Origin of the sequence: Loktanella sp. Alg231-35 (assembly GCF_900143545.1) — a bacterium.
Taxonomy (GTDB): Bacteria; Pseudomonadota; Alphaproteobacteria; order Rhodobacterales; family Rhodobacteraceae; genus Yoonia.
Genome location: NZ_FREV01000002.1, coordinates 514,728 through 630,070 on the forward strand (window position 1 = coordinate 514,728; position 115,343 = coordinate 630,070).

Here is a 115,343-nt window from a genome sequence, read left to right on the forward strand (position 1 = left end):
CTGGCTGGCGAAGCGGCATTGGTTGATGTGCTGTCTGGCGGGCGGTTGGAACTGGGTCTGGGATCGGGGGCCTATCAGCGCGAATTTGACCGCATGCACCCCGGTTTGGCACAGAAAGACAGCCACCATTTCATGCAGGAAATGCTGCCGCTGGTGCGCGAGTTGTGGAAAGGCGATGTCGAACATAACGGCGAGAAATGGCAATTTCCGAAATCCACATCCTGCCCCAAGCCTTTGCAAGACAAAGTGCCGATGTGGGTCGCCGCGCGTTCACCCATTACCTTTGACTATGCCGTTGCCAATGATTGCAACGTGATGTGCTGGCCACTTACCATGCCCATGTCCGAGGCCGAGAAATACAAAGGCCAACTGGACGATAGTATCGCCAAGGCCGGAGGCTGGGACGGCACCTTTGCCCTGATGCGGCATACGGCTGTTTACGACAATGAAGACGACCGCACCCGCGTGCTGAGTGCTGTGCGCAGCGCCTTGGGGCGCTTTGGCAATCTGATGATGAAAAAAGGCGATGTGATTAACGGCTTCCCCGAAGTCGTGCCGTTGGAAGAATTGGAAGGCAACGTGCGGGTCGATCCTGCGATGCTGGAAGAGAACCTTGCTCTTGGGTCGCCCGAACAGGTCATTGCCAAGCTGAAAGCCTATGAGGCCTTGGGCGTTGACGCCTTTATCTATTACGCCTCCATGGGGTTGGACATGGAGACGCAGAAACGTTCCATGACCCTGTTTATCAATGAAGTCATGCCGGAGTTTGCCTGATGCCTGCCGAAATTCGCCGTACCATCCTGAACATTCAGGACACCTATATTGAAGGATGGAAGAAGGTCGAAACCCCAACACGTCTTGTCACCGCCATCGTCATCATCAAGAACCCATGGTTCGGACGCGGCCATGTCGAAGACCTGCGCCCCGAAATCCGCGATATCGGGCCCGAGATTGGTGAATTGCTCACCAAAATGATCCTTGATGTGACGGGCGACAAACTCGAAGGGTATGGCAAAGCTTCCGTTGTCGGCATGGGCGGTGAGATCGAACACGCGCAGGCCCTGACCCACACTTTGTGGTTCGGCAACAAATACCGCGAGGCCGTGAACGCCCAATCCTATCTGGTCTTTGCCAACACCCGTGGCGGTGCTGGGACATCGCTGATGATCCCCTTGATGCATAAGGATGATGGCGGTCTGCGCTCGCATTATCAGACGATCCACACATCCGTACAGGATGCCCCGGCCGAAGATGAAATCATCGTGGCCCTTGGTGCGTCCATCGGTGGCCATCCCAATCACCGCATTGGCAACCGCTATCAAGACCTCAAGGAAATGGGCCGTGACGTGGACAACCCCGCCGGTGTCTAAAATCGCGCCAGACGGCACAGCCTACGATCTGTCCGGCCCTGAAAAGGCACCCTGCGTGGTGCTGATCCATGGGCTGGGCCTGTCACGGCAATTGTGGGACATGCATTTGCCTGCTCTCGCTGGCTACCGGGTGCTGCGCTATGACCTTTACGGTCACGGTGACAGCGCACCTGCCCCCTCACCGGCGACGCTCACGCTTTTTGCCCGTCAGATTGCAGGGCTGTTGGCCCAGGAGGATATCGCGCGGGCCCATATCGTTGGGTTCTCTATTGGTGGGATGATCAACCGCCGGTTTGCGATGGATTACCCAGACAAGGCGGCGTCACTGGCCATTCTCAATTCTCCCCATGATCGCGGAGAGGCGGCCCAACTGGCCGTAGAAGAACGTGCCAAATCTGTGCGTGATCAAGGTGCGTTTTCTACCTTTGATGCCGCACTGAAACGATGGTTCACGCCCGGCTATCTGGCAAACGGAGATGGCCCTGCGCGCGTCCGTGCATGGCGCGAAATGGTAGATGCGGAAACCTATGCCCAGACAGCTTGGGTATTGGCCCATGGGGTGCGCGAACTAATTGCACCTGATCCCCCCATCACCCTGCCCAGCCTTGTGATGACCTGCGCACATGACAGCGGATCAACGCCGCAGATGAGCCATGATATCGGGTCAGAAATCGCTGGATCCCAGACAATCATCATCCCCACATTGCAGCATCTGGGCCTGATAGAGGACCCGACTGCATTCACCAATCCCATTCTAGATTTCCTTAAGAAGGTGCCGACATGACGACCCAGATGAGCGGCGGACAAGCCGCAATTGAAGCGCTGAAAGCCGAAGAAACCAGCCATGTCTTTGGCCTGATCGGTTCTGCCACGATGGAGATGTTCGACGCGCTTTATGATGCCAAGGGCATCAATTTCATCGGTGTGCATGACGAACGCACCGGCACCCATATGGCGGATGGGTTTGCACGGGCATCGGGCAAGGCGGGCGTCGTGCTGGCTGGTCAGAACGGCCCCGGTGCGACCAATCTGGTGACTGGGCTGTCGCAGGCAAGGGCGGCGTTTTCGCCCGTTGTTTCTATCGCCGGCATGCTGGCACAGGGACATATCTACCGCGATGCATTCCAAGAGGTGGATCAGCAATCCCTCTTTACGCCTGTCACCAAGAAAACATGGACCGCGCCTTCGGCAGATCGTGTGCCAGAGCTGTTTCGCGAAGCGTTCCGCACCGCCCTGTCACCGCGTATGGGCCCGGTGCAGTTGAACCTGCCGCGCGATGTGCTTTCTGCGCAGGCCGAATTCGCACCAATGCAGGCCCCACAAGGCTATCGCAACATGTCGGTGCCCGCAGGCCACCCCGATCAGATCGCCAATGCCGCGAAACTGCTGGCAGGTGCCAGCCAGCCCGTGATCATCGCGGGTGGCGGCATCAAGAACACACGCGGGCATGCAGCGGCGATTGCGCTGGCCGAGGCGCTGAACTGCCCCATCGTGACCTCTCCGGGGCATGGCGATGCCATCCCCTTTGGCCATCCGCTGAACGCAGGCCAAATGGGACCGCGCGGCAACGCCGTTGCCTCGCGGTTGGTGAAAGAGGCTGATGTGATCCTTGCCCTTGGCACGCGGCTGGGGTTTAACGCCACCTTCTATACGTATGATAACATTAACAAAGATGCGCATATCATTCAGGTGGAACTGGAACCGACAGCTATCGGGCGCTTCTTTCCGGTGACGCTTGGCATTTGGTCTGACGCACGCACCGCCGCCCAGCAACTGACCGCAGCCCTTGCGGGGTTGGCAGATCGTCAACGTGCTGACAATTGGACAGCAGCGTTTCAGGCAGAGCGCAGGGCCTTTCTCGCGCAGCGCGACAAAGATGCGATTGAGACCAATCCAACCCAGCCCTCAGGTCTTTTCAAAGCCCTGCGCGCTGTTCTACCGCAAGATGCGGCGATCACAATGGACGCTGGTACGCTGTGCCTGCAAGCCACCGATGCACTGAATTATTGGACCCCCGGCAGCCTTTTCACGCCGCTTGATTTTGGCCTTGTGGGTTTCTCGTTCGCTTGTGGGCTTGGCGTCAAATGCGCCCAACCTGACCGCCCTGTCGTCAGCCTGATGGGCGATGGCGGCTTTGGTATGACGGTGAGCGAGCTGAGCACTGCGGTTGATCACGGCATCAATACGGTCACGGTGGTCATGAACAACCAATGCTGGGGGGCCGAGAAGGCCTATCAGCGCGATTTCTTCAACGGGCGCTACATCGGTGCGGATATCTCTAGCCCGCGATTTGACGAACTGGCAACGCTTTATGGCGCAAAAGGCTATCGTGCCGACACATTGGCCGAGGTTGGGCCCGCCATCGAAGCGGCCCTTGCCTGCGGCAAACCAGCCGTTGTTGATGTGGCTGTCGATCCCAATGCGCTTTATTCCTTCCGGCGCGACAGTTTCAAACACAGAGGCGGCTAAGATGATCACACGTTACGCGATATTCGGCGGCAAAGTGAAAGACGGCAAAGAGGCCGAGATGCGGGAATGGGTCACTGAGCACCTGACCCCGCTTTGGCGCAAATTCGCCTGTGCCGAAGAGGTCCGCGTGCTTTATGGCATTGATCAGGACCCTGATGGGCCTGTTATCCCGCTGATCCTTGCCATCACCTATGCCGACCGCCCGGCAATGGAAATCGGTGTGAACAGCCCGGCGCGACATGCCGCCAAGGCGCTGTTGCCCGAACTTTACGAGCGGTTTTACGACAAGGTTGAGCTTTGGCACTATCTGATGGATCGCGAACAGTATTTCGACTGACACGCCCTATCTGGACGCAGCCGTGAAAATCGCATAGACGAACCACAGATCACTTCCTCAAAAGGACCAAAACCATGGTGTCCCCGTCGCTGGCCTGATGGCCCTCTGAACATAGCGGAGCATTGCTCCTATTCGCGACTTTGACGTCGGGCATGGGCCCGACAGGTGACCCATGACAGATCAAACCCTGACACGACAGGCGCCCACGCGCGCCGAATATTGGCCTCTTATCCGGCTTGCCGTCCCTTTGATGGCAGGCCTTGCCGCAGCCCTGCTAATCGGCGTGGTCGACACTGCAATGATTGCGCCGCTTGGCACCGTGCCACTGGCCGCAGCCGGGGTGACAACGGCCGTTCTGATCATCATGATTTCAGCCCTTTGGGGCGTAATCACCGTCATTTCGGTCCAGATCAGTCAAGCTGAAGGGGCCGGTGATCCGGCCCGCGTCGCACTTGCCCTGCGCAGCGGCATGTTGCTGTGCCTGATTGGTGGCATGGGCGGCGCAGTGTTGATGGTGGCGCTTTATCCGCTGCTGGGGCCATTGGGCCAACCCGCAGAGGTGCTGGCGATCCTACTGCCCTATTGGGTATCCATGGCGATCTGGGTGATCCCGTTCACTCTCTTTTTTGGGATCAAGGCACTTTATGATGCAGTTGACCGCCCATGGCTTGCGGTGGGCCTGTCTTACCTTGGCGTCGTCTTCAATGTGCCTGCGAACTACACGTTCATCCATGTTCTGGACATGGGCATTCTTGGGGCGGGACTGGCCAGTATTCTGTCGCAATGCGTCTCGCTCTTGGCCGCTGTTGTTGTCTTTCTGCGGGCACCCGGCCTCGCGCCCTTCCGCCAAAAGGTCACGGTTGCCATGGCAGACGTCTGGGCACAGTTGAAAGAGGCACTGCCGCTGTGTCTGGGTTATGCAGGCGAAGGCGGTGCCTACGCGATAGTAGGCCTCATGATGGGCTGGCTTGGGGCCGAGGCCCTCGCGGCACATCAAATCGTGAACGCATTGGCCGGGCTGGCCTATATGATCCCGCTTGGCATGGCGGGGGCGGCATCAATCCGCGTTGGTTTGGCTGTCGGGGGCGGAAGCCGGGTGCGGTTGCGCCCGATCCTCAAGGCCTCACTTGTGATTGTCACTCTGTGGCAATGTCTGGCGGCCACAATCTTCTTTACTGCGGGCCGTGCGATGGCAGAGACGATGTCATCTGATCCAAGGGTGATCGAACTGGCCGTTGTGCTGTTCATTATGGTGGGGCTTTTGCAAGTGGTCGACGGCATTCAGGGCACCACACTGGGGGCTTTGCGGGGCATGTCCGACATGAACCGGCCAACGGTGATCACATTGGCCGCCTATTGGCCGCTTGCCTTACCCGCCAGCTATCTGCTGGGTTTTGTGCTTGATTATCAGGCAGTTGGGGTTTGGTTAGGGTACACTCTGGGACTGGTGGTCGCAGCGATCGCCCTGCCCTGGCGGTTCTGGGCGTTGACGCGATCAGGTGGCAGCGGCTAGCCGCCGTTGTGATACATCGCCACCGGATTAAAGATATCCGAGATCCGCCGGACCATCGAAGCAGCCATGTGGTTGTTATCGAAGTAAAGCGGCGCGCCATCCATCATCAGCGAGCAGGCATCAGCATCACAAAGCCGCTCGTGGGTGCGCAACAGCGTGATTGCACCGTCCTGCTCTAACCGGTCAAGCAGCGCAATCATCGGCCCCTGGCGGGTCTCTAGCGCAGCTTTCCCGACCGTCCCGATCTGGGCCAGCACATCATCAGACAAGCGGCCCGTCAGTTGGTTCATCACAAAGATACGCGCGTTGAACTCCGGAAACTCTGGCGGCTGTTCGATGACAAAAACCTTGAGACCCTTGCCACGCAATTCCTCAACGGTACGTTCAAACCGTTCCATATAGACAGTATATTGGTCGGCCGCAGGATCATAGTCACTGCCCACTGGCCAGACCTTGATCTCGTTCTGGATATCGACGCCAGTGCCGGTGCCGCGCCCATAGTAAGACCAGCGCCCAAGGATGATAACGGAATCGATCCGGTCGTCCTCTGCCACCAGACGTTTGACGGCGGCATTCCTGCGCTCACAGGCCAAATCGGTGGCCGCAGTCGCAACATATTCATCAACCCGCGCATCAAAGAGCGCCGGACACCCCCCGCTCCAGACCATCAGGGCGTCAGCGTCGGGCAACGAGTCCTGAAAGGCAAAGCGGTAGGTCGGCGAATGCGAGTCACCCCAGATCAGCGTATAGTGGTCTGCATCAAACGGCGCGCCAATCTCGCAATACTCGATATCCTTCAGCCGCGAACTGGCGCTGTCCAGCACGCAATCCGACGCGATATCGCCAAAAAGATCAGTCGCCGCAATTGCCGCCTGCGTCCGCGCGTCAAAGCGGTTCGGCATGCCGTTCTGCAAGAAGATCACAACACCTGCCGCCATCAGCACGGCAGACAGCGCAGCGGTTGAACCAAAGACCGACCATTTCGTGGTGTAAAATCCGAAAGCCCCTGTGCGGAACGGTGTTTCCACAAAGCGATAAGTCAGATGGGAAATCACAAGCGTGAACGACAGAATGGCGGTCACTTCCAGCGCGCCGGTGCCGTTGGTGTCGGTGTAGCTGTAGATCACGAAAAGCGGCCAGTGCCACAGGTACAGCGCGTAAGACAATGTGCCGACATAGACCATCGGCTTGAGCGCCAGCAGCTTTTGCGCCGAGGTCATGCGTTCACCATCAAGCTGAATGATCAACCAAGTGCCGACACAGGCCGGCACAGCAGCCAACCCCGGAAACTTCATTGATGGTTCATAGATGAACATCGGCACGAGGATCAGCAAAATCCCCGCCCAAGCCAGCACTTCTCGCGGCAGGGTCGCCTTGAATTTGGGCAGATTGTAGCAGCCCGTGGCAATCATAATGCCAAGGCCCAGCTCCCAAATGCGCAGCGGGAACATGTAGAAAGCAAAGCTCTTGTCGAACTCGATCCAGATCACTGCGGCGACAAAGGACGCGATGCTCAATACAAGGAAGGTAAAGAAGAACTGACGCCTGCTCATCCATGCCAAAAGGCCAACGACAACGGGAAAGAACAGGTAAAATTGTTCTTCGACAGACAGCGACCATGTGTGCAGCAACGGTTTGAAATGGGCGGCCGTGTCAAAATAGCCGGTTTCGCGGTAGAACTGCACATTCGACAGATAAAGCGTAGCGGACGCAAAGCTCTTGGCGAATTCCCGTAAATCGGCGGGCAGCAGGAACATATATGACAGGATCAACGTCACGATCAGCATCAGAAAATAGGCTGGGAACAGGCGGCGCACGCGGCGATAGTAGAACTCGGAAAAGACGAACTTGCCCTTCTCCACCTGATCGAAGATGCGTGACGCGATCAGAAAACCTGAGAGCACGAAAAAGACTTCGGGACCAGTGAATGCCCCTCCAAATCCCGGAATGCCAAGGTGAAAGAAGATGATCGTGATCACGGCTACAGCACGCAGGCCATCAATATCTGGACGGTAAATCACTGACACAAATCCTTCTTCGCAGAACCACAGACAGCTGTGGGGCCATCTTGAAACGCTGCTGTCCCAATGGAGAGCAGCGGGGCATCTGGACTATGACAATTCATCTTTGCAAGGGTGTCGTGAAACATGGGTACTCAAAACAATTGTAAACAAACACTTCGGGGCTCCGACCGGGCAATGCACCGGTGTTGCAAACGAGACGGCGCAAGACATGCCCCAAGATGCCTCACAATGAAAGTCCAGATTGCCTGATTTTGCAAAGCGATCAAGTGTTTCTTCCACGACTTGACAAGGCAGCGCATCAATGAGGCGTAAAAGCCGGGATTGTTCGTCTGCGGAGGCTGGAGCTGGGTCGTCCTTACTCCACGCCGTTAGCCCTTGATCCCAGGCCGCCATCATCCATTTCAAGGCGGTCGGAGCTTCTTCTTCGGTCACCAAACATCGTCCAGACTTGAAGTTCTTTTTTATCGAGAGGTTCAGGAGAACAAACGCAAAAGCGCGTGGTTGCCACATTCCTAAAACCGAAAGGCCACCAAAGGGGATCCGAACTGTTTCGGGGAAACGACTATAAGACCACATAGTCAGGGGTTTTATGATCCGAGACGATGATGGTTGGCCTCAAGCTAAGAAATGAAATCTGGCATTCCCGTTGTCGGCGTTGCCTTATCGGCAGTGCGGCGAAAACCCGAAGGCTTTCCGAAATATCAGACGTTGGCGTCAATGCAATTTACTCCGCGCTTCGTTCGTCGCTCGGCAATGCAAGGCCGTTAGTCGGATTTATTGCTGCGCAATTTCGGATTACGGACAGTCAATCCTCATCGTCTAACAGGTCTTCTCCCACAGACTGCGAATTCGCCGTGGCCAAGATTTTTGCAACTGCAGCGAATGGCAGCTTTGTGGATTGCGACAGCAGCATCGTTACACCGCGTTCAGAGACGGCTATGGGCCGCTGCTGCTGCTACAAATGCACCACGGGATAGGCTTGGGGTCAGGGCATCGATGGCTCTTTGAACTATCGATTGCGCGTCAACTGGTGTAACGATCCGAGCATGGACCAGATGAAGCAAGTCAAGACGAGACTAAGGAAATCGCCGAAGGCCCCCGACCTCTTGACTGAGTATGGGCGTCTTTGTCTGCAAAATGGTGATATCTGGTCTGCACGCGCCGCCTTTCGCAAGGCGAACGCACACGCGCCGGGTGTTGTTGAGTTTCTTAACAATCTTGCGGTTGTCGAGTTGAAGACAGGGCGGCCGGACCTTGCCCTGTTGCTGATCGTTGACAGCCGCAATCGATCGCCCCGCGATGCAGGCAGCGTGAAAGTTCACTATGAGGCACTGATGGCACTCGGGCGATCTACCCAAGCGCGCGCGATCCTCGAAAAGGCAAAATCCGATGGGCTTAACACTGCTGAGGTTGACCTTGATCTGGCCGAAACGTTTGTCGCCGAGGGTCACTTTGCACAAGCCGGGGAAATTTACAAAAGGCTCATGGCAGCATCGGTACCCTCTGCAGGCGCGTTTTGGGGAATGGCTCAGGTGCCAAAGCAGGATTTTTTGCCCACTTGGTGGAACGCGCTGCAGACTCTGATCGATGACCCGCGCACACCACGCTCGCAATTACTTCGGCTGCTGAAGGCCCGAGCAATCTTGAATGATCGGCGCGGACAGTTTGACGCCTCTATTCAAGATCATTCGATGTCTAACCGACTGCAGTATCAAAACAGCGCGCCTAACACCTTCGGATATCCAGCACTCGACGCGGTTCTTGCCCAGCAGACTGTCACTCCGCGGTCTTCAGGCGTGGAGACTGATCGACCGATCTTCGTTATTGGCATGCCGCGATCAGGAACTACCCTCGTCGAACAAATCCTAGCCTCACACCCCGACATTCATGGCGCCGGCGAGTTGATTTTTTTCAGAATGCAAGCGCAGCGGGAACGCACAAAGGTGTTGGGGAAACGTGACACCCAAGGCATTGCCCAAGCATATCTGGGTTTGTTGTCGACGCATCATTCGACGGCCATGCATGTGGTCGACAAAATGCCGAGCAACTTTGAAAACATTTGGCTGATCCGCGCTTGTTTTCCTAATGCGCGCATCATCCATTGCAGGCGTGACCCGATAGCCACGTGCACGTCGCTCTTTACCAATCCGATGGGCGGCGCGCATCGCTACCTCAGCGACCTCAAAACACTGGGGCAAAAATACGTTTGGTATGAGGAGTTAATGCAGGTTTGGGCCAATCGGTATCCGGGAAGTATTTACGACATTCACTATGAAGAGCTCATTGCTAATCCCGAGGAGCAAGTGAGAGGTCTTTTGAGCCACCTTAACTTGGATTGGGATGATCGGTGTTTGCATTTTTGGCAGACGGAACGGCCTGTGCAGACACCCAGTCGCGCAGATGTTGCGCGCCCAATACATACTGAGGGTCTATCGAAATGGAGGCGGTACGAACCATTTCTCGCTGACCTCGTAGCAGCTCTCGAAATGCACAATTAACCACAAGTCGAACAAATTCTTGACGCAAAGACGCGATTTAGAATGAGCAGACTGATCGTCAATGATGTGAATTATGCGTCAGGCGATCGGGCATCGACACTCAGTTCTCGCCTTGTTGAAAGTTGCACAATGAAAATCGCTCGCCGCTCACTTCTTTTGTCTACTAGTCTCGCGTCTATGGTCTTGGCATTGCCAGCCAGTTCACAAGGTCTTCAATCTGCTGAGACGAATTGGACCGGTCTTTATGCCGGTGCCGGGACTGACCTGTCTTTCGCCGGTCATTCCGCCAGCACCGACTATGGCGGGACGTACGGAGGGTACATTGATCCGGTTGCTACGGCGACGTTCGGGCGAAACTGGCAGTCGGGCAACCTGGTGTATGGCATCGAGTCCTCCGTTTCCGGTCCCGGTCGGGACGGTGAAATCGATTGGTATGACGACGACAGTTACCAAAACCGTTATGAATGGAATTGGTCCGCGACCCTCCGGGGCCGTGTCGGTGTAACTGCGGGGGACGTTCTGTTGTACTCCGCAGCTGGTGTGACCGTCGCGGATGTCACACTGGATGCTTGCGAGCAAGGGCGCTTTGACGACACTTGCGCGGCAAACTCCTACTCGACCTTTGTTGATGACAGGTTGAAAGGCTTTACGGCTGCCATCGGAGCAGAGGCTGCCTTCACAGATCGCCTGAGCGGCTTTCTTGAGTATTCCACAACCGCGTTCGAGGCCGAAGTCGTGGGCCAGAACCGCAATGGTGCCGACACCGAAGTCACCCCGCATGGGATCAACAGCGAAGCGCTGCGCGTTGGTCTCAACTATAGCCTTGGTGGCAGCAGACGTTCTGACCCCGTGACGGTGAACGCAGCCGACAGCATGTGGGGTGGCGGCTACGTCGGCCTGCTTGGTACATACGGTATGCTCACAAACCATTCCGGCCTCTATTACGGCGGCACAAGAACAACCATTGCGGACCAAACGCTTGGTGTTGTGGGCGGCTACAACGTTCAGCGCGGCAACTTTGTCTATGGACTTGAAGCAGATGTGTCAGGTGCGATGGAAGCCGACAAAATCTGGGGCGACGACTATCTGAGCGACCATAGCTGGAATTGGTTGACGACAATCCGCGGTCGTGCCGGGATTTCCACAGGTTCTGCGCTCTTTTACACGACTGCAGGATTGGCCTTTGCTGACTTGGAACTTGGTGCATGCGAAGGCGATGCCGATGAAACCTGTGCGGATAGCGGCGCTGACTACGATAGCCGCTATTCCGGAGTATCGACCGGCCTTGCTGCCGGGTTTGGTGTTGCTGTGCGCCTCAACGAGCGCACCGCGGTGAACGCCGAATACACCTATGTTGGGTTCCCGTTTGAAACCGGTGCAGACGCGCTGACGGAAACCGACGGTGAATCAGACTACCCAGGGCCGCACACCGCAGAGGCTCAGATGTTCCGCATTGGCGTCACCTACAGCTTGGGCACGGCGTCGTCTGGCCGTGCTGAGCCGCTGCATGATTGGTCGGGCTACTACGCTGGCCTATTTGCGTCTGGAAATCTTCTTGGCGTTGCAGGTGGCAGCTACTACGGCAACCCTTCAATCATGGAAGAACACGGTGCATTCGGCGTGAATGCCGGCCGGAATTGGGAGCGTGGGAATTTTGTCTTTGGCGTAGACGCCGAGATCCAAAGTGGCACCGGGCCGACGGCGTCCACGTACTATGATGAGGATGACTATCTCAACTCCGGTGAATGGAACTGGTCAGGCGCAATCCGCGCGCGTGCCGGCATTGCGACAGGCAATGCGCTCATTTTTGCAACGGGTGGTGTCGCCATCGCGGACACGGATCTGTGGCACTGCTACGAGCTGGAGGAATGTTTCGACCCATCTGACCTGAACGATGAATCAGACTCGTATTTTGAAGACGTGCAGTACGGTCTGACCGGCGGTTTCGGTGTCGAATATGCCATCAATGATAGCACATCGATCATCGGCGAGTACCGCATGACGCAATTTGGCGCGCAGCGCGGCGATGGCCTGACCGATGATGACTATGCGGATCACACCACTTGGTCACAGATGGTCAAAGTCGGGGTGAATTACTCTTTCTGAGGACCAAGCTAGGAACGGGCGAGCACCCTTGAACTGGCCCAGGTCAACCAAAAGCAGCCATTCGTGTCTTGGGTGAACGGCAACGCCGTGCGCGCTGCAGGCATTTGATCGACTCAGATTACTACAAGCTGGACGACCAGCGGCTTTCGGGAAGGCAGTTGGCTAGATTTGCTACCCGCCGAAGTCGGTTATGGGCCGGCCTCAATGATCAAATCGTGAGCCTTCTGGCTCAATACTGAACTGCTTCCGATAACCGGTTTGCGCCTAAAAAGGTAACTTTCTGCCACGCGGAAAATATCGGCCTTCGCGCCATCGGCGCTCAGCTACTCCAACTTACGTAATTGTAAGGTTGGCGAGCACCTTCTGCAAAGTTGACCCCCTATTTCTATTTCATCGGACGGCGCAACAGCCTTCCTCAACATGAAAATGGAGATACGACATGAAAACGAAACTCATTGCAGGTGGTGCGCTGACAGGGCTGGTTTTGGCTGGCGGCATCGCTGGAATGGTCTCTGCCCAGACGGTTGCTGATGCGACAGGACTGACCGAAGAGCAGGTGATCGAGATTGCCCTTATGGAAGTGCCAGGCGAAGTCACAGACGTTGAGATGGAGCGGGACGACGGGCAGCAAGTCTTTGAGGTCGAAATCCTCGGCGCTGACGGTTCTGAAATGGAAGTCTACATCGCAGCTGAGACTGGTGAAATTCTTGAGGTGGCAGCCGAAGGCGACGACAATGACTGTGGCGGTGATCATGACGATGACGACGCTGAAGACGCCTAAACGAAAACTGTTTTCGTCGACGGCATAAGCGAGTTAGGCTGCCCTTTGTGGCGGCCTATTTCTGGGTCAACCCACCGAAGGGTCACCATGCGCATTCTGCTTTTGGAAGATGACAAACAATTAGGCCCATGGATCACCAAGGGATTACGTGAAGAAGGCCACGTCGTTGATCATTTTGATGACGGCAAGGATGCATTGATGGCGGCGATGGGACAGGAGTTTGATCTGCTCATTCTTGACCGCATGGTTCCAGGACTTGACGGTTTGGCCGTCCTCAAATCACTGCGCGCCTCTAAGAACAGCACGCCCGCATTGTTCCTAACGGCGCTGGGTGAGATCGACGCCCGTGTCGAAGGGTTTGAAGCTGGAGGCGATGATTACCTCACCAAGCCTTTTGCCTTTGCCGAATTATCTGCCCGCGTTGGTGCATTGGGTCGAAGAAGAGAGGGCACTGATACAGAAGCGGCCGTGCAGACGACACTGCGGTATGCAGATTTGACGCTAGACCTGTTAACACGGCGCTGCGAAAGGCGTGGCCAGCCGATTGATTTGATGGCGAAGGAAATCAAGCTGCTTGAATATCTGATGCGCAGACCCGGCCGTCTGGTGACAAGAACGATGCTGCTGGAACAGGTCTGGGACATGAGTTTTGATCCCACAACCAGCGTCGTTGAAACCCACATCAGTCGACTGCGTGCCAAAATCGATAAGCCCTTCAAGGAAGCCCTGCTGCGTACGCGGCGTGGGGAGGGTTATGTTTTTGGTGGGTAAGTGGCTCACACGATTTAAGTGGTTGCGGCGCTCGTCGACTTTGCGATTGGCGGCGGTGCTGTCGGGGATATTTGCATTAGGTTTTCTTTTGGCGATCTTGGCAGCGTTAACGCTTGGCCAAAGAGCGATTGAACGACGGGTGGACGAGACCCTGACCGTTCTTGCGCAAGGCAGTGTCGTGGATCAGGTACGCGGTGACAGTGCTGCCATGATCTTGCGTCCGCTTGGCGAATTGAACGGGTTGCCAGAGCTTTTCCGTCGTACCGTTTCACGCGGAGGCGGCAACATCGAGCTGCGCGACGATCTGATGGGCGCAGATTTGTGGCGTGTGTTGGTGACCCAAGACAGTGTCGGTCAGCCCGTCATGATTGCTGTTCCGATTGAAGACAGTGCGGATGCGCTGGAATTGCTGGCAAGAATCCTTTGGGGCATGGCCGTAATCGTCATTATGTTGACCTTGGCGATCGGCCTATGGGTCGGCCTAGTCGCCCAGAGACGATTGGTAAGAATCAATGTGACTTTGGGCGATCTAGCGGCAGGGGATTTGTCGGCCCGAACAGGGACGGCCCGATCGAGAGATGACCTTGATGACATGTCCCAAAACCTGGATCAGACGGCAGCGGAGCTAGAGCGCCTTGTTAGCCAGACCCAGCATCTGAGCGCGAGCATTGCCCATGATCTGCGCACACCTTTGGCGCGTCTGCGTGCGCAGCTTGAAATGCTGCCAGAAGGTGATCAACGCGGTGCCGCTATGGAAGAGGCGAGCCACCTATCGGGTGTCTTCGATACCATCATGCGAGTGGCGCGGATCGAGGCCGGACAGGGTCGCGTTGGATTTGAACCCGTGGCATTGGACGCTTTAGCAGGTGAATTGGTTGAAACCTTTGGGCCAGTGGTCGAAGACGCAGGAAAAACGTTATACTTGAAAGCCCATGCGACGGCGACAGTGCAAGCCGACCGCGCCATGTTGGTGCAGGCGATGGCCAACCTGATCCAGAATGCGCTGGTCCACGGCGGCAGCGAGATTACCGTGTTCGTCGATGGCAACAGTCTGGGCGTGGCTGACAACGGTGCTGGCGTTGACCCCGCTCAATTTGCAGAAATCATCAAACCCATGGTGCGCCTTGATAGTGCGCGCAGCGCTCAAGGGTCGGGCCTTGGTCTGGCGCTTGTTCGGGCCGTGGCCGACCGCCACAGTGCGCGGCTCAATATGGCGGTGAATGAACCCAATGGGCTCAAAGTCTCAATCCAGTTTACAGAAATGTAAGGTTGCGGTCAGACGGGGGTAAAACCGGCTCCTTATCTCTCAATCATCGAAACAAAAGATGAAACTGGAGAGACCCAAATGACCACCTTGATCGCAAAACTCAAAAACGCAGTGTCCAACGCAGCCCTGTTCGCCACGGCTATTTTCATGGTCGGCCTCGGCTTCGCCTTTGTGGGCACGATCGCGCTGTTTGGCCTAATCGCCGTGGGCGCCGCCATGATCGCATCGTTTTTTGTCACACCTGTGATGCCTGCGCAGACTGACGCAGAAGCCGCCTCTTAATTGATATTGAGTGAAAGGTAATCCCGATGACAATTTCCGCACAATCCCCCGTTAAGCCCCACGGATTTGTCACGCGCAGTATCCATTGGGTTTCGATCCTGATGATCGCTTACGGCTATTACAAGGGTCTTGATAATGTGAACCAACTTGCCGATCCCGCTCTCTTTCGGTTCGAAGTTATCTTCGCATCATCCTTAGGCCTGCTTTTTGCATTCCGCCTGTTTTGGACGCAGAAAATCGGCGGCGCGACGCGGTTGCCACATAAGGCCCCCGCTTGGGAACACGTTGCATCGCGCACGGTGCACTACGGCCTCTATGGGTCAGTCTTTACAATTGTGGGGACAGGCCTTGCCATCGCATACGCCTATGCGTCTCCAGTGCTTGGCGACTTTTTTGTCAACGCGATGATCTTTATCCATGAAGCGGCGCTGACACTCCTGCCTGCCCTGATCTTGACCCACATTACGGGCGCTCTTTGGCACAAAGTTATCCGCCGCGATGGTGTCTTGGAAGCCATGACAGGGAAATTGCCGATCTAGTTCCAAGGACAAGCAAGCATTGATCCCATGATTATCAAGGTCTGCTCCCTCCGCTCTTGTCCAGCTCATGCAGAACGCAGCGAACGTCCGATTTCGAGGTTTTCGCACTATTTGATCGTGAAAAAGCCGGCAATTTCCTGCGCCAATAGATCGACAGTATCCACGACATTCGCAAGCGGGGCGACGTTGTCTGCAATCAGCGAAAACTCAGAACAGGCAATGAACTGTAGGTCCATTCCGGCCGCCTCAAGTACGGTCGAGGCCTCTAGTAGCGCGCCGCGCGCTCGCGCTGTCGGTCCTTCTGACTTTATTGATCTAATTGCAGTAAGCATGGCGTCATCGCGGTTGGGCCAATGCACCGATAGACCCTTTGCGCCAAATGCACGCTCAAATAGCTCGATCTTCTGCACAGCCGGAGAGGCCAGCATGCCAATGCGTCCGCCCTTGCCGATAGTGCGCAGGGCATGATTTGCGGCCAGATCAATCATGTTCAGAAATGGGATATCAACAGCACCGGCAATCGCATCTGCATAGTGATGTGCCGTGTTACACGGCATTGCCAATGCGGCACAGCCCAGTTGTTGCAACCTGACAGCCATTGCTGCCAGCGTCGGGCCAGGGTTTTCGCCAGCGCCGTCGATCAAATGCGCGATGCGCGACGGGACCTGCGGATTCATGTCAATCAGCAGCGGAACATGATCGCTGTCGTGACGCGCGGGGACGGCATCCATGACTTTGGATTGCAATAGTATTGTTGCTGCGGGCCCCATCCCGCCAAGTATACCTATCGGATGGGGCCCGGGCATGTCTTAAACGTTCACCCAGCGGGACGCATGATCGAAGGCAAAGTCGTAGCCGCCCAAGGCAGCGGCCCCGCCCGTGTGCAAGAACACAACGCGTTCGTCCTTGAATTCACCTTTGCGCGCCAGATCAATCAGGCCTGCCGCACCTTTGGCCGAGTAACAAGGATCAAGCAAAATGCCTTCCAGTTCAGCAAACATACGGATCGCCTCGATACCGCTTTCTGTTGGGATACCGTAGCCATCGCCGACATAATCGGTGTTCGCCATCACATCCTCACGCTTGACGATTCCAGGGCAGCCAAGCAGCTCAGCGGTTTTGCATGCAAGGTCATAGACCATTTGCTCTTGTTTGGGCTGTGGTGCGCGGGTGCCTATGCCCAGAACCGGGATCTGTGCATTCATCGCGCACATGCCCGTAACCAATCCTGCCTGCGTGCCCGACGAGCCAGTTGCGTGCGTCAGCCGGTCGATTTTCAGACCCATGTCATTGGCTTGTGCGACCAGTTCGAACGCTGCGTTCACGTAGCCAAGCGCACCGGTTGAATTCGATCCACCACCGGGGATGACATAGACGGTATGGCCCTTGGCGCGCATCTTGTCGGCAGCTTTCTCCATTTCGCCGACCATGTCGTGACCGGCTGGAAATTTCTCGGTTGTGGCGCCATGAAGGTGATCAAGCAGCACGTTACCGTTGGCGTTGTAGTTGCCATCTTGATAGCCAGTACGATCTTCCAGCAAGATATGGCACTTGAGGCCCAACTTGGCAGCAAATGCAGCCGTTTGACGGCCGTGGTTGGTCTGGGTTGCACCCTGCGTCATGACCATGTCCGCGCCTTGTTCGATGGCTTCGGCCATCAAGAACTCAAGCTTGCGGGTCTTGTTTCCGCCCGTCGACATGCCGGTGCAGTCGTCGCGTTTGATCCACAACTCCACCCCAAGTTCTTTTGACAATCTCTTCATGTGCTCAAGTGGTGTGGAAAGATGGGCCAGATGAACGCGTGGAAATCGGGCAAGGTGCATTATTATTCTCCTATATGTGTTTATCTCAACTTATATTGGAAGTTGCGCCGTTGATAATGCGAATTTCGCGGCATAAAATGCAGATAATGCAAGTTACACCATACAGCGGACAGAGGTTTCATGCGGGTTGAGTGGATCGATGATATTCTGGCGGTTCTAGATTGCGGGTCGCTCGCGCAGGCAGCGCAAAAGCGCGCACTCACTCAATCGGCGTTCACACGCAGGGTCCGCACGATCGAAGACAGCTTGGGCACAACGTTAATTGATCGCCGTCGGAAACCTGTATCGCTTATGCCCGGTGTCCAATCACTGGAGCCGGAGTTACGCGAACTTAGCTCGCGATTGCACAACCTTCGCCAGACCCTCCGAACCGCAAACAAGGGGCTGGGTAAACCGCTGACCTTCGTGTGCCAGCACGCGCTTACTACGACCATATCACCTCAGGTCGTTCACGCAGCAACACGCAATGGTGAGACAACAGCGCGGGTGCGGTCGGGCAATCAGGACGAATGTCTGATGATGCTGTTATCCAAGGAGGTTGACCTTGCAATCATGTATGCGCTTCCAAATGGTGCGCCAATGGGCACCAGCACAGCGTTTGAAACTTTGAACATTGATGAAGATATAATTGTGCCGGTCTGCGCCCCAGGCCTTCTCGCGCGGGTCACGGACGAAGCCATTCCCGTTATCGCCTATCCATCAGATGTGTTTCTGGGGCAAGTCTTTACCCGCATGCTCAGTCCGCGGTTGGCACAGGATAGAACGATGGTGACAGTCGCCGAAACCGCCCTGACCTTTGCCATGTTGGAGCTGACTTTGAACGAGATCGGAATTGCTTGGCTGCCATCATCGCTTGTCGCAAGGCCTCTTGCTCAAGGTGATCTGATACGTCTTGATGATACCCTGCCCGCCCAGATTTTAGACATCAACATGGTCCGCCTGCGCGGAGGCGAAACTGAACACAGCGATCTGATATGGCGTAACCTTGCGCGGCACTTTCAGGTCACGCCTTAGCCTTGGGGCAATAACCCTTACTCTCGTTTTCCTTGCACAATACGGTCCAAGATCATCGCGCAGAACAAGATCGCAAAGCCTGCCAGGATACCTTGTCCAACTGAGGCATATTGCAAGGCTTCCAGAACATCCTCGCCCAATCCCTTTGCACCGATCAGTGAAGCCACGACAACCATTGCAAGGCTCAGCATGATCGTTTGGTTCACGCCCGCCAGAATTGACGGCGCCGCGAGCGGCAAATCAACCTTGGTCAATAGGAACCACTTGGTCGCGCCATACGCGATGGCTGCCTCGCGGATGGTGTCAGGGACGCCGCGCAGGCCAAGCACTGTCAGGCGCACCACAGGTGTGCCGCCAAAAATCATTGTGGTGACCACGGCCGCTGGTTTACCTGTTCCAAAGAATGCAATCACCGGGATCATGAACACGAATGCGGGCATGGTTTGCATGAAGTCCATGATAGGACGCACGACCGCATAGAACCGTGGACGACGGGCGCAGAACAGGCCGACAGGAATGCCAATCGCGATTGATATACACGCCGCTGTGCCCAAAAGCGCCAGGGTTGTCATGGCTTTCTCCCAAAAGCCGAGGAACCCCATGTAGGCTAGAAATGCGGCGGCAAATATTGCAGCGCGACTGCCCGCCGAGAGCCATGTCAGCAAGACAATGAAACTGCCAATTACCGGCCATGGGGTATCCACAAATAGAACCTCCAGCGCGTCAAGAACGGACCGAATGCCCAATGTGATCAACCGAAAGAACCACTCACCTGAGTCGATAATTGCTGCAAAGAACGCCTCGACACGGTCAATTGCACCCAGACGAATTTCGGGGCGGGTGGGGAAATCAGTGAGCCATCCGACAGCACCGGGGAAGGCATAATGTATCACGCAGGTCATGATAACGAGCACCGGAAAGATCACAGCCACAGCCGTCCGGAGCGGGTTCAGGCCGGAACTGATCGACGCGTTCGACAGCCACTCTGAATAGCGTTTTTCCAATGCGCTGTTTGCAACAACTCCTGCACAAACCTTCACCACGATCAACGCCACGAAGCCCGTCATTGCGACCCATATCGCGCCGGATTCTAGCTGTGCAATTTCAACGCGCACATCAGAAATGGCCGTTTCGAGGGACGTGATTGTGCGTTCGAACACATCGACATTGTCTGCATTGTTTGCAACTGCAGCCTCAAGCTGTTCGCGCCGCAGTGCCAGTGTACCTTCGATCTGCGCGATCTTGTCCCGCGCGGCGGAGCCAAGATCACCGAACAACCCCCGCCCCATCTGGATATAGGCAAATGCTTCGAGAATGACGAAGGACAGTGCCCAATTCCAGATGCCGCGCATGCCGAACCAGATCGGCCCCAGCAAGGCGGCAACCACGTTAAAGGTCCATGTAAATTTTGCGCTCGCCCCGATATTCTGGAACTGATCGCGGTAATAATCACTGCTCGTGGTCACAAAATCTGTGAGGAGCTCGTCTTTGGTCTTATCGGTCATGACTCAAGATGTCTCCGTTCCTTCGATCACCGTGCGCAACAGGTCGGATCGGGTGATGGCCCCGATGCGCTGTCCGGTGGAATTGACAATTGCGGCAGGATGATCAGATGTAATTGCTGCCCCGATAAGATCGCCCAGATGCGCGTCCTCGGGGAATTCCTGTGCGGTGGTTGCCAGCGCACCATTGGCACTTTCAAACGCGGCAAGGGGCTGCATCACAGCATGGGCCCGAACCACCTTCAGGCGTGAAATGCCAGCAACAAAGTCCGACACGTATTCATCCACAGGATTCATCACGATGTCTTCGGGCGTGCCTGTCTGGATCACCATGCCGTCGCGCATGATCGCAATGCGATCGCCGATGCGCACGGCCTCATCCAGATCGTGGGTGATGAACACGGTCGTCTTGTTCATATTCGCTGCAAGGCCCATAAATTCACCCTGCAACTGCCGCCGGATCAACGGGTCAAGCGCCGAAAACGGCTCATCCATTAGCAAGATTTCGGGGTCAGCGGCCAGCGCACGGGCCAGGCCGACACGCTGTTGCATGCCACCGGAAAGTTCATGAGCGAACTTGTTACCCCAGCCTGTCAGATCGACCATTTCGATGGTCCGTTCGGCCACTTCCATACGTTGGTTTTTGGATATGCCGCGAATTTCAAGCGGCAGCGCGACGTTATCAAGCACGGATCGGTGCGGCATCAGCGCGAAATTCTGGAACACCATGGCGATGTGTTCATTGCGGTAGCGGCGCAGTTCATCAGGCGGCATCGCCATGATATCATTTCCGTTTACGGTGATGGTGCCGGATGTCGGCTCTAGCAAACGATTGATGTGGCGCACCAGCGTTGATTTGCCGGACCCCGATAGGCCCATAACACAGAAAATCTCGCCCGGTTTGATGTTCATGGTCGCGTCAGCCACGCCGACCACGCAGTTGTGTTTTTCAAGAACCTGTTTCTTGGAGATGCCGTTGGCCTTTACATCCGCCATCGCCTCGGCTGCGCGGTGACCAAAGATCTTCCAAACGTTCGACAGTTCGATGGCGTAGTCTTCTGACATCTTCAAGTTCCTATGATAGGTGGAGGCATCGCGCTGATGCGCGATGCCAATGTCATAGTTGGATTAAAGGCCGAGCCAGCTGTCGACGCGCTCTGAATTGGCCGCAACCCAATCGCGCGCAACATCCGCGGGGTCTTTTCCGCCTTCAATCTGGAACGCAAAATCCGACACCGTTTCACCGTCCAATGCGATGTTCGCCAAAAGATCGGCAATCGCCGGAGAGCGTTCAGGCAACGCGCTGGAATATGCGATTTGCACTTCCTTCAACGCATCTTCTGTCATGACGGTCGAGTTTTCGAACCAGTCGGGATCGTCGGACGGCTGGATCGCAATATACTGCGCTGGGTCAAACGCTGGCTCTGACAGGCGTACGATGTCGTGCTGGAACCAGATCGCATGAGGTGAGTAGCAGTAGAACGCATAACCCATGTCTTTTCGGATGCTGTCACCCACGGTTGCTGTCATCACAGCCTGATCTGCGCGGATCGGCTCCATAAACGGCATCAGCCCATAGTCGCGGACCTTCACTTCGTTCACGTTTGCAGACGCCCAACCGGGTGCCCCGATCCAGATCTCGCCAAGACCGTTGCCATCACTGTCCATCATCGCGGCAATCTCCGGCCGGGCCAGATCAAAGATTGACGTGACATTGTTAGCCTCGGAAAACTGACGGCTGACGCAGAAGCTTTGTTTACCCTCATAGGAGTTCTCCGAGAGAACTACAGTGCCTTCCCCAACGACATATTGGTCGGTGAAGCTTTGCTGGTTAGGCAGCCAAACGTCAGGGTGCACGTCAATGTCGCCGCGTCCTTGGCCCATGGCCTGGAAGATGCTGGCGTTGTTGCCTGGCACCAGTTCTGCTTCGCCACCCATGCGGGTCTCGACGATTTCAGCGATCAGGTGCGCAATTGCCTGCGCCCCGGTCCACGCAGGTGCGCCGATCTTGACTTCCTCTGCGGCAGATGCAGTTGCCATTCCGGCCAGAAGGGCTGTTGAAAGTAGTAACTTTTTCATTGGTCTCTCCACTGTTGGTTTGGGCGCCGCCGGCTGGCGCAATCTGTTGTTCAGACGGTTTCCGGCAGAAACTTCTCTACGATAGCATTGAAAATTTCCGGTTGTTCCATGTGCGCGTTGTGACCGCAGCCCGGCAGGACCGCCAAGCTGCTGTATTTGATTCCTGACCACAGGGCTTCTGGCTGTGACCAGCCATAAGACCGGTCACGATCCCCCCAAATTACGAGGGTCGGATTGGTGATGTTTTCAAGAGCGTCGCGCCCATCCCACGTTTCCATAGCCGACAGGCCGGACAATGCGGTTGCAAGGCTGACGTTTTCGCTTAGGGCCACGCAGGTGTTGTATCCCGCAGCCCTTTCACCATCGTCAAACCACGTTGCCGCAATCCTGCGTGCCGTGGCGGTGGTGCCATCATTGCGTGTGCGGATGCGTGACGTTTCAATCGTCTCAAAGCGGTCAGGCATGGCGCCGCGTGGTCCAGTGCCGTAACACACAAGCCTATTAATGCGACGCGGCGCGATTGCCGCCATCTGCTGTGCAATCATGCCGCCCATTGAATGGCCAACAAGATGAAAATTATCGACACCCAAATCATTCAGAAAATCCAGCACCTGGCGTGCATAACCAGCAATGCTGTCCAAAGGCGGTTGATCCGCATTCCCGCCGTATCCAGAAAGCTCTGGTACGATGACGTCAAAGTTCCGGCTAAACGCCGCCACCTGTTGTTCCCACAGTGCAGCACCACCAAGATAGCCGTGCAAAAACACCAAGGGAAAACCTTTGCCTTCGCGCACATAGGTCGGGCGGGCCTCGGCGAGTTGCATGTGGTGCGTCTCCAATAGAAACCTGACGTCACGTCAGGCTTACCCTTGAAGCCTAGACGCGAGCAGCCTTGCTGTGCCAATTCTATTATCTCATCATTTTATTCCGAATTTGCATAACGAATATTATCTTGTAAGTTCAGATAGAAGGGTGGCGAAATGGATCTGAACTGGCTGAGAGATTTTATCTGTCTTGAACGCACGCTAAGCTTTACGCGGGCCGCAGAAGAGCGCAACATCACACAGCCGGCGTTCAGCCGCCGGGTAAAATCGCTCGAAAACTGGTTGGGAATAGCGCTAATTGATAGGGCAACCTATCCGGTTCAATTATCGCCTGCCGGAAAGCAGTTTTTGCCGGTAGCCAAGGCAACCATCGCTGATTTGATCGATGCCCGCCAAGCCATAAGAGAGCAGGATCAAGGCGATAAGTCTTTCCAACGCTTTGCCGTCCTGCACACAATTTCAGTGAATTATTTATCCGTGCGGCTGGAAGAACTGGAAGCTGAAATTGATGATCTAAAAGCACGGGTCATTTCCGACAACCTTAGCACATGTTGTCAACTTCTGGCCGAGGGAGGTTGCGATTTCCTGATTTGTTATCGCCACCCAGATGTGCCCTTGATTCTGGACGAAGATCAGTTTTCACGAATTGATCTTGGGGTCGAGAAATTGGGACCGTTTGCGCTGAGAGAAGCGATTGCGTCAAAAGGCTGGGTACTGCCGGGAACAGCACAAAAGCCCGCCCCCTATCTTGCCTATGAGCGGACGTCATTTTTGGGCACGGTTGTTGAGCAAACGATTGGCAATCAACTGGTGCATCTTAACGTGCGCTATGTCGATGCACTTGTCGAAGCCATAAAAAGGCGGGTCCTCAGCGGCAGTGGCATTGGTTGGCTTCCATACTCTTCTGTTCAAACCGAATTGGCAGCCGGAACCCTTGAACAAGTAGGACCACCCGAACTCGAAGCACAGATGACGCTTTCGGTGTTCTGTTCTCCCGAGCGCCTTGATGAAAAAGGGCTGGAAGTCTGGAAGCGGTTCGGGGGCTAAGGAAAAGAACTAGCAATAAAATTGCAGGATGTACGTATCTGTCTCGCATGATCCTGCCTGCTGACCTGCAACTAATGTTCAAATTGGCAAGCCCTGTTGGTACGAGTAGAAACGTGCAGGCGGCCTTTTCGTTTTTTATCCAAAGCAGACATCGGCACTCGCCGTGCAAATGGCTACTTGGCCTGCCAGGTAGACCTCGAGCAAGTCAGGATGCTGCGTACCCGCTCCGAAGCCCGCTTCAGGGAAGCTGCACCGCAGCGTCGATTATCACCGACAGCGTCCGGAAAGGGCCGGGCGTGTCGATGATTGCGCGACCGTGATCGAAAATGCTGCGGCCGAGCTAATGGCGGCAGCGAGCTCATTGTGACCGGTGCTACTGGATGACCGAACGACTGCTATTGGAACAATGGTCGTTGATTTGAGGCGAGCGAACCTCGAACTGAGCGCCCGGATAGTGATTATTCGCCGCCAAGTCGTGCAGCAGCGGATGTGGCCATTGCGCGAACTCTTGGTCCTAAAAACATCCAACTGGACCTGTCCCGCAAAGCGGGCCTTGATGCAACGCGCAGCAATGGTCTGCCGTGCGGACAAAGCGACCATTCCTCGCGGTCACCTGAATTGCCGCTTCGCGGATCATTCCTGACGTTTGCTGCCGCCACAAAATCTGTCGCTGGATGAGCTCTCATATCTCTATTTAACTTTACCCTCGCGCAAGGCCGCCAATATCATGATTTTCTTTTGCCTCAAATTTTCAGCATTCAACGTATTCAAACTTCAAACGTGCTCAAGCTCGCCTTGAAGTCCTCCATGAAATCTAGAGTGATTTTCGATGGGCGTTTGTGGATCGGCCTCACAAGGCAGATTTTATGTGGCACGCTTGGCACAAAAGGCCGAAAATCGAGCCGATCTTCATATGTTCGCGCATCAAGTTCGCTGACTACGGACACACCAACGCCCTGCGCGACCAGTTCACATGCAGCCGTAAATTGCCGCGTTTCAACAACATGGGTTGGGCGAACTGATGCTTGTCGGAAGACATCATTCAGCGCCCGGTAAAAACTGCTGTCCCGGCGCGTGTGGACAAAACGCTCCTCGTTTAATTGTCGTGCATCAACCTGTTCAAGGTCCGTAAACCTGTGGCCTTTGGGAAAGATGCAAACGGTCCGAACACTCAGCATGGTGCTTTCGATTGCGGGGTGACCGTCAAACCCGTCTGTTATGCCGCAATCATACTGCTCGCCGACAATCCATTCTAGAATCCGTTCTGGCCGGTCTGGTTCAAGGGTGATTGTTACGTCCGGTCGCGTCTTTAGGAAATTGGTGACGACAGCGGGCATGTGGCTTGTGGCAAAGCCGGGAAGGCAAGTGATACTGAGATGCCCCGAAGTCTTGTCGTGCACGTTCTGGCTGGTCTCCGTGATGTTCTTCAGCACGCCCAGAACCCGCGCGATGTCAGGCAGGATGTAACCTGCTTCTTGGGTGGGCACCAAGCGGCCATCTTTGCGGCTGAGCAGTGCAAAACCAAGCTCGTCCGATAGATCCGCCAGCAAACGGCTGACCGCAGGCTGTGAGATTTTTAAGCTTTGTGCAGCGCGTGTCATACTGCCGTGATCAACGACAGATTTAAGGGCCTCGAGTTGTCGCAATCTTGGTCGTTTCGTCATGGCAGGGGTCCAATGTCCAGTAAAGTCATAATGTTATGTTATGAATCCCAGCAAGGAAATAGCCTTGAATTATGCGAACACTCGGATACCGTGTTGAAATTCTGTGGCTGCGAACAGGACGGCCGCGATTCCTGGGAGGAAAACATGAAAAACCTGACAACTGGCGCTTTGGTCGCCGGATCAACGTTGCTTTCGCCGTTTGCGGCCTATGCAGAAACCGAAGTCCAATTCTGGCATGCCTTCACGGGCCGCCTTGGTGAACTGGTCGCGGCACAAGTCGAAGACTTCAACGCGAGCCAAAACAATTTCACCGTCGTCGCATCCCACAAGGGTAACTATTCCGAAACGTTGAACGCAGGCATTGCCGCTTTCCGCGCAGGCGAGCAGCCTCAAATCTTGATGGTGTTTGAAGTAGGCACGGCCACGATGATGTCTGCTGGGGGCGCTGTGCGTTCTGTCACCGAAGTCATGGAAGCATCTGGCGCAGACTTTGATCCTGATGCTTACATTGGTGCGGTCAACGGCTACTACACAACCACCGAAGGAGAAATGCTGTCGTTGCCTTTCAACGCGTCCACGCCCGTATTGTGGGTGAACCGTGATGCATTTGAGGCTGCTGGCGTTGACCCTGACACCGACTTGTCTACCTGGCAGAACGTCGATGAAACGCTGACAGCACTGCAGGACGGCGGCAGTACCTGCCCGCTGACAACTGCATGGCAAAGCTGGATTCACCTTGAAAACTTCAGCGCTTACCACGACGTGCCGTTCGCCACACAAGATAACGGTTTTGCTGGCACGGACACAGCGCTCGCGTTCAACGGTCCCGCCCAAGTCGCACATATTTCTGCTATGGGTGAATGGGCTGCCGATGGCAAATTTTTCTACGCCGGCCGCCGCAATGAAGGTGGTGCAAATTTCCGCGCAGGCGAATGCGCGTTGTTCACCGAAAGCTCTGCGGGCTATGCAGGTATCTCGTCCGAGGCTGAATTTGCCTTTGATGTGCGCCCGCTTCCTTATTGGGATGGCGTCGGAAATTCCCCGCAAAACACCATCATCGGTGGTGCATCTTTGTGGGTAATGGAAGGTCACGAGGACGCTGAGTACGAAGGCGCTGCTCAGTTCCTTGCGTATCTGTCCTCTACGGACGTACAGGCGAAATGGCATCAGGACACAGGATATCTTCCGATCACCAATGCCGCGTCCGACGCGACACGCACCGCAGGGTTTTATGATGCAAACCCTGGCACGGATGTTTCCGTCATCCAAATGACCGCCAATGATCCGACTGCGAACTCCAAGGGCCTGCGTCTTGGGTCCTTTGATCAGATCCGTGGCATCATCGACGAAGAACTTGAGGCCGTCTGGTCGGGCGACAAAGACGCGCAAACCGCCCTTGATAGTGCGGTCCAACGTGGCGATGCTCTTCTGCGCCGCTTCGAAGCTGCGAACTAAAACAACAAAGAAACGGGCGGCCAATATTGGCTGCCCGTTTCCATCTGGGGGCCGCGTGCATGGAAAAACGGGTTACGTTCAAAGGCTGGATCTTGCCGCTGTGCCTGATCGCGCCGCAAGTCCTCGTGTCCGCGATCTTCTTTTTCTACCCAGCAGGACAAGCCATTTGGCAATCCCTGTTTATCCCCGACCCGTTCGGCCTGTCGATGCAATACGTCGGCGCAGGTAATTTCGAATACCTGCTGTCAGATCCATATTACCGCACCTCATTTTTGACGACGGCGATCTTTTCAACTCTTGTCACCCTATGTTCCATGATCCCCGCGCTCTTCCTTGCTGTGGTTGCGGACCGTTTGATCAAAGGGGCGGGTGTTTACCGCACTATGTTGATCTGGCCTTACGCCGTCGCTCCCGCCATCGCGGGCGTGCTCTGGCTGTTCATGTTCAACACCCGCGTCGGCGTGGTGTCTTGGTACCTCGGTCAGCTGGGCTATGACTGGAACCATGTTCTGAACGGTGGTGAGGCCATGGGCCTTGTTGTCGTGGCCTCGGCTTGGGGGCGCATCAGCTATAACTTCTTGTTCTTCTTTGCCGCCCTGCAAGCGATTCCGAAATCGGTCATCGAAGCAGCGGCCATCGACGGCGCACGATTCTGGAAACGGTTCTGGACGATCGTGCTGCCGCTTTTGTCGCCCACCACGTTCTTCTTGCTTGTCGTGAACATCGTCTATGCATTCTTTGAAACCTTCGGCGTGATCCACACGATCACCAGCGGCGGGCCGCAACAATCCACCACAATCCTTGTATATAAGGTGTTCTCGGACGGTTTCGTCGGCCAAGACCTCGGCTCATCAGCCGCGCAATCGGTGATCTTGCTGGTCGTCGTTGGGGCGCTCACTATCTTCCAGTTCAAATTCATCGAGCGGAGGGTGCACTATTGACCGCCACCGTTAATCCAAGCCCGAACGATCCGCCCCCCGGTATGGTCGAAAAGCGCGGCGCAGGCCTTTGGTTGTCCCATATCATCATGATCACTGGAGTTTTGATCGTGTTCTTTCCGATCTGGCTCGCCTTTGTGGCATCCACGGTGACGCAACCTGAAATCGTGCAACCGCCGATGCCGCTGCTGCCCGGTGATCAGTTTTGGAACAACTACCGCGAGGCGCTTTTTTCAGGCGTCAATGTGCCCGTCGCGACCATGCTGTTTAACAGCCTGATCATGGCCATGGGGATTGCGATTGGTAAGATCGTTATCTCGTTGCTGTCCGCCTTCGCCATCGTCTATTTCAGATTTCCAGGCAAAATGATCTTCTTTTGGATGATTTTCCTGACCCTCATGCTGCCTGTCGAAGTGCGCATTGTCCCCACGTATGAAGTCGTCGCAGGGTTTGGAATGCTCAACAGTTACGGCGGGTTGATCCTGCCGCTGATCGCATCGGCCACCGCGACATTCCTGTTCCGCCAGTTCTATCTGACGATCCCAGATGAGTTAGCCGAGGCCGCACGCGTGGATGGCGCCAGTCCCATGCGCTTCTTCTGGGACATCTTATTCCCGATGAGCCGAACAAACATCGCCGCCCTCTTTGTGATTTTGTTTATCTACGGCTGGAACCAATACCTCTGGCCGCTTCTCATCACCACAGACCCTTCGATGAACACCATTGTGATGGGCATCAAACAAATGTTTCCGTCAGGCGACGACACCGCAAATTGGCCTGTCATCATGGCTACTTCAATTTTGGCTATGATCCCCCCGATCATCGTCGTCATCTCAATGCAAAAACTGTTTATCCGCGGTCTCGTGGACAGTGAAAAGTAGGCAATCATGGCAACTGTAACGCTCACCGATATTAAGAAACGTTTTGGCAGCACACAGGTCATTCACGGCGTCAGTACGGCTATCGAGGACGGCGAGTTCATTGTTATCGTCGGTCCATCGGGCTGCGGAAAATCCACATTGCTGCGCATGGTTGCGGGGCTTGAATCCGTGTCTGAGGGCGAGATCAGCATCAACGATATGCGCGTTAACGAACTCGAACCTATGGACCGGAACATCGCCATGGTGTTTCAAAACTACGCGCTTTATCCGCATATGTCGGTACGTGAAAACATGGGTTACGGGCTAAAAATCGCCAAGCTTCCCAAGTCCGAGATCGACACAAAGGTAGATGCGGCCGCCAAGCTGCTGCAACTGGAAGACTACCTCGACCGCCGCCCCCGTGATCTGTCAGGCGGGCAACGCCAACGGGTCGCAATGGGCCGCGCGATTGTGCGTGAACCTGCGGTGTTCTTGTTTGACGAACCGCTGTCCAACCTTGACGCGAAACTGCGCGTTCAAATGCGTCTGGAAATCCGCGATCTACAAAACCGCCTTGGCATCACGTCGCTTTACGTTACGCATGATCAGGTCGAAGCTATGACGATGGCGGATCGCATGATCGTCATGAATGCAGGGCGCGCCGAACAGATCGGAACCCCGCTCGAGGTCTATGAACGCCCGCAAACCCTGTTCGCCGCGCAATTTATCGGTAGCCCATCCATGAATGTGTTGAACGGTGAAATCACATCGGATCGACTGACCATTGGCGATGCGAAGCTTCCGGCGCGTATGAAAACCACGGGCAAAGTGACGGTCGGCATCCGGCCCGAACACGTCATCGCGGATCCAGACGGCCCGTTGTCAATCACCATTCAAATGGGTGAACCATTGGGCGCTAATACCTTGCTGCATGGCCGGATCACCGGCAAAAACGATGCCTTCACGTTGAGCTTGCCCGGCGTTCATCACGCCGTGGCCGGTGAAGTTGTGCGATTCGGCGTTGACCCATCAAACTTGCACTTCTTCGATCCAGAAAGCGGCGCACGGCTAGAAGAATAAAGCGAGACAATATCTGCCGCAGGACCCACAGAGACATATTGCTTCTCCTCTAGAGCAATATTTGACGATCAAAAGACGCAGCTTTGCCGTACCACAAGCACATATCACCAGTCGATTGTGCCGCTCGCTGGACCGGGGCGGATATTGGGGCGGCATTCTTCGCGTATTGCGCCAACTATGTGATCGACCGCAGTGACTGTGGACGTTAACCCATCAGTCCCAATCCGAACCTCAGAGACATTTGCCGTCCGCCGAATGATTGATCGGATCCAAGGCCGCCTCAAACCCAAATCACCTAGTCTTCCGGCGTGATTTCTATGCATCACCACTTTTCACGCCAATCTTCGGTTCTTCGAGGTCCAATAACACCGAATTGTGGAGAAAAAGCCACTAGGTACAATACAACTCATTAGGAAATCGCCTCGAAACGCTTTAGTTTCAATCGATTAACTTTCCGCGATGAGAGTTAAGTGGCGGACAGACAGTCCTCCTAACTAATAACATAACCATTTGATTAGTATGTAAAATATCTCTCAAAATAGAATATATACCACATATAATACCACCTCATGCATTCAAAACGGCAATTCCCGGCGGTATTCGCTCCCCCACTTTGACAACCAAAGCACGCCAATCTTGTCCAGCTCTACGCCAGTTAAACCGATAGCTATGTCTCAACGCTATGTCAGGGCCATACTTTTAATCGCATCATATACCAAAACACGTTCCGCTTCATACACGTGATCCTCACGTAGTGAAAACCCAGCCGTGGCGGCCCTATGATCTCGAAACCCATCACCATAGTAGTGCGGGTGATCTGTGAGTAGAGCAAACATGCCCGCATCGACATGTCCCTCCAGGCGATCCGCTATGCCTTGGGCCGGATGCCCAAAGCGCGCGGATACTTGGACACCGGCTTTTTAGAATGTCTTGACCCCCTAAAACTGTGCCAAAGTTGGCTTAGTTTTGGAGATTGGATTGATGGCACGGAAACGGTACTCGGATGAAGATGTTCTTCGGCTTTTGCGTGAGATTGAACTGAGCCTAGCGTCTGGCTCAGATGTAGCGACGGCCTGCAGAAGTGCTGGTGTCAGCGACGCGACCTATTACACATGGCGCAAACGGTTTGGTGGCATGGGACGATCGGAGATGGCCAATCTGAAGGCGCTTCAGAAAGAGAATGATCGGCTCAAGAAGATCGTGGCGGAGCTTGAGTTGGATAAGCTGATCCTCAAAGAGAGCCTTGATTATTTAAAGCCGAAGGCCTGACGACAGACCAGCTTCGTCAGGCCGTGGTGCACAGCCGACAAAAGCTGGCAACCTCTGAACGGCGCACATGTCGGGTTCTGGGCGTGGCCCGAAGCACGTTGCAATACCAAGCGGTTTCCACGGATGATGAGGTGTTGCGCCTGGCAATGATCCGATTGGCCAAGCAATATGGGCGCTACGGCTATCGTAAGGTTGCGGAACTACTGCGAGTCGAAGGCTGGCCCGTCAATCATAAGAAGATCGAACGCCTGTGGCGCGAAGAAGGCCTGCAACTTCCAAGGCGACACAAGAAACGCAGGCGACTGTACCACAAGGACAGCTCAATCATCCGGCTGCGGCCGCAACATCCCAATCACATCTGGAGCGTCGATTTTGTGCACGACAAACTGAGCAACGGGCGGCCCTACAAGATGCTCACGGTGCTGGATGAATATACCCGTGAGGCACTGTGTGTCGCGGTCAAACCAAAGATGAACAGCGCGGATGTGCTGGATGCGCTCTACCCACTGCTTTTGCGGCGCGGGAAACCCGTATACATTCGTTCGGACAATGGCTCAGAGTTCATCGCAACAGCACTACAAGACTGGCTGAGAAAGGTCGGGATTAAGCCGATCCAGATATACCCGGGGTCACCCTGGGAGAACGGATACAACGAGCGCTTCAATGGCACGCTGCGCCGAGAAGTCCTGAATGCTGAATGGTTCCACACCACGAAACAGGCACAGATCGTCATCAATACATGGCTCAGACAGTACAATCGTGTTCGACCCCATCAGGCTTTAAACATGCGTCCGCCAATTCCAGAAACATTGCTCAAAAGTGGCCCATAGAAATGGGGCTGGACAACTGCACCCGACGCCTGAAACGGCGTCTGAAGCATCTGCCAAGCAACGTGCGGGATACCGTACATACGTTTAACCGCCAGTCATCGCTCAAAGCCTTACATGAGCGGCTTGCCAATCCCAGACCGCATGGCAGCGCTTAGTGTGTTGGCCATTGCGGTGGCCACCAGCAAGGTGGGCTATGTCTATATCTCTGGTGGCAAGCTGCAGGACTGGGGCATTGGCGTGAAGGTCACAAAGTCCAGCGCTGATCTGGTTGGCTTTGTGCAAGAGCTGATCAATGAGCTGAAGCCGGATGTGGTTGTGACCGAAAAGATCGGCAAGGGCTGCCGCAAGGGCGATCATGCCAAGGCGCTCATCCGATCAATCACAGAGCTAGCCAGCCACAATCCAGTGCTGGACGTGTCCGTATCCCGGCCACGGCAATACCCATCAAAGTATGAGGAGGCACAGGCGCTTGCAAAGGCCTATCCTGAGAGCGCGGGCTACTTGCCTAAGCAAAAGCGGCGCATCTTTGATTTTGAACCGCGCCGCATGGTGTTGTTCGAAGCACTGGCGCTGGCCGACAAGGTGATCAAGGGACCACCGACACGGTTAGCCGCCGCCATGGGGTAGCACCGTCGTTCAAATCAAGCGAAGCCGCCCAAAGGGGCGGCTTCTGTTGTTTGGCCTACACAAAGACAAAGTCATCCTGATCGATCAAACCAGAGGTATTGAGCAACTCGATCTGCTGACCATTGTCGTAGTCAATGAATGTCGATGTGCCAGTGGTCGTTATGGTCAGATCAGCAAAACTGAGACCAGAGGTGGAGAAGTCCATCATATCCGTGCCATCCTCAAAGTCTGTGATTTGGTCCTGGCCATCACCAAGGTTGAATACAAACGTATCTGCACCGGAGCCACCGGTCAGCGTGTCATCGCCTGACCCGCCGATCAATGTGTCATTCCCAGCTTGCCCGTCCAAGGCGTTGTTGCCATCCGTGCCGGTGATCGTATTAGCGCCATCTGAGCCGATGACGTTCTCAAACGCGATCGTCACCTCTGTCGTGCCGCTACTCCAATTTGCGACGCCTGCAACCAGATCAATATCCACCGCTGATGAAGAGTGAGAGAAATCAACCGTATCAATGCCATCACCACCATCGTGGTAGTCGGTCCCCAAACCCCCGAGGATGACGTCATCACCATCGCCACCATACAGCGTGTCATTGCCTGAACCACCGTCGAGAATGTTGTTCTCATCGGTACCGGTGATTGTATTGCTGCCACCGGAACCAATAACATTTTCGAAGGAGATCACGTCTTCGTCCGGGTGTCCGCTCCAATCGGCAATTTCGGTGACCAAATCAACATCAACGTCGCCAGATGAATACGAGAAATCCACGGTATCCATACCCGCGCCGCCATCAAATATGTCTACTCCAATGCCGCCAGAAATCGTATCGTCTCCGGCGCCGCCATTGAGGATGTCGTCCCCGTCGCCACCGATGAGGTGGTCATTGCCAGCTCCTCCGTCAAGCGTGTCGTCGCCCCCGCGTCCTTCGAACCGGTTATCACCGGTATCGCCAATGATGATATTGTCACCGCCCGTTCCGATGACATTTTCCACGTTCACAATTGTTTCGATGGTGCCGTTTGACGGCCAATTGACCTGACCGTTCAAAAGGTCGATCGTATTATCTGCATTGGAGAAGCTGAAGTCGGCTGTATCGATGCCGGATCCGCCATCAAAGCTATTTGCGCCAAGGCCGCCATATAGAACATCGTCACCGCTTCCACCGACCAGCGCGTCGTCTCCATCGCCGCCATTGAGCGTATCGTTGCCGTCGCCACCATCGAGCAGATCATTGCCGCCATCACCGTTTAGTGTGTCGTCGCCTCCCTCGCCAAACAGATCATCGTCGCCTGTTTTGCCAGTGATCGTGTCGTTGCCGTCGCGCCCATAGATGTTGTCGCGGCCGCCCTGGCCGTACATCGTGTCATCCTGCGCGGTGCCTTCGATTGTGGTCTGATCCAGGATATCCTGAAGGGTCCAAGTTTCTCCATCGCCAAAGCGTATCGCCTCAATGCCTTCTCCGTCATCAAGATCGAATTGATCAAAGATTTCGATCAATTCAACCGCAGCCCCGCCAGAGATCGTGACGAATAGATTATCGCGGATATTGGTGTCGGTGGTAAATTGACGGGTGAGTTCTACGTCTGACGAAAGCACGCCATTGAGGACAAGCGTATCTGTGTCACCGGTGTTTGCGTTCCGATCATCAATCTTGTCGTTTCCGGCCCCGCGCTCCCAGATGTAGGTGTCGTTTCCAATGCCGCCTTCAAGACGATCACTGCCCACTCCGCCGACCAAAGTATCGTCTCCAGCAAAGCCCTCAATAGTATCGGCACCATCCAGACCATAAAGGTTATCCGCGAAAGAAGTGCCTTTGACGACAGTTCCGCCAATACCATCCTCGACAATTGTTGCATCTCTGATCTCATCAAGTGACCACACCACCCCATCACCAAAGTGTATTTCTTCAATGCCGCGTCCGTCATTGGAGTTGCTGTAGCGATTGTGAACCTCAATCATCTCGCCGGTGCTTAATATGGTGATTTCAACGTGGGCGCTGCCTTCTTGTCGTTTGAGTTCCACGTCGCCCGACGAGATATCGGTCAGGATCAACCGGTCAATTTCTGATGTGTTGCTCTCGTTATCGCGAATACTGTCATTGCCATCACCCGCAGACCATTGATATGTGTCGTTTCCTGCGCCACCTCTTAGGATATCGACACCCGCTCCGCCGATCAGTGTGTCATCCCCACCTTCACCTTCAAGAACATCATTTCCTCCAAGGCCATAGATTGTGTCCTCAAGGCCCCAGCCAACAAGCGTGTTTGCAGCTTCGGTGCCGGTAGTAATAGTCTCAGCGAGCGCGCCGCCGAGAACTTCGACGTTTACACCATCAGCAAAGGTAATGAACTCAATGCCATCTCCAGTGCCCGAGGTCCCCACGTCAAAACGATCACGTACAGTGATTGTCTCACCTGTAGAGATGATGGTGACGATAAGATCATCGCCCACCTTGGTGAGATCCGCGTTGTCGGAGTTAACGTCAGTCAGCCGCAGAGTGTCCACTTCAGTTGCCGCGCCAGTGTCGATGATCAGATCATTGCCGTGACCGAGGGACCATAGGAACGTATCGTTGCCTGTGGTACTGCGAACTGTGTCGTTCCCCATACCGCCTTCAACAACGTCATCGCCGTATCCACTGTAAATCGTGTCGTCTCCAGCAAGGCCTCTGATGTTGTCGTCACCGGCCTGTCCGTAGATGGTTTCTACGCCATCTGTACCGGTCATCCAAGTTCTTGACAGAATGTCCTCGACTGTCCAGGTGATGCCATCTGCAAAGCTGATCAGTTCAACGCCTTCGCCATCATTGAGCCAGAACTGATCTGCAACGAGCACTTCCTCAACCTCAGCTCCGCCTTGAATCTCAATAGTTAGGTTGTCTCGAGCTTCCGCAGATCCGGTACTTGACCGTTTCAATACGACGTCTGTCGAATTCACATCTTCGAACACAAGAATGTCCTGATCGATCAGGTTGGCATTCTTGTCCATGACCGTGTCGTTGCCGTCGCCACGGCTCCAAACATAGGTATCGCTGCCGATCCCGCCGTGAAGTTCGTCCGCTCCCTGATTGCCAACGAGCGTATCATCGCCATCATACCCATGGAGCGTGTCATTGCCTTCAAGTCCGCGGATACTATCATCGGTGCTGTTCAATCCGTGGATCGTATTTCCGCTTGACGTGCCATTCATCCAGGTCTGGTCGATGATGTCTTGCAGGTCCCAAACCTCGCCGTCCGAAAACTCAATACGTTCAAGCCCTTCGCCTGCAGCGTCGAATTGGTCCCAAACCCCAATTCTACCGCCTCCTTGGGGCGTCTCAATCACTATCCAAAGATCATTTCTGGCGTCTGTTGAGCTACCTAAGCGTTCAAGACGCACATCTTGCGAGCCAACATCAAGAAAATGCAGTGTGTCGACATCGTCCCCGCCATCTTCCGTATGTGGACTATTTTCAGTAATGTAGTCATCACCATCACCGCGCTGCCAGAGATAGGTGTCGCTACCATCTCCGCCCCGCAATACGTCAACTCCGGTGCCGCCAACGAGTGTGTCATCTCCAGCATCTGCAATAATTTGATCGTTGCCCACCAGGCCGAACAGCCGGTCATCGTAATTCGTTCCATCAAGGGTGTTGTTGCCAGTGCCACCACTAACCGTGACGGCAGCGAGAATGTCTTTCAGTGTCCAAACTGTCCCACCGTCAAATTCAACACGTTCGATACCGCGCCCCGGGTTACTGTTGCTGTATTGGTGATCAACTTTGATGAGTTCGCCGGTACTGAGAACCTCAATGACAAGCTGAGAACTTCCATTGGTTCGCGTGAATGACACATCGTCCGAAGTAACGTTCTCCAGCACCAATGTGTCCGTCTCGATCCAGCTGTTGAAGCCATCATGGATGGTGTCATTGCCATCACCTTTTGCCCAAAGGTAGGTATCTGAACCAGCGCCTCCTTCGAGACGATCATTGTCAAGACCACCATCAAGTATGTCTGAACCGTTTCTTCCACGAAGGGTGTCATTTCCCGCAAAACCCATGATGTGATCTTGTCCGTCACCGCCGTCGAGCTTTTGCGCGTCGTCGGTACCAACCTGCAATGCAGGACCCACAGACGGAGGCGCCAGATGCGCATTCCCGTGCTCGAGATGTTCCGCACTTTGCGCGAGTGACGCGACAAGTTGTGCGGCGGAAAGGTTTGCTGCGCTCAGATGTCCGGTCCAGACGCTTAACTCATCCGCCGTGGCCTCTCGCCCAAGGGCGTTCAGGAAGGCCTGTTGCACAAGCGCTTCGCCAGACAGGCCATGCAGCGTTGTTGTTGATACACCGGTGAGATCACCCTCAACCCCCATCAGGATTGCGGCGATATCATCAGGCTGCTTGTCGCCCTCCAGCAGCAGCTCCGACAGATAAGTCAGTTCCTGCTCGGTTGGATCCCGATCATAAACCACGTCCACAATATTCGTGATCACCGACTCCACATAAGCCCGATCCAGACTACGCTCAAACACAGCCGGGTTCATGATGACATCGAAGTTGTTGGTCAGCATATGACCGTTGCCCACAACACTGTGCTCAACAGAGTCGTTGATCTCCAACGTAAGCTCCGCACGTGTGCTCAGACCCGCATCAAGCACAGACAGGGTTTGTGCCAGCTCCACCATGCTTGGCGAGCGGCCAAAAGCATTCATGTAGGCTTGCGTCACAAACTCCGCGTCAGACTGCGTGCCATAGCGGGTCGCATACTCTCCGGACCCGATCAGATGATCGATCAGCGCAGCCTTGTCGAGTTGGCCATCGTCTACCCATTGGATCAGCGCTTCACTCTCACCGCTATCAAGGCCGCGATCCAGAACCGTGTCATAGATGCTTGCAGCTTCGTCCAGCAGACGGTCCTTTGCGGAGGCATCCAGACGCACTTCAAACTGTTCGGTCACGGTGCCGGTTGTTTGTGTGAGTGACCAGGTCTCAACCCCAAGCGCATCAATCTCATGCGAGGTTGACCGGTGACCAGAACCGGTCACACCGTTGTCCCAATCATAACTGCCGTTATCGAGCACCGACCGGGTGGTTGTCTGGACATTGCCCTGCCGCATGACAGTGGTTGTCAGACCATCAGCTGAGGTTGATGTGATGAACGTGTTGTTATGGATACCCGCCACATTGTAGGAGGCAACCGTCTCAACGCTTGACCCATCAGCTGCGATCTCCAGCACCGATGTCTTGTCGGCAATCCCATTGCCGTCATAATCCATCTCGCGCGTGGTTGTGCGCCCATCCGCACTGACGAGTTCGGCAACGCTGGAGTGCAGTTCTCCATCCGCATACAAGGTCTCAGTGAGGGTATCGCGTGCGCCCGATCCATGCAGGGTTGTCACGGAGATCGAAGAGCCGTCAATTTCATCATCACCGTCAACATCAAACGCCGTGATCGTGACCAGCCCATTGGCCGATGTTGTCGTGGATTCCTGGTACCCCAGGGTGCCCGACCCATAGGTCTCACTGAAGGACGTGACCATGTCGCCGTTGTCGTTGTAGTAAATATCCGTGGTACGCGTCAGGTCGGTTGTGCCATCGCCATCAACGTCAAAGGCATAAGAGGTTCTCATCCCATTGGCAGCCTCAGTGGCCGTCACGCGCGTCGAGACCACGCCGTTGATCTGCACGTCTTCATAGATTGTTGTGGTGTTTCCACTGAGATCAACCACGGCGTCCACCCGTTGATCCACAAACCCATCACCATCAATGTCCAGCGTCTGCACGCTGCTGCGCCCATCCGCACTTACCGTCTGGGTTGCGACCTGCTGCAAGTCATAGCCGGCACCATATTGCTGCGTTGTGCTGGTGAACCCACCATCCGCACCACGGTCAATGTCAACCGTGCGATCAATGCTGCCATCACCAGAGTAATCGGCAGTGATGTCCGTGTTGAGCCCGTCACCGCTTGTGACCGTTGTGATCTCAGACAGCGTGTCAGAGGTGATGTCGCGGGTCACCTAGGTTTGAATGACATCGCCGTTGGCCGCGTAGCTGGTGTCTGTCTCACTGATGAAGTCAAAGACACCATCGCCATCCAGATCAAGCGCAGAGGACGACGACATGCCATCATCGCTGACGGAGTGTTCTTCGCGCCCCTCAAGCACATGGTACTGGCCTCTGTGCTCCACGGTTTGCGTGATCGTGCCGTCAACACCAACCGCCGCGGTCTCAACCGTGCGCAGGTCAATCTCACCGTCACCGTTGCGATCTGTCAGCCGGGTCGTGGTGCGCCCGTCACCGCTGGTGATCACCTCATAGGTGCTTTCCACCACACCGCCTGAGGAGAGATATTCAGTTGTGGATGTCTGCGTGCCATTGTCCGCCAGGGTGCTTGTGGTGCGCAGATCATCATTGCCGTTGCCATCGGTATCATTGGTGCTGGTGACAGTCCGGCCATCCGCGCTGGTTTCAACCGTGAGCGCGCCAATGGTTGTGCCATCGGCAGAACTGCGGGTTGTGGTCTGGGTCTGCGTGCCATCGGCCGCAAGATCCGTGACCGAGACAACCGTCAGATCCGCCGTGCCATCGGCATCATAGTCGTTGCTGCGCGTGGTCGTGCGCCCATCATCGCTCCTGGTCACAGTGGCGCTGCTATAGGTTGTTCCGTCCCGCCCACGATCTTCAGTGACTTGTGTTGTCGACCCATCTGCATTGAGCGTCGTCGCCTCGGACATCACCAGATCATCAATGCCATCACCATCGCGATCCTGGGACACCGTTGTGCTCAGCCCATTGGCACTGACAACAGTTTCCGATGCGGATTGCAGACTCCCGTCAGCCGCCAGCTGCGAGGTGGTCGAGGTCAGTGTGCCGTCATCAGCCTCAATTGTCGCGCTGGTCTGATCCGCAACACCGTCGCCATTGACGTCCACAGACCGCGTTACGTGACGGCCATCATCAGAGGCGGTTGTTGTCGACCCGCTGCGCAGCACACCAGCTGCATCGCGCACCTCATTGACCGTGGTTGTGCTGCCATCAATTTCTAGCGTGGTTGTTGTTGTGCTGATCAGATCATAGGTGCCGTCACCGTCGGCATCTGTGGATTGGGTGGTCACCAACCCATCATCACTGGTCTCAGACAATGACTGTGAGATCAGACTGCCGTCTTCTGCGGTCAGCTGCGCCACTGTGGTTTGGCTGCCATCGGCGTTCAACGTCGTGGTGCTGGTATTGGTTCGCTCCGCAGAGCCGTCACCATCCCCGTCAGTTTGGGTAGTCGTCGTCAGGCCGTCATCGCTGGTGCTGACAATACTCTCACTGCGCAGACTGCCGTCATTGTTGCGGGTCTCATTGACCTGTGTGCGGCCACCGTCAGTATTCAGCGTGGTTGTGCTGTTGGTCAGTGTCTCGGTGACACCATCGCCATCTGCATCGGTCGCCGCAGTGCGAACCAGACCATTGGCGCTGACAGTACTGGTTTGTGTTCCTGCAACCGTACCATCAGCGTGGAAGCTAGTGTCCACAACAGTGCGTGCGCCATCCACATCTTGCGTGGACACAGTGGTGCGATCAACGCTGCCGTCGCCGTTTGCATCTGCATCCGTTGTGACAATACGCCGGTCAGCGCTCTGTGTTGACACGCTTTGCGACAGTAAAGTAACGCCATCACCAGCATAGGTGGAGCTGTCAGACACGACTGTACCATCGACATTGTTCGTCTGCGACACCTGAGTTGTGCCGTCCAAAGCGCCATCACCGTCGCTATCAAACGTCGTGGCGGTTGTAAGGCCATCAGCGCTTGTGACGGACGTCGTTTCGCTACGCAGCGACCCATCTTGATTGGTAGCTATGACAACGCGTGTTGCGACACCGGCCCCATCAACAGTCGTGATGTCAGAGGTTGTGGCGTCAATATCGCCATCACCATCAGTATCCGTGGTTGTGGTCCGCGTCAGACCATCGGCACTGGTCACAGAGGTGGAGACTGCATTGATCGTCCCATCCGCATTGCGATCCCAGCTTGTGGCGGTACGTTCGCCCGTCGTGCCATCCACACTGACGTCACGCAGCAGATCCGTCGCCTCAAAGACGCCATTCTGATTGAGGTCCACATGCGTTTGGGACGTGACCTTATCTGCGCCAAGCGTGGTTTCTTGCATGCTCCGAATGGAGCCATCGGTATTAGTCGCCGTGATGGTCTGGACGCGGCTACCATCAGGATTGATCACTGTCTGATCCACCGTGGTCACATCGATATCGCCATCACCATCAAGATCGGAAGAGATTGTTTTGGTCAGCGCATCATCAGACTGCACCTGGGTCGTTGTGCTCCGCGTACTGCCATCTTCGTTGGTGACCACAATTGTTGAGGTGCTGCCCGTCGGGCCTGTCACAATGTCCAGGTTCTCGATTGTATCGCTGTCGCCATCGCCATCCACATCACGGGCAATGGTCTTGGTCTGACCATCTGCACTGACCGTCTCGGTCACAACCGCACGGGTTGAACCGTCCTGATTGAGCGTTGTGATCGTCTCTGACCGGCTGCCATCAGGGTTCACCACAATCACATGGGTCATGGTCACGTCCGTGAGACCATCGCCATCACTGTCAATGGCTTCCGTTCGGGTCAGACCATTGGCAGAGACGGACTCGTCCACGCTGCGGATCACTGTGCCGTCCTGACCGACATCCGTCGTGACAATGGTCATGCTGCCGTCAGCAGCCGTTGTGCGCACTTCGATCTGATCAAACCAGCCACCACCGGTGGAGTCGCGATCAATCGTGATCGTGTTGCCATCGGCACTGGTGCTTGTGACCGTCTGGTTCAGCAGGATCGCTGTGACCGCTGTGGCCCCCAGACTGTTGGTCACCGTCTTAACAGTCGATCCATCCGGATTGGTCACGGTATCAATGGTCTGCAAACGATCCACAACGCCATCGCCATTGTCGTCATAGCTATTGGCAATCTGTGTGCCATCAGCGCTCACAACAGTGGTGTTCACAAAGGCAATGCTGCCATCGGCGGCATAGGCCGTTGTGATCTCGGTGCGTGTACCCGCGCCATCAACGCTCTCGACCTGTTCAAGGCGATAGCCGTCAGCCTCAGCAATCAAGGTGACATCCGCCACGGTTCCGGTGGAGCCATCAGCCCAGGTAAAGACCGTCTGACCGGTGATCGTAGAGCCGTCAGGTAGCTCGATGTTTGTGGCATCTGCCGTCAGATCAACAGATGTGATCCCAAGATCCGCAAACGTCATGGCCGTGGTGGAGCCGTCAGCATTGGTTACCAGCAGTTTGAAGTCCAGCCACGCGTCGTCCAGCGCGTCAAAAACACCATCGCCATTGCTGTCAAAGACAGAGGCGAGGGCTTCCATATCCGACGTGGCCGTCGGGTCCCATTCGGTGAAAATATATTGGCGGGACTCGGTGATTGCACCAAGATCGTCAGGGTCGTAGAACAACACCGCATTGCCTTCACCGGCCCAGGCCGTGCGGTTTTGCAACCCATCTCCCGTGGCATCGACATATGTTGTTGAGTTGGAGAGCTCGGTGATGTTGATGCCTGCGCCAGTGAGGTCGAAGAGGATGGGTCTTGGCCCAACCTTATCGTAGTTGTCCTCTGGCGGTGCATTGCCACCTGGATTGCCTGACGGCACATTCACCGTTGGCTGTGAGGGAGGCGCAGGTGGGCCAATGAACGTCGGATCGTTTGCCGTAGGGGTTGGATCAGGCCTCGGGGATGGTCTCGGATCATTGTCGTCTCGGCCACCCGATGAGTTCCCGCTTTCAGCTGGGCTTGCAGCGCCCGTATTGTTGCTGGAATGCCTTGGATCAGTTGGCGGCAACCGCCAATCATTGTCATTCCGTGAGTCACCGTCGCCAAAATTGAACTGGGTTCCAGGAGCACGCTGCTGTGCGCCGGTCGTGCTAAGTTGCTGGGCAAGCTGATCTAGATCCGTGAGCCGGTTACCTTCTGCGATAGCATCAAGTGCATTTAGTTCATCACCGGCACGCAAACCTCTTCCATCGTCAAACCGTCCACCGTAACCCGGAACCCGAGCGCTACCAGCTGACTGTGATGACAGGCCTGAACCGCCGGCAGGGTCAACTTGAGGCTGCCCCCACAGACCGTGCGTCATTTCCGCTGAAATTGTAGTCCAGAATGGACTTACACTCACCAATGCATGTGCGCCGTCCGCGGACGAAACCTCAGCAATTACTTCTCCGCCAAGCTTGAGTCCAAATAGTTCCGCGCTTCCTCCCAGACCCACTCCTGCCCCGACATTTGAATCTTCAAAAGCGATAAAACCCATAAGGCCGGATTCAAATGGGCTATGGATGGCTATGACTGTCTCAGCGAATGCTCCGAATCCTCCACCAACTGAGATATTGACAGAATCTTCATCGAAACCGCCCCGCAAATGCCCTCGAATGGGTCCAAGTTTTATGGCTCCGCCTGCAATCGTGAAGTCGCCTTGGTTGACTCCTAAAAGACTAGCCGGGAGGTCTTCGATCGTTGCATCAATACCGACACTAACCTGATCTGATAGATTTCCTTGCCAAAGCGGAGCGGATGTACCCTCCGACGCAGTCGAGCCTCTTGCCATAATTGATTTACTCCGCGGTTAGTTGAAAAATCTGCCAAGGTCAAAGCCGACAATCAACAGCAGTGATCTGAACGCCAGGAAAATTCCTAGACTCACTATCACAAATGGAATTGAAGCAATTATCTGAACCGCAGATATGTCAGGCAAATCCACTTTATTTACCTCGAGCACCAAGAACGGCAGCGCAGCCACAAGAAAAATGATGAAATACCCCAGAAGGAATCTAATCGGGTACATCCCTGCCAAACGCCAAAGTAAAACAATCCTAGACAACGGAAATCCCTCCAAACACTAGTCGCTCCGAGATCACGTCGCTACAAGATAACGTTAACCTTTGATGCAACCGAAAGTTTGATATCCGAAACGTCATGGGTGACTATTCCTGCTACTTTCACAAATCTCGCCGGTGCGCTTGCTCCAAGAGTACTTCTCCAATGGCAATTCGATCATTTCCGGACAAACATCACAGTCACGAAAGGAATGAAGAGGCGCTGCACTCAGACCGGTTGTTGAGCCTAAAAGGAAAACTGCAATAAATAGTCGTAGTGCTAACAAGGCGAAATTCGTTCCGACAAAAGTGGCCGCACCGCGCAACCTTAGCGCCACTTGAACATCACAGCACAACTAAGCGCAACCCCTGATGTATGAGTACTTCGCAACAAACTGTTTACGATTCGAACCTGGCCGATGCCACTATTCTCAGAACATGATCGTTATTGGGACGTATCGAGGCTTCGAAAAATGAGCTCCCGACGCATGCACACCTGCCATTCTTCTAGGGTCCCTTGTCACGCTTGAAGCTGCCAAGCCTCGGCCGATCCCGCATCCTGCGCCGGAGCCGCCCGAATTCACTCTCCTCACCACATCCTCTCCGCAATCCCGCGTTCCTCCACTCCACTGGCGTCTGCATAGATGGCGGTTGTGGACATATCGGCATGCCCCATCCACTTCTGCAGGAGATTGAGGGGTATGCTGGCATTGAGCGCATGGATCCCAAACCCATGCCTGAGCCCCTTGGGACAAGCCTGCACGCCTGTGATGTCCGCCTCTGCCATCAGCTGCTTGATCCAGCGATAGGCAGTGCTGCGATTGAGTGGCCGGTTGCGGTGCTGCCAGAGCGGCGCGTCAGGTTGTGTTTGATTGGCGTAGCCCTGCAAAACATCTGCAAGCTCAGTTGGTATCGGCACTTCGCGGAACACGTTCCTTCGGCGTCGTTTGAGCGTCCGGTATGTGATCACGCGAGTTTCAACTTGGATGTCGCGCGGTGTCAGGGCCAGCGCCTCCGATATCCGGCACCCGGTGTAGAGCAGAGTCAGGCCAAGAGAACGCTGCGGCATCGTCGCTTGCTTGCAGGCCGCAACAAACCGCACCCGCTCGGCGGCGTTGATATAGAGCCTGCGCGCGTCTTTATCATAGAGGCGCATGGCTTGCGTGGACGCTGATATCGTGGACATGGATTTGGGGTCTGGGGCAGCTGCATTGCGTCGATTTGACTGTGCAACACTATTCCCAATTTTGGTGCAGGCGGTCGGATAAGCCAATGAATCCAGCGGCTTGCCTGCGCTGAATATTAGCCTAGATGCTGAGATTCCTTCGCGCAATCACAAAATAGCCTGCAATCTCAACAGTGTACAAAATTGGGAATAATGGTGCAAATCCAGCACCGTGGATTGTGGATATTTGAGAATGGTTTTTGGAGAGTTTGCTGTGCGTGGCGGGGGTGAACCTCCGCATCGGTGGGGGCGTAATCTTGTCGGTGCGGCGGTTCTGGCGCTGGCGCTCATTGCCAATTCGGCCAAAGCGGATCCCCTGGAGAATGATGATGTTGCAGTTGCTTTGCAGATGTCCCTCAGCGGTGCAGTCAGCCAAGGAACACCGGTCGCAGCCAATCCCCGTATTGTGGATGTATACTACCGCACCCCCACAGAAATGACGGTGTTCTTTGTGGCCCGCAACCGCCAGGGCCGCGTGGTGCCGGGCATGGTACGGGCTGTGTACACGGCAAGTGAGCGGTGGCTCTGGACCTCCGGGAACTTTGCCACCGGTGGCATGGGTGGCTATGGGTTCAGGAACCCAACCCCCTTTGGTGGGCGCTATCAGCCGGTGCAGTGACGCAAGCCGATCAAAACACGCCCATCATTCTCATTCTTCTTTCAACAAAGGGTTCGCTCATGAAACCACTCGCAATTATCGCCAATATCCTCATTCCGGGTGTTGGTTCGTTTATCATTGGCAAGGTTGGAGCCGGAGTCGCGCAGATCGTGATCTGGGGTTTTGGCCTGATGCTCACCCTCGGCACGCTGGGCATCGGCGGGATCATCGGCCTGCCATTGATGCTGGGGGCCTGGATCTGGGCCATTGTGACGGCGGCCGGTGCCAATCAGCCGGTGCAGGTCACGGTTGTGAACAAACAGGAGTGATGTGCTGAATCAGACATTTCCCCAGTCACGCATCATTCGAAAACATCAAATCCCAAACAATCATTCGAGGATCACATGACCTTCACCAAACCTATTCTCTTTGCGGCCTTCCTGGCCACCACAGGCTGCTTCGGCGACGACTTTGCCAAGATGACCCTCACGGACGAACGCCTGGCCTCTGAAGCCGGTGGTGTGCTGGGCATCAACCCGGCCAACTTGACTGTCACCGAGCGCCGCTCGTCCTATGGCAGCGGCACATACTTCACCGTACGCGCCCGCAATGGGCGGGTGTATAACTGCGTGATCACCGGTGGTGGACCGCTGGCCTTTGGTCTCACCAATCCGCCGGACTGTGCGCGTGATGGTCAGCCCATCCAGCGGCGAGGGCTGTTCTAGAGATAGGAACGCAGAAAGGCGCGGAAACCGCGCCTTTCTCAATCTAGTTGGGCCGCAAAGCTTACCCCCTGAGCACCTGCACAATCTGGAAGGTGATGGCGGCATTGGCAGCCAACTGCCCCACCATCATCACAGCAATCCACATGATCAGCTTGCGGATATCATCTTTGCTCGCCAGCGCATGCCGCGCTTCTTCGCGCGTCAGAAACGCATCAACCGCCGCTTTGGCGCGGGTCTTGTCGATGCCTTGCTCTATGAGGATGTCGTAGAGTTCAAACGGTGCTGTGGTCGATGTCATATGCAGATCATTGTAACATGGATTGGGTAAATCGTTAGGTCGCGAAGCCTTTGTCATTCCCGCTAATCGGCGATCAACGCTGGCGCGCAAAGTACGACTGGAGACGGCTTTGGCTGACGTCACTCTCATAACAAATGGGGCTATATCCGCCGGGACGTGACCACGCACTTCGGTTGCCACATCTGCGTCCACCGCGATCAACATTGAACGGGCACGGACAAGATCCGGGATATGCTGCAATGCTTTGGCGAATGATCGCCTGACGCGCCGCCTGTATCTCTCGACTGGTTGGCACTGCCACCTGTCGGACCGGTGCTGGTGTGGCGGGTGCTGCCACTACCGGCCTGCGCGACGACAGAAAACTTGACGCCATCCAGCCATTGCCCAGCGACGAGACAATCTGTGTCCATCCACCTTGTTCATCGACCTGTCTGACACGCGCGCCTTTGGTCAACTGTCCCATCACGGCGTTGGTTGTTCCCGGGCCCGCCCTCTGGTTCACCCGGTCGCCTGTTACATACAAGTATGTTGCACTGTCCGTTTGAACAGCCTGTGCCGACGCTGTCGAAGGTCTCGTGGGCGAATTAGATGGGCCTGTATCAAAGGCTGATCCAAGCAACCCCATGACGCCCAGCACAAAAACAACTGGCCAGAAGAGCTTGCGTTCTGCCCGACGAATGGCGCGACGCGGTGCGTTCAGGACGTACATTGGCGAGCTTGATTTGCGCCAATTGCCGGACCGGCGCGGAGCGCGCAGCTTGGTGTTGTCCCTTGCATGTCTTGCCCTACCTGATGCTAGGTTGCGAGAGCTCCCTTTGGCTGCGCCTGCCTCTGTGTTTTTGCCAGTGTTCTCTGGTCCCAATCCAAGCAGCTGATGCAGTTTCTTGTACTGTGGATTGCTCAGCCGGGTCTTGGGACCGGTCTTTGCAAACCGCGATTGCATGTTGCCCAGAAACGACCGTTCCCAATCGTTAAGGCGATTGGAGGTCAGCAGATTCTGTATCTCTGCTTCGATCTGTTTTGTGCGCTCCAAAGAGAACGGCATCAGCGTCTTATCCTCAGCTCTGCCCCACCTCCACAACCATAGCGCAAACGTTGCCTTCAAAAAACAATTGACTCAGCACAGCTCTCGGTTGCACCGTAGCATGGTATTTTGATGAGTAGGAATTGTCATGCAGTCATATCAATCAGCCCGCAATCTGTTTAGCTTTTTGGGATTTTGCGCCGGTGCGCTCATTATCCTGGGTGGGATTCTTGCCGTGATGGGCGGATCAGCAACGCAGTCACTTGGCCGCAATGCAGGCGCTGCCCAGTTCCTGTTAGGTGCAATGCCCGGCATCATGATGGCTGCAGTGGGTGTGATCGGACAGTGCATGGTGCAGATGGGCCGGGCCGCGGTTGATACGGCAGAATACGCCCAGCAATCCCTCAAGGTCTCCCGCCAGCATATGGAGCTGTCACAGCAGTTGCTGGAGCAAGGCAAGACGACCGCAACCTCATTTGCATCTCTCAATCTGCAGCACGTGGCACAAGCGTCAGGACCGGCCAGCGGCGGCGCTGACGCAGGCGCGAGCTATGCAGATCAGCCATCCGCGACTGCGACCAGCGCTCCGGATCAGGGCGCACCCGCGGCCTTGCCTGCAGCGACTGCCGCCGCCGCGGCACCCACCAAAGCCATCACCTATGAAGAGCAAGTCCCGCTTCCACCACTGTCCTCGGACATCACATACAAGGATGGCAAGTTCCTGGTTGGTGACAAGCCGTTCTGGTCCAAGGATGAGGCTCTGGCATACCAACAAACCCTTGTTCCAGTGGCTTCCAAATGACCCCCATAGGGACCCCCAACCCCTCTGGGGGTCATGCATGGGGACCAGCGCTGAACATAGATACGCATTGTTGCACAAAACCCCATGTTCAGCTGCCTGACTTCACCTGCTTGCGCAGCTGAATTCCCCACCCTCCCATGCATTGTCATTCCCTTCTGCAATATTTGATACCCAGAGGACAAATCCCCCACCATGCGCGTCTCGATCAAACATGTAACCACCCGCCGTGGGGCCATCTTCAAGAAGACATTCTATGAAGTCTGCGTGACTGTTCTCTTGTCTCATGAGGAAATCCAGATCGTGCGACAGCGCAACCTGCTTGAAACCAGGTTGATGGACAGGCGACCGGCCACTGCCAAGGTTGATGACCGGGATGAGAAATTTGCGCTTTATGTGAAGGGGGTCATCAACGGCAAGACCGATCGGTTTTTGTGCGCCACCCCAGCGGATGCCAAGCGCTATGAAGAGCGCATGCTGGATACACTCTCGCAACTCAAACTCTGGATCAGTGACAACGCAGAAACCAGTGAAGGCATTGTGGTGGAGTTCTGATGGGCAATCTCTCAGATCAGGTCTCGGGGCTGGTGATCAGCGCGATTGTGGTTGGTCTGTGCCTGATGGCCGCGCTTCTGATCACGCCGATCTTCCTGTTGGGAGCCGCCGGATATATTGGCGTCCGGTTGTATCTGGAAAGTCCAGCCCGTGCAGAGCGCCTGGCTCGGGAAGAAACCCAAGCACTCTATCGCCACGCACGGGCTGGAAACGTCCTTTTGAGCGATGCAGAGCAAGATGCAGCACTTTGTGCCCACTGGCCAGCGTCCACGCCCGCGCCGCTGCACATACAACTTCTGGAGGTGGGACGGGCATTGTTTGAAGCGGAGGGCCTGAGCCCCGACATTCCCCCACCGCCTGTCTTATGCAACACGGTGGAAGGTGGCCGCTACCGCGATCTGCTGGCGAAACAGGGCCAGGCCCGCAATGATCCGCAGATGGTGCGATCCGCACTTGACGTGATCAGTGAGGCACTCTCGCCTATCGCCAAAGCAGCACCGCCCATGGATGGAGATGTGCTGGTCTCGGTCTCCCAGTTCCTCACCCCGCACAATTTGGTGGTGGATCAGATTGTCACCCCGTTCTTTGCGGACAACGGATATAATCACTTCAAACCGTTGCGGGATCAGCTTGACAACAACCTGCGCCAGACCCATCGCACCAACCCGGTCTTTCCGCGCGACTATCGCGGTGATGATGCGGTGGATGTCTATCTCAAAGGCACGGTGTTGCGGGATCTGTTTGATCTGAAAACACCCTTTGAGATTCCTGACGCGCTGCGCTTTGAACATACGCATATCGTGGCGGGCAGTGGCCACGGCAAAACCCAGACGCTGCAGTACCTGATTGCCAAGGATCTGCCGGATGTGGCGGCGGGCGCGAAGTCGGTCGTCGTGATCGACAGTCAGGGTGATCTGATTGGCAACATCCTGCGGGCCAAAGTGCTGGACCCTGAAGACATCGTGTTGATCAATCCCGAGGACATTGCCTATCCGGTCTCGCTTAATCTCTTCTCGGTGGGGCAAGAGCGCATGGATGATTATTCCCCGCTGGAACGTGAACGGCTGACCAATTCCATCATTGAGCTCTATGACTTTGTGCTGGGCTCGCTGCTCTCAGCAGGCATGACGGCCAAACAGAGCGTGGTCTTTCGCTATGTCACAAGACTGATGTTCCATATCCCGGATGCCACGATCCACACCTTGTGTGATTTGATGGAAGCGGGCGGCACAGAAAAGTATCAGGAACACATTGCCAAGCTGGAGGGGACGCCGCGCCGGTTCTTTGAGACGGAGTTTGAGAGCAAGGAATTTGCCGCGACGAAAACACAGGTGCTGCGCCGTCTGTATGGCGTGCTGGAAAACCAAACCTTTGAGCGCATGTTCGCCAACCCAGAGTCCAAGTTCGACATGTTCAGCGAATTGAATGCGGGCAAGCTCATTCTGATCAACACATCGAAGTCGCTGCTCAAAGAACAAGGCACCGAAATCTTTGGCCGGTTCTTTATCGCGCTGATAGCCCAAGCAGCTCAGGAACGGGCTGTGCTGCGTCAGCAAGACCGCTTGCCTGCCATGATCTACATCGACGAAGCTCAAGATTACTTCGATGCCAACATCGGCGTGATCCTCTCGCAGGCGCGTAAATACAAGGTGGGCATGGTCATGGCGCACCAATTTCTTGGACAGCTCTCCAGTGGTCTCTCAGAGGCCTTTGAGGCCAACACCTCGATCAAACTGGCCGGTGGTGTCTCGGCGCGTGATGCACGCACCTTATCGAGCCAAATGCACGCCACACCGGAATTGATCCAGCAACAACCCAAAGGCTCGTTTGCCACCTATCTGCGCGGATTGACCGACAAAGCGGTTCCAATTGCCTTTCCATTCTTTGAGTTGGAGAAGTTGCCACGGACGACAAAAGAAGAGCGTGCGGCGATCCTGCAACACAGCCGCGACGCATACGCGCAACCATGGGAGAACAAGGCTGACCATAGCGAACCAGAGCCTGAAGACGCCGAAATCATCCCACCAAAAAAGGATGATGATGATCCACTTGGGCCTAGTCCGGAGTTGTAGCGGGGTGGCAAGTTGGGCGTATGAAACATGTCCTCGCTTCCCCACCCTATAACAAACTGGCTGTCCGTCCCACGGACCGCGAACTGCGCTGGTTTGCGCAGATTGATCGGCATGGGCCGCAGTCATCCGCGTTCCTCTTTGAGGCCACGCGCGATACGCATCGCTGCAAAGATACGGCGTTGCGTCGCATGCAGGCGCTGCGCGAAGCCGGGTATCTGCGCCTGCCACCGCAGCAACGCCAGATCGCAAATGCTGACTTCAATCCCTATGTCTATGATCTGACAAAGCTGGGATGGGACTGCCTGGCGGACTACCAAGACCTCGAACGCCATTGCCGCCCAACCGGCCACTGGTGGCATGGCTACTGCGTCTCGGCGATATCAAGTGCGATTGAGATCACCGCAACCCGTGCCGGGCTCACATACATCCCTGCAGCGCGTATTTTGGCCCTCAGAGGCGTTGAGATGGCCATTCCAATCTCTGGGTCCAAACTGATCCCAGATCAGCTCTTTGCGCTGAAATACCCCGATGGATACCGGGCCTTTGCATTGGAAGTGGATCGTGGGACGGAACCGGTGCGATCGGGTGCGGCAAGGAAGTCGCTGGCGCGGTCGGTGGTGCAGTATCAAAGCGTTCTGGCTCAACAGCTCCACAAGCAGCACTATGGTCTGAAATCCAATCTGGCGGTGCTCTGGATCTTCAGCAGTGCGAGACGCCAAATGCAGTTCCGGGACTTGGTTGGTGACGATCAGCGATTCAGGACGGCATGGGCTGATCTATTGTTCCCGAGGTTTGCCGAAGTAGTGGAGAATGCAAAAACATTGGTTGACCACTCTGAGGTCCAATAAAACCGTGGATGGAATGCACATCTTCCGGTAGTTCATTGATGGCCTTCACTCTTCTTTTCTCTTTGGTGCATAAGCCCACTGGGACGAGGAGACATTCCAATGAAATACGATCTAAAATCACTCAATCGCAAAGAGCTTGAGAAACTCACAGCCAATGTCGAGAAAGCACTGGCGCGGGTGGAAAAGAAAGAAATGAAAGAGGCGCTGGCGGCAGCAGAGAAAGCGGCGAAGGCACATGGCTTCGCTCTTTCGGAAATTACCGGGGATACGACTCCGCCAACCAAAGCAAAGCGCAAATCCGCCGCAAAGCCAAAGAAGCCGGGTGTCGCAAAGTATGCCAATCCCGATGACAAAACGCAAACCTGGACCGGCAAAGGGCGGCGGCCAGATTGGTTCCTAGCGGCGATGGCGGCGGGCAAGACGCCAGAGGATCTGGAAGTCTGATCTAGCTCATCGATGCAAGATCTTTGAATGCTTCGCGTACATATTGCCGCGAGGCACTCTTTGTTTAGACATGAGGTTAAACGAGAATTTAGCGGAACGCAGTTATGACCGACATTCTGACCGAACTTGACGCCTACCTGCGCTCCGAAGACGCTCCACCGGATTGTCTGGGTTTGTCCGATTTGGATGGGTTCCTGACAGGCGTGGTGTGTACGCCGCTTCCCGTCGCGAACTGGGCGGAGGTTGCTTTTGGTGCAGGTGCAACTGTACCGCAGCGCATCATGGAGATAGTAGAGCAGCGGCTGACTGAGATCACAGCTGGCCTGTCGTCCAAAACGCCAGTATTGGAACCTGTGTTCTGGCAGGCACCCGAAGGGCACTCCATTGCCATGGATTGGTGCGAAGGATTCATGGAGGCAGTGAAGCTCAAAGTCACTATTTGGGACGAGTTTGGCCAGTCAGAAATTGGCGCGAAGCTCATGCTGCCAATCCTGGTGCATATGTTTGATGATGACGGCAACTCGATGTTTGGGCTCGCGCAGGAGGATATCGATGGAACGCTCGATGCCGCCTCAGAGGCTATCCCGCAGGTCGTGCCACTGATCTATCGAGAGATGCGAGGCTAGGTCCGAACGGAGGTGCAGATCGGCCCTAAGCGGTCACTCGACCAACTACGGAAATTCTGCAGTTGCATCCCACATTCCGGGCATTCGAGCACACTGTCCTCAGAACTCTATTGTTGTCCGGCTTGATCAAATTCGTCGTAACTTGATGGAATAGCCTCCATTCCGTCCAGATCGCTCTGCAGGACGTACCTTGACTGCCATCACCCCACTCCGGGCGGCAATGGCGTAGCGGCACTTGCGTGTATCATAGGCCCCATCGGCCGTCACTGATCCGATGTTCTGATCGTCGAGGATTTAGTTCAGCAGCTCGGGCAAGATGGGCGCGTCACCGATGTTGCTGCTGGTGACCTCGACGGCCCTGACCTCCAGCGTTTCTTCATCGATCCCAATGTGTATCTTGCGCCAAATGCGCCGCTTCGAGCCGCCATGTTTGCGGCATTCCACTCGCCTTCACCTTCGGCTTTGATGCCGGTGCTATCGACACGCAGGTTCAATGGGCGGCTTCCACCGCGATACGGCAGGCTTACGTTCAGCGTTCTTTGACGGCGGCAAAGGGTGCTGAAGTCTGGAACAGCCCAGTCCAGTCCGACAAGCCTCAAAAGGCTTTCGACAAACCCGTTCGGTTGTCGGAGCGGCATCCCGCACAGCCATGATTGCTGTAGGGTGAATTTTCTCTTATCAAACTCACATAGATTTTCAGATCAATCATTGAACACAAATTTTGGAAGGACATTACATGCTTCACCGGCATTTCATTCCGTTTGTCACGACCGTTCTGTTGGCCCAACCTAGTCATTCTGACCCTCTGGTACTTGGTGCCTGGAACATCCAAGACCTACATCATCAAAAGGGTGTGCATCTGCGAGACTTTGATGGTTTCCTATCTGTCAAGCGAAGGACCGAAGACTTCGAACTCTTAGAAAAGTACCGAGACCTTTTTGGTCGAGGTGGACAGCCAGCTGACGTAATCGCGTTGCAAGAGATTGGAACAAGGGCGGCGCTTGAACGCCTTTTTGCGCCCAGCGAATACATTACCATTATGTCGCCCCGGTGGGAAAACGACGACGCAGCACCCGGCGACGGGGATGTGTACACCGCCATTACTGTACGTCGCGATAGCGGCGTGTCTGTGATAGGTGGTGCCGCGCACGCGTCCGCTCTGGAGGTATTGCACACAGATGGTCGACCTACCCGTGCTGGAACCGGCGCAATACTTGAGTTTGAAGGACAGCAGTTTGCTTTTTTGTCTGTTCATTTGAAATCAAGTTGTAATGGCACCAGGAACATTCACCGGTCCCCGCCGGGGGATTGTGGCACGCTATGGCTGCAAACGCCCGCGCTGCGGGCGTGGATCGAAGATATGCAATCTCGTGGATTGCCAGTTATTATCGCTGGGGATTTCAACCGCCGCTTTCGCGAGATGAACTTTGAAGGTTCTCTTTGGGAAACTATCAATGGAATTGATCCGACTGTAGAAAATGGTGTTGCTGATCCAAATTTCGTAGCGCTACCCCAGACAACGCCAAGGCTCTGCTCAACCAGAAAGGGTAGCAGTAGTCAGCCTATTGATTGGTTTTTAGTAGAACAGCCATTGGCCAGGACCTTCGTTCAAGGTTCATACTGGGAGCGCCGATGGACCGAAGACGACAGGTCTGCTGCACAAGGAGGTCGAGGTCTCAGCGACCATTGTCCAATCAGCATCACACTTGAGTTTGAGTAATCATATTGGATGGGTCAAAGTTTGGGAGATGGGGCTACCGTCCCCCTGCCTCGCTAGGAGGCTCGCTGATCGGTCATTTGATCAATCCAGTCGACGAGGTCCTGTTCCAGAGAGAACACCCGAAACCAATCAGGTAGACAATCTCGGCAACAATCGTCTAGTCTGTTGCCATAAATTTGATGAGAATTGGTTGTTACATTGATTGGGGCAAGTGAACTAGTTGAGCTTTATCGGGCTGCCCAATCTTCTGTCGATGCAGAGGAAAAGCGTAGGCGGGCTGCTGAATTTGATGATGCCGTATCCCACAATGTCAAAGAGCTGTTTGATGATCCTAGCTACCCCCGGCGCAGGCGCTCGTTTGGCGTGATCAAGAAGTCGTTTGGCGGCTACTTTGACAACGATCTGAATGAACTCAAGCGACACCTCATCAGGATCGGCGCATCACATGTTCGAGGCGAAGGAGACAGTGCGCTATGGAACCTGCCCAGAGGGAACATCCGAGCTAAAATCAAACGATTTGGGTCATTGGCCGCAATTGTATGTGGAGTGTTAATTTTTTCAGTTTTTCTTGAAGGCTACCAGGAGATTTGGGATGCGATTAGGTGCTACTTCTGCTTTGGCGATCGGTTGGTTTGCGGCTGCCCTTAGCTTGGCCAGCGACGCGTTGGCTGACGGACACAACTGCTCGTTGAAGAACGCGACTGGAACGACGACCAGTGATGAGAACGACCAGTGTCTCTTGGCTAAGATTGAGGCATTGTCAAATGCAAACGAAACGTTGCAACAACAGATTGCGAATCTGCCGAGTGAATTAAGCACGGCGGTGGAAACTACAAGTTCCAACACTGACTTTGTAAACGAAGGCGAAGTCAATTCACTGATTTCTAGTGCTGTATCCGACCTTAGGCACGATCTACCGCTTGGCACGATTGTAGCGTGGCAAGGTACTGGAACGATGCCTGACGGGTGGGCAATCTGTAACGGCACAAACGGAACACCTGATTTGAGGGGTCGTTTCTTGCGAGGGGTGGGTGGACTTGCAGAAGTCGGCCAACAAGGTGGATTGGCACAACACACAATCTCGCCACCAAATCACTCTCACAACATTGCACGGGGCAGCCGCACAGACGCACTGAGGGCAGAAAATGGTGGTGGTGTAATAACCCACACGACCGTCGTCGACTATTTGTTTAACACGTATACTGACAGCGCCCTGCGACGGACACAGACGATCGACATCGATAACTTACCGCCATACGAAACTGTAATCTACATCATGAAAATTCGATCATCTTGACAACAAAAATGGCGTTTGGGGAGAGATTTCGAACCCTCTCCCCGCTTCGTCAGGAGGCCCGCTGATCGGTCATTCGAACAATCCAGTCAACGATGTCCTGTTCCAAAAAGAACACGCCGAAACCCAATCTTGAATGGCTTTGGAAACCCATCATTCATTACCAAGTCGCAGTCGCAGCCAGTTTTCTCAGAGCAGTCGTCGGTGGATCTTGCTGCCGCGCTTGGCTAGAAGCCACCTGAGATTGCAATAGAGCTTTCCCTTGGACGTTCGATTGTCTAGCGTGCTCATAAAAAACAGAACTAGTTACCATAGTTCAGCAGTGATGGCAGTGGGATGATCAAATATGGCCAAAAAAGAAGACCCTGAACCGTTTGCTGAAGTAGTTGATTTGTTCTGTGGCGTGGGAGCGTTAAGCCATGGCTTATTCAGAGCAGGCTTTGATATTCGAGCGGGATACGACACTGATAGTCGTTGCAAACATGCCTTTGAGGTAAATAACGAGGCAAAATTTTATTCTCGAGATGTAGCGAAATTGCAGCCAGAGGAAATACAATCTCACTTTTCAGGTGAACTACCAACTGTATTGGCAGGTTGTGCACCGTGTCAGCCTTTCTCAACCTATAAACAACGTTATGACGAAGACCCACGTTGGGATTTAGTTGAAAGCTTCGCGCAGCTCGCTGTCAGAGTTCAGCCTGATTTTGTGACCATGGAAAATGTACCGTCCCTTCTGAAATACAAGGAAGGACGCGTATTCGCACGCTTCAAAGAAGTTATTGAAGACGCTGGATACAACGTTCAATGGGAAGTGGCTCGATGTGAACAATACGGTGTACCACAGCGACGGAGGCGGTTGGTAGTGATCGCATCTCGGATTGCCCTTCCGCCTAAGCTCAGGGCCACCCACTCGACGCCCTTGACCGTACGAGATGCCATAGCCTCATTGCCGTCTATTGGGGCGGGAGAGAACAAAAAAAAAGACCCCCTTCACGTAGCGGCCTCATTATCAGAGACCAATCTTGCGCGCATCAAGGCCTCAAGGCCCGGGGGAACTTGGCGTGATTGGCCGTTTGACCTCAGAGCGAAGTGCCACCAACGAGCATCAGGGAAAACTTACTCAGGCGTATATGCACGAATGGAATGGGACAAGCCATCTCCGACGATGACCACTCAATGCTACGGATATGGTAACGGTCGCTTTGGGCACCCTGAACAGGATCGTGCCATAACACTCCGTGAAGCTGCTATCTTGCAATCATTCCCAAAAGACTATTCATTTCTACCCAAGGGTGAAACGCCCGCTCTTTCTGAAGTAGGCCGTTGGATTGGCAATGCGGTCCCCGTGAGCCTAGCTGAGGCCATCGGCAATAGCATTAGTTCAATAATATCGGAGAAATCACTTGGCGGACGACCCACAAGTTGACCTATACAGATTTGAAATCTCACTTAGTGTTCTAAATCATCTGGGTAGGAACCTATATCGAAACTTCATTACGGTTCTGGGCGAAGCGATTTCAAACTCATGGGACGCCGACGCAAATAACGTTTGGATTGAGATCAATCGGGAAAAATCAAACTTTTCGATAAAGGATGATGGCGTCGGCATGGATGCAACGTCATTTCAATCCAAATTCTTGAAGATCGGCTACTCCAAGAGAACTGAGGGCGGCGGACGCTCACCTAAAGATCGCCCTTACATCGGTGCCAAAGGTATCGGAAAGCTAGCCCTTCTTTCTTGCGCAAAACGCATCTCCGTTTTTTCAAAAACCGATAATTCAGACTACACTGGGGGCGTGATTGACAACGCAGGACTAGACGAAGCAATAAAAGGCGATCAAAGCACCGAGGAATACCCGCTTGAAGGCCTAAACTTTGATCTCATAGCTGGGCTGCGCAGTGATCATGAGCAAGGAACGATAATTTGCTTTGAAGAAACTAACGATCAGCTCCGCAACTCCGATGTCTACCTAAGAAAGCTGCTTGCGCTGAGCTTTAAGTTCTCTCTGCTGGATGCTGATTTCACAATTCACGTAAACGGAACTCCAGTTACAATTGATGACTTGAAGAGTTTGTCCGAGGCGACCCAGTTTTTGTGGTCAATTAATGAGTATAGCGACGCTTTTGTGGAAGGCTTGCCAAATCTGGAAAAACCAAAGACCGAAATCACTAGCCCACTGGCAATCAAAGGCTTTATCGGATCAGTCAAGAAGCCCGCTATGCTCAAGATCACTGGAACCGAGGAACGGGCGACCATCGATCTCTTTGTAAATGGTCGGCTACGCGAAAAGAACATAATCAGGCACATTCCCACTCAGCGGATCGTCGAAAGCTACATTTACGGCCAAATCCATTTTGACACTCTCGACCGAGAAGGCGTCGATCCGTTCACAAGCAGCCGTGAAGGCGTCGTAGAAGACGACGAGCGGTTCCGCAACCTTATGGACTACCTCAAGCGAGAGCTGTTGTCCCAAATTATCGACGATTGGGATAAATTGCGGCTTGAGGTAAGAGATGAGGGTGATGACGAGAACACCAGAAAATCTAAGCGAGAGCGAAAGGCGCAAGCATTGGTTGCTGAGGCTACTAATGACTATGTACCAGACGATGATGCACCCGCAAAAGATGATGTTGATGCTTGGCTGAAAGAGATTATGCCAGATGCAGAGTTCAACACCTCAGCGTATGTGGACTGCTTTTTGTCAGAGAACCTAGTCCGCAAGTACATTTCACATAAGAGCCTGCCACTAAAGTCGAACGTTCAATCGCAGATCGACAAATACAAAAAGCAAGAGGGCGAGTACAAAGGGGCTGCAAATATCAGCTTTCCGATCCGCCAAGCCTCGTTTGACCTAAGCTATGTAGACATGAACGATCTTGCATATACGGCTGAGGGCAACAAGAAAGCGCCTAGTCCATCACTTTGGGCGGATGCGGGAGCCTTCAGGCCTATCAGAAACGCAGTAGGCCATACTGGAAGACTAACAAAAACCGCCAAAAATCATCTCAACTTAACGTTTGAGAACATTAAGGCGCGCATTCGCACCTTGATTTCAACTTAGGTAGCCGGACTTCACTTTCATCCCCGAATGGCTGCTTTTCTAAAACGGATTATGTTTCGCAGACGCAGCGAATGACCGGAATCCGCCAGCTCGGTCGGGTGGCCAGGTTTGCAACCCCAGCCACCCAGCTCCCTTTCAGGAGTGTCAGTTCAGCACTTCGCGTTGCGCCAGACGTTGTTCGAGCCACTCCAGCACTTCACTCTCAACCCAACCCACGCGGTTTGGGCCCAGCTGTACCCGCTTGGGGAATAGGCCTGCCTTCTCCAGACGTGCGATGTGTTGCTGTGAATACAAGACCAACTCCGTGACCTGGCGTTTTGAAAGTATCCTCATCACGATCTCTCCATGATTGAAGAGCATCGCGATGCTCGGGTTTCGACAAGTTCCCCGAGGAAGTCCTAGGTTAGCAGCTTATGGTTGTAGATCAAGCCTCGGCATATTTTGAAAGGATGTATGAAAGATGCTTTTCATACTCGCCGAATGCAACCTGCATCTCATTGATGTAGGCGTGGCGATTGTAGACGGCGGCGACGCCGCTGATCGTGCCAGAGATGTGATTTAGGATCCGTTCAGTAACATGGATCGGTGTGCCAAGCTTGGCCATATTGCTGCTGAATGTGCGTCGCAAATCGTGCAGTGTATACGGCTCAATGTTTAGATCTTGATCAAAGAACGCCTTACATTTTGAGAACCCATTGAATGTGCGTTCATCGTTGAAACGAGACGGAAATAGCAAGTCTGCCCCACCAGATATCTTGCCCAGTAGATCAAGCGCGCGGGCTCCCACGGGGACAGTGTGAGACCGACGGTTCTTTGCGAACTCTGAAGGATACGCAATCTGCCCGTTTGTCACCCAGCTATGGCGTAGCCCGACAATTTCCCCTTTGCGCTGACCAGTCAGGATAAGCAATTGGACAATCGATCCATAGGGGTAACCAAAGCCCTCAGCCCGATGCCACACAGCTGCCAACTCAGCGTCATCCAGAACGCGCTCTCTTGTACGTGTTTTGAAAGTCATCGGAGGAGTTGGTGAGACATCCAGATAACCTCGCTTAACACACCAGTTCATCATTGTGCGAATTGCAACAAATGCATGCTTCTGTTCAGATGGCTTTTTGATGTCTTCAACAACCGATGCGATATCATGGCGCGTGATATCCCCAATGTCCTGTTTGAAGTTGAAGTGTTTGATTAGTAGCCTTTTGTATTCTTGCACTGTCTTCGCTTTGTTGCGGCTGGCGCTGTCCTCCAAGAACTTCGCGCGCGATGCCTCGAAGGAAACCTTGGGCAGACCAGAGCGCAAGGATTGTTGATCGAGAGTGATATCGACTTGGGCTTGCTTGGCAAGCATTCGGGCCTCAGCAAGCGACATATCCGGATATCGGCCCAGAGACCGGCGACGACGGTTCTTTCCGTATAGAACGACAAACGTCTTTGTCCCGCCCTGAGAAACACGCACGCCAAAGCCAGGCAGGGCTTTGTCATAGTATGTCTTTTGACCAGTTTCTGGCGAAGGTAGACGTTTTATCTGTAGGTCCGTTAGGCTCATCTTAGGCTCTCAATTCACGGGAGTAGAGGTGACATTCAATGGATAACTATGTTCACAGAATAGCCATAAATCTCAACAAAAAAAGGATAAACGCGAATATATGAGAAGCTATGTGAAACTTCAAAAACTGACTTTTAATCAGTAGGTCGATGGTTCGAACCCATCACGGCTCACCATTTTCTCTTCTAAAGTCATTGTGTTAATGCCTATGTACAGGGGTGGAAAACGGGTTCTTCGGTTCCGGAAGCAACTGAAAATGAATTCGTGACGGGATCTGTGTTGCAACATCGCACCTACATCGGCGTGCCTTCTCGAATATGCTATCAGATCAAGACTTCACTCTCGGCATCATGGAAAATCCTGACCTACGCTCAATTCCTACTTCGTCGTCCGGAAAGTCTGGGCAGCAAAGGCCGCTCATCATACATTTCTTAGCAGCAATTGACCTTGCTACGTCATTGAATGACAACGACAGGCAATATTTGGCACTGTAGGGCAAACATGCGCACTGTATTCATTACCGGAACGGCAGGTTTTATCGGGTTTCATCTGACGCAAGTGTTGTTGGATGAAGGATTTCGCGTCGTCGGCTATGACGCCATGACGGACTATTACGATGTTCAACTCAAACGTCGCAGGCATCAGATACTGCTGCAAAACCCCCATTTCAGTTGCACCGAAGGCTATCTGGAAGACATGGCGACGCTGCGACGCACCGTCGATGCGGCCAAGCCTGATGTGATTGTCCATCTCGCAGGGCAGGCCGGCGTGCGTTATTCGCTCGAGAATCCGCGGTCCTATATTGAGGCGAATGTCATAGGCACATTCAATGTCACTGAATGCGCCCGCACCCATGAGGTGGACCATTTGCTTATGGCCTCGACGTCATCTGTCTATGGCGCCAACACGCAAATGCCCTTTGAGGAAACCCAGAAAGCTGACCTGCCGCTGACACTTTATGCAGCGACCAAGCGCGCGAATGAACATATGGGCCATTGCTATGCCCATCTGTGGAACATCCCCACAACCATGTTCCGCTTCTTTACGGTTTACGGGCCGTGGGGACGGCCTGACCTTGCGCTGTTCAAATTCGTAAAGGCGGGCCTGAATGGCGAGGCCATTGATGTCTACAATCACGGCAACATGGCCCGCGATTTCACCTATGTGACGGACCTTGTGCGCGGTATCCGCCTGCTGATCGATACACCGCCCAACGCCCCTGCGGATCCTACAGATATTGCCCCTGGTGACAGTCTTAGCCCCGTTGCCCCCTTCCGTGTTGTCAACATCGGCAATGGTACCAAGGTGCCCCTGATGGATTTCATCACCGAAATCGAAGATGCGCTGGGCAGCGAGATCAAGAAGAACTTCATGGAGATGCAGATGGGCGACGTGCATGAGACATGGGCGGAGAACGGCCTGTTGCAACAATTGACCGGCTACGCCCCGCAAACAGATATCCGTACGGGTGTACGCGCCTTCGTGGCGTGGTATCGAGACTATTATCGCGTCTAGAAGTTCATAATCTGTCAACCTTGTTGGCATAGCGACAACCAAAACCAATCGAAGAGAGATCCTGATGAAAATTGCAATGATCGGCACCGGCTATGTTGGTTTGGTTTCAGGCGTGTGTCTTTCGGATTTCGGGCATGAGGTCGTCTGCGTTGACAAGAATACTGACAAACTCGCCCTGCTGCGCGATGGCCAGACCCCGATTTTTGAACCAGGCCTTGATACGCTGATGGAACGGAACATGGCGGCCGGGCGGCTGTCGTTCACCGATAATCTGGCTGAGGCGACAAATGAGGCTGATGCCGTCTTTATCGCTGTTGGCACGCCCAGCAGACGCGGTGACGGCCATGCTGACCTGAGTTTTGTATTTGGTGCGGTCAAAGAAGTGGCGCAAACACTGAAAAAGCCCACTGTTATTGTCACCAAGTCGACCGTACCCGTCGGCACGAACCAGCAAGTGGCAGAGCTTTTGGCCGAAAGCCGCCCTGATCTGGCGTGTGACGTTGTGTCAAACCCGGAGTTTCTGCGCGAAGGTGCTGCCATTGATGACTTCATGCACCCCGATCGCATTGTCGTCGGTGTGCAATCGGACCGAGCGGCAGAGGTCATGGCCGAGATCTACCGTCCACTTTCCTTGCGCGACTACCCTCTGCTGACCACCGATCTGGAAACAGCCGAGATGATCAAATACGCCGCCAATGCTTTCCTCGCTACCAAAGTGACTTTCATAAATGAGATCGCGATGCTCTGCGAGCGCACTGGAGCGGACGTCAAGGATGTGGCCAATGGCATGGGTTTTGACAGCCGGATCGGACCAAAGTTCCTGCAGGCGGGTCCTGGCTATGGCGGGTCATGTTTCCCCAAAGACACCAAGGCGCTGGCCCGGATCGGTCAGGATCACTCACGCCCTCTGCAAATCGTCGAGACCGTGATCAAGGTTAATGAAGAGGTCAAACGCATGATGATCGACAAGATCGTCGATCTGTGCGGAGAGCGTCTGCAAGGCAAGACGATTGCTGTGCTTGGGGTGACGTTCAAACCCGACACCGACGACATGCGCGACGCGCCCGCGCTGACGATTGTACCTGCACTGGTCGGATTGGGCGCCGACGTCCGGGTGGTTGATCCGCAGGGCTACCGAGAGGGGCAAACGCTTTTGCCCAATGTGAGCTGGGTCGATGATGCCTACACGGCTGCTGACGGCGCGCATGCGGTTGTCTTGCTAACAGAATGGAATGAATTCCGAGGCCTCGACCTGCGCGAGATGGCCGGACGGATGGCGTCACCGCGCATGGCAGACCTGCGCAACATCTATTCCTGCGATTACGCCCTTGATGCGGGATTCGAGGCCTATACAGCCATAGGCCGCAAAACCGCCCTGCCTGATCTGGACTGACATACATGTGATGATGACCCCGGCAGGATACGAACCTTCAACCTGCCCCTTGGGAGGGGGATACGGCCGCTTGATGCAAGCGTACTACCGACCAGATACCTTCAACGGTCATCACATACGTGTTTTGCATATTCGCCGCATGGTGGAGGTTGAAGAGTTCCAAGGATTTCTCAAATCCCTTGCGAAGCTATACGATCATCAGAGTATCTGCGACGCACATATTGGTGACACTTGATTGGTTGCCACCGTCGATGCCGCATCGAGACGAAGATGCATCGTTTGAAATGACTTGGTCAGCGCCTCTTGGCGCGCGAATTTGATCGGCAGGTTGCTGACATCCAGATCCGCGCTGCTACTCTCTACGGCTTCACCGCACTGGCATTCTGAAAACGGTGACCGCAGCATAGATCCGTCAGGGGTAAGGGAAAAATCAACCTGAAACCCGATTTGTGCAACAATGCGTCCAGAACCTACAACAACCACTGAAGTTTTGAACCGGTTTCTCTGCACACTCCTGAAGGTTTGCTACGTGCCAGCAGTCTTGCCCCGCGCGCGCGCCGCAACGATGCTGGCGCGGATCTGAGCGATACGGGTTACAGTGCTGCGCGGCAGATGCGACACGACGCTTCGGCGCAGCCGCCAGATCGCGTCACCACCATCTTGCAGAGTCTCGTTATCCGCGAGGGCATGTTTTTTCACAATGTCTGGCAGACCGTTTTGGCCCGCTTCGTTGATGTAAAGCACAGTGTTATAGCGATACCATGGTTCGATCTCGCGATTTTTCGATATATTCGGGCGGATGCAATCATACGCAGTATAACCACGCGACTTGAACAAACCCTGCCAGAACGACAGAGGCTGTTCATTGACATGGAACTCGCCGCCTTGCCCAATGACAGCAGCGGAAAATAGCACCCGGTCTGAAGCGTTCGTAAGACTATTTACCAGTGTTTCTGATGCGGATGTTGGCAAATGTTCACCAACCTCTAGGCTCTGCGCCAATTCGAAACGGCGGCCTGTGTCCACAGGCGCTGTCAGATCTTTGGCAACAAAGCTATCGCGTGGCACGGCGAGCTGATCACGGTTCACATAGTCACCATCGACGGCCAGCACATCCGCAACGCCAGTTTTGCACCATTCATCAAGCCAAACGCCACGACCCGAACCCAAATCTAACACAGACGTTGGCTGGAGCCACGGCCCAAGCAATCCCAACATGTGTTGGGCAGAACGGCGAGCGCCCTGATCAATGTAATCAAAAAAAGTGTCCGAATAGGTATGTGCCATGGAAATAAATCCTTCAGCTAACTGATTTTGTGAAGACCCAAAGGGACATAAGAATATAATTCTGAACAGGAAGGATCAGTGTCACTGCAACGGCGGCGATCCAGTTATCTAGGGCAAACATCGGAGCGATATAGCCTGTTATAAGCGCAGATGTGATAAAGCCGAGGCCCGTCATCACCCCAAATCGGAGTATCTGTGTGGGGTTGGCCAGTTGTTTACCAAACGTAAAACGTGCTTGCCCGGCATATTGCACTACGACCGCAATCACGAAAGCCAAGGCGTTCGCACGCCCCTGTGGCATCCCTAACTGCAGGAACGTCAAATAAAGCAGCACATAAAGGATGGCGATCGATACGCCAACCAATGCAAAGCGCGAAGTACGTTTGGTGCGGGTCACGGCCTACACCATCTCTTGCAGCGGCAAAACTTCGGCGCGGCACGTGTCTTCTGACACAAAATAGAGCGGGCGATTTTTCGCCTCAATGTAGAGCCGCCCGATGTATTCGCCTAAGATACCAAGAGTCATGAGTTGCACACCAGCAAACAGGCTGACGACCAATACGATCGAGGCCCAACCAGGGGCTGTCTGATAGACAATCAGCGAATGCAGCACATAAATCATCATCAGCCCGGAGAAACCTAAGCTGGCAAAGGACATGCGCGTCGCGAATTTCAGCGGCTTCGTGGAAAAAGCAGTCATTGCATCGATTGCAAATCGCACCATTTTGCGCAGCGGATATTTCGTCTCACCGGACTCTCGTGGCGCGCGGACATATTCGATCCCGATCTGTCGAAATCCCACCCATGCAAACATGCCCCTCACGAAACGGGCCCGTTCTGGCATCGACAAAACAGCGGTTAACGCTTTTCGGCTAACCAACCGAAAGTCGCCAGTGTCACGAGGTATATCGACGTCAGACATCGTGTTGAGGACACGGTAAAATGCCCACGCAGTCACACGCTTAAATACCGTCTCGCCCTCACGCTTGCGGCGCGTGCCATAAACTACATCATAACCACGATCCATCATGACCATCATGTCGCCCAGCAACTCAGGCGGGTCTTGCAAATCTGCGTCGAGCATGAAGATGCGTTCACCCTTTGCCGCCTCTAGTCCGGCCGTCAGCGCCACCTGATGACCGCGGTTCGCAGACAAACGCAAACCGCGCAGTTGCGCGCAAAATTCCCGTGCAGTCTGGATCGCGGACCATGTTTCGTCCGTTGATCCATCATCAACCAGCAAAATTTCGGCCTGATCGCCGTAAGGTTTGACGGAACTTGCCAGTCGCTCAACTAGATGCGGTATCGACTCTGCTTCGTTCATACAGGGCACAACTACTGAAATTTGCATAGAGACCGCCATTCTTCATTTAAGGGATAAAATTAGCGATAGGTTCTGTTTGGCTATGGCTCAAGACATTAGCTTCCGATTTCATACATCTCATATCGACCCTGCCGACCTAAAAGTAGAAGGTCGCTTGACGCAACCATTTCTTCGTCGAGGTTACCGAGGGCGAGAACGTGGGTAAAGTCATTCTCCCAGTTATCCCAAAACCCGCTCACCGCACCTAAGGTCTCATTGGATTCATCAAAGACCATAAAGGCAGGAAGGCTTTTTCCTTGAGCAGCAGCAATGTGGTGCCACGCCTCTTCAATTTGAAGAGCATGCGCGCCGCGAAAAAGTGTCGGGACAAATGCATTGGCCTGCGGGACGGCATAGGCTTGTAAGTGCCAGTCAATTCGGTCCGAGCTCATTCGAACAGGGAATAGACGAGCCCCCTCTGGTACGTCCGCAAGCACCAAGGACAGATCTTGCATATCGGCACTATGCCGCGCGGCTAATTGCTCTACTGAGACAGAACGGCCCACTGCTATGACTGCAAATACGAGAAACACCCATAGGGCTTGTCGCCGATCAACCCCGTGCCACGACGTCCCTGCAATCGCAACGGCGGCCATCACAAAGGGGAATCGAATTTGCACGTATGCGACGCCGTCCAGCACGGACGGGACCGCAACAGACAGTACGGCAAGTGCAAGGATCGGTCCCAATGCCCGCGGAGCCAAGACGAGCCGCAGCCCAGATTTTTTTCGTAGTGTAAGAAATGCAAATACGAGCACAATGAGCGACATCGTGCCAAATAATTCCAAGACGGCTGAGCCGTCGTTGGAAACCACATCGAATGGCGACCTCAGTATGTCGATACGAGCCCGAAGCGAGCCATACCGCGTGATATCCCCGTAGTCGTTCGGTGCTGCCGTGAAGGTTCTCCAAACAATGAGACCAATCGGAAACAGAAACGGGAGTGCTGAGATACAATGCTGCAACAGTTGTTGGCGCCATCGGCGGCCCGCTTCAAACAAGCGATGAACTTCACGGCCGAATGCACTTACAAGAAGAACGATAAATCCAAGGATATGCAGTTCAAAGATCACAATAACGACGGGAATAAACAGGATCGCGCGCAGCCAAGGTCGCGTCCCCTCATAGTGAATCCAAGCCGCGAGTGCATAAAGTGCAAGGGGCACGGTAATGACGAAGTTCTGGAAACCCCAAAAGAAAGGGCCATTAAAAACAAGAAGAAGCGTCGCGAGAGGCCAAATTAACCAACGTCCGTGGAGGACTCTGGCGAGCACGACCGCCGAAAGCAAAAGGTTCGCAGCGTAGAGTGCCATAAGCAATTTCGAAAACGTGTAAACATCCGTAATGTGCTGCCCCACCGCCAACCATAGCAAATCCCCCGCCGAATTACCTTTCATTGCAAAGGTATAGCCATAGTAGGCGTCCAATGCGGTGCCGGGATTTGCAGCTATGTATTGACGCGCAATATGGTTCGGCAAGTCAACGAGCGGCAAATACGGATGCAAAAGAATTGGCAGAACTGCGATCAGAACTGCAAATACCATGGCTACGCCGAGGCACCATGGTTTTAGGAGGCGGGTTTGATCGTCAGCGATTATCATTACAATGAGACATCGCGTTTGCCGTCGCATACCTGACTGATCTGACGTCGCCGATACTGCTTCGCTTCACGCTGAAAGCGCCCGAGGGGAACACCTAACACGTAAAGCAGACCCTAGTCGTTCGGACTACATGTTCATAACCTACGGTTAGAGCGCGGTGCGTAGAGTGCAGAAATAGTGCTGACATTACGACTTCTACCGGACAGGCCCCCCTTGGGGCCAACGCCAAAGAAGCTCAAACAATGCATGTTGGAAGCGGCTTCAACATTTTCCAGGCCCTTGACCCGATCCAAGATTGGACCGTGTTTCAAAAGCCCTACCAACTACAAATAATCGTGTCAAACCGGATATAGATGCACGTTCAGCGAGATTCTGGAAAGTCCGCACAGCCGACCTATGTTCAGGACCCACTGATTGGCTTACGATGAGCAACAAACACTCTCTTGGCAAATACCGCAATTTGGACCTATGGGCGCTGTCGTCAGACAGCTACTTGATCAGCCCTGCGCGACCCTATCGGCCGGCCAGTGCGTAGTTTTGACTCTATCATTGTTCTTATTGAATCAGGCGGCGCAAGTTGCTTACTGCTTTTTCTGAAATTGGACTTGCCTCAAACGCGTTCAAATCTTCTGGAACGCCGATGCCATGCATACCTGCACCCACCTTGCCAATCGAATGACAACGGATGTTGGCTCCTTCGGTGGCCAACCTGCTGTATACAGGGGCAACGTAGAATTCACCGTTTACCCTCTCATTGGTCGCGATCATCGCATCAGCACTACGTACGAAGTCAGCTCCACGCGCAAAATTGTAAATCCCCACCGTCGCCTCATCCGACACCACGACTTTTTCGATCACTTCAATGACACGACCGCTGTTATCGCGTTTAACAAACGACCATTTGTCGTCGTCTGCCCACATCGTCATGATTAGTCCGTTAGCGTCCTTTATATCCGCCAGGTATTCGTCAATAGAGGCGTCAATGTACTGATCGCAATTCGCAATCATTAGAGGTGCATCGTTGTTGATGGCTTCACGAGCTAGCAGCACTGTGCACGCCGCACCCTCCGTGACGGCATCTATATAGATTATGGAGCATCCAGGCGCCCAGCCCCTCAGCATATTAGCCAAACCATAGGTTTCATCATGTTCACGCAGGACCAAAAAGTGAAACTGATGGGGCGTGATCGGCCTGAGGTTTTCGATGACCACCTGAATCATTGGATGACCGCGTAAAGGGATCAGTGGTTTATGTGCGGTATGGGAAGCAGTCGCAACCCAGTCGGCTGACCTTGGCTTCAACGTCCGGCGCATAACGCGGATCGCCAGTCGATTGGAAACACGCGGGTTGCTTCTGCGAACTGCCTGCAAAGGTGGGCGTAGATTTGGACGACGCGGCGGGGACGGCAGGATTATCGTCGCTGGCGGGATCAACCTTGGTCCTATGGTCGAGCAAGCCGGTGATCTGATGCGCCTCATCCAACATCAAGCACAGGATCCGAACGTCTACGCAATGATCGGGAACGTGCTAACGATGTGATCCGAGCCATTCGTGGTCTCGGGGCAGAACCTGCTCTTCAGGCGGCGCGTGATGTATTCCCAAGGCTGATTACTATGAAAACGTCAGCATACCTACTGGGCTTACGAGGGTTGGACCCAAAAGGGAGCGGCTGTCCCGCGCCCAATGGAAAGCCCGCAAAGATCAGGCGCGCCGCGATGCAAAATTGCACAGCGACATGCAGGACAGGGTAGAACGCATTGCGGGTGCGGAAGAAAGTTTGGAAGATTCGGTTGGTCGGAAGGCTGAGGAGCTGGCCAACAAACTGGCTTTAGTGGATCAGGCGCAGAAAGATGCTGAGGACGCTAAGAAAAGATCATTACGCCGCGCTCGCGAGGTGGTCGACGATGCACGCAGCGAAGCCCGGCAACTGCAACAGAAGGCGCGTGAGGAGCTCGCTGCTCAGACCGTTCAAGTGGAAGCCTCAAGGGCCGAACTGGAACAGGAGCGCCGCGCCTTCGAGCTTGAGAAGCGGCGGGTTGTAAAAAAGGCTGTCTTGGATGTGGCAAAGGCAAGCGCGCGCGTTGAGGCAGCACGGTATTGTGGGCATTCCCCTGGTCATTTTGATAAGCTTGTCAGAAGCGGCACTTATCCACCCGGTCGTGATGCCGATGGCGTTGTGCTTTGGCTTCGCTGGGAACTCGATACCGCACTGGCCGAACTCCCGACAATTGGTGGGCAAGCCTGGACTGAAACAAACACCTGTGATGAGGCATTTGGTTGTACGTAATGTTGAAACACCTCAATGCGCCCGGTCGGTTTCCGAGCGGCAACGTTCGCTTCTACTACCGCCCCAAGGGTCAGAAAGGCATTCCTATGCCCGATCTGCCTCCCGATGATCAGCGTTTTCTTGATGCATACAACGCAGCCTCAGGAGGCGAGGCACCTAACAGTCCTAGACCAAGACCAGGCAGTCTCGCTTTAGCTGTCCCCCGATATTTGGCCTCCGACAGCTTTGCGGCTCTCTCTCCTGAAACTCGTTCCTCCCGACGTCGAATGCTGGATGAAATTCACCAGAACCATGGAAGAGGGTTGGTTCGAGATCTCCGAACCAAGCATGTGGAGTCAGCGCTTAGGGAATTCTCCGGGCATGCAAGAAACAATCGCCCCAAGGTTTGGCGTGCATTTGGCAAGTGGCTCAAAGATATGTACAAGATTGATGACCCTGCCGAGAACGTGAGAAAATCATCGGTCCCAAAATCAAATGGCCACCAGCCTTGGGCTGACGACCAAATCGAGGCATTCCGTGCATTCTGGCCTCTAGGGACACCAGAGCGTCTTGCGTTTGAGGTCATTTACTTCACTGGGGCCCGAATTTCGGACGCCTTTAGACTTGGCCAGGGCAACGTCGATCACGAAGGGTGGCTGGTGTTCAATCAGCAGAAAACTGGCGGCGAGGTCGCAATTCCATTTAGCCGTCCTCTACCAGATTTCGCTTCAGGCATGCAGAGCGATCTTCGGTACCTTCGCGCGGCGTTGGATGCACGGTCGGACAAACATTACCTGGATCACAACTGCCTTTGGGACCTCGCGAAGCGTGAAGGCTGCCGGACAGTGGTTTTCAGCCAAGGCGCGGGCCGCTGGCATCCAAGGCCGGTCTGCACACGGATTGCGGAAAAGCCGGTCCAGGGCCTTAGCAGAAGCAGGCGGGAACTCAGTTCAAATTGGCGCATGGACCGGCCATGAAAGCCTCTCAGAGATCGAACGCTATATTCGCGGCCTCAACAAAAGAAAGGTGCTCAGCAGCACGGAAGCGGAACAAAAAGTTCCAACTTCTGCGGCCAAAGTTCCAACTCAACCAAAAAAGACAGGAGAATCAAATGCTTGAAAAAGTGCTGGTGACCCCGGCAGGATTCGAACCTGCAACCTGCCCCTTAGGAGGGGGCTGCTCTATCCAGTTGAGCCACGGGGCCGTCAAATGTTGAATGCCTGCCTTTGCCAATTTGGTCAACGGCGCGGATCATCTGGCATTTGTGTGCGATGCTGTTTAACAATGGGTTTAGACTTAGCAGGACGACCCATTTGACAAATTCCTCCAAACGCCCGCTGACCCTGCGTGATGTGTCCGAAGCATCCGGTGTGAGCGAAATGACGGTCAGCCGTGTGCTGCGCAACAAGGGCGACGTCAGTGCCGCTACCCGCCAGAAGGTGCAGGATGCTGCCAAGAAGTTGGGATATGTGCCCAATAAGATCGCGGGGGCTTTGGCGTCGCAGCGGGTCAATCTCGTTGCGGTGATCATTCCATCGTTGGGCAACATGGTTTTCCCAGAGGTCCTTTCGGGTATTTCCGAGACGCTGGAAGGCACAGAGCTGCAGCCTGTCGTCGGTGTGACGGATTATCTGCCTGAGAAAGAAGAGAAAGTCCTGTTCGAGATGCTGTCTTGGCGTCCGTCCGGGGTGATCATAGCAGGATTGGAACACTCCGAAGCGTCAGCAGCCATGCTGCAGCAAGCCGGTATTCCTGTTGTCGAAATCATGGATGTCGATGGCGAACCTGTTGATCACTGTGTCGGCATTTCGCATCGGCGCGCAGGCCGCAAGATGGCCGAGGCGATCATTGCGCAAGGTTACAAGCGGATCGGCTTTATGGGCACGAAGATGCCGCTGGACCACCGCGCCCGTAAGCGTTTCGAGGGGTTCACTCGCACGCTTGCCAAATCGGGGATCGAGATTGCCGATCAGGAATTCTATTCTGGCGGATCGGCCTTGGCCAAAGGCCGCGAGATGACCGAAAAGATGATGGCGCGGACGCCGGACCTCGATTTCCTATACTACTCGAACGACATGATTGGGGCGGGCGGCCTGCTGTATCTGCTCGAACAGGGCATTGATGTGCCCGGCAAGATCGGGATCGCTGGTTTCAATGGGGTCGAGCTGCTGGATGGTCTGCCTCGTCAGTTGGCAACCATGGACGCTTGCCGCCGTGATATCGGGGTCAAGGCTGCAGAGATTGTGGCTGCTCTTAACAGTGGGCAAGAGGTGCCAGAGGGTCCTGTTGTTACCCTGTCACCGACGCTGGCGGTTGGCGAAACGCTCCGGCGCAAATAGCTAGATCATCCGAATGACGTCTTTGTCGATCGACAAAACGTAACCTTTTCGGGCAATGTTTTTGACCAGAAGTTCGCTCATCATCTGATTGCCGAGCGTATCGCGTAGGCGTTTGATTCGTGTGGCCCCTGCGGCCTCGTCACAATCGGCGGCATTGCGTCCCGAAATGACGCCCTCAATTTCCGCACCGGTCAGCACCTCATCATCCATGCGTGCTTCGGCCAGAACGGATAGCGTTTCAATAGCTGCATCAGTCAGCTTGAATTCAAAATCGTTAAGGTAAACGGCCTTTTGGTCGCGGCTGATGGTGAGTGAGTTTACCTCGATCCCCTGCCGCTCAATCCGGCCCATGCGCCGATTGAGCGCGATCAGCATCACAAGGAAGGCCACCGCAGCAATCAAAAGGGCCGTCGCAAAGATCAGCAGCACAAAGATAACAAAGCGGTAAGACGCGAGCGTGTCAGAGAATGCCGTGCCAGACCCGGCCAAAATCTCTAGCAATTTGATTTCAGCGTTGCTGGTCAGGTTGTCGTTTTCCACGAACAACTGTTCAACCCGCGCGTTGAACGCATTGGCATCTGGCAGATTGATAAAAAGCAGGACAGCCGCAATCGTCAAGATCAGGACAATCGCCACAATGCCTGCGACGACGATCCGGTTGCCGATTTCGCGTGTCTCAGAAGCGGAGGAAGTACTCACCTGCGCTGTCCTTTCTTTCATCCAGCCCGGCATCATCAAAGACGCCCAGCACATTCAATAGCTGCCAGCCGTTCCCAGCCAAACGGTCGCCCAGTTGGGTTTCGGCCGATCCGACAGAACAGTCACCATCAACCTCTGCCACTCCATAATGGAGCCGCAACGGGTTGTCCTGCTTGGCCTTATAGTCTGCATAGCAGGCGGCTTGCAGAACTGTGGTGCTCAACATCAGAGCCATGAATGAGAGAGAAAGTTGTTTCATGTGCTCACCTGATCCGAGCCGGTCCTGATATTCAATAACGCGTCATGTTATCGCGATGGCAATCGCATAACCATCCCCCGTTATTGTTTGGCAGGACGGAATGGCTCCAAATTTGGTTCATCGCCTTACCAAGGCACGTGAACCGAAAGGATACGCCAATGTTCAAGCCAATGATCGCCGGGATAACTGCCCTGTCGCTGACCCTTGCCACCGCATCGCCGCTGCAAGCAAACGGGCTCGACCGCGAAGATGCGGGCAAGCTGTTGTTTGGCCTGGCGGCCATTGCCATCCTTGGGGCGGCACTTGATAATCGTGACCGCCGCGAGCGCCGTAGTGAGCGCGAGGCAGAAACGGTGCAGCGCGGTATTGACCCCAATCGCAGCTGGTCCGATCTGAACCGCGAACACCGCAATGATAACGGGCGATACACGTTGCCCAACCGTTGTCTGCGCGGCGTCGATACCCGGTTTGGCACGCAACGCATGTTTGCCCAACGCTGCCTTGAACGGAACTACCACCATGTGAACAGCTTGCCCGCGCGTTGTGCCGTGCGGGTCTACACTGACGACGGCCCGCGCCGCGGCTTTGACCCGCTTTGCCTGCGCGAGCAGGGCTATCGATCTGATCGGCGCCACTAAGGTGTTGAGCAGTAGCGCGGTTCCAACGCCCCGGTTACCGCGCCACCTTGGGTGTTTGATCTTGTGACAACTGCGCAGTGTGATGCGTGACAGATCATGACACCCACACGGGCAGAGAGATTGGACATGGCTCTCTGCCCCTTTTTCCTTGCAGTCACCGGGCGCATCTGGTGACTGACCGCATGACAAAACCTGACTTTAGTTTCGAAGAGGCAGCGCAACAGCGTGGCTTTGCCCTTGTCGCAGGCGTGGATGAGGTTGGGCGCGGCCCCTTGGCCGGGCCAGTTGTTGCTGCCGCGGTGATCCTTGACCCTGACCAAATCCCCGATGGTTTGAACGACAGTAAGAAACTGACGGCAAAGCGGCGTGACGCGCTTTATAATACATTGCTGCAAGTGGCCGATGTGTCCATCGCCGAGGCGACGGTTGCCGAGATTGATACCCACAACATCCTGCGCGCCTCGCATATTGCGATGGTGCGCGCTGTGTCTGGTCTGTCACAGCAGGCCGACTATGCCCTCATCGATGGCAACATGGTGCCCCGTGATTTGGCGCTGTCCAGCGAGACGATCATCAAGGGCGATGCGCGCAGTTTGAGCATCGCTGCGGCCTCTATCGTGGCCAAGGTGTGGCGCGACCGCCACATGGTGACATTGGCGCAACAGCACCCCCACTATGGCTGGGAAAAGAACGCCGGATACCCGACGGCCCAGCATAAATTGGGGCTAGAGCAGTTTGGCGTGACTCCGCACCATAGGCGCTCGTTCAAACCGATACACAACATCTTGTATCAAGCTGAAAACCTAAGTGATTGAATTAATAATGCTTTTGACATGGATTCGCGACTGAATCACATTGGGCTCAACCAAAGAGCGGGACCACCCGCCGGGGCTATGAGGCAAGTGATGACGACGAAGACCAAAGCAAAAGGGGCTGCAAAGCTCCCTCTTAATACGATTGTCGATGGCGATTGCATCGATGTGATGAACAGCCTGCCTGCGGGCTCTGTTGACCTGATCTTTGCTGATCCCCCGTATAACCTGCAATTGAAGGGTGATCTGCATCGTCCAGACAATTCCAAGGTTGATGCCGTGGATGACGCATGGGACCAGTTCGATAGCTTTAAGGTCTATGACAAGTTCACGAAAGAATGGCTTGCCGCGGCCCGTCGTCTGCTGAAACCAAACGGCGCGATCTGGGTCATTGGCAGCTACCACAACGTATTCCGCATGGGCGCTGAGCTGCAGAATCAAGGGTTCTGGATTCTTAACGATGTGGTCTGGCGCAAATCCAACCCGATGCCAAACTTTCGGGGCAAACGCCTGACCAACGCCCACGAAACACTCATTTGGGCTTCAAAAGAAGAAGCCAGCAAGTACACCTTCAATTACGAAGCTCTCAAAGCCCTCAACGAGGGCGTGCAGATGCGGTCGGACTGGGTTCTTCCCATCTGCACCGGTCACGAGCGGCTGAAGAATGACGAAGGCGAAAAGGCGCATCCCACGCAAAAACCGCAGTCCCTCTTGCACCGCGTCCTGGTTGCCACCACTAACCCCGGCGATGTGGTCCTTGACCCCTTCTTCGGGACTGGCACCACGGGCGCGGTTGCAAAAATGCTGGGCCGCGATTTCATCGGGATCGAACGCGAAGAGGCCTACCGCAAGGTTGCCGAGAAGCGCATCAAGAACACCCGCAAGTTCGACAACGAAGCCTTGCAGGTGTCCACCTCCAAACGCGCCGAACCCCGTGTGGCGTTTGGTGTACTGGTCGAGCGCGGCATGCTGCGCCCCGGTGAAGAACTGTGGAGCATGAACGGCCGTCACAAAGCAAAGGTCCGTGCCGATGGCACGTTGATCGGTGACGACATCAAAGGATCAATCCACCAGGTCGGGGCCCACCTTGAAGGTGCGCCAAGCTGTAACGGCTGGACCTATTGGCAGTTTAAACGCGACGGGCAAAAGGTGCCCATTGATCTGCTACGCCAGCAGATCCGCTCAGAGATGGCGAAGCATTAACGTCATTTGATCTTTCAGGAATAGAACCTGCACAGGGTTTCGCGTTCACAGACGGGCAACGCCCGGCAAAAGGCAGCGAAACACGGTTCCATTCAAGATCAAGTGACGGCTTCACCAAAGTTGATACCGCCGGTGCCTGCGGCAAGCCTCTCCAATGGTGGAAGGTCCGCGAGCACTAACTTTATCCCCGCCATCCCATGTGATGGCGGGGTTTTTTGTTGGGTTTCTGGGTTGAGCCCGACTTGCGTGATGCTGCGTGCTGAATGAATGTCTGCTAAGTTGAGGATATGGAAAATTCTCGACAACCTGTTTCATTCATCGCAACCGACAAACCAGAGGCTGCGAAAAACTTTTACTCTGATGTTATCGGTCTTGAACTGAGAGAAGCCACGCCGTTTGCGCTTGTATTTTGCGATAGGTCTCATGTGCTTCGTGTACAGATCGTTTCAGAACTTGAACCTGCCAGCTACACGGTTCACGGATGGCAAGTCACAAACATCGCTGTTGAAATTAGTGTGTTGGCCTCCGAAGGAGTACAATTTCAGCGCTTCGGCCAACTTGACCAAGATGCGCTTGGTGTCTGGACAACACCAGATGGCAACAAAATTGCATGGTTCAAAGACCCGAGCGGCAATATCCTGTCGCTGACTGAATATGTATAAAGTTGGGGTCTCTGCTTGGAGCGGACGCTGTGCAATCACCTTCCAACGTCCGCATAGCGGCCTGTAACCTACCGCGGCATAGGATTGCTCGCCGTTTTATACGGCTCCCAATCCTCGATCTCTGGGTAGTACCGCGCGCGCCAGTCCTTCACCCTTGGGTTCATCATCTTCCGCCATGCCGTTGGCACCAGCGCCGTCATTGTCATCAGCGGATAGCCATATGGCAGCTGCGGCGCCTCGTCCTCGTCATAGGTCTGCAACAATGGGAAACGTCGGTTGGGTTTATAGTGGTGGTCCGAATGCCGCTGCAAATTGATCAGCAGCCAGTTTGATGCCTGCTGCGTTGCATTCCACGAATGGCGTGGCAGCACATGTTCGTATTTACCATCGCCTAGGTGCTTACGCGTCAGCCCGTAGTGTTCGACATAGTCCACCAGCTCCAACTGGAACACCGCCCAGAACGCCTGAACGGTGAACAGGAACACACCCCAGCCGCCTCCGATCAGCCATGCCAGCAGGACGAACCCTGCTTGCAATCCGAGATAGAGCCAAAAGGGGTTCGAGAGATGCATCCACGGCAGTTTCTTGCGTGCCAACATGCCTTTCTCGGCTTTGAACGATGACACGAGTGATTGGTAAAGCACCCGCGGAAAGAAGCGGTAAAAGCTCTCTCCATAGCGTGCGGTCACCGGATCACGCGGTGTCCCAATGTAGCGATGATGCACCAAGAGGTGCTCTGACCGGAAATGTGAATAGAGCACCGAGGCGAGCAAGATGTCAGCCATCCAGCGTTCCGACTTGGGCTTTTGGTGCATCAACTCATGCGCGTAGACGATCCCAACCGTACCCGACAAAACGCCAAGGGCTGCAAACAGAGCCCATTCCTCGAACCAATGCAGATGGTCGGTGCGCACCACATAGACCATGATCCCAAAGATCGTGATCAGTTGCACAGGTGTCCAAAGCAAGGTGTTCAACCGATACCATTGCAGTTTTTCTTCGGGTGTATCCAGATCGGGATTTTCGGTGTTCTTGCCCACGACGTAGTCCAGCCCAGTGAACAGATACCATGTCGATAGAGGCAAAAGAGCAATCGCCCAGCCCCCTTGCACCGCCGCGAAAATCGCCAAAGGCACCAATGCCAGCGACAGCCAGAACGGCAAGGCCGTGGTCAGCTGGGCGATCTTTGGGGTGGCGGGTATGGTGGTCATTGCAGTATTTCCTCACAGTTAGGCGGAGTCTATGAAATGCCGCCCTGCATCTCAAACGTCGCGTAACGTCACATGGGATAAATCAAAGACCTTGCGCATGGCCGTGGGCAAGGCGGTAGGGCTGAAAGCGCTGGGCGGCAGGAACTGGCCCCGCGCCGGCGCGGCACGCATATCAACCCGCGCGATCATGATTTTCAAGCGCAAATGGAAATGGGTGAAGGTGTGGCGGGCTTCTTCGTCCAGCGCTTTCCAATCGGCATTGAGTGGCGGATTGGGCGTTGGATCATCACCCCAGTCTGAGCCGGGCCACCCAAGCATACCGCCCAGCAACCCGCTTTCTGGACGAGTCTCCAACAACCATGCCCCGTCCTCGCGCAGGGCGACATAGGCGATGCCAAATCGTGTTGGTGTTTTCTTCTTGGGTGTTTTCTTGGGCAGTTCAGCAGCCGTGCCTGCCTGCCGTGCCGCACAGGGATCACGCCAAGGGCAGATGCCGCAGGCCGGGTTGCGCGGTGTGCAGATCGTGGCACCAAGATCCATTACGGCTTGTGCATAGTCGCCGGGCCGTTTTGGCGGGGTTAACGCTTGCGCATGCTGTGTCAGCTTTCCCTTTGATCCCGGCAAGGGATCGTGAATGTCGTGCAGCCGTGCCATGACACGTTCGACATTGCCATCCACCACGGTTTCGGCCCGGTCAAAAGCAATCGCGGCAACCGCAGCGGCGGTATAGGGGCCAATGCCGGGCAGCTTGAGAAGCGCGTCGTAAGTATCAGGAAAAACCCCACCATGGTCGCCGACAATGACGCGGGCACATTTTAACAGGTTGCGCGCGCGGGCGTAGTACCCAAGCCCGGCCCAAGCGGCCATGACATCGGCATCCTCTGCTGCGGCCAGATCACCAACCGAGGGCCAGAGTAACAGAAACTTGCGATGATAATCGCGCACCGCCGCAACTGTGGTCTGCTGCAACATGATCTCGGACATCCAGACGGCATAAGGATCGGGTTGCCTACCTGCCATGCGGTCCGCCGGACCAACGCGCCACGGCATCTCGCGTGCATGCACGTCGTACCACGCCAAAAGCACTGATGAGAGGTCACGCAATGTTTATCCCTTGTATCAACTGGTCGCACAGACTTGGCCGCGCCCCTGCACTAGGATAGGGCTTAGATATGAAAGCGCCACGTCACACCAGCACCACGCGCGGATTTTCCCGCGCAGCGAGCCTGATGCAAACCCGGATTCGCAAAGCCAGCGAACAGCGGGGCTTTGCGGTGACCCGGCTGTTGACCCATTGGACAGAGGTGGTGGGCGAAGCAATTGCCCAAACCGCAACACCCGTGAACGTCAGCTATGGCAAGGGTGGGATGGGTGCGACGCTGACTTTGCTGACCACCGGGGCGCAGGCTCCGATGTTGGAAATGCAAAAGGAACAAATTCGCGAGAAGGTGAATGCCTGCTATGGCTACAGCGCCATATCGCGCGTGCGGATCACGCAAACCGCACCTACGGGATTCGCAGAGGGGCGCGTTGCCTTTGCACCTGCGCCCAAGTCGGCGAAAAAGCCCGACCCGGCCGTGCAATTGGCGGCAGAGACCCTATCTTCGAATGTAGAAAACGATGACCTGCGCGCAGCACTTGCCGCGTTGGGTGCAAACGTCCTGACAAAACAGAAATCCTGATCAGAGGTAGACATGAAACGCAGAACTCTTTTGGCCGCAGGTGGCGGCGCTCTTGTGGCCCTTGGTGCCGGTTGGACCCTGACGCGGCCTGACCCAGAAACAGGCCTGCTGCCCGGCGCGGCCCATGCGCAAAGTGCCGACGGTGCCTTGCCCGAAGTCATCGAGATGATGGAGGGCAGCCCAGATGCCCCGGTTGAGGTGATTGAATACGCCTCGTTTACCTGCCCGCATTGTGCGTCCTTCCATGCCAATCAGTATAAGGCGTTGAAAGAAAACTATATCGACACTGGCCGTATCCGTTTTGTCTATCGTGAGGTCTATTTTGACCGGCCCGGCCTTTGGGCCTCGATGATTGCGCGCTGCAGCGACAACAAAGACTTCTTCTTTGCCTTCTCCAATCTGCTTTATGAGGAGCAGCGCAACTGGCTGGCCTCGGGCGATCCGGGTACGATTGTCGAAGAATTGCGCCGCTTGGCCAAGACCGCAGGTCTTGATGATGCGACCCTTGACGCCTGTCTCAGCGATGGTCCAAAAGCCGAGGCACTGTTCACTTGGTATCAGGACAACGCAGAGCGTGATGGCATCCAGTCAACACCTAGCTTTCTTATCGATGGGCAGAACTATTCAAACATGGCCTATGATGAATTTGCGGCTATTCTGGACGAGAAACTGGGCTGATCCGGCCGAGGCGTAATCTGAAAGACACCGCATGCAGCCTCTTGCAGGCCTGAAAGTGATTGAACTGGCGCGGGTCCTTGCGGGCCCGCTTGCTGGTCAGACATTGGCCGATCTTGGTGCCGAGGTCATCAAGGTCGAAAGCCCACAGGGCGATGACACCCGGCAATGGGGCCCGCCCTTTATCAGCCATGATGGCGAGGACACCGCCGCCTATTTCCATAGCTGCAATCGCGGCAAGAAATCCGTTGTCATCGACTTCCGCACGCCCGAAGGGCAGGCGCAGGTGCGTGAGCTGGTCGCTGATGCTGATATCCTGATCGAGAATTTCAAAGTGGGTGGGTTGGTCAAATACGGGTTGGACTATGCCAGCCTTGCAGACCTCAACCCGCGTTTGATCTATTGTTCAATCACTGGCTTTGGCCAGACCGGCCCCTATGCCAAACGCGCGGGCTATGACTATATTATCCAAGGTATGTCCGGGTTGATGTCTGTGACCGGTGATCCAGACGGCCAACCGCAAAAGGTGGGCGTTGCGGTCACCGACATTTTTACCGGCATTTACGCGTGCACAGGTATTTTGGCCGCCGTGCATCAGCGCCAGACCACCGGAAACGGCCAGCATATCGATATGGCCCTGATGGATGTCGCAACGGCGGTCATGACCAATCAGGCGATGAACTATCTAGCCACAGGCAACGCGCCGCAGCGGCTGGGCAATGCGCACCCGAATATCGTGCCTTATCAGGTGTTCGATTGCGCCGATGGGCACATCATCGTGGCAAGCGGGAATGACGGGCAGTTCCGGCAGTTTTGTGCGCTGTTGGGTGAGCCGGAACTTAGCAGCCATCCTGACTATGTCACCAATGCGCAGCGCTTGACCAACCGGCGCGCCTTGGACGATTTGCTAACCGTGCGGACAGTGACATGGGTCAAGGCCGATCTGCTTGCGGCTTGCGAAGCGCAGGGCGTGCCCGCCGGGCCGATCAATGACTTGGCAGAAACCTTTGCCGACCCGCAGGTCGTCCATCGGGGCATGCAGGTTGATCTGGATGGGGTACCAACGGTTCGCCTACCGATCAGTTTCTCAGACGCGGATGTCAGCCCGAAAGAGCCATCGCCACGATTGGGCAAGGATCAGGATTTGTTGCGCTAAAGTCCAAGACGGTCAAACGCATCGTCAATCGGCCCCCAATCAACCAGTTGCAATCGTACCGGCAATGTCAGCACCTTGGCGCGAAAGCTGTCGGGCAGGCGCACGGCGTCTTTTTCGGTTGTCACCAGTTGCGCCTTACTCGCCAGAGCCTCGATCTCAAGCCGTTTCATCAGGGCGTCAGTCAGCGGTTGATGATCGCCCAGCGCTTCGGCGCGGACCAATCTCGCGCCCATGTCGCGTAGGGTGGTAAAGAACTTCTCTGGGTGCCCGATCCCCGCGAAGGCAAGCAGGTTCAGATCACGCCAAGGCATGCCTGTCGGCAGCGGCGCCAGATGCCCCTGCAAGTGCGGTGTGTCAAAGCGCCAATTCGCTAAAAACCGATCCTGCATGGTAGGTGGGCCAATCGACAGCAGCAGATCGGCGCGCTTAAGGCCAACATCGACCCTTTCGCGCAACGGTCCTGCCGGGATCACCCGCCCATTGCCGAATCCACGGGTGGCATCAACCACCACTATAGAAAGATCTTTTGCCACGTCAGGGTTCTGGAACCCATCGTCGAGCAAGATAACATCAGCCCCTGCCTTTTGTGCGGCCTGCACGCCTGCGGCGCGGTCCTTGGCCACCCAAGTGGGCGCAAAGGCCGCAAGCAGCAGCGGTTCATCGCCCGTTTGGTCGGCTTTGTGGGTCCGTTCATCCACCTGCAGCGGTCCTTCAACACTGCCACCGTACCCGCGCGAAACCACATGAGGTATGCGCCCGCGTTCCTTCAGTCGCTCAATCAGCGCAATCGTCGTGGGTGTCTTGCCGGTACCGCCGGCGTTGATGTTGCCGATGCAGATGACGGGCACATCAGCGGTGATCTTTGGGGGTTTTCGCAAACGTTGGGCTGTTCCGGCGGCATAAAGCGCGGCCAAAGGGGCAAGCAGCCGTGCGATCAGGGCCGGTTTGTCTGACGGTGTGAACCAAAAAAGCGGGGCGCGCATCTAGACCACCAATTCTTCCAACCGCAGTTGGATAAATGCGGCGATCCGGTTGGTGACGTTGGCCCCGCGCGATGTGACATCCCAGGCCGCATGGGCCAATGCGGCGGCTTTGTCAGGGGCCAGCAGGCTTTCTACGGCCGGACCAAGGTCGTTTGACGTGCGCAGTAGAACAGAGGCTCCGGCTGCGTTCAGGCGTGCAGCGCGTTGTTGATACTGCGCAATCTTAGATCCGTAGATCACGGCAGAGCCAAGCGCCGTTGCCTCAAACGGGTCACGGCATTTGCCGCCCTTCAGGCTGCCACCCATATAGGTGATAGGCGCGATCCGATACCACATGCCAAGTTCATCCCTTGTGTCGATCACATAGACTTGTGTGACCTCGTTTGGCTGGGGTTCCTGGGATTTCCGAGCCACCTGCAAGCCCAATTGACGAATATCTTCAGCAAAGGTGTAGCCGATCACCGGATTCTGCGGCACCACGACCAGCAAAAGCCGATGGGTCCGGCGGCTGGCCTCAAGATGGGCCTGACAAAGCTCTGAGGTTTCATCAAGATTGGCCGAAGCGGCCAGCCAGACGGGGCGCGTGCCAATCGCCTCGGCGGTTTGCTGTCGGTCGTCTTCGTCGCAAGGCAGGGCAGGGCCGCAGTCTTCCATGGCACCCGTTATCAGAACCTTGTCATTTGGGGTGCCCGCGCGCACCAGTTCTTCTGCGGATTGGCGATCAAGAGCCAGCACCGCCTCAAACTGGGACAGCATGGACCGCATCGAACCGGGGACCCAAGTGCCAGCCACATGGTCGAGCCCTTCACTTGTTGCATCCACAAGGATCATGCTGATCCGCGCGCCTCGCATCTCGGCCAAGAGGATCGGGTCAAGCTCTCCGCGCACCCAGATACCCATGGCGGGCTGCCAATGGGCAATAAACGCGCGGATGGCGTCCTTGCCCTGCGGTTCGGGCAAGGCGCGTTTTGCAAATTCCGGGCGCCAGTTGCGCAGCGTCGAGATGATATGAACCGGGTCACCATCTTCGGCCAGTTTACGGTCGAGCGTTTCGATTGCAGTCAGCTGAGCTGGGTTGCTGCAACGCGCCCAGATGATCGTACCGGGCGGACGCGGGGGTTGTTCAGCAAGTTTGGCAGAGCGATCCGATGCGCCCAGATTGGCCATATAGGCCGCGATCAGCAGGGATCTTGCCATGCGATTATCCCCTGGACGCGGTCCTAGTTGTCCAGTTCTTCGGTGGGTGAGGCTTCGGTTTCTTCGTCCCGCAGCCGATGGATATGCGCAATAAAGTAACGCATATGGGCGTTGTCGACGGTGCGCTGCGCTGCCGATTTCCACGCATTGTAGGCGGCTTCGTAGTTAGGGAACATCCCGACGATGTCGATGTCTTCAACATCCTTGAAAGCATTGGTGCTGGGGTTGATGAGTTCACCACCAAAAACAAGGTGCAGGCGCTGTGTCATGGGAAAACCTTCGTAAATGCGTATCTTGCCCGCACTCTAGGCCTTTGGCTGCTATGTCTCAAGGCGGGTGATCAGCGCACGATGCAATTGCCTACCCGCTGCAAGAACGCCGGGTACTTGCGGATGGGCGTTGTTGAACTGCAAGGCCTCGTCATGCTGATCGGTGATCTGCGCGCCCGCTTCGGCTGCGATAATCGCCCCGGCCGCGATATCCCATTCCCAGCTTGGGCGCAGTGTGATCATGCCGTCAAACCGCCCTTGGGCCACAAGGCACATGCGATAGGCCAATGAGGATCGAAAGACCCGCTCGACAGGTGGTAAGGTGCCGTCTTTCCAGAATGCTGGCGCAAAGTTGGCCTTGCTTCCCAACAGGGTTGCCCCATCTTCGGTTTTCGCGCTTGCGGCGATTGGCGCACCGTTGAGAGTTGCCCCGCCACCCTTGGCCGCGGCGAACATCATGTCGCGCATCGGCAGGTAAACAGCGCCCGCCACGGCCTGCCCATTTTCAACAATGGCTAGCGAATGCGCCCAGTCCTTGCTGTGATTGATAAAGGCGCGTGTGCCGTCGATCGGATCAATCACAAACTGGCGCTGCGTATGCAGACGCATGGGGCCGTCTTCGGTTTCTTCAGACAGCCAGCCATAGTCAGGCCGCGCGCTTTGCAGATTGCTTTCCAGCATGGCGTTGACCGCCAGATCGGCCTCTGTGACCGGGCCTGCGCCATCCGGTTTGTCGGTGACTTCTGGATCTTGCTGAAAGTAGCGCTTTGCGATGTCGCCCGCCGCGCGGGCGGCCTCTATCAGAAGTGCAAGGTCATTCTCCGGCAAGGGTTAGCCCTTCAACCAGTAACGACGGCACCACCCGCGACAGATGCATGCGTCCGTCATTTGCCGGGATGATCGTCTTGAGCATATCAAGCAGATTGCCCGCAACTGTGCATTCGTTCACTGGATAGGTGATCTCTCCGTTCTCGACCCAGAACCCCGACGCCCCGCGCGAATAATCGCCCGTGTTGGGGTTGATGGTAGAGCCGATCATCGAAGTGATCAGCAGGCCCGTGCCCATTTGCTTGATCAGATCATCGCGGCTTTGGTCGCCTTGGGTCAGTGCAATGTTAGTCACGCTGGGGGATGGCGGGGCGCCAGTGCCCCGCGCCGCATTTGCGGTGCTTTGCATGTCCAGTTTGCGTGCGGCCGCAAGGTCCAGCGTCCAACCTGTCAGAACACCCTGATCCACGATTGCACGACGCTGCGTGCCCAGCCCTTCGGCATCAAAGAGCCGTGAGCCTGCAACGCGCTTGCGGTGCGGATCTTCGATCACCGACAGGTGGCTTGGCAAGATCTGCTCACCAATGGCGTCACGCAGCCAACTGGATCCGCGCGCAATCATCGACCCGTTTGCAGCCTGCAAAAGGCTGCCAATCAGCGAACTTGCGATCCGTTCATCAAACAGAACCGGGAACGCCCCCGTCTTGGGCTTCTTTGCGCCCGCCCGTTCAACGGCACGTTCTGCCGCAATTCGGCCGATATCCTCGGCGTCGCGCAGATCGGCCTGAAAGACACGGCTGTCATAGTCGTAGTCCCGTTCCATCCCCGCGCCAGTGCCGCTGATCGCCACACAAGACAGGCCACGGTCGCTGCGGGTGTAGCCCGCAGAAAAGCCGTTGGATGCTGCAAGATGGATGCGTCGGCGGCCATAGCCGGCTGACGCCGATTGCACCTGACTGATACCTGCATTGCGCAACGCCGCGGCCTCGGCGCGGGTGGCATCATCCTGCAAAACGGCCGGATCAGGTTCATCGGTGGGGTCGTAAAGCTCTAACTCTTCCGTGGCGGTGTGTGTGGTCAGCTGAGCAGGATCAGCAAGCCCGGCGTGCGGATCTTCTGGTGCCTCCTTGGCCATCGCAACGGCGCGTTCGGCCATTTGGGAGAGTGTTTCTGGCTTGGTGTCTGAGGCTGAGACACAGGCCTGTCGGTGCCCCACAAGGACACGCAAGCCGATATCAACCCCTTCGGACCGTTCTGCCTGTTCCAGCGCCCCTTCGCGCACGGTGATTGAGACAGATGTGCCATCCACCGCGACAGCATCAGCCGCATCTGCGCCTGCTTTCTTTGCGGCATCCAAGATGTGTTGCGAAAGGTTGGAAAGAGATTGGGTCATGCAGCATCCTTTGGTTGCCAATGAAGTAATGCGCGGCGACGCCTGCCGCAAGTCTGGTGGTCCGTGCAAATGAAATGGGCGCGACTGATATTCAGTCGCGCCCATGCCAATGTGTTTCGCGTTGGGGTTAACGGACGCGGTTGCCGTTTACCTTTACTTCGCCATTGCCTGTGATCTCGACGGTTGTTTCCATCTGATCGTCACCAGTGTTCTGCATGAACATGCCCATCATCATGCGCGGACCCATGACCTGATCGGCAGGCACCAGGCCAGCAGAGACAAGGTTATCAAGCAGCGCATTCAGGCCGGTGATTTCAATCGTGGCCTCACCTTCTGGTGCAGGCATTGGGGCGAATGTCTGCATATCGGAGTTATCGAAGGTGAAGTCACCATCACCTGTCACTTTCGTGCCAACAGCATCAATGTTGAGCGTCTCAAGTGTGAGCGATTCCAGCTCATACGGCATTTCGACGCTGTCCATCTGGGCGGCTTGCTCTGGGTCGAACAAATCAAACAGGGCTTTTGCCTTGCCAGCCAGACCGATCTGCAGCGTTGCAGGGTCGCGCGGCAGGACATTGCCCGGATCAAAAAGATCCCAAAGACCGTCACTGATAGCCAGTTCAACCAGATCGAAGTTGATGCCAAAATCAGCGGATTCACCTGTCACACCTGTGGGCATTGCAAAGCCAAGGCCATACTCGGCCATGCTGATCTCTATCGGCAGCGGGAATTCGGAGGTTTGCGCATTTACCGCAAGATCAGTGACGCTCGCATCATAGGCGAGGGTGTTGTTGTTCATCTCGCCGGTGAATGTTGTCAGACCGGTGCTGCCAGATGCTGCAAACTGATCACCCTCTGCATTGATATCGACCACAAAGTCAGCACTTTGCACAACATAGCCGCCAGCGACGGCAAACCCGTCCATGATCAGGCTGTCAGGGTTTTCGAAATCCGCGTCAAGCGGGACAGTCATGTCGCCTGCCATGGTCATACCGTTGTACTTGGCCGCTGCGGTCACGTAGTCCCCGGCCCCACCGGGGATCTGGAAATCAACCAGCAAGTCCAGCAAGGCAATGCTGCCTTCATAGGATGTCTCGCGCATGTCGCCGACAGTTGTGACATAGGAAGCTTGCACATCATTGGCCGCCAATTCCACATCGCCGGTAAAGGTCACGTCAGCATCAACAACATCGACAAGCGCGATTTTGTACTGATCCGCCGTAAGCGCATAGTTCATCGCATCGGGATCACCGCTCGCGATCATCTCAAGATTGCTTTGCGTGACCATAACATTGATCACAACGCCATCTTCGCCAGTGATCGTGATGGGATAGCTTTCGTCCATCGTGATCCGCACGGTGCCGTCAGATTGTTCGTTAAAGTTGATGTCTCCAAGGGCGGTCTCAACCGTGACTTCGGGATCGGAGAAGCTCATGGTCACGTCACGCACTGTGACAGTGCCGCTTGATGTTTCCTCGGCCCCGATGCTGACGCTGTCTTCGCCATAAAGCGACATCTGGGATTTCCAGTCGGCCCAAACTTGTTCTGCGGTCACGTCTGCATGTGCAGCCCCGCCAGCCATCAGTGCAGCTACACAAACCGCGCCACACATTCCAATCTTATAGGTCATAAAAATTCCTTTCATTCGGCTTTGTTGAGATCGCACCAAGGGTTTTACCATCTGCCACAAGGTGGATACTATCGCGGATATACGTAGACACCCCAAGCGGGCTTCGGAAGGGATATCAGTGAAAAATATGCAAATGGACGGAAAAACAGTGCTGATCACCGGGGCGAGCAGGGGCATTGGGGCCGCCGCCGCCCGTGCGTTTGCCAACGCGGGCGCAAATGTCGCCCTGTTGGCGCGTAGCACCGATGAGATTGCCCAAATTGCCGGTGATATCGGCGAAAAGGCTATTGCGATTCCCTGTGATGTGTCCCGCTATGCAGAAGTGGCCGGTGCCGTGGCTGCCACGGCCAAGGCCTTTGGAGGGTTGGATGTGCTGATCAATAACGCAGGCGCTGTCGATCCCATTGGTCATTTGCAGGACACCGATCCCGAGGCGTGGTCGCGTACTATCGATATCAACGTCAAAGGCGTGATGCACGGGTTGCACGCCGTGATGCCCGGCATGATTGCGCAAGGGCATGGCACGATCATCAATATCTCATCAGGAGCGGCCCATGGCCCCGTAGAGGGGTGGAGTGCCTATTGCAGCTCTAAGGCCGCGGTCTACATGCTGACCCGCGCCGCCGACAAAGAGGCCCGCGACAAGGGCCTGCGCATTCTGGGCCTGTCCCCAGGCACCGTCGCCACCCAAATGCAACGCGAGATCAAAGCATCGGGCATCAACCCCGTTAGCCAGCTAGATTGGTCGGTCCATATCCCGCCCGAGTGGCCCGCGCAGGCGTTGTTGTGGATGTGTACGGCGGCGGCAGACCCCTATCTGGGCGATGACGTGAGCTTGCGCGAGGATGACATTCGCAAGGCGGTTGGTCTGATATGATCCGTTGCACGCAGGATGGGGACACCTGGACGGTGACCATCGACAGACCTGATAAGGCCGGTGCACTGACACAGGATATGCTGACCCAATTGGCCCGGTGCGCCGAAGATGCCCGATCTGCAAAGCTGTTTATCCTCACCGGCACGGGCAAGGTGTTCAGCGCGGGCGCTGATCTGGATGCAGCACGGGCGGGCCTCGCCACTGACCCGGTCTGGGAACGACTGTCAGCGGCGATTGCTGCGTTGTCCGGGCTAAGCATTGCGGCGTTGAATGGCACCGTGGCGGGCGGCGCATTTGGCATGATCCTTGCCTGTGATCTGCGGATTGCGGTGCCAAGTACCAAATTCTTCTATCCTGTGATGAAACTGGGTTTCCTGCCCCAACCTTCGGATCCGCCAAGGCTCAGCGCCTTGATCGGGCCTGCACGGGCCAAGATGATCCTGATGGCAGGTCAGAAGGTCACCGCAGACGAGGCGCAGTCCTGGGGGCTGGTTGACCGCATTGTAGCGCCGGATGCGCTGTTAGAAACAGCCCACGCCCTTGGTCAAGATACGCTGGCGGCGGACGCAACCCATGTTTCAGGTATCAAACGGATGACAGGCTAGGCTTGTGCCCGGTGCTGTCGCACGGCAGAAGGGCTAAGGAATTTACGAAAGAGGGCGGCATGGACCCCGAAACACTGATGGCACAGGGCCAAGAGGCCTTTGATCAGGCACTGACCATCGCGCAGGAATGGCTGTTGTCACCCGCTGCATGGTCGCAATTCGGCCTGTTGATCGGGGCCTATTTGCTGGCCCGGCTGGTCAATCGCATTGCTGCACCACGCCTGATACAGCTACTGACCCCAGCTGCGGACAATATGTCCATCCTCGCCAATTCGCGCCGATTTGTGCTGATCTTCTTGCCGTTGCTGCTGCCACTGCTGGCCTATGGGTTCACGGCCATCGGTGAAGTGGTCACCCGCTCGCTCTTTGGGTCTGGCGCTGTCATTGCCTTTGGCAAACGCGTTTTCCTGTTCCTTGCTGCCCGCGCGCTGGCAAAACACATCGTCACCGACCCCTATCTGCGGACCTTGGCCAAATACGTGCTGGTGCCTGTTGCCGCACTTTATGCTGTGGGCCTGCTGGATCAGGTGATCGCCGCACTTGATGGGGCGCAGGCCAATCTGGGCAACATTAGCTTTTCTGCCCTCGCTGTGGTGCGGGGGCTGATCGCGGGTAGTTTCCTGTTCTGGCTTGGGCAATGGTCCAATTCGCAATCCTCGGCCTATATCGAACAGCAGCCTATGCGCCCGGCGATCCGGCAATTGGCCATCAAGACCACAGAGATCGCCATTTTCGGCATCGCCTTCCTTGTCTTGATGAACATCATGGGGATCAGCCTCAGCTCACTCGCCATTATCGGTGGTGCGGTGGGTGTTGGCCTTGGTTTTGGCCTGCAAAAAATCGCGTCGAACTTCATCTCGGGCGTCATCCTGATGATCGAAGGGCAGGCGACCGTTGGCGACTATGTCGAACTGGACGGTGGCGAGGCAGGCAAAATCATCAAGATGATGGCGCGTGCTACGATACTGGAAACGTACGACGGGCGTTGGATCGTGGTACCCAACGAGGATTTCATCACAACGCGGGTGGTGAATTATTCTGACTCTGGTTCTGCTAACCGTCTCGAAGTGCCGTTTTCCGTCAGCTACGACACTGATATCAACAAAATCCCGGCCATCATCGAAGCGGCGGTGTCCACCCATCCCGGTGTTCTGCAAAACCCCGAGCCGCCAGATTGCGAGTTGCGTGGGTTTGGCGACAGCGGCATCGATTTTGGTGTTGAGTTCTGGGTCGAAGGCATTGACGACGGCCAGAACAAATACGCCTCTGACGTGCTGTTCATCATTTGGAACGCACTGAAGGACAACGGCATTGAAATCCCATATCCGCACCGCGTGATCGAAGTGAAAGGGTCGCTGCCCACGTGAGCACCGCGCTTGTCATTGGTGCAGGCCCTGCGGGTCTGATGGCCGCAGAGGTGATGGCAGAGGGCGGGCTGTCCGTGACCGTGGCCGATGCTATGCCATCCGTTGGGCGCAAGTTCCTGATGGCTGGGAAATCCGGGCTGAACCTGACCAAGGACGAAGACGCAGGCGCGTTCATGGCGGCCTTTGGCCCTGATCTGGACCCGACATTGGATGCCGCCCTTTCTGCCTTTGGTCCACAGAACGTGATGGAATGGGCAAACGGGCTGGGCCAGTCGCTGTTTACCGGATCAACGGGCCGGGTGTTTCCCAAAGCGATGAAGGCCTCGCCCTTGCTGCGCGCCTGGCTTGGGCGTTTGGGCGGCTATGGCGTGACTATGCACACCCGGTGGCGTTGGGACGGTTGGCGCGATGACGCATGTGTGTTCCGCACGCCTGATGGGGAAACCTCGATCAAAGCAGATGTGACAGTCTTGGCCTTGGGCGGGGCAAGCTGGGCGCGATTGGGCTCTGACGGGCATTGGGCAGATTTCATGCCAGATGCTGTCACACCATTTGCACCTGCCAATATAGGCTTTGGTGTGGATTGGTCCGCGCATATGGACCGGCACATGGGATCACCGCTGAAATCGGTGGCATTGCACGCCGGCGGGCAGGTTTCGCGCGGTGAGGTTGTGATTTCCGAACGCGGCATCGAGGGCGGCGGTATCTACACCCTGTCACGCGTGATGCGTGAAGGTGCGCCGTTGCACATCGATCTGTTGCCTGACTGGCCCGAAGAAAAGTTGCGCAAGGCTTTGGAAAAGCCACGCGGCAAGGCAAGCCTGACCAACCATCTGCGCAAGGTCCTTCGGCTTGATCCGCTGCGGCTGGCGCTTCTGTCAGAGTTTGGCCGCCCGTTCCCCGATGACCTTGCCCCGCTGATCAAGGCCTTGCCGATCCGGCATCAGGGGCCGCGCCCGATGGACGAGGCGATCTCGACCGCTGGCGGTGTCCGCTTTGATGCGCTGACCGATACGTTGATGTTGCGTGAAAGGCCCGGCGTCTACTGCGTGGGTGAAATGCTCGATTGGGAGGCGCCGACCGGCGGCTACTTGATCAGCGGATGTCTGGCGACTGGGCGCTGGGCCGGGCAAGCCGCCGTGCGCCAACAATTGAGCGTTTCCAACACCGCCACATCCCGATAGCTTGGCGATAAGACAGGCAGGAGAGTGTGTATGAAAAGAGCGGTTTTCTTGGCGTCATCGGCCATGACGCTAGTGCTTGGCACAGGCGGTTTCGCCCAGGATGTGCCGCCGACCTATTCGCTTTACGGCACACCCGGCCTGCTTGAGATGCCAGTTGCAACAACCGCCGAAGAAGGCACGTTGGCAGGCACGCTATCTTACCGCGATGGATTGTTTCAGACCGTCCTGAACTACCAACTGACGGACCGTTTGTCGGGCACAATGCGGTATAGCATCGTTGATCTTTACAATGACCTAGAAACTAGCGTGATCGAAAACGAGTTGGAGCGCGGTTTTGACCTCAAATACCAGCTGGTTGAGGAAGGCACCTATGCGCCCGCGATTGCTGTGGGCTTGCGTGATTTCCTGACACCCGGCCGATTTCAATCCGAATACATCGTCGCCACAAAGTCGTTTGGTGACAGTCTGACAGTGACCGGCGGTATCGGCTGGGGCGAGATGGGCACCGAAGGCGGGTTTGACAACCCGATTTCAAGCCGCGCGGACAGACCCGTTTTTGATGAAGCGGATCCGGACGGGCAGCTGGGAAGCGATTACTGGTTTACCGGAGATGCAGCGTTCTTTGGCGGTCTGGAGTATCAAATCAATGATCGCTGGGGTGTGCTGGCCGAGTATTCTTCAATCGCTTATGACCCCGCGCCAAATGCACCTGCTGTTTCTGCTGACAGCCCATATAGTTTCGGCGTTACCTACCGGCCGCGTGATGCTGTGCAACTATCGTTTGCCGCACTCAACGGGCAGGAATTGGCGATCTCTGGCAGCTTCTTTTTGAACGCCAACAACCGACCATCACTCAGCGGGTTCGAGGCGGCGCCCGTACCGATCAACGCCCGCAGTGCCAGCGCCCGGCAGGCCACAACATGGGATCGCAATGCGACGCCAGAGGCTGCCCTTCGTTCAGCACTGACCGCTACCTTGGCGATTGAGGGGCTGACCCTGACGGGCATGGAAATGACAGATCGCACCGCGCGGGTGCGGTTTATCAATACGCGCTATCGCTCCAATGCGCAGGCCATGGGCCGTGCTGCAAGGATGATGACGCAGGTGATGCCCGGCGCGATAGAGGTGTTTGTTCTGGAGGCCGAAGCGCAAGGGATTGGACTGTCTGCTGTGACGGTCAACCGCAGTGATCTGGAGGCGCTGGAAAATCGTCCCAGCGCAACGGCGACCCTGTTTGCCAATACCGCTTTTGCAGCGGCTGGCGATGATGTGGGGCTGACCTCGGCTCGGGATGCTGACGCTGCATTATTCTTATGGGGTGTTTCACCCTACCTTACCTTTGATCCTTCTGGCGGTGATGGAGACCTATCGGTGGACGCTGGGCTGCGTCTGGATGCGTCCTATCAGTTTTCGCCTCAACTCATCCTGTCGGGCGCTGTTCTTCAAAGTGCGCTGCGCTTTAATGCCGAAGACCCTGATCCAGACAGTACGCCCGACTTGCAAAATGTGCGGTCTGACCGCGGGTTCTATGGCGATGACGGGGTGCCCGTGCTGGAGTCGCTGGCGCTCGCGCATTTCGGGCGCCCAGGCGGCGACATCTATAGCCGGGTTAGTGTCGGGTATCTGGAGCGGATGTTTGGCGGCATCTCGACGGAACTGTTGTGGAAACCGGTTGATAGCCGCTTTGGGTTGGGGGCAGAGATGAACTATGTGGCCCAACGTGACAGCGACATGGGCTTTGGCTTTGATGAATACGAGTATGAAACCGCAACGGGTCATTTGTCGGCCTATTATGATTTCGGGAACGGGTATCACACACAGGTTGATCTGGGCCGTTACCTTGCGGGTGACTGGGGTGCGACACTGCGGTTTGACCGTGAATACGACAATGGCGTGCGGGTCGGTGCCTATGTAAGCCAGACCGACACAGCCCATGAGGATTTCGGCGATGGATCCTACAACAAGGGCATCGTGATCGCGATCCCGCAGGATTTCCTGACTGGGCAACCGAACCGGGATACATACGGTACAACCTTGCGGACACGCACCGGCGATGGTGGTGCCCGGTTGAATGTGGATGGGCGACTTTATGGCGTTGTGCGTGATGCGCATCAGGCTGACCTGTCAGACACATGGGGGCGGTTTTGGAGATGATAAGCATGACGCGACTGGGACTTGTAGTGGCGGCATGGGCGCTGATGTCTTGCGGTGATGCACGCAATGACGGGATTGGCGGACAAGTGACCGGATTGCTGCTGGGTAGTGACGCCGAGGCGCCCGCGCGGCAATCGCTGAACGTCACCGAGGAGGACCTGTTGGGCAACCCCGGCACCTACATGCGGGTCAATATTCGTGACCGCAATCGGTGGGAAACGATGGTCAGAGCGGGGTCCAACGGCGCACGCACGACTTGGATAGATGGCGAAAATATCACCGTGACCGAAGAAAACGGCATTGTAGTCGCTACCCGCGGATTGCCGCGTGATATGATGGGCGCAGAGGCCACAGGCACTTGGAATGCCATCCGCGCAGGGGGCGGAACGGTGCAAAGACAGGTGGATTTCCTCGATGATCAGGACCAGATTTTGGCCAGAGTGTTGCAGTGCCGCATCGTTTCTGAGGGTTCAGACCCTGTTACACGGCTTCAAAGAACCTATCCTGCGTCAAGATTCAAAGAGGAATGCAGCGGCGAAGGCCTCTCATTGTCCAATATTTACTGGCTAAATCCGTCCGGGCGCATGATCCGGAGCCTTCAGGCAGTCTCACCTGATGCAGGATATCTTCAGATTGATGTTTTCTGAATTCCTAACAAACCTCTAGGAATTGGCCCAAAGGGCTGATTCAATAGAGTTATGTGGACGGGTCACGCTTTGGCCTGCCCGCCCAGTGCATGAATGGAGTATGATATGCGCCTTACAACTACACTTGCCGTGGCAGCTGCACTTGCAGTGTCCGGCGTTGCCGCCAACGCAGGTGGTAATAATGACGCGATGATGGAAGCACCTGTTGTGATGGTCGAACCAGCACCAGCACCTGCTCCCACATCTTCAATCAGCCCAACATTTGTTGTGGTTGGTGTTCTTGCAGCACTCTTGATCGCAGCAGCGGTCAATGAAGCTGACTAAGACATAGGTCTTTGATCTGACGTGAAAGGCAGGCCTTGGCCTGCCTTTTTTCGTCTACCGCCGTGCCATCATTGCCAGACGGATCAACGTGCGCTCCATCAGTGCATCAGGCGGTGCGGTATTGGCAGACCGCAATTGCAGATCCACATCTGTTAGCGCAGTCAGGGCGCGTTCCAACCGGTCACGGCCCCAGCCGCCCGCTTGCCGCACGATCTTGTCCCGCCGTGGCCCAAAGACAGGGGGGCGGAGCCGGCCTGCCCCTGCTGCTGGCCCACCGGGATCGGACGCAACCACATGCAAACGACGGAAATGGCGCATCGCTCCAATGCACAGCGTCACCGGCGCAACCCCTTGTGCCGACAGATTGCGCAGAAGTGGTCCCAGTTTGTCGGCCTGCCCGGTTGTCACCACGTCCAGAACCTCATCCACGTCAACCTCGGCAGACTGTGGGGCGTTGATCATCACATCCTCGATAGAAATCGGCGCGGGATCATCCAGTTTGTAAAGGCTGACCTTCTCAAGCGTTTGGCGAAAATCGCCCGGTTCCAGTGAATTTGCCAGTGCCATCAGCGCATCCATCACGTCACGTTCCGGTTCCTGCAGGCCCGCCTGTACCAGCGCCTGTTCGATATCTGCAATGGTAGGGGGATCATCATAAAGGCCAATCGCTACGGCATTCCCATGCCCTTCAACTGCTTTGCGCAGCGCTGATTTGGCCGTCAACTGACCGGCGGTGATGATAATCTGTGCGTCACCAGCCTGCCAATCGGCGAGGGCCGCCGTGACCACCTTGGCAAGACCATCAGTGGCGTCCTCAACAAACGCGACCCGATGGCCGGGAAAGAACCCCTGCGCCTTGATCGCATCGTTGAGCAGGGCAGGATCCTTGCGCAGATCGGCGGCGTTAATGCGCGTCAGGCGCATCTCTTCCTCGCCCTGGGGTCCGACAAGTGTTTCGATCACATGCTGGCGCTTGTCAGCCACACGCATCGGATCTGCACCAAAGATCAATAGGGCCGTATGCGCAGGATCAGGCTTGCGCAGATAGGTCAACGCGCCCGCGCCCGCCATCTTCATGCCGGAGAGGCCAGATCAACAACCAACAAGCGGCTGACGATGCGGTCGGCCAGTAGAATGGCGAGCCGCCCCAACGCATCATCGCGGGTTGATTGCGTGGCGATGGTAGAGCCGATCGCGGAATAGCTGGTGAAGCCCTCGACCGTTCCCGTCTCGACCTGTGCCCCGTTGGACAGGTCTGTCAGAACCCAATCGGCAGAGCCGATGATGTTCAACCGTGCGGTGTCGCCTTCAGAGGTGATCGCCGCTGCGCGCTCTTGATAGTTGATGGTTGTCCTCAGCACATATTGTGGCGTGGCGCTGAAGCCCATCCGTTCTTCGAGCCGTTCGTTCAACTGAAACCCAGCAACAGAGGCATCACTTTCAAAAGTGACCTGTTCCCGCATCCCATTTCCCGCGCCATAGATTGGCGCAAAGCCGCAGCCAGAGAGGGCCAAAATGCCCAACATTAGTGTGCGGCGTGGGAATGGGTCAGATGACAATGTTCACAATCCTGCCTGGCACAACGATCAGTTTTCTGGGAGCTGCCCCATCAAGCGCATTCTGGACGACATCCAGTGCAAGCGCCAGTTCTTCGACCGCCTGCTTGCTGGCATCCGCCGCGACATTGATCTCGGCCCGGCGTTTGCCGTTGATCTGGATGGGCATCGTGACGGTATCTTCAACCAGCATTGCCTCATCGGCCAACGGCCAAGGCGCGTTAGCGATCAGGCCGTCGCCGCCCAGCATTGACCAGATTTCTTCGGACAAATGCGGGGTCATGGGGGACATCAGTTGGGCCAAGACCTTGGCCGCTTGACGCTTTACCGCACCGCCCGCTTTGGATTTCGCCAACACGTTTGTAAAGGCGTAAAGCTTTGCAATTGCTGCATTAAATCCGAATGTTTCAACCCCCATGGTGACGTCATGGATGGCCTTGTGCATGGCGCGCAGCAGATTGCCGTCGCCCGCTGCAACGCCTTCGTCCATCGCCGCGATATCGGCCGTCAGACGATGCACGCGGTTGAGGTGTTTGTAGGTCGCCTCAGCGCCAGAGGCCGTCCATTCGACATCCCGCTCTGGCGGGCTGTCAGACAGCACAAACCAGCGGGCGGTGTCGGCACCGTATTTGGCTAGGATATCGTCAGGATCGACGACGTTCTTTTTTGATTTGGACATTTTGGCAGAGGGGATGATTTCAACCTCGGTGCCATCGGCCAGTTTCCCGTCGGTCACATCCTCTGGCAAATGATAGACCGGGCGCTTGTTGCGGTTGCGCGTCTGGTAAATCTCATGCGTGACCATGCCTTGGGTAAAGAGAGCGTTAAACGGCTCTGCTGTCCCTTGGGGCAAGTGGCCGGTCATGTTCATCGCACGGGCAAAGAAACGACTGTAGAGCAGGTGCAAAATCGCATGCTCAATCCCGCCGATATACTGATCGACGTTCATCCAATAGGCGGCATCCTCTAAGTTGGTCGGCGTGTCTGCATCGGGGGCGGTGAAGCGTGCGAAATACCATGAGGAATCCACGAAGGTATCCATCGTGTCTGTCTCGCGCTGCGCAGGCTTGCCACAAGACGGGCAGGCACAGTCGCGCCATGTTGGGTGTCGGTCCAACGGGTTGCCCGGCACGTCAAAGCTCACGTCATAGGGCAGTTCAACTGGTAGATTCTCTTTCTTTTCAGGCACCACACCGCAATCATCACAATGTACGACAGGGATCGGGCAACCCCAGTAGCGCTGCCGGGACAAACCCCAGTCGCGCAAACGAAATTTGGTCACGCCTTGACCTATACCATTGGATTCACAGAAAGAAATTGCGGTTGCAATGCCATCGTCGCCGGTCTGCTCAGTCGCGCCGGCGAAGCCGCGGATATAGATCACTGGTTCTGATTTTGGCGGCACATAGGCATTACCGCCATCTTCGGGCAGGATTGTGCCGTCGTCTTTGACAGGCGCATAGGTGCTGATCACCGGCAGGTCATACTTGCGCGCGAAATCAAGGTCACGCTGGTCGTGTGCCGGGCAACCAAAGATCGCGCCAGTGCCGTAGTCCATCAGGATAAAATTGGCGATATAGACGGGCAGGTCGGGCTGGCCCTCAAGCGGATGCTTGACGCGCAGCCCGGTGTCATAACCCAGCTTATCGGCCTTCTCGATCGCCTCGGCGGTCGTGCCACCCTTGCGGCATTCTGCGCAGAAGTCGGCGACCTTGCCGTCGGTCGTTTCCAGCTCTTTCGCCAGCGGGTGATCTGGGGAGATACCCACAAAAGACGCGCCCAGCAGGGTGTCAGGCCGGGTGGTATAAACCTCAATCTCGCCGCCATCGGTGCGTTGGAATGCAAACTGCAACCCGCGCGACTTGCCGATCCAGTTGGCCTGCATCAGCTTTACCTTCGCAGGCCAGTCATCCAGCCCGTCAATCGCGGTCAGCAACTCCTCGGAATAGTCGCTGATCTTAAAGAACCATTGCACCAGTTCGCGGCGTTCCACTTCGGCACCAGAGCGCCAGCCTTTGCCGTCGATCACCTGTTCATTGGCCAGCACGGTCATATCAACCGGGTCCCAGTTCACGACCGCTTTCTTTCGGTAAATCAGTCCCTTAGACAGGAAATCAATGAACAGGGCCTGCTGCTGACCATAGTATTCCGGGTCACAAGTCGCAAACTCACGTGACCAGTCAATCGACAGGCCCAGCGGTTTCATCTGCGCGCGCATGTCGGCGATATTCTGGTAGGTCCAATCCTTGGGGTGACCTCCCGACGCCATCGCGGCATTCTCGGCAGGCATACCAAAGGCGTCCCAGCCCATCGGGTGCAGGATGTTATGCCCGGTGGCTAGCTTATAGCGCGCGATCACGTCACCCATCGTGTAGTTGCGCACGTGGCCCATATGGATGCGGCCCGACGGATAGGGGAACATCTCAAGCACATAGTACTTTGGCTTGTCCTCACGCCGCTCTGCCTTGAACGTCTGGGCCTCGGCCCAAGCGTCCTGCCATTTCGCTTCAAGCGTTGCGGGGGTGTAGGTGGTCATGATCGCGGACTTTCAGAAAAAAGCAAAACACCGGGCTGGTGGCCCGGCGGTATTCATAATGGGGGATGGGTGGGATGGCTATAGGGCGCAGCCAGGAAAGGGCTGCCCCAAAAAGAAAGAGCGGCCCCGAAGGACCGCTCAAACTTAGATGAAGTGCTGGTTTCGCTTAGAATGCGAAGGACAGCTCAACAGTTGTACCCGGCAGGTAGTCGCCGCCGCCGATTTCATCGGTTTGGTCGCCATCGTCATCTTCACCGTAGGATACGAGAAGCTCTGCACCGCCGCCCAGGTCATATGTACCAGCAACGTAGTAGTCAGCGTCATCGCCTTCGTTCTCGTTCTGCATACCAGCGAGAAGTGTTAGGCCGTTACCAACATCGTAAGAGCCGTCCAGGTTCCACTTGTCGGTACCCTGATCGTAATCATAGTCAGCTGTGACTGCGATTGGGCCGTCAGAGTAAGCAACGTTCAGACCGTAGTTGTCTTCATCAGTCGCGTCATCTTCAGACACATAATATACAGTCGCTGTAACCGGACCGAATGGGTATGCGACCTGAATACCAGTGGACGATGTGTCAGCTGTTTCGTTGGAAGCATATGCAACTGTGATGTCTGCGCCACCGAAAGATGCACCAACAGCGATACCGAAGACTTCGGATACGTTGTAATCACCATTCGCAGCGTTTGCTGCAGCGCCGAACACAGCGTCTGCTTCTTCTTGATAAGCAGCTGTCACTGAGAACTGGCCGAGATCAGAAGATGCACCGATCGACAGCTGGTCAGTCTCACCGTCTGCGCCAGCGGTGTCGCTAACAAGAACGCCAGCAGCATCGCTGATTGCGTAAGAAACAGATGCATCTACGCTTCCAACAGTGACGTCACCGCGAAGAACGTTTTCACCGTCTGCTTCGGAGAAGCCGTCGGCTTCCATATCGCCGGCACCGGACCAGCGTGTTTCTGCTGCGAACCCTGTGTCACCGAAGAACAGGCCAGCATTTTCAGACTCTAGTGACAGCACGTAACTATCAGAAACAGTCGCCTGACCATTCGTATCGTCAACAATGTCAAATTCAAACGACGCTGTTGCAGTCAGGCCGTTATCAAGCGTGGCAGACATTGTGACGTCAAGATCGGCGCCCCAGAAGAAGCCGTCTTCGCCAAATGTGGAGTCATCGTTGTAGCCAAGTGATGCGTCGCCGCCGAAGCTTACGCCAGCGTGTCCGTCAGCAGCAGCAGCGCCGGCAAATGCGACGATAGCTGTTGTTGTAAGAAGGATGCTTTTCATGGATATTTTCCCTCGTGTTTTGCATTCCCAAGAATGCCAGTTAGCCTAGCATTGCGGACTACCTGCGCCTTACGCTGCGGACACTCAAGTGAATTAGGGCTTAAATGGACCCGTTTGATGGAAATGGTGCATCAATGACACACAAAATTTTCAAACATGACAGGCCTTCAATTTCGGACTATTTCAGCCCGAAACCTGCCGTGATCCTTATTTTTCGGAGCTTGCCGTGTCCCTAGCCGAAATTCAGACCCGTTGCGCCGCCGCCTGTGATAATGCGGGCCGCGATGTGACTGAAATTAATCTAATTGCAGTTTCCAAAGTGCAACCCAACGAACGGGTTGAGTCGATTCTGGACGAGGGCCACCGCAGCTTTGGTGAAAACAAGGTGCAGGAGGCCGCTGGCAAATGGCCCGCCTTTCGTGAACGCTATGACGGGATCAAGCTACATCTGATCGGTCCATTGCAGACCAACAAGGTCAAACAGGCCATGCAGCTGGCGGATGCCATTCACACGGTTGATCGCACCAAACTTGCAAATACAATCGCGCGCCACGCACAAGAGCTTGGGACATGCCCGGACCTGTTCATTCAGGTGAACACAGGTGAGGAAGAACAAAAGGCAGGCGTCCTGCCCGGCGATGCTGACGCCTTCATCGCCGAGATGCGCGCGCTTGACCTGCCATTGCAGGGGTTGATGTGCATCCCGCCGGTTGATGAGGAACCATCGTTGCATTTTGCCCTGCTGGCCAAGATTGCCACCCGCAATGACCTGACAGGTCTGTCGATGGGAATGAGCAGCGATTTTGAAATCGCCATCGCGCTTGGCGCCACGCATATCCGCGTCGGCTCTGCCATTTTTGGTGAGCGCGTCTACGGGTGAGTGATGACTACAACCCACCGCAGGACCCTCTGAACATCCTGCATGACGACCACGAAGTTATTCTGGTCGATAAACCCAGCGGCCTGTTGTCGGTGCCGGGCAAGGGTGAACATCTGGCTGATTGCCTGATCGCGCGTGTGCAGGCGGCCTTTCCCATGGCATTGCTGGTGCATCGGCTCGACCGGGATACGTCGGGTGTGATGATCTTTGCGCTGACCCCGCATGCGCAACGCCACCTTGGGCTGCAGTTTGAAAAGCGCCAAACCAAAAAAACCTACGTTGCACGGGTCTGGGGCGAGATCACGGAAAAGACGGGCACTGTTGATCTGCCCCTGATCGTGGATTGGCCGAACCGCCCTAAGCAGATGGTTGACCATGACAACGGCAAACAAGCTGTCACCGATTGGCGTGTTGTGCGTGCCAAGAATGGAGAAAGCCGGGTGCGCCTGATGCCCCACACCGGGCGATCACATCAATTGCGTGTGCATATGCTGGCCATGGGTCATCCGATCCTGGGTGATCCGTTTTATGCCGAAGGTGCTGCGCGGGACTACCCGCGCCTGATGCTGCATTCCGAGACACTGCAATTCCGCCATCCCGACGGTGGGCAAGGGATGCGCATTACTGCGAAATGCCCGTTCTAGCGGTCCAACGGCTGCAGCGTACTTTGCAGACGTGCGCGCAGGTATTCGTGCTGACTGGGTAGCTTGAGCGCCTCACCAAGGTTGGCCGTGTCTTCATCACGATCAAAGCCGGGTTCATTGGTGGCCACTTCAAACAACACGCCGCCGGGCGTGCGGAAATAGATGGCGTAGAAATAGTCGCGGTCTATCACCGGCGTCACCTGATAGCCTGTATCCAGCAGTGCTTCGCGGACCTCTAACTGGCGGGCGCGGTTTTCGACAGCAAAGGCGATATGGTGAACCGAACCTGCCCCTTGGGCGGCATCTGCGGCGCAGGAGTGTGCCTCGATATCGATTGTGTTCGCGTCATTGCCACCGGGCACGGCAAAGCGCGTGACATTGCCTTCGGTGTCCTGTTTCTCATAACCCATAAAGCCAAGCAGTTCGGCGCTGGCGTCAGGGTCGTTCAGGCGCATGTCGGCGGAATGGAAACCGTGAATGCCCATCTGTGTGCCCACACCGTTGCCCGTCCAAGGAGTGCGGTCGTCATCACTTTCGACCAAGGCGAACTGGTCACCATCCGGGCCGTCAAACAGCACGCGTTTTTCGCCAAAGCGGGTACCTTGCACGATGCCACCCACATCGAAGGTGGCCAAGCGGTCTAGCCACGCCTGTGATGACCCAGTTGGAATGCTAAAGGCCGTCCGGCCAACCTCGCCTATGCCTTTGTCACCGCGCTTCGCGTTGGGGAAGGGAAAATAGGTCATGACGGTGCCGGGCGTGCCCGCCTCATCACCATAATATAGGTGATAGACGTCGGGCGCATCAAAGTTCACGGTTTTCTTGATGCGACGCAGGCCAAGAACATTGGTGAAGAACGCGTTGTTCTGACGGGCGTCACTGGCCAGCGATGTGACGTGGTGCAGGCCTTTGATTTGTTTGAGCACGGTTATCTCCTATTCGTTATTTGAATAGATAGCTCAATCCGTGCCGCACGTAATGCCGACAGGCGCACCTAAATAGTGCGCCTGTGCACATGGTGTTATTCGGCAGCCCAGCCAGAGATCGCTTTGACCTCAAGAAATTCCTCGATCCCCCAGACGCCACCCTCGCGGGCGCGGCCTGACATCTTGACGCCACCAAAGGGAGACCCGGCAGCGCGATCCTGACCGTTCATTTCGATCATACCCGCACGCAGGGCCAGTGCCATCCGGCTGCGCCGCTCGCCATCCTGACTTTGGACATAGTTGGTCAGCCCGTAGGGCGTGTCATTGGCAATGGCGATGGCCTCTGCCTCATCCTCGAAGGGGATGATCGACAGAACGGGCCCAAAGATCTCTTCGCGGGCGATGCGCATGTCGTTGTTTACGTCAGCAAAGACTGTAGGGCGAACGTAGTAACCACGGTTCACGCCTTCCGGCAGGCCGGGACCACCCGCAACAAGGCGCGCGCCCTCGTTGATGCCCACTTCAATCATATCCTGAATCTTGTCCCATTGGGTTTTGTTCACGACCGGCCCGATATGGCGGCCCGGATCGGACGCAGGGCCAACACCAATCTTGCTTGCTATCTCGGCTGCTGCTTCGACGGTTTGGTCATAGATCGACCGTTCCACCAGCATGCGGGTCGGGGCGTTGCAGGATTGGCCAGAGTTGTTCATGCAATGGATCACGCCGCGTTTGACGGCCTTTTCATCAGCATCGGCAAAGATCACATTGGCACCTTTTCCGCCCAGCTCAAGCGTGACGCGCTTGAGCGTTTCAGCCGCCGCCAATGAGATGGCCTTGCCCGCGCGGGTGGACCCGGTAAAGCTGATCATGGCCACATCTTCGTGGCGCGACAACTGGCTGCCCACGCCCAGGCCATCGCCGTTCACAAGGTTGAAAACACCCGGTGGCAGGCCAGCATCATGCACGAACTCTGCAAAAAGCAGCGACGAAAGCGGTGCCTCTTCCGATGGCTTCAACACCATTGTGCAGCCAGCCAGCAAGGCCGGGATCACCTTGAGCGTGACTTGGTTCATTGGCCAGTTCCACGGTGTGATCAGGCCGACAACGCCAATCGGTTCCATCGCGATGCGGTCATTAGGAGCATGCGGGCCAAGAGGGCGGACCCATTCGATTGCCTTGAAAGCCTCAAGTGAGTTTTCAAGATGCCATGGCAGGCATGGGGCCTGGCTGCTGCGGGCCATATCGATGGGCGCGCCCATCTCAATGCTGATGGCCTGGGCCATTTCTTCAACCCGAGTTTCATATTGGGCAAGGATACCCTTTACATATTCCGCACGCTTGGCCGGATCAGTGGCAGCCCAAGCGGGAAATGCCGCGCTGGCCGCAGCCACAGCCGTATCCGTGTCCGCCTGATCCCCCAGCGAAATGACTGCACATACCTCTTCAGTTGATGGATCGATGACGTTGTGGTCGCGGACCTCTACCGGGGGAACCCATGCGCCATTGATATAAAAGTCGCGGTGCTCGATCATCTGTGCCTCCTGAGGTTAACGTCGATACATTGTTGGCAGTCTGTTTCGTTCCGTGCAAGCGGTGGTGGCGCTTGGCCTGAGTCGTATCTATATATCAGTCAATGAAATTTTAGAGAGGATCAAAGCCATGTCTCTGCGCATTAACGACACTATTCCTGATTTGACGGTTGAAACCGACCAAGGGACGTTTTCGCTGCACGAATGGATCGGCGATAGCTGGGCGATTCTGTTTTCGCATCCCAAGGACTTTACCCCCGTTTGCACAACCGAGTTCGGCGCAGTTGCCCAACTGGCTGATGAGTGGGCAAAACGTGGCACCAAGGTGATTGGCGTCAGCGTCGATGGCGTTGAAGATCACAAGAAGTGGAAAGGCGATATCGAAGCCGTCGGCGGCGCCCCTGCCGGGTTCCCGATCATTGCAGATGCTGGTCTGGAAGTTTCCAAGGCCTTCGACATGTTGCCCGCCGAGGCCTACCTGCCCGATGGGCGCACGCCTGCTGATAGTGCCACCGTGCGTTCCGTCTTCATCATCGGACCCGATAAGCAGCTCAAGCTGTCGATGACTTACCCGATGACCGTTGGTCGCAACTTTGCAGAGGTCCTGCGCGCGCTGGATGGATTGCAGACATCAACAGGGCGCGGCGTTGCAACGCCAGCCAACTGGAACGTCGGTGATGACGTGATCATTCCCGCTACAGTCAGTGATGAAGATGCCAAGGCAAAATTCGGCGATTTCACAAAAGTGCTGCCGTATTTGCGGACGACACAGTTGAAAGACTGATTGCTTTCACCCGCTCTGAAAGCAAAAGGCCCCAGCAAAAGCTGGGGCCTTTTTCATGTGGTCCGGGGCGTCTCAGAAACGATAGCTGACCGCGATGCCTGCGTAGGGCAGAACCGGTAAATCTGATAGGTCATCATTCAAAGAGTCGATCTCGTCCTGAACAGCAGTATCGGTACTGTCAGAGCTCGCTTCCAATGATGAGATCACAACGCCGATGTCGCCAGAAAATGACCAGCCCGGCGCGAATTCTGTGTTGAACCCTGTGGTGATCACAGGGGCAATGTCGTTCTTTAGCGCGATTTCGCCTTCAAAGCTCTCAGGGCCAACAAAGTCACCCGAGATTTCAGTGTTGGACAGCAATAGCCCACCTGACACCCGCCAAGCGTTCACCAGCGGATAGTAGTCAGCAAAGACCGCGACGCCGCCAATTTCTGCCTTACCATCAACCTCATAATCTTCGATATCGAACGTCTCGCTTTCGTTGATCCCACCCATGATCATGCCGCGCACACCCAGATTGGGCGCTGCACGATATTCGCCATGCAGTGACGGGCCAAAAGTGTTGAGACCCGCGCCAACGGCAGTGTCGCCTACTTGTTGAGCCTGCAGCAAAGTGCCGGTGAGTGTGAGGGCCGTAGCAGTCATCAAAATTCTGAAATTCATTTTGCAATCCTCTTAGTGGTGATTTGGGTCAATACAACGCAATCGTTAAATACTTGATGCCACCCACATAGGTTGCTTGCGCACTCATGAAAGCAGATTTGGGCAACTTTTCGCCTTTCTGCCGGACAACAAAAAACACCCGGCCAAATTGACCGGGTGTTTGAGCTTTGTCCAAAAAGGGGGCAGATTACTCAGCCGCCTCCTCTTTTGCGATCTCTTCGCCGGTTTCCTGGTCGACCATCTTCATGGCTAGACGGACCTTGCCGCGATCATCGAAGCCAAGCAGTTTGACCCAGACTTCCTGACCTTCTTTGAGAACATCAGAAGGGTGGTTCAGACGGCGGTTCTCGATCTGGGACACGTGGACCAGACCGTCGCGCTTGCCAAAGAAGTTGACGAAAGCGCCAAAGTCCACAACCTTCACGACCGTACCTTTGTAGATCACGCCTTCTTCCGGCTCGGCCACGATCGAGTGGATCATGTCGTAGGCTTTTTTGATCGCCTCGGCATCGTTGGACGCCAGTTTGATCACGCCATCATCGTTGATGTCGACTTTGGCACCGGATGTTTCCACGATTTCGCGGATAACCTTACCGCCAGAGCCGATAACTTCACGGATCTTGTCGGTTGGGATTTGCATCGTCTCGATCTTGGGTGCGTGAACGCTGAATTCCTGCGCCCCAGTCAACGCCTTGGCCATCTCACCAAGGATATGCAGACGGCCAGCTTTGGCCTGCGCCAATGCTTTTGACATGATCTCTGGCGTGATGCCCGCGATCTTGATGTCCATCTGCAAGGACGTGATGCCGTTCTCGGTACCCGCAACCTTAAAGTCCATGTCGCCAAGGTGGTCTTCGTCACCCAGAATGTCGGACAGAATGGCGTATTCGCCGTCATCTTCCATGACCAGACCCATGGCCACACCGGCGACCGGTGCTTTCAAAGGAACGCCCGCGTCCATCATGGACAGGGAACCGCCACAAACAGACGCCATCGAAGACGAGCCGTTGGATTCAGTGATCTCTGACACCAGACGGATGGTGTATGGGAAATCCGTTGCCGCAGGAAGAACCGCCTGCAACGCACGCCATGCCAGCTTGCCGTGACCAATCTCACGACGGCCCGGCCCCATCACACGACCAACTTCACCAACCGAATAAGGAGGGAAGTTATAGTGCAGCATGAAGTTGGATTTATACATACCGGTCAGCGCGTCGATCATCTGCTCGTCGTCACCGGTACCCAGCGTGGTCACAACCAGACCCTGAGTTTCGCCACGTGTGAACAAGGCAGAGCCGTGCGTGCGTGGCAGAATACCAGTCTCGGAGACAATTGGGCGGATCGTGTCGAGGGCACGGCCATCGATACGCTTGCCGTTTTTGACGACATCGCCGCGCAATACGCTTGATTCCAGACCCTTCAGGGCGGCGCCAAGGTTGCCGTCTTCTTGCTGCTCTTCAGTCAGAGCTTCAACAATTGCGGCCTTTGCAGCAGTCACCGCCGCAGTACGCTCTTGCTTGTCTGTGATCGCATAAGCAGCACGCATCTGGTCTTCGCCAGCAGCTTTGACCGCAGCGGAAAGGTCAGAGTAATCGACCGGTTCAAAATCAAACGGCTCTTTTGCGCAATCTTCGGCCAGATCAATGATCAGGTCGATGACAGGTTGGATCTGCTCATGTGCAAAAGTAACTGCACCCAGCATCTCGTCTTCTGTCAGCTCATAGGCTTCGGATTCAACCATCATCACGGCGTCTTTGGTGCCGGCGACAACAAGGTCCAAACGCTGCTCTGGGTTCAGGCGCAGGTTATGCATGTCGTCAATTTCAGGGTTCAGGATGTATTCGCCATCCTCAAAACCAACGCGGCAGGCAGCAATCGGGCCACGGAACGGCGCGCCGGAAATCGTCAGTGCGGCAGAGGCGGCGATCATGGCGACCATGTCCGGGTCATTGACCATGTCGTGGGACAGAACCGTACACATCACCAGAACTTCGTTCTTGAAGCCGGGGACAAACAGTGGACGGATCGGGCGGTCGATCAAACGTGCAGTCAGCGTCTCTTTTTCAGTGGGACGCGCTTCGCGCTTGAAAAAGCCACCCGGCACTTTACCGGCGGCATAGTATTTTTCTTGGTAGTGGACGGTCAGCGGGAAAAAGTCCTGCCCCGGCTTTTGCTTACGTGCGAACGTGACGTTCGCCATAACACTGGTTTCACCAAGTGTTGCGATGACAGCGCCATCGGCTTGGCGGGCAATCTTGCCCGTTTCCAGTGTCAGCTTTTCTTCGCCCCACTGAATTGATTTCTTCACTTCATTAAACATGATGTTTTCCTAGTTGGCCCATTTCGGGCCTTTTTGCGTAGGGGGCGTATTCCCCCTCATTCCGGTATCTTGCTATGGCGCTGGAATGCGGGCGCCTGCTTCTCAAGACTAGCGGGGCTTAGCGGGTTTTCGTGTGTTTGGGAAGGGCTTGTAGGCATCAGCCCAAAGCCTGTGATCCGCCACCCCACAATTTTGTGAAATTTGTCAGAATAATTCGGGAAGCCCCCGCGTAAGCCTTGTGGAAACCCCATGACGCAACACCGAAAGAGAGTATTCCTATGACAGTTTTCAAATCTATGACCCTTGCCGCACTGACTTTGGCCAGCACGGCACCACTTGCGATGGCGCAAGAATTCAACCTTGAAATTGAGGGTCTTAACCTGGCCCCTTCGATCGCTGACGGTTTCAGCGACGACGATGATCTTGGTCGCGAACCGTCCGTGCGCGCAAAGGCTGGATATACATTTTCCAATGGTGCAGGTGTGCGGCTGCAATTCTGGGACATGGATGTGTCTTATGATCAGGGTCAGGACGGCAACCTGACCGAAATTCAGTCGCGGCAGCTTGATCTGGTTGGCTATAACGCATTTGAAGTGACACCCGGACTGGAATTTGAATTGTCGGCCGGGGTTCGGAAGCTGGACTTTGAAGATTTGAACTTCGCCGATAGTGGCCTGACGAACACTCATGAATTCGACGGCATTGGCGGTGTTTTCGGCGTGAAGGCAACGCAAGCCGTGTTCGGCAATGGTGGGATTTACGGCAGCTTTGAAACGGCAGCGTTGTTTGGTGATCTGGTCGATAACGGAAGCGATGACCCACAATCGCTGCTTTCACAGATGGCGATCGGGGTGGGGTATGAGCATTCATTCGCAGTTGGCCCCACAACCACAACGCTGAAGGTTGGCTATGAGGCACATCAGTGGACTGGGATTGAAGACAGCTCTGATGGTGCCTTTGGCTTTGATGGCCTTGTCGTGGGTGCGGCTGTTTCCTTCTAGGATCAGCGGCAAGCCCGAGTGAAGAAACAAAAACGCCCACCAAATGGTGGGCGTTTTTTCTATTTCTGTGATCGGTTGCGTTGCCTTAGCGACGCAGGCCCAGACGCTTGATCAGGTCTTGATAGCGGGCCTCGTCCTTGCCTTTGGTGTAATCCAGCAGCTTACGGCGCAGGGCCACCATCTTGAGCAGGCCGCGGCGGCCGTGGTTGTCTTTTTTGTGGGTCTTGAAGTGCTCTGTCAGCGTCGCGATGCGGCTGGACAGGATTGCGATCTGCACCTCGGGGGAACCAGTGTCGCCCTCTTTGGTCGCAAATTCCTTCATGATCCGTGTCTTGTCTTCAGCAGTAATCGACATCGGGGGCTCCTTGTATCTAAGGGTTGATGGCGCGATCCGGGATGTCGTCCAGAAAGGCCCGTGGAGGGTCCGACCAAGGTGATCCTTGTGCGGATGCGTCGCTTTAGGGGGATTCCCCGCAAAAGGAAAGGATTTTGTTAGGCTGTGATCAGGGTGACGGTATCTGTGTCCAACGCATCAAGTTCAAGAAAGGTTGCAACGATTTCTTCACCTGCCATTAAGACCAGCCCGTCCGCGGTTAGCGTTGTGCGCAACTCCGGCGCTTCGCCTTCATAGGTGATCTCGATCTGATCGACCTGTGCGTCGTAATCTTCGATGATCACATCATTCTGGGTAGTCAGCGCAAAGAGGTCCGCCCCGGTGCCCCCATTGAGCGTATCACCCGCGTCGCCCTTCAAGATATCGTCGCCTGCGCCGCCGTTAAGATAGTCGGCATCGTCGTCACCGCGGTCATACAGCAGGTCATCCCCCGATCCGCCATGCAATGTATCGGCCCCGGCACCCCCTACCAGCACATCATTGTCCAACGATCCCAGCAGGGCATCATCCCCCGCCCCACCCATCAGCAGATCATCGCCGCTGCCACCATTGAGCCTGTCATCGCCGCCACCACCCTGCAGCACATCATTACCCACATGGCCGTTCAATTGGTCATCTCCGTCGCCTGCATCCAGTTGATCATCACCGCGACCGCCGTGCAGCACATCGTTGCCTGCATTGCTAACCAAAAGGTCGTCGCCATCTTCTCCATCCAGATAGTCGTCACCACCCCCGGAAACGATCACATCATCGCCGTCACCGGAAAAGATCACCGTGTCCTCATCACTGGGTGCGATCAGCTCGTCGATTGATGTGATTGGATGACTGGGGTCATCTTGGTCGGGCGGTACCCCTTCGTCCGTGGCGGGGGCGTCGTCGTCCGTATCTGCGATAAAGAACGCCGTCGCGGCGACCCCCATCAAACCCATGATTGCGAGCATTTGATTGACCTATGCATATTCGAGTCGCCCCGACCCGCAGTGCATTTGATAGCACGAGCGACAGGCAGAACGGTGTCTGAAATGAACGAATGGTTAATGCAGCAAAGGTCTCAAGGCGCGGCCCACAACATCGGGCTTTGACTATAGCTGATATAGAGCGGGTGCTTGGGGTGCCCGTGTTTGCTCAACCCCAATGTGTAGATCGGCTTGCCTGTGGCGCGCAGTACTGCCTCCACCTCGGGGCCGCGGTTCAGATGCGCCCCATGGGTACCCCAGGCGGCAATCACCTGATCTGCCCAGGCCGCACCTTCACGGATCGTGGCATCATTGGCCGGGCCGATTGGATCAGCGGTTTTGCGCATCTTGGTTGGGTCGGTTTCGCGCCATGCAAAGATGTTAGTCACCTGAAAGGCGCCGAACCCCAGCGCGCGGGCGCGCCGCTCGCACCGTTCTACTGTGGGGTCGTTCTGCACCTCGGTCGCCTTGGACGGGTTGAGCATCACAAAAAGGACGCGCTTGCCCGCCGGGTTCCATGTGCGGGTCAGCGCATACCGATACTGCTCGCAATCCGAATAAACTGCCGTTGACGGCGCATCGTCTTTGGTATGGGTGCGGGTGATCACGCTTGCGGAGGGACAAAGACCCGTGAGGGCTGCATCTCGCCACCGCGATAGGTTCCAACGGCAATGGCTTGACCATCGTAAGAGGCCCAGACCTCTTCACCGAATTCAACACCGCTGGCGATGACCGAGGCGGGGTTCCCATTGCGCAGCTTGGCCACGCTTTCAGCCGGGCATCGGACCTCGGGCAGATCCACAAGACCCACTTCCAGCGGTTGCAGAAACTGATCAAGCTCTGGTGTCTTGGCGAGCGTATCAACCTGTTCGAGTGTCACACCTTCGGTGGCCTCAAACGGGCCGGACCAGATGCGGCGCAGCGACTTGACGTGGGCTTTGCACCCCAGCGCCTGACCCAGATCGCGCGCAATAGAGCGGACGTAACCGCCTTTGCCGCAGGTCATTTCTAGTGTGGCATGGTCGGCATCCGGGCGATCTGTCAGCAACAGCTCTTCCACCCAAAGTGGACGGGCAGAGAGCGCCATCTCTTCGCCTTCGCGGGCCTTTTTGTAGGCCCGCTCGCCGTCGACCTTCACGGCCGAGAATTGCGGCGGGACCTGCATGATATCACCGACAAAACTGCCCAAGGCGGATTTGATCGCTGCGTCATCAGGGCGTAGATCGGAGGTGGCGATGACTTCGCCTTCGGCATCGTCGGTGTTGGTGGCCTGCCCAAAGCGCACTGTGAAACGATAAGCCTTCAAGGCGTCCGTGATATAGGGAACCGTTTTGGTCGCCTCGCCCAAAGCCACGGCCAGCACGCCAGTTGCTTCGGGGTCCAACGTTCCGGCATGTCCTGCCTTTTTGGCATCCAAGGCCCAGCGGACCTTGTTGACGACGGCGGTCGAAGTGATGCCAGCCGGCTTGTCCACAACCAACCAGCCTGAGATATCGCGCCCTTTGCGTTTGCGTGCCATGTCATGCCCTTTTCAGAATGGGCGCTAGCTAGTGGGAAGTGGCAAGGTGGTCAATGCGCGAGTGTGGTGGCCTGCCAAAGCGGCGTTCACCATCTGGAATAGAGCGCAAGGCACACTCGCGCACCGCGATGCACAGCAACAGACGGAACGGCGCAGCAGACAAAGTGATAGCGAGGCTACGGAAACGAAAGGCCAATAGTAGCGCGAATCTCTAAATTTCAGTCGAAAACACTTAAGAACGCAACAGATTCGGCCACATTTATCATCCGGCTTCTATAGGATGGTCCTACGTCGGCCTGTGCTGACGAGTGTATGGATACAACTTCGTTAATGCTCAAACTCCATGCACTTTCAATACAAGAGCGCATCTAAAATAACGAAGATGGGGGACATATCCATGAAACTAGTCATCGGCCTTGATGGGGCGAGTACCGGGGGCAAAGCCCTGGACTTTGCCAAACACATCGCGGCGAAATCGACGTCCTGCGAAATGATCGTGGTCTACGTGATCGAATGGTCGCCGTTTTCCTTTCAGACAGCTGAGGAAAACGCGCAGCGCCATAAGCGCCGCGAAGAGGAAATCGCGATAGCGATGGAGCGGGTCCTGAACCCTGCCGTAGCAGAGCTGACCAAAGCAGGTCTTTCCGCGCGGGCCATCGTCCGCCATGGCGATGTGGCAGACACAATCGATGATATCGCCCATAGCGAAGGCGCGGATCAGATCATCGTGGCGCGTTCCAGCGCTGGTGGCCTGACATCGCGACTGTTCGGTAGCTCAACCGCAAACCTTGTGATGAACGCCCGCGTTCCTGTCACTGTTGTCGCATAAGGAACGTTAAGATGCAGAATATTCAACGTCTTCTTCTGACCCTTGGCGCGTTTATCGCCATGTCCGGTCAGGCCATAGCGCAAGAGGCTGGCAGCCTTGATGCGCGCGTGAACGAGATCTTTGCAAGCTCAACCGGTTGGTTTGTTAGCCTGATCTTCGCGCCAATTCCTGGCACGTCCTTCCCATGGATTGTAATGTGGCTGGTGATTGGTGCTTCGATTTTCACCATCTACTTTGCTTTCGTGCAATTCCGGTACTTTGGCCACGCGATCGGCCTTGTGAAGGGTGACTACTCTGACCCCAATGACGCGGGTGAAGTAAGCCACTTCCAGGCGCTTGCCACGGCCCTTTCGGGCACGGTGGGTCTTGGTAACATCGCCGGTGTCGCGGTTGCCGTAGGTATCGGTGGTCCCGGTGCAACATTCTGGATGATCCTTGCGGGTCTGCTGGGGATGGCATCGAAGTTCACCGAATGTACGCTGGGTGTGAAGTATCGCAACGAATACCCCGATGGTACGGTCTCTGGCGGCCCGATGTACTACATCAGCAAAGGCTTTAACGAGCTTGGCCTGCCGGGTGGCAAGATCCTTGCGGTTGTGTTCTCGGTCTTTTGTATTCTGGGCGCGCTGGGCGGCGGTAACATGTTCCAGGCCAATCAGGCCCACGCGCAGATCACCCAGATCACGGGCGAGTTTCCGGGCTGGATCACTGGTCTTGTGTTCGCTGCGGTCGTCTTTGCGGTCATCGTAGGCGGTATCAAATCTATCGCACGCGTTACCGAAAAGGTCGTTCCTTTCATGGGCGTTATGTATGTGGGTGCGGCGCTGATCGTGTTGATCGTCAACTTCAACATGATCGGTTGGGCCTTTGGTCAGATCTTTGCCGGTGCCTTTACTGGTCTGGGTGTTGCAGGCGGTTTCGTCGGTGCGTTGATCCAGGGCTTCAAGCGTGCGGCGTTCTCGAACGAAGCGGGCGTGGGTTCTGCGGCGATTGCACACTCTGCGGTGAAAACCAAAGAGCCGATCACCGAAGGCTTTGTTTCACTGCTTGAGCCGCTGATCGACACGGTTGTCATCTGTACGATGACAGCGCTGGTAATCATCATCTCGCAGCAGTTGATCATTGATCAGGCAACAGGAAACTATGTCCTGAACGAGGCTGGCAATGCGATTGCAACGGTCGATGGCAACACAGGTGTTGCGCTGACGTCTGCGGCATTCGGATCAGCCATCAGCTGGTTCCCGTTCATTCTGGCCATTGCCGTGATCCTGTTCGCTTTCTCGACGATGATCTCTTGGTCATACTACGGATTGAAGGCTTGGACCTATCTGTTCGGCGAAGGCAAGACGACAGAGCTGATCTTCAAGATCATCTTCTGCATCTTCATCGTGATCGGTGCGGCGGCCAACCTTGGGCCAGTCATCGACTTTTCGGATGCGGCGATCTTTGCCATGGCTGTGGTCAACATCTTCTGCCTCTACTTCCTGATGAAGGTCGTGAAGACAGAGCTGGCATCTTACAGCAGCCGCCTCAAAGCCGGTGAAATCAAGAAGTTCCAGCACTGATCGGAACGCGGGGCGACATCCCGCAAAATGAAAACCTCAAAAGGCTGTCCCGCGCGGATGGCCTTTTGTTTTTGGTGGGGGGTTTAGCGGCTTTCCAGCACTTCAAGAAAGGCCTCACCAAATCGCTCTGCGTATTTGTCACCGATCAAACGGGTGAGGTTGCCCATATCAGCGGCATGAAGCTGGGCCACCTTGGCCAACATGGAGGCAGAACAGCTCATGGGTTTGTCCGCGCCATGCGGGCCGCGGCTAAGGGCCGCTTGGGCTTGCATCAACTGGTCATAGACGGCGCCTTCGTCACGCCCTGCCAGTTTGCGGCGCATGGGATGAACCTCTTCAACGGCCCCCGCTATTACTTCGAGGAAATCACGCCCGTAGTTCTCAAGTTTTTTGGCCCCGACGCCGCCGATATGGGCCATATCATCAAGGTTCATTGGGCGTTTTTCAGCCATCTCAATCAAGGTGCGGTCGTTGAAGATGATATAGGCCGGCGCATTGGCCTGTTCGGCCAGATAGCGCCGTTTGGCCTTAAGTGCCGACAGCAGTGGCGCGTTTTCTTCGCTGACAAGCATCCGCACCTTTGGGCCAGATCCGCGTGCAGCCTTGATTGTGTCGCGCCGCAGCTCGATCTTGGCTTCGCCACGCAGGATCGGGCGGGCATGTTCGGTCATGCGCAGGGCACCGTGGCGTTCACGGTCAGGGCGCAGCAGGTCATGGCCCATAATTTGCCGGAAAATGGCCTGCCATTGGCGCTTGTCATATTCCTTGCCAACCCCAAAGGTTGGAAGGCTGTCATGGCCGCGCTGCATGATTTTGTCGGTTGGGTTGCCCATGACAATGTCGATCAGATGACCTGCGCCAAACCATTCGTCGGTCCGCAAAGCGGCAGAAAGCGCCATGCGCACCGCAGTGGTGCCGTCAAAGACTTCGGCGGGCTTATCACACAGATCGCAGTTGTTGCAGGGCTGTGGTGTTTCGCCAAAATATTCCAGCAGATTTTGACGCCGACAGCGCAGTGCCTCGGCCAACCCAAGCAGGGCATTCAGCCGCCCATGATCCGCCGCACGGCGTTCGGGCGGTGCCAGCCCTTCGTCAATCTGCTGGCGGCGGTAACGGATATCATCGGGGCCAA

Annotated in this window: 104 protein-coding genes, 2 tRNA genes and 3 pseudogenes (2 of these 109 cut by a window edge); 63 read left to right on the top strand and 46 right to left on the bottom strand. The window is 55.5% G+C overall.

What is annotated here, in order from left to right; genetic code table 11:
* From DHN10_RS06130 to DHN10_RS06155, 6 genes are all read left to right on the top strand, one after another.
* Window positions 1-774, top strand: the 3' portion of a protein-coding gene (locus DHN10_RS06130) for an LLM class flavin-dependent oxidoreductase (protein ID WP_108814337.1). 258 nt of this gene lie to the left of the window's left edge; only the last 774 of its 1,032 coding nucleotides appear in the window; its start codon lies beyond the left edge, outside the window; it ends in the stop codon at window positions 772-774.
* Complete coding sequence (locus DHN10_RS06135; RefSeq protein WP_108814338.1) at window positions 774-1,370, top strand: amino acid synthesis family protein; 597 nt, start codon at window positions 774-776, stop codon at window positions 1,368-1,370. Before DHN10_RS06130 ends, DHN10_RS06135 begins: the two co-directional genes overlap by 1 nt.
* Window positions 1,342-2,154 carry an alpha/beta fold hydrolase gene (locus DHN10_RS06140; protein ID WP_234417050.1) on the top strand — a complete coding sequence of 271 codons (813 nt, stop codon included), beginning with the start codon at window positions 1,342-1,344 and terminating at the stop codon, window positions 2,152-2,154. Before DHN10_RS06135 ends, DHN10_RS06140 begins: the two co-directional genes overlap by 29 nt.
* Window positions 2,151-3,839, top strand: a complete 1,689-nt coding sequence (locus DHN10_RS06145) for a thiamine pyrophosphate-binding protein (protein ID WP_199910637.1) — start codon at window positions 2,151-2,153, stop codon at window positions 3,837-3,839. Before DHN10_RS06140 ends, DHN10_RS06145 begins: the two co-directional genes overlap by 4 nt.
* A gap of 1 nt (window position 3,840) precedes the next feature.
* Window positions 3,841-4,176 (top strand): hypothetical protein, encoded by a 336-nt coding sequence (locus DHN10_RS06150; RefSeq protein ID WP_108814339.1) that lies wholly within the window; start codon window positions 3,841-3,843, stop codon window positions 4,174-4,176.
* A gap of 172 nt (window positions 4,177-4,348) precedes the next feature.
* On the top strand, window positions 4,349-5,689 hold the full coding sequence (locus DHN10_RS06155) for an MATE family efflux transporter (RefSeq protein WP_108814340.1): 1,341 nt from the start codon (window positions 4,349-4,351) through the stop codon (window positions 5,687-5,689).
* On the opposite strand, the gene DHN10_RS06160 is transcribed toward DHN10_RS06155, so the two are convergent.
* Together DHN10_RS06160 and DHN10_RS19670 are read right to left on the bottom strand one after the other, a co-directional pair.
* Window positions 5,686-7,710 (bottom strand): acyltransferase family protein, encoded by a 2,025-nt coding sequence (locus DHN10_RS06160; RefSeq protein WP_159086934.1) that lies wholly within the window; start codon window positions 7,708-7,710, stop codon window positions 5,686-5,688. The two genes, DHN10_RS06155 and DHN10_RS06160, sit on opposite strands and share 4 nt — an antisense overlap.
* 90 nt (window positions 7,711-7,800) lie before the next feature.
* Complete coding sequence (locus DHN10_RS19670) at window positions 7,801-8,145, bottom strand: hypothetical protein (RefSeq protein WP_159086935.1); 345 nt, start codon at window positions 8,143-8,145, stop codon at window positions 7,801-7,803.
* A 614-nt stretch (window positions 8,146-8,759) separates the two neighbouring features.
* On the opposite strand from DHN10_RS19670, the gene DHN10_RS06165 reads away from it, so the two are divergent.
* From DHN10_RS06165 to DHN10_RS06195, 7 genes are all read left to right on the top strand, one after another.
* The gene (locus tag DHN10_RS06165) at window positions 8,760-10,211 is read left to right on the top strand and encodes a tetratricopeptide repeat-containing sulfotransferase family protein (protein ID WP_108814342.1); all 1,452 of its coding nucleotides are present in this window, start codon (window positions 8,760-8,762) and stop codon (window positions 10,209-10,211) included.
* Window positions 10,212-10,367: 156 nt separating this feature from the next.
* A complete protein-coding gene (locus tag DHN10_RS06170) occupies window positions 10,368-12,317 on the top strand; it encodes an outer membrane protein (RefSeq protein ID WP_159086936.1) in 1,950 nt (649 codons plus the stop codon).
* 439 nt (window positions 12,318-12,756) lie between these two features.
* The gene (locus DHN10_RS06175; RefSeq protein WP_108814344.1) at window positions 12,757-13,098 is read left to right on the top strand and encodes a PepSY domain-containing protein; all 342 of its coding nucleotides are present in this window, start codon (window positions 12,757-12,759) and stop codon (window positions 13,096-13,098) included.
* A gap of 87 nt (window positions 13,099-13,185) precedes the next feature.
* Complete coding sequence (locus DHN10_RS06180) at window positions 13,186-13,869, top strand: winged helix-turn-helix domain-containing protein (protein WP_108814345.1); 684 nt, start codon at window positions 13,186-13,188, stop codon at window positions 13,867-13,869.
* Between the two features lie 97 nt (window positions 13,870-13,966).
* Window positions 13,967-15,136: a sensor histidine kinase gene (locus DHN10_RS06185; RefSeq protein ID WP_234417051.1), complete on the top strand. Its 1,170-nt coding sequence runs from the start codon at window positions 13,967-13,969 to the stop codon at window positions 15,134-15,136.
* A 78-nt stretch (window positions 15,137-15,214) separates the two neighbouring features.
* Window positions 15,215-15,418: a hypothetical protein gene (locus tag DHN10_RS06190; RefSeq protein ID WP_108814347.1), complete on the top strand. Its 204-nt coding sequence runs from the start codon at window positions 15,215-15,217 to the stop codon at window positions 15,416-15,418.
* Window positions 15,419-15,444: 26 nt separating this feature from the next.
* On the top strand, window positions 15,445-15,957 hold the full coding sequence (locus tag DHN10_RS06195; RefSeq protein WP_108814348.1) for a cytochrome b: 513 nt from the start codon (window positions 15,445-15,447) through the stop codon (window positions 15,955-15,957).
* 107 nt (window positions 15,958-16,064) lie between these two features.
* Here DHN10_RS06195 and DHN10_RS06200 read toward each other — a convergent pair whose 3' ends face one another.
* Window positions 16,065-16,763, bottom strand: coding sequence for an aspartate/glutamate racemase family protein (locus DHN10_RS06200; protein ID WP_108814349.1), 699 nt, complete (start codon window positions 16,761-16,763; stop codon window positions 16,065-16,067).
* Between the two features lie 3 nt (window positions 16,764-16,766).
* Window positions 16,767-17,780, bottom strand: coding sequence for a D-cysteine desulfhydrase (locus DHN10_RS06205; protein ID WP_108814350.1), 1,014 nt, complete (start codon window positions 17,778-17,780; stop codon window positions 16,767-16,769).
* A 120-nt stretch (window positions 17,781-17,900) separates the two neighbouring features.
* On the opposite strand from DHN10_RS06205, the gene DHN10_RS06210 reads away from it, so the two are divergent.
* Window positions 17,901-18,794: a LysR family transcriptional regulator gene (locus DHN10_RS06210; RefSeq protein ID WP_108814351.1), complete on the top strand. Its 894-nt coding sequence runs from the start codon at window positions 17,901-17,903 to the stop codon at window positions 18,792-18,794.
* A 17-nt stretch (window positions 18,795-18,811) separates the two neighbouring features.
* Here DHN10_RS06210 and DHN10_RS06215 read toward each other — a convergent pair whose 3' ends face one another.
* The 4 genes from DHN10_RS06215 to DHN10_RS06230 form a co-directional block, all read right to left on the bottom strand.
* Window positions 18,812-20,299, bottom strand: a complete 1,488-nt coding sequence (locus DHN10_RS06215; protein WP_108814352.1) for an ABC transporter permease — start codon at window positions 20,297-20,299, stop codon at window positions 18,812-18,814.
* A 3-nt stretch (window positions 20,300-20,302) separates the two neighbouring features.
* The gene (locus DHN10_RS06220; protein ID WP_108814353.1) at window positions 20,303-21,361 is read right to left on the bottom strand and encodes a quaternary amine ABC transporter ATP-binding protein; all 1,059 of its coding nucleotides are present in this window, start codon (window positions 21,359-21,361) and stop codon (window positions 20,303-20,305) included.
* Between the two features lie 63 nt (window positions 21,362-21,424).
* A complete protein-coding gene (locus DHN10_RS06225; RefSeq protein ID WP_108814354.1) occupies window positions 21,425-22,375 on the bottom strand; it encodes an ABC transporter substrate-binding protein in 951 nt (316 codons plus the stop codon).
* 50 nt (window positions 22,376-22,425) lie between these two features.
* Window positions 22,426-23,199 carry an alpha/beta fold hydrolase gene (locus DHN10_RS06230; protein ID WP_108814355.1) on the bottom strand — a complete coding sequence of 258 codons (774 nt, stop codon included), beginning with the start codon at window positions 23,197-23,199 and terminating at the stop codon, window positions 22,426-22,428.
* Window positions 23,200-23,355: 156 nt separating this feature from the next.
* Between DHN10_RS06230 and DHN10_RS06235 the strand changes: the two genes are divergently transcribed.
* Window positions 23,356-24,246: a LysR family transcriptional regulator gene (locus DHN10_RS06235; RefSeq protein ID WP_108814356.1), complete on the top strand. Its 891-nt coding sequence runs from the start codon at window positions 23,356-23,358 to the stop codon at window positions 24,244-24,246.
* Between the two features lie 767 nt (window positions 24,247-25,013).
* Here DHN10_RS06235 and DHN10_RS06245 read toward each other — a convergent pair.
* Window positions 25,014-25,910 carry a LysR substrate-binding domain-containing protein gene (locus tag DHN10_RS06245; RefSeq protein ID WP_108814358.1) on the bottom strand — a complete coding sequence of 299 codons (897 nt, stop codon included), beginning with the start codon at window positions 25,908-25,910 and terminating at the stop codon, window positions 25,014-25,016.
* 144 nt (window positions 25,911-26,054) lie between these two features.
* On the opposite strand from DHN10_RS06245, the gene ugpB reads away from it, so the two are divergent.
* The 6 genes and pseudogenes from ugpB (at window position 26,055) to DHN10_RS06275 (ending at window position 32,969) form a co-directional block, all read left to right on the top strand.
* Window positions 26,055-27,365, top strand: a complete 1,311-nt coding sequence (gene ugpB, locus DHN10_RS06250; protein WP_108814543.1) for a sn-glycerol-3-phosphate ABC transporter substrate-binding protein UgpB — start codon at window positions 26,055-26,057, stop codon at window positions 27,363-27,365.
* A gap of 59 nt (window positions 27,366-27,424) precedes the next feature.
* Window positions 27,425-28,306: a sn-glycerol-3-phosphate ABC transporter permease UgpA gene (ugpA, locus tag DHN10_RS06255; RefSeq protein WP_108814359.1), complete on the top strand. Its 882-nt coding sequence runs from the start codon at window positions 27,425-27,427 to the stop codon at window positions 28,304-28,306.
* A gap of 41 nt (window positions 28,307-28,347) precedes the next feature.
* Window positions 28,348-29,184: a sn-glycerol-3-phosphate ABC transporter permease UgpE gene (gene ugpE / locus DHN10_RS06260; protein ID WP_108814360.1), complete on the top strand. Its 837-nt coding sequence runs from the start codon at window positions 28,348-28,350 to the stop codon at window positions 29,182-29,184.
* A 6-nt stretch (window positions 29,185-29,190) separates the two neighbouring features.
* Complete coding sequence (gene ugpC, locus DHN10_RS06265; protein WP_108814361.1) at window positions 29,191-30,243, top strand: sn-glycerol-3-phosphate ABC transporter ATP-binding protein UgpC; 1,053 nt, start codon at window positions 29,191-29,193, stop codon at window positions 30,241-30,243.
* Window positions 30,244-31,224: 981 nt separating this feature from the next.
* Window positions 31,225-32,342, top strand: a pseudogene (locus tag DHN10_RS06270) (IS3 family transposase).
* A 141-nt stretch (window positions 32,343-32,483) separates the two neighbouring features.
* Window positions 32,484-32,969 (top strand): hypothetical protein, encoded by a 486-nt coding sequence (locus DHN10_RS06275; protein ID WP_108814544.1) that lies wholly within the window; start codon window positions 32,484-32,486, stop codon window positions 32,967-32,969.
* Window positions 32,970-33,024: 55 nt separating this feature from the next.
* On the opposite strand, the gene DHN10_RS06280 is transcribed toward DHN10_RS06275, so the two are convergent.
* From DHN10_RS06280 to DHN10_RS06295, 3 genes are all read right to left on the bottom strand, one after another.
* Window positions 33,025-38,964, bottom strand: coding sequence for a calcium-binding protein (locus DHN10_RS06280; RefSeq protein ID WP_108814362.1), 5,940 nt, complete (start codon window positions 38,962-38,964; stop codon window positions 33,025-33,027).
* A complete protein-coding gene (locus tag DHN10_RS06285) occupies window positions 38,965-42,609 on the bottom strand; it encodes a beta strand repeat-containing protein (protein WP_108814363.1) in 3,645 nt (1,214 codons plus the stop codon).
* A gap of 1,802 nt (window positions 42,610-44,411) precedes the next feature.
* Window positions 44,412-45,008 carry a tyrosine-type recombinase/integrase gene (locus tag DHN10_RS06295; RefSeq protein ID WP_234417053.1) on the bottom strand — a complete coding sequence of 199 codons (597 nt, stop codon included), beginning with the start codon at window positions 45,006-45,008 and terminating at the stop codon, window positions 44,412-44,414.
* A 232-nt stretch (window positions 45,009-45,240) separates the two neighbouring features.
* On the opposite strand from DHN10_RS06295, the gene DHN10_RS06300 reads away from it, so the two are divergent.
* From DHN10_RS06300 to DHN10_RS06310, 3 genes are all read left to right on the top strand, one after another.
* Window positions 45,241-45,666 carry a hypothetical protein gene (locus tag DHN10_RS06300; RefSeq protein ID WP_108814366.1) on the top strand — a complete coding sequence of 142 codons (426 nt, stop codon included), beginning with the start codon at window positions 45,241-45,243 and terminating at the stop codon, window positions 45,664-45,666.
* Between the two features lie 59 nt (window positions 45,667-45,725).
* Window positions 45,726-45,974: a hypothetical protein gene (locus DHN10_RS06305; RefSeq protein ID WP_108814545.1), complete on the top strand. Its 249-nt coding sequence runs from the start codon at window positions 45,726-45,728 to the stop codon at window positions 45,972-45,974.
* Window positions 45,975-46,049: 75 nt separating this feature from the next.
* Window positions 46,050-46,370, top strand: coding sequence for a hypothetical protein (locus DHN10_RS06310; RefSeq protein WP_108814367.1), 321 nt, complete (start codon window positions 46,050-46,052; stop codon window positions 46,368-46,370).
* Between the two features lie 61 nt (window positions 46,371-46,431).
* Here the strand turns inward: DHN10_RS06310 and DHN10_RS06315 are convergent, their stop codons facing one another.
* Together DHN10_RS06315 and DHN10_RS06320 are read right to left on the bottom strand one after the other, a co-directional pair.
* Window positions 46,432-46,668 (bottom strand): hypothetical protein, encoded by a 237-nt coding sequence (locus DHN10_RS06315; protein WP_108814368.1) that lies wholly within the window; start codon window positions 46,666-46,668, stop codon window positions 46,432-46,434.
* 73 nt (window positions 46,669-46,741) lie between these two features.
* Window positions 46,742-47,713: an SH3 domain-containing protein gene (locus DHN10_RS06320; RefSeq protein WP_108814369.1), complete on the bottom strand. Its 972-nt coding sequence runs from the start codon at window positions 47,711-47,713 to the stop codon at window positions 46,742-46,744.
* Between the two features lie 127 nt (window positions 47,714-47,840).
* Between DHN10_RS06320 and DHN10_RS06325 the strand changes: the two genes are divergently transcribed.
* The 6 genes from DHN10_RS06325 (at window position 47,841) to DHN10_RS06350 (ending at window position 53,036) form a co-directional block, all read left to right on the top strand.
* Window positions 47,841-48,494, top strand: a complete 654-nt coding sequence (locus DHN10_RS06325) for a hypothetical protein (RefSeq protein WP_108814370.1) — start codon at window positions 47,841-47,843, stop codon at window positions 48,492-48,494.
* Window positions 48,495-48,686: 192 nt separating this feature from the next.
* The gene (locus DHN10_RS06330; protein ID WP_108814371.1) at window positions 48,687-49,046 is read left to right on the top strand and encodes a hypothetical protein; all 360 of its coding nucleotides are present in this window, start codon (window positions 48,687-48,689) and stop codon (window positions 49,044-49,046) included.
* A complete protein-coding gene (locus tag DHN10_RS06335; protein ID WP_199910638.1) occupies window positions 49,046-51,118 on the top strand; it encodes a type IV secretory system conjugative DNA transfer family protein in 2,073 nt (690 codons plus the stop codon). The genes DHN10_RS06330 and DHN10_RS06335 overlap by 1 nt, the downstream gene beginning before the upstream one ends.
* Before the next feature lie 20 nt (window positions 51,119-51,138).
* Window positions 51,139-51,966: a replication-relaxation family protein gene (locus tag DHN10_RS06340; protein WP_108814372.1), complete on the top strand. Its 828-nt coding sequence runs from the start codon at window positions 51,139-51,141 to the stop codon at window positions 51,964-51,966.
* A 99-nt stretch (window positions 51,967-52,065) separates the two neighbouring features.
* Window positions 52,066-52,410, top strand: a complete 345-nt coding sequence (locus DHN10_RS06345) for an H-NS histone family protein (RefSeq protein WP_108814373.1) — start codon at window positions 52,066-52,068, stop codon at window positions 52,408-52,410.
* A 104-nt stretch (window positions 52,411-52,514) separates the two neighbouring features.
* Complete coding sequence (locus tag DHN10_RS06350) at window positions 52,515-53,036, top strand: UPF0149 family protein (protein ID WP_108814374.1); 522 nt, start codon at window positions 52,515-52,517, stop codon at window positions 53,034-53,036.
* 183 nt (window positions 53,037-53,219) lie between these two features.
* On the opposite strand, the pseudogene DHN10_RS06355 reads toward DHN10_RS06350, so the two are convergent.
* Window positions 53,220-53,683: pseudogene (locus DHN10_RS06355) on the bottom strand (IS5 family transposase); the annotation flags it as partial.
* An 89-nt stretch (window positions 53,684-53,772) separates the two neighbouring features.
* On the opposite strand from DHN10_RS06355, the gene DHN10_RS06360 reads away from it, so the two are divergent.
* The 5 genes from DHN10_RS06360 (at window position 53,773) to DHN10_RS06375 (ending at window position 59,112) form a co-directional block, all read left to right on the top strand.
* Complete coding sequence (locus DHN10_RS06360; protein WP_108814375.1) at window positions 53,773-54,756, top strand: endonuclease/exonuclease/phosphatase family protein; 984 nt, start codon at window positions 53,773-53,775, stop codon at window positions 54,754-54,756.
* Between the two features lie 186 nt (window positions 54,757-54,942).
* Window positions 54,943-55,404 carry a hypothetical protein gene (locus DHN10_RS06365; RefSeq protein WP_108814376.1) on the top strand — a complete coding sequence of 154 codons (462 nt, stop codon included), beginning with the start codon at window positions 54,943-54,945 and terminating at the stop codon, window positions 55,402-55,404.
* Window positions 55,349-56,053 carry a phage tail protein gene (locus DHN10_RS19675; protein ID WP_159086938.1) on the top strand — a complete coding sequence of 235 codons (705 nt, stop codon included), beginning with the start codon at window positions 55,349-55,351 and terminating at the stop codon, window positions 56,051-56,053. Before DHN10_RS06365 ends, DHN10_RS19675 begins: the two co-directional genes overlap by 56 nt.
* A gap of 343 nt (window positions 56,054-56,396) precedes the next feature.
* Window positions 56,397-57,476: a DNA cytosine methyltransferase gene (locus DHN10_RS06370; RefSeq protein WP_108814377.1), complete on the top strand. Its 1,080-nt coding sequence runs from the start codon at window positions 56,397-56,399 to the stop codon at window positions 57,474-57,476.
* Window positions 57,454-59,112 carry an ATP-binding protein gene (locus tag DHN10_RS06375; protein ID WP_108814378.1) on the top strand — a complete coding sequence of 553 codons (1,659 nt, stop codon included), beginning with the start codon at window positions 57,454-57,456 and terminating at the stop codon, window positions 59,110-59,112. The genes DHN10_RS06370 and DHN10_RS06375 overlap by 23 nt, the downstream gene beginning before the upstream one ends.
* A gap of 144 nt (window positions 59,113-59,256) precedes the next feature.
* Here DHN10_RS06375 and DHN10_RS06380 read toward each other — a convergent pair whose 3' ends face one another.
* Both DHN10_RS06380 and DHN10_RS06385 read right to left on the bottom strand, forming a co-directional pair.
* The gene (locus DHN10_RS06380) at window positions 59,257-59,445 is read right to left on the bottom strand and encodes a helix-turn-helix transcriptional regulator (RefSeq protein ID WP_108814546.1); all 189 of its coding nucleotides are present in this window, start codon (window positions 59,443-59,445) and stop codon (window positions 59,257-59,259) included.
* 91 nt (window positions 59,446-59,536) lie between these two features.
* Window positions 59,537-60,661: a tyrosine-type recombinase/integrase gene (locus DHN10_RS06385; RefSeq protein WP_108814379.1), complete on the bottom strand. Its 1,125-nt coding sequence runs from the start codon at window positions 60,659-60,661 to the stop codon at window positions 59,537-59,539.
* 102 nt (window positions 60,662-60,763) lie between these two features.
* On the opposite strand from DHN10_RS06385, the gene DHN10_RS06390 reads away from it, so the two are divergent.
* From DHN10_RS06390 to DHN10_RS19995, 4 genes and pseudogenes are all read left to right on the top strand, one after another.
* Window positions 60,764-60,837: transfer RNA gene (locus DHN10_RS06390), tRNA-Ser, on the top strand.
* 325 nt (window positions 60,838-61,162) lie between these two features.
* Window positions 61,163-62,176: an NAD-dependent epimerase/dehydratase family protein gene (locus DHN10_RS06395; RefSeq protein ID WP_108814380.1), complete on the top strand. Its 1,014-nt coding sequence runs from the start codon at window positions 61,163-61,165 to the stop codon at window positions 62,174-62,176.
* A gap of 64 nt (window positions 62,177-62,240) precedes the next feature.
* On the top strand, window positions 62,241-63,569 hold the full coding sequence (locus tag DHN10_RS06400; protein WP_108814381.1) for a UDP-glucose dehydrogenase family protein: 1,329 nt from the start codon (window positions 62,241-62,243) through the stop codon (window positions 63,567-63,569).
* 183 nt (window positions 63,570-63,752) lie between these two features.
* Window positions 63,753-63,956: pseudogene (locus DHN10_RS19995) on the top strand (IS5/IS1182 family transposase); the annotation flags it as partial.
* A 138-nt stretch (window positions 63,957-64,094) separates the two neighbouring features.
* Here DHN10_RS19995 and DHN10_RS06410 read toward each other — a convergent pair.
* The 5 genes from DHN10_RS06410 to DHN10_RS06430 all read right to left on the bottom strand — a co-directional run bounded on the left by DHN10_RS06410 (window position 64,095) and on the right by DHN10_RS06430 (window position 69,134).
* Window positions 64,095-64,856 (bottom strand): class I SAM-dependent methyltransferase, encoded by a 762-nt coding sequence (locus DHN10_RS06410; RefSeq protein ID WP_108814383.1) that lies wholly within the window; start codon window positions 64,854-64,856, stop codon window positions 64,095-64,097.
* A 13-nt stretch (window positions 64,857-64,869) separates the two neighbouring features.
* The gene (locus DHN10_RS06415; RefSeq protein ID WP_108814384.1) at window positions 64,870-65,253 is read right to left on the bottom strand and encodes a GtrA family protein; all 384 of its coding nucleotides are present in this window, start codon (window positions 65,251-65,253) and stop codon (window positions 64,870-64,872) included.
* A gap of 3 nt (window positions 65,254-65,256) precedes the next feature.
* Window positions 65,257-66,207 (bottom strand): glycosyltransferase family 2 protein, encoded by a 951-nt coding sequence (locus DHN10_RS06420; RefSeq protein ID WP_108814385.1) that lies wholly within the window; start codon window positions 66,205-66,207, stop codon window positions 65,257-65,259.
* A 68-nt stretch (window positions 66,208-66,275) separates the two neighbouring features.
* A complete protein-coding gene (locus DHN10_RS06425) occupies window positions 66,276-67,763 on the bottom strand; it encodes a hypothetical protein (RefSeq protein ID WP_159086939.1) in 1,488 nt (495 codons plus the stop codon).
* A gap of 612 nt (window positions 67,764-68,375) precedes the next feature.
* Window positions 68,376-69,134, bottom strand: a complete 759-nt coding sequence (locus DHN10_RS06430; RefSeq protein ID WP_108814387.1) for a glycosyltransferase family 2 protein — start codon at window positions 69,132-69,134, stop codon at window positions 68,376-68,378.
* Between DHN10_RS06430 and DHN10_RS20175 the strand changes: the two genes are divergently transcribed.
* The 3 genes from DHN10_RS20175 (at window position 69,061) to DHN10_RS19680 (ending at window position 71,064) form a co-directional block, all read left to right on the top strand.
* Window positions 69,061-69,360 (top strand): helix-turn-helix domain-containing protein, encoded by a 300-nt coding sequence (locus DHN10_RS20175; protein WP_108814388.1) that lies wholly within the window; start codon window positions 69,061-69,063, stop codon window positions 69,358-69,360. The two genes, DHN10_RS06430 and DHN10_RS20175, sit on opposite strands and share 74 nt — an antisense overlap.
* A 196-nt stretch (window positions 69,361-69,556) precedes the next feature.
* A complete protein-coding gene (locus DHN10_RS06440) occupies window positions 69,557-70,108 on the top strand; it encodes a hypothetical protein (RefSeq protein ID WP_108814389.1) in 552 nt (183 codons plus the stop codon).
* A gap of 266 nt (window positions 70,109-70,374) precedes the next feature.
* Complete coding sequence (locus tag DHN10_RS19680) at window positions 70,375-71,064, top strand: hypothetical protein (RefSeq protein ID WP_159086940.1); 690 nt, start codon at window positions 70,375-70,377, stop codon at window positions 71,062-71,064.
* A 150-nt stretch (window positions 71,065-71,214) separates the two neighbouring features.
* On the opposite strand, the gene DHN10_RS06450 is transcribed toward DHN10_RS19680, so the two are convergent.
* Window positions 71,215-71,291: transfer RNA gene (locus DHN10_RS06450), tRNA-Arg, on the bottom strand.
* A 67-nt stretch (window positions 71,292-71,358) separates the two neighbouring features.
* Here DHN10_RS06450 and DHN10_RS06455 point away from each other — a divergent pair.
* Window positions 71,359-72,426, top strand: coding sequence for a LacI family DNA-binding transcriptional regulator (locus DHN10_RS06455; protein ID WP_234417069.1), 1,068 nt, complete (start codon window positions 71,359-71,361; stop codon window positions 72,424-72,426).
* Here DHN10_RS06455 and DHN10_RS06460 read toward each other — a convergent pair whose 3' ends face one another.
* Together DHN10_RS06460 and DHN10_RS06465 are read right to left on the bottom strand one after the other, a co-directional pair.
* Complete coding sequence (locus DHN10_RS06460; RefSeq protein ID WP_199910639.1) at window positions 72,427-73,146, bottom strand: winged helix-turn-helix domain-containing protein; 720 nt, start codon at window positions 73,144-73,146, stop codon at window positions 72,427-72,429.
* Window positions 73,103-73,384, bottom strand: a complete 282-nt coding sequence (locus tag DHN10_RS06465; protein WP_108814391.1) for a hypothetical protein — start codon at window positions 73,382-73,384, stop codon at window positions 73,103-73,105. Before DHN10_RS06465 ends, DHN10_RS06460 begins: the two co-directional genes overlap by 44 nt.
* A gap of 158 nt (window positions 73,385-73,542) precedes the next feature.
* On the opposite strand from DHN10_RS06465, the gene DHN10_RS06470 reads away from it, so the two are divergent.
* From DHN10_RS06470 to DHN10_RS06485, 4 genes are all read left to right on the top strand, one after another.
* Window positions 73,543-74,022, top strand: a complete 480-nt coding sequence (locus DHN10_RS06470; RefSeq protein ID WP_108814392.1) for a hypothetical protein — start codon at window positions 73,543-73,545, stop codon at window positions 74,020-74,022.
* Between the two features lie 182 nt (window positions 74,023-74,204).
* Complete coding sequence (locus DHN10_RS06475) at window positions 74,205-74,837, top strand: ribonuclease HII (protein ID WP_108814393.1); 633 nt, start codon at window positions 74,205-74,207, stop codon at window positions 74,835-74,837.
* Between the two features lie 90 nt (window positions 74,838-74,927).
* The gene (locus tag DHN10_RS06480; protein ID WP_108814394.1) at window positions 74,928-76,037 is read left to right on the top strand and encodes a site-specific DNA-methyltransferase; all 1,110 of its coding nucleotides are present in this window, start codon (window positions 74,928-74,930) and stop codon (window positions 76,035-76,037) included.
* 287 nt (window positions 76,038-76,324) lie between these two features.
* The gene (locus DHN10_RS06485) at window positions 76,325-76,699 is read left to right on the top strand and encodes a VOC family protein (protein ID WP_108814395.1); all 375 of its coding nucleotides are present in this window, start codon (window positions 76,325-76,327) and stop codon (window positions 76,697-76,699) included.
* Between the two features lie 68 nt (window positions 76,700-76,767).
* On the opposite strand, the gene DHN10_RS06490 is transcribed toward DHN10_RS06485, so the two are convergent.
* Window positions 76,768-77,910, bottom strand: coding sequence for an alkane 1-monooxygenase (locus DHN10_RS06490; protein ID WP_108814396.1), 1,143 nt, complete (start codon window positions 77,908-77,910; stop codon window positions 76,768-76,770).
* 51 nt (window positions 77,911-77,961) lie between these two features.
* Complete coding sequence (locus DHN10_RS06495; protein WP_108814549.1) at window positions 77,962-78,960, bottom strand: A/G-specific adenine glycosylase; 999 nt, start codon at window positions 78,958-78,960, stop codon at window positions 77,962-77,964.
* Between the two features lie 122 nt (window positions 78,961-79,082).
* Here DHN10_RS06495 and DHN10_RS06500 point away from each other — a divergent pair, with 122 nt between their 5' ends.
* The 3 genes from DHN10_RS06500 to DHN10_RS06510 are packed head-to-tail and all read left to right on the top strand — an operon-like array spanning window position 79,083 to window position 81,423.
* Window positions 79,083-79,592 carry a DUF721 domain-containing protein gene (locus DHN10_RS06500; protein WP_108814397.1) on the top strand — a complete coding sequence of 170 codons (510 nt, stop codon included), beginning with the start codon at window positions 79,083-79,085 and terminating at the stop codon, window positions 79,590-79,592.
* Window positions 79,593-79,604: 12 nt separating this feature from the next.
* Window positions 79,605-80,270: a DsbA family protein gene (locus DHN10_RS06505; protein ID WP_108814398.1), complete on the top strand. Its 666-nt coding sequence runs from the start codon at window positions 79,605-79,607 to the stop codon at window positions 80,268-80,270.
* A 31-nt stretch (window positions 80,271-80,301) separates the two neighbouring features.
* A complete protein-coding gene (locus DHN10_RS06510) occupies window positions 80,302-81,423 on the top strand; it encodes a CaiB/BaiF CoA transferase family protein (RefSeq protein WP_108814399.1) in 1,122 nt (373 codons plus the stop codon).
* Here DHN10_RS06510 and lpxK read toward each other — a convergent pair.
* From lpxK to DHN10_RS06540, 6 genes are all read right to left on the bottom strand, one after another.
* Complete coding sequence (lpxK, locus tag DHN10_RS06515) at window positions 81,420-82,406, bottom strand: tetraacyldisaccharide 4'-kinase (RefSeq protein WP_108814400.1); 987 nt, start codon at window positions 82,404-82,406, stop codon at window positions 81,420-81,422. The two genes, DHN10_RS06510 and lpxK, sit on opposite strands and share 4 nt — an antisense overlap.
* A complete protein-coding gene (locus tag DHN10_RS06520) occupies window positions 82,407-83,603 on the bottom strand; it encodes a 3-deoxy-D-manno-octulosonic acid transferase (protein WP_108814401.1) in 1,197 nt (398 codons plus the stop codon).
* Between the two features lie 23 nt (window positions 83,604-83,626).
* The gene (locus DHN10_RS06525) at window positions 83,627-83,872 is read right to left on the bottom strand and encodes a DUF4170 domain-containing protein (RefSeq protein WP_108814402.1); all 246 of its coding nucleotides are present in this window, start codon (window positions 83,870-83,872) and stop codon (window positions 83,627-83,629) included.
* A 51-nt stretch (window positions 83,873-83,923) separates the two neighbouring features.
* The gene (locus tag DHN10_RS06530; protein ID WP_108814403.1) at window positions 83,924-84,700 is read right to left on the bottom strand and encodes a 3'(2'),5'-bisphosphate nucleotidase CysQ; all 777 of its coding nucleotides are present in this window, start codon (window positions 84,698-84,700) and stop codon (window positions 83,924-83,926) included.
* Complete coding sequence (locus DHN10_RS06535; RefSeq protein WP_108814550.1) at window positions 84,687-86,033, bottom strand: TldD/PmbA family protein; 1,347 nt, start codon at window positions 86,031-86,033, stop codon at window positions 84,687-84,689. Before DHN10_RS06535 ends, DHN10_RS06530 begins: the two co-directional genes overlap by 14 nt.
* A 127-nt stretch (window positions 86,034-86,160) precedes the next feature.
* Window positions 86,161-87,663, bottom strand: a complete 1,503-nt coding sequence (locus DHN10_RS06540) for a DUF2125 domain-containing protein (RefSeq protein WP_234417055.1) — start codon at window positions 87,661-87,663, stop codon at window positions 86,161-86,163.
* Window positions 87,664-87,790: 127 nt separating this feature from the next.
* Between DHN10_RS06540 and DHN10_RS06545 the strand changes: the two genes are divergently transcribed.
* The 7 genes from DHN10_RS06545 to DHN10_RS06575 all read left to right on the top strand — a co-directional run bounded on the left by DHN10_RS06545 (window position 87,791) and on the right by DHN10_RS06575 (window position 94,821).
* Complete coding sequence (locus DHN10_RS06545; RefSeq protein WP_108814404.1) at window positions 87,791-88,540, top strand: SDR family oxidoreductase; 750 nt, start codon at window positions 87,791-87,793, stop codon at window positions 88,538-88,540.
* Window positions 88,537-89,145 carry an enoyl-CoA hydratase/isomerase family protein gene (locus tag DHN10_RS06550; protein ID WP_108814405.1) on the top strand — a complete coding sequence of 203 codons (609 nt, stop codon included), beginning with the start codon at window positions 88,537-88,539 and terminating at the stop codon, window positions 89,143-89,145. Before DHN10_RS06545 ends, DHN10_RS06550 begins: the two co-directional genes overlap by 4 nt.
* A 59-nt stretch (window positions 89,146-89,204) precedes the next feature.
* The gene (locus DHN10_RS06555) at window positions 89,205-90,512 is read left to right on the top strand and encodes a mechanosensitive ion channel family protein (RefSeq protein WP_108814406.1); all 1,308 of its coding nucleotides are present in this window, start codon (window positions 89,205-89,207) and stop codon (window positions 90,510-90,512) included.
* A complete protein-coding gene (locus tag DHN10_RS06560) occupies window positions 90,509-91,696 on the top strand; it encodes a TIGR03862 family flavoprotein (protein ID WP_108814407.1) in 1,188 nt (395 codons plus the stop codon). The genes DHN10_RS06555 and DHN10_RS06560 overlap by 4 nt, the downstream gene beginning before the upstream one ends.
* A gap of 30 nt (window positions 91,697-91,726) precedes the next feature.
* Window positions 91,727-93,850 (top strand): YjbH domain-containing protein, encoded by a 2,124-nt coding sequence (locus tag DHN10_RS06565; RefSeq protein WP_108814408.1) that lies wholly within the window; start codon window positions 91,727-91,729, stop codon window positions 93,848-93,850.
* Window positions 93,851-93,855: 5 nt separating this feature from the next.
* The gene (locus tag DHN10_RS06570) at window positions 93,856-94,497 is read left to right on the top strand and encodes a YjbF family lipoprotein (protein ID WP_159086941.1); all 642 of its coding nucleotides are present in this window, start codon (window positions 93,856-93,858) and stop codon (window positions 94,495-94,497) included.
* 105 nt (window positions 94,498-94,602) lie between these two features.
* The gene (locus DHN10_RS06575; protein WP_108814410.1) at window positions 94,603-94,821 is read left to right on the top strand and encodes a hypothetical protein; all 219 of its coding nucleotides are present in this window, start codon (window positions 94,603-94,605) and stop codon (window positions 94,819-94,821) included.
* A gap of 54 nt (window positions 94,822-94,875) precedes the next feature.
* Here the strand turns inward: DHN10_RS06575 and holA are convergent, their stop codons facing one another.
* The 4 genes from holA to DHN10_RS06595 all read right to left on the bottom strand — a co-directional run bounded on the left by holA (window position 94,876) and on the right by DHN10_RS06595 (window position 100,198).
* Complete coding sequence (gene holA / locus DHN10_RS06580) at window positions 94,876-95,898, bottom strand: DNA polymerase III subunit delta (protein WP_108814411.1); 1,023 nt, start codon at window positions 95,896-95,898, stop codon at window positions 94,876-94,878.
* A complete protein-coding gene (gene lptE, locus DHN10_RS06585; RefSeq protein ID WP_234417056.1) occupies window positions 95,895-96,380 on the bottom strand; it encodes an LPS assembly lipoprotein LptE in 486 nt (161 codons plus the stop codon). The genes holA and lptE overlap by 4 nt, the downstream gene beginning before the upstream one ends.
* Complete coding sequence (gene leuS / locus DHN10_RS06590; protein WP_108814413.1) at window positions 96,370-98,913, bottom strand: leucine--tRNA ligase; 2,544 nt, start codon at window positions 98,911-98,913, stop codon at window positions 96,370-96,372. The genes lptE and leuS overlap by 11 nt, the downstream gene beginning before the upstream one ends.
* A 166-nt stretch (window positions 98,914-99,079) precedes the next feature.
* On the bottom strand, window positions 99,080-100,198 hold the full coding sequence (locus DHN10_RS06595; RefSeq protein ID WP_108814414.1) for a porin: 1,119 nt from the start codon (window positions 100,196-100,198) through the stop codon (window positions 99,080-99,082).
* 226 nt (window positions 100,199-100,424) lie between these two features.
* On the opposite strand from DHN10_RS06595, the gene DHN10_RS06600 reads away from it, so the two are divergent.
* On the top strand, window positions 100,425-101,078 hold the full coding sequence (locus DHN10_RS06600) for a YggS family pyridoxal phosphate-dependent enzyme (RefSeq protein ID WP_108814415.1): 654 nt from the start codon (window positions 100,425-100,427) through the stop codon (window positions 101,076-101,078).
* Window positions 101,075-101,722 (top strand): RluA family pseudouridine synthase, encoded by a 648-nt coding sequence (locus DHN10_RS06605; protein WP_108814416.1) that lies wholly within the window; start codon window positions 101,075-101,077, stop codon window positions 101,720-101,722. Before DHN10_RS06600 ends, DHN10_RS06605 begins: the two co-directional genes overlap by 4 nt.
* Here DHN10_RS06605 and DHN10_RS06610 read toward each other — a convergent pair.
* Together DHN10_RS06610 and DHN10_RS06615 are read right to left on the bottom strand one after the other, a co-directional pair.
* The gene (locus DHN10_RS06610; RefSeq protein WP_108814417.1) at window positions 101,719-102,648 is read right to left on the bottom strand and encodes a VOC family protein; all 930 of its coding nucleotides are present in this window, start codon (window positions 102,646-102,648) and stop codon (window positions 101,719-101,721) included. The genes DHN10_RS06605 and DHN10_RS06610 overlap by 4 nt on opposite strands.
* Before the next feature lie 95 nt (window positions 102,649-102,743).
* Window positions 102,744-104,183 (bottom strand): aldehyde dehydrogenase family protein, encoded by a 1,440-nt coding sequence (locus DHN10_RS06615; RefSeq protein ID WP_108814418.1) that lies wholly within the window; start codon window positions 104,181-104,183, stop codon window positions 102,744-102,746.
* Between the two features lie 127 nt (window positions 104,184-104,310).
* Between DHN10_RS06615 and DHN10_RS06620 the strand changes: the two genes are divergently transcribed.
* Window positions 104,311-104,964 (top strand): peroxiredoxin, encoded by a 654-nt coding sequence (locus DHN10_RS06620; RefSeq protein ID WP_108814419.1) that lies wholly within the window; start codon window positions 104,311-104,313, stop codon window positions 104,962-104,964.
* A gap of 72 nt (window positions 104,965-105,036) precedes the next feature.
* Here DHN10_RS06620 and DHN10_RS06625 read toward each other — a convergent pair whose 3' ends face one another.
* Complete coding sequence (locus tag DHN10_RS06625; protein WP_234417057.1) at window positions 105,037-105,609, bottom strand: hypothetical protein; 573 nt, start codon at window positions 105,607-105,609, stop codon at window positions 105,037-105,039.
* Between the two features lie 205 nt (window positions 105,610-105,814).
* Window positions 105,815-107,947 (bottom strand): polyribonucleotide nucleotidyltransferase, encoded by a 2,133-nt coding sequence (gene pnp / locus DHN10_RS06630; RefSeq protein WP_108814421.1) that lies wholly within the window; start codon window positions 107,945-107,947, stop codon window positions 105,815-105,817.
* A gap of 278 nt (window positions 107,948-108,225) precedes the next feature.
* On the opposite strand from pnp, the gene DHN10_RS06635 reads away from it, so the two are divergent.
* Window positions 108,226-108,948: a hypothetical protein gene (locus tag DHN10_RS06635; RefSeq protein WP_108814422.1), complete on the top strand. Its 723-nt coding sequence runs from the start codon at window positions 108,226-108,228 to the stop codon at window positions 108,946-108,948.
* Window positions 108,949-109,033: 85 nt separating this feature from the next.
* Here the strand turns inward: DHN10_RS06635 and rpsO are convergent, their stop codons facing one another.
* The 4 genes from rpsO to truB form a co-directional block, all read right to left on the bottom strand.
* The gene (gene rpsO / locus DHN10_RS06640; protein WP_108814423.1) at window positions 109,034-109,303 is read right to left on the bottom strand and encodes a 30S ribosomal protein S15; all 270 of its coding nucleotides are present in this window, start codon (window positions 109,301-109,303) and stop codon (window positions 109,034-109,036) included.
* A 137-nt stretch (window positions 109,304-109,440) separates the two neighbouring features.
* Window positions 109,441-110,283 carry a calcium-binding protein gene (locus tag DHN10_RS06645; protein WP_234417058.1) on the bottom strand — a complete coding sequence of 281 codons (843 nt, stop codon included), beginning with the start codon at window positions 110,281-110,283 and terminating at the stop codon, window positions 109,441-109,443.
* Window positions 110,284-110,393: 110 nt separating this feature from the next.
* Complete coding sequence (locus DHN10_RS06650; protein ID WP_108814424.1) at window positions 110,394-110,906, bottom strand: DUF1643 domain-containing protein; 513 nt, start codon at window positions 110,904-110,906, stop codon at window positions 110,394-110,396.
* Window positions 110,903-111,817, bottom strand: coding sequence for a tRNA pseudouridine(55) synthase TruB (gene truB, locus DHN10_RS06655; protein ID WP_108814425.1), 915 nt, complete (start codon window positions 111,815-111,817; stop codon window positions 110,903-110,905). Before truB ends, DHN10_RS06650 begins: the two co-directional genes overlap by 4 nt.
* A 397-nt stretch (window positions 111,818-112,214) precedes the next feature.
* Between truB and DHN10_RS06660 the strand changes: the two genes are divergently transcribed.
* A complete protein-coding gene (locus tag DHN10_RS06660) occupies window positions 112,215-112,646 on the top strand; it encodes a universal stress protein (RefSeq protein ID WP_108814426.1) in 432 nt (143 codons plus the stop codon).
* Between the two features lie 11 nt (window positions 112,647-112,657).
* Window positions 112,658-114,211, top strand: a complete 1,554-nt coding sequence (locus tag DHN10_RS06665) for an alanine/glycine:cation symporter family protein (RefSeq protein WP_108814427.1) — start codon at window positions 112,658-112,660, stop codon at window positions 114,209-114,211.
* A gap of 83 nt (window positions 114,212-114,294) precedes the next feature.
* On the opposite strand, the gene recQ is transcribed toward DHN10_RS06665, so the two are convergent.
* Window positions 114,295-115,343: the 3' portion of a DNA helicase RecQ gene (gene recQ, locus DHN10_RS06670; RefSeq protein ID WP_108814553.1), read on the bottom strand. Its footprint extends 988 nt past the window's final position; only the last 1,049 of its 2,037 coding nucleotides appear in the window; the start codon falls outside the window, past its right edge; it ends in the stop codon at window positions 114,295-114,297.

Bases quoted from the DNA above. Each gene is read 5' to 3' on its own strand.
- DHN10_RS06480 (WP_108814394.1), top strand. From the start codon at position 74,928: ATGACGACGAAGACCAAAGCAAAAGGGGCTGCAAAGCTCCCTCTTAAT.
- ugpC (WP_108814361.1), top strand. From the start codon at position 29,191: ATGGCAACTGTAACGCTCACCGATATTAAGAAACGTTTTGGCAGCACA.
- DHN10_RS19680 (WP_159086940.1), top strand. From the start codon at position 70,375: ATGCTGGATGAAATTCACCAGAACCATGGAAGAGGGTTGGTTCGAGAT.
- DHN10_RS06455 (WP_234417069.1), top strand. From the start codon at position 71,359: ATGCTGTTTAACAATGGGTTTAGACTTAGCAGGACGACCCATTTGACA.
- DHN10_RS06625 (WP_234417057.1), bottom strand. From the start codon at position 105,609: ATGACTGCTACGGCCCTCACACTCACCGGCACTTTGCTGCAGGCTCAA.
- DHN10_RS06325 (WP_108814370.1), top strand. From the start codon at position 47,841: ATGCAGTCATATCAATCAGCCCGCAATCTGTTTAGCTTTTTGGGATTT.
- DHN10_RS06660 (WP_108814426.1), top strand. From the start codon at position 112,215: ATGAAACTAGTCATCGGCCTTGATGGGGCGAGTACCGGGGGCAAAGCC.
- DHN10_RS06490 (WP_108814396.1), bottom strand. From the start codon at position 77,910: ATGACCACCATACCCGCCACCCCAAAGATCGCCCAGCTGACCACGGCC.
- DHN10_RS06340 (WP_108814372.1), top strand. From the start codon at position 51,139: ATGAAACATGTCCTCGCTTCCCCACCCTATAACAAACTGGCTGTCCGT.
- DHN10_RS19675 (WP_159086938.1), top strand. From the start codon at position 55,349: ATGCGATTAGGTGCTACTTCTGCTTTGGCGATCGGTTGGTTTGCGGCT.
- DHN10_RS06180 (WP_108814345.1), top strand. From the start codon at position 13,186: ATGCGCATTCTGCTTTTGGAAGATGACAAACAATTAGGCCCATGGATC.
- DHN10_RS06475 (WP_108814393.1), top strand. From the start codon at position 74,205: ATGACAAAACCTGACTTTAGTTTCGAAGAGGCAGCGCAACAGCGTGGC.
- DHN10_RS06565 (WP_108814408.1), top strand. From the start codon at position 91,727: ATGAAAAGAGCGGTTTTCTTGGCGTCATCGGCCATGACGCTAGTGCTT.
- DHN10_RS06440 (WP_108814389.1), top strand. From the start codon at position 69,557: ATGCAGGACAGGGTAGAACGCATTGCGGGTGCGGAAGAAAGTTTGGAA.
- DHN10_RS06470 (WP_108814392.1), top strand. From the start codon at position 73,543: ATGTTCAAGCCAATGATCGCCGGGATAACTGCCCTGTCGCTGACCCTT.
- DHN10_RS06645 (WP_234417058.1), bottom strand. From the start codon at position 110,283: ATGCTCGCAATCATGGGTTTGATGGGGGTCGCCGCGACGGCGTTCTTT.
- DHN10_RS06310 (WP_108814367.1), top strand. From the start codon at position 46,050: ATGACCTTCACCAAACCTATTCTCTTTGCGGCCTTCCTGGCCACCACA.
- DHN10_RS06620 (WP_108814419.1), top strand. From the start codon at position 104,311: ATGTCTCTGCGCATTAACGACACTATTCCTGATTTGACGGTTGAAACC.
- DHN10_RS06410 (WP_108814383.1), bottom strand. From the start codon at position 64,856: ATGGCACATACCTATTCGGACACTTTTTTTGATTACATTGATCAGGGC.
- leuS (WP_108814413.1), bottom strand. From the start codon at position 98,913: ATGACCACCTACACCCCCGCAACGCTTGAAGCGAAATGGCAGGACGCT.
- ugpA (WP_108814359.1), top strand. From the start codon at position 27,425: ATGGAAAAACGGGTTACGTTCAAAGGCTGGATCTTGCCGCTGTGCCTG.
- DHN10_RS06205 (WP_108814350.1), bottom strand. From the start codon at position 17,780: ATGCACCTTGCCCGATTTCCACGCGTTCATCTGGCCCATCTTTCCACA.
- DHN10_RS06485 (WP_108814395.1), top strand. From the start codon at position 76,325: ATGGAAAATTCTCGACAACCTGTTTCATTCATCGCAACCGACAAACCA.
- DHN10_RS06275 (WP_108814544.1), top strand. From the start codon at position 32,484: ATGGCAGCGCTTAGTGTGTTGGCCATTGCGGTGGCCACCAGCAAGGTG.
- DHN10_RS06190 (WP_108814347.1), top strand. From the start codon at position 15,215: ATGACCACCTTGATCGCAAAACTCAAAAACGCAGTGTCCAACGCAGCC.
- DHN10_RS06555 (WP_108814406.1), top strand. From the start codon at position 89,205: ATGGACCCCGAAACACTGATGGCACAGGGCCAAGAGGCCTTTGATCAG.
- DHN10_RS06545 (WP_108814404.1), top strand. From the start codon at position 87,791: ATGCAAATGGACGGAAAAACAGTGCTGATCACCGGGGCGAGCAGGGGC.
- DHN10_RS06510 (WP_108814399.1), top strand. From the start codon at position 80,302: ATGCAGCCTCTTGCAGGCCTGAAAGTGATTGAACTGGCGCGGGTCCTT.
- DHN10_RS06230 (WP_108814355.1), bottom strand. From the start codon at position 23,199: ATGCAACTCGCCGAGGCCCGCCCGACCTATGTGCGCGAAGGCAAAGGT.
- DHN10_RS06345 (WP_108814373.1), top strand. From the start codon at position 52,066: ATGAAATACGATCTAAAATCACTCAATCGCAAAGAGCTTGAGAAACTC.
- DHN10_RS06520 (WP_108814401.1), bottom strand. From the start codon at position 83,603: ATGGCAAGATCCCTGCTGATCGCGGCCTATATGGCCAATCTGGGCGCA.
- DHN10_RS06540 (WP_234417055.1), bottom strand. From the start codon at position 87,663: ATGACCTATAAGATTGGAATGTGTGGCGCGGTTTGTGTAGCTGCACTG.
- DHN10_RS06505 (WP_108814398.1), top strand. From the start codon at position 79,605: ATGAAACGCAGAACTCTTTTGGCCGCAGGTGGCGGCGCTCTTGTGGCC.
- DHN10_RS06305 (WP_108814545.1), top strand. From the start codon at position 45,726: ATGAAACCACTCGCAATTATCGCCAATATCCTCATTCCGGGTGTTGGT.
- DHN10_RS06315 (WP_108814368.1), bottom strand. From the start codon at position 46,668: ATGACATCGACCACAGCACCGTTTGAACTCTACGACATCCTCATAGAG.
- DHN10_RS06295 (WP_234417053.1), bottom strand. From the start codon at position 45,008: ATGTCCACGATATCAGCGTCCACGCAAGCCATGCGCCTCTATGATAAA.
- DHN10_RS06220 (WP_108814353.1), bottom strand. From the start codon at position 21,361: ATGTCAGAAGACTACGCCATCGAACTGTCGAACGTTTGGAAGATCTTT.
- lpxK (WP_108814400.1), bottom strand. From the start codon at position 82,406: ATGCGCGCCCCGCTTTTTTGGTTCACACCGTCAGACAAACCGGCCCTG.
- DHN10_RS06330 (WP_108814371.1), top strand. From the start codon at position 48,687: ATGCGCGTCTCGATCAAACATGTAACCACCCGCCGTGGGGCCATCTTC.
- DHN10_RS06460 (WP_199910639.1), bottom strand. From the start codon at position 73,146: ATGAAAGAAAGGACAGCGCAGGTGAGTACTTCCTCCGCTTCTGAGACA.
- DHN10_RS06420 (WP_108814385.1), bottom strand. From the start codon at position 66,207: ATGCAAATTTCAGTAGTTGTGCCCTGTATGAACGAAGCAGAGTCGATA.
- DHN10_RS06370 (WP_108814377.1), top strand. From the start codon at position 56,397: ATGGCCAAAAAAGAAGACCCTGAACCGTTTGCTGAAGTAGTTGATTTG.
- DHN10_RS06500 (WP_108814397.1), top strand. From the start codon at position 79,083: ATGAAAGCGCCACGTCACACCAGCACCACGCGCGGATTTTCCCGCGCA.
- DHN10_RS06400 (WP_108814381.1), top strand. From the start codon at position 62,241: ATGAAAATTGCAATGATCGGCACCGGCTATGTTGGTTTGGTTTCAGGC.
- DHN10_RS06215 (WP_108814352.1), bottom strand. From the start codon at position 20,299: ATGACCGATAAGACCAAAGACGAGCTCCTCACAGATTTTGTGACCACG.
- DHN10_RS06395 (WP_108814380.1), top strand. From the start codon at position 61,163: ATGCGCACTGTATTCATTACCGGAACGGCAGGTTTTATCGGGTTTCAT.
- DHN10_RS06200 (WP_108814349.1), bottom strand. From the start codon at position 16,763: ATGCCCGGGCCCCATCCGATAGGTATACTTGGCGGGATGGGGCCCGCA.
- DHN10_RS06595 (WP_108814414.1), bottom strand. From the start codon at position 100,198: ATGAAAAGCATCCTTCTTACAACAACAGCTATCGTCGCATTTGCCGGC.
- DHN10_RS06245 (WP_108814358.1), bottom strand. From the start codon at position 25,910: ATGACGAAACGACCAAGATTGCGACAACTCGAGGCCCTTAAATCTGTC.
- DHN10_RS06615 (WP_108814418.1), bottom strand. From the start codon at position 104,183: ATGATCGAGCACCGCGACTTTTATATCAATGGCGCATGGGTTCCCCCG.
- DHN10_RS06145 (WP_199910637.1), top strand. From the start codon at position 2,151: ATGACGACCCAGATGAGCGGCGGACAAGCCGCAATTGAAGCGCTGAAA.
- DHN10_RS06465 (WP_108814391.1), bottom strand. From the start codon at position 73,384: ATGAAACAACTTTCTCTCTCATTCATGGCTCTGATGTTGAGCACCACA.
- DHN10_RS06635 (WP_108814422.1), top strand. From the start codon at position 108,226: ATGACAGTTTTCAAATCTATGACCCTTGCCGCACTGACTTTGGCCAGC.
- DHN10_RS06385 (WP_108814379.1), bottom strand. From the start codon at position 60,661: ATGAGCCTAACGGACCTACAGATAAAACGTCTACCTTCGCCAGAAACT.
- DHN10_RS06335 (WP_199910638.1), top strand. From the start codon at position 49,046: ATGGGCAATCTCTCAGATCAGGTCTCGGGGCTGGTGATCAGCGCGATT.
- holA (WP_108814411.1), bottom strand. From the start codon at position 95,898: ATGAAGATGGCGGGCGCGGGCGCGTTGACCTATCTGCGCAAGCCTGAT.
- DHN10_RS06350 (WP_108814374.1), top strand. From the start codon at position 52,515: ATGACCGACATTCTGACCGAACTTGACGCCTACCTGCGCTCCGAAGAC.
- DHN10_RS06380 (WP_108814546.1), bottom strand. From the start codon at position 59,445: ATGAGGATACTTTCAAAACGCCAGGTCACGGAGTTGGTCTTGTATTCA.
- DHN10_RS06535 (WP_108814550.1), bottom strand. From the start codon at position 86,033: ATGACCCAATCTCTTTCCAACCTTTCGCAACACATCTTGGATGCCGCA.
- DHN10_RS06570 (WP_159086941.1), top strand. From the start codon at position 93,856: ATGACGCGACTGGGACTTGTAGTGGCGGCATGGGCGCTGATGTCTTGC.
- DHN10_RS06150 (WP_108814339.1), top strand. From the start codon at position 3,841: ATGATCACACGTTACGCGATATTCGGCGGCAAAGTGAAAGACGGCAAA.
- ugpE (WP_108814360.1), top strand. From the start codon at position 28,348: ATGGTCGAAAAGCGCGGCGCAGGCCTTTGGTTGTCCCATATCATCATG.
- DHN10_RS06430 (WP_108814387.1), bottom strand. From the start codon at position 69,134: ATGCGCCGGACGTTGAAGCCAAGGTCAGCCGACTGGGTTGCGACTGCT.
- rpsO (WP_108814423.1), bottom strand. From the start codon at position 109,303: ATGTCGATTACTGCTGAAGACAAGACACGGATCATGAAGGAATTTGCG.
- DHN10_RS06550 (WP_108814405.1), top strand. From the start codon at position 88,537: ATGATCCGTTGCACGCAGGATGGGGACACCTGGACGGTGACCATCGAC.
- DHN10_RS06525 (WP_108814402.1), bottom strand. From the start codon at position 83,872: ATGACACAGCGCCTGCACCTTGTTTTTGGTGGTGAACTCATCAACCCC.
- DHN10_RS06300 (WP_108814366.1), top strand. From the start codon at position 45,241: ATGGTTTTTGGAGAGTTTGCTGTGCGTGGCGGGGGTGAACCTCCGCAT.
- DHN10_RS06175 (WP_108814344.1), top strand. From the start codon at position 12,757: ATGAAAACGAAACTCATTGCAGGTGGTGCGCTGACAGGGCTGGTTTTG.
- DHN10_RS06225 (WP_108814354.1), bottom strand. From the start codon at position 22,375: ATGAAAAAGTTACTACTTTCAACAGCCCTTCTGGCCGGAATGGCAACT.
- DHN10_RS06665 (WP_108814427.1), top strand. From the start codon at position 112,658: ATGCAGAATATTCAACGTCTTCTTCTGACCCTTGGCGCGTTTATCGCC.
- pnp (WP_108814421.1), bottom strand. From the start codon at position 107,947: ATGTTTAATGAAGTGAAGAAATCAATTCAGTGGGGCGAAGAAAAGCTG.
- DHN10_RS06195 (WP_108814348.1), top strand. From the start codon at position 15,445: ATGACAATTTCCGCACAATCCCCCGTTAAGCCCCACGGATTTGTCACG.
- DHN10_RS06360 (WP_108814375.1), top strand. From the start codon at position 53,773: ATGCTTCACCGGCATTTCATTCCGTTTGTCACGACCGTTCTGTTGGCC.
- DHN10_RS06210 (WP_108814351.1), top strand. From the start codon at position 17,901: ATGCGGGTTGAGTGGATCGATGATATTCTGGCGGTTCTAGATTGCGGG.
- truB (WP_108814425.1), bottom strand. From the start codon at position 111,817: ATGGCACGCAAACGCAAAGGGCGCGATATCTCAGGCTGGTTGGTTGTG.
- DHN10_RS06155 (WP_108814340.1), top strand. From the start codon at position 4,349: ATGACAGATCAAACCCTGACACGACAGGCGCCCACGCGCGCCGAATAT.
- DHN10_RS06575 (WP_108814410.1), top strand. From the start codon at position 94,603: ATGCGCCTTACAACTACACTTGCCGTGGCAGCTGCACTTGCAGTGTCC.
- DHN10_RS06320 (WP_108814369.1), bottom strand. From the start codon at position 47,713: ATGCCGTTCTCTTTGGAGCGCACAAAACAGATCGAAGCAGAGATACAG.
- DHN10_RS06425 (WP_159086939.1), bottom strand. From the start codon at position 67,763: ATGGTATTTGCAGTTCTGATCGCAGTTCTGCCAATTCTTTTGCATCCG.
- DHN10_RS06135 (WP_108814338.1), top strand. From the start codon at position 774: ATGCCTGCCGAAATTCGCCGTACCATCCTGAACATTCAGGACACCTAT.
- DHN10_RS06165 (WP_108814342.1), top strand. From the start codon at position 8,760: ATGGACCAGATGAAGCAAGTCAAGACGAGACTAAGGAAATCGCCGAAG.
- DHN10_RS06495 (WP_108814549.1), bottom strand. From the start codon at position 78,960: ATGCCGTGGCGCGTTGGTCCGGCGGACCGCATGGCAGGTAGGCAACCC.
- ugpB (WP_108814543.1), top strand. From the start codon at position 26,055: ATGAAAAACCTGACAACTGGCGCTTTGGTCGCCGGATCAACGTTGCTT.
- DHN10_RS06235 (WP_108814356.1), top strand. From the start codon at position 23,356: ATGGATCTGAACTGGCTGAGAGATTTTATCTGTCTTGAACGCACGCTA.